The 115,343-nt window shown below is 43.5% G+C and carries 92 protein-coding genes (1 of these 92 running past the window's edge); 15 read left to right on the top strand and 77 right to left on the bottom strand.

Annotation, left to right across the window (positions count from 1 at the left end; translation table 11 throughout):
- Positions 1-44 precede the first annotated feature (44 nt).
- The 4 genes from M2444_RS03195 to M2444_RS03180 all read right to left on the bottom strand — a co-directional run bounded on the left by M2444_RS03195 (position 45) and on the right by M2444_RS03180 (position 3,755).
- Positions 45-851, bottom strand: a complete 807-nt coding sequence (locus M2444_RS03195) for a helix-turn-helix domain-containing protein (RefSeq protein WP_280786250.1) — start codon at positions 849-851, stop codon at positions 45-47.
- A gap of 292 nt (positions 852-1,143) precedes the next feature.
- Complete coding sequence (locus M2444_RS03190; protein WP_094878414.1) at positions 1,144-1,929, bottom strand: ABC transporter permease subunit; 786 nt, start codon at positions 1,927-1,929, stop codon at positions 1,144-1,146.
- Complete coding sequence (locus M2444_RS03185) at positions 1,922-2,824, bottom strand: ABC transporter ATP-binding protein (RefSeq protein ID WP_094878415.1); 903 nt, start codon at positions 2,822-2,824, stop codon at positions 1,922-1,924. The genes M2444_RS03190 and M2444_RS03185 overlap by 8 nt, the downstream gene beginning before the upstream one ends.
- Positions 2,805-3,755 (bottom strand): ABC transporter ATP-binding protein, encoded by a 951-nt coding sequence (locus tag M2444_RS03180; protein WP_280786249.1) that lies wholly within the window; start codon positions 3,753-3,755, stop codon positions 2,805-2,807. Before M2444_RS03180 ends, M2444_RS03185 begins: the two co-directional genes overlap by 20 nt.
- Before the next feature lie 175 nt (positions 3,756-3,930).
- Here M2444_RS03180 and M2444_RS03175 point away from each other — a divergent pair, with 175 nt between their 5' ends.
- Positions 3,931-4,542, top strand: coding sequence for a TetR/AcrR family transcriptional regulator (locus M2444_RS03175; RefSeq protein ID WP_094878417.1), 612 nt, complete (start codon positions 3,931-3,933; stop codon positions 4,540-4,542).
- A 135-nt stretch (positions 4,543-4,677) separates the two neighbouring features.
- Entirely contained in the window at positions 4,678-5,619 is a 942-nt protein-coding gene (locus M2444_RS03170; protein ID WP_280786248.1) for an NADP-dependent oxidoreductase, read from the top strand.
- An 80-nt stretch (positions 5,620-5,699) separates the two neighbouring features.
- Here the strand turns inward: M2444_RS03170 and M2444_RS03165 are convergent, their stop codons facing one another.
- Entirely contained in the window at positions 5,700-6,287 is a 588-nt protein-coding gene (locus M2444_RS03165; protein ID WP_094878419.1) for a TetR/AcrR family transcriptional regulator, read from the bottom strand.
- Between the two features lie 194 nt (positions 6,288-6,481).
- Between M2444_RS03165 and M2444_RS03160 the strand changes: the two genes are divergently transcribed.
- Together M2444_RS03160 and M2444_RS03155 are read left to right on the top strand one after the other, a co-directional pair.
- Positions 6,482-7,138 carry a TetR/AcrR family transcriptional regulator gene (locus M2444_RS03160; protein WP_280786247.1) on the top strand — a complete coding sequence of 219 codons (657 nt, stop codon included), beginning with the start codon at positions 6,482-6,484 and terminating at the stop codon, positions 7,136-7,138.
- Between the two features lie 27 nt (positions 7,139-7,165).
- Positions 7,166-8,356 carry a YhgE/Pip domain-containing protein gene (locus M2444_RS03155; RefSeq protein ID WP_094878420.1) on the top strand — a complete coding sequence of 397 codons (1,191 nt, stop codon included), beginning with the start codon at positions 7,166-7,168 and terminating at the stop codon, positions 8,354-8,356.
- 51 nt (positions 8,357-8,407) lie between these two features.
- Here M2444_RS03155 and M2444_RS03150 read toward each other — a convergent pair whose 3' ends face one another.
- The 10 genes from M2444_RS03150 to M2444_RS03105 form a co-directional block, all read right to left on the bottom strand.
- Positions 8,408-8,596 carry a hypothetical protein gene (locus M2444_RS03150; RefSeq protein WP_042188410.1) on the bottom strand — a complete coding sequence of 63 codons (189 nt, stop codon included), beginning with the start codon at positions 8,594-8,596 and terminating at the stop codon, positions 8,408-8,410.
- 98 nt (positions 8,597-8,694) lie between these two features.
- Complete coding sequence (locus M2444_RS03145; protein ID WP_094868972.1) at positions 8,695-8,964, bottom strand: hypothetical protein; 270 nt, start codon at positions 8,962-8,964, stop codon at positions 8,695-8,697.
- Between the two features lie 131 nt (positions 8,965-9,095).
- Positions 9,096-9,815 (bottom strand): trehalose operon repressor, encoded by a 720-nt coding sequence (gene treR / locus M2444_RS03140; protein WP_094868973.1) that lies wholly within the window; start codon positions 9,813-9,815, stop codon positions 9,096-9,098.
- Between the two features lie 230 nt (positions 9,816-10,045).
- The gene (gene treP / locus M2444_RS03135; protein WP_280786246.1) at positions 10,046-12,016 is read right to left on the bottom strand and encodes a PTS system trehalose-specific EIIBC component; all 1,971 of its coding nucleotides are present in this window, start codon (positions 12,014-12,016) and stop codon (positions 10,046-10,048) included.
- 50 nt (positions 12,017-12,066) lie between these two features.
- On the bottom strand, positions 12,067-13,767 hold the full coding sequence (gene treC / locus M2444_RS03130; RefSeq protein WP_280786245.1) for an alpha,alpha-phosphotrehalase: 1,701 nt from the start codon (positions 13,765-13,767) through the stop codon (positions 12,067-12,069).
- Positions 13,768-14,101: 334 nt separating this feature from the next.
- On the bottom strand, positions 14,102-15,283 hold the full coding sequence (locus tag M2444_RS03125) for a NupC/NupG family nucleoside CNT transporter (RefSeq protein ID WP_094875025.1): 1,182 nt from the start codon (positions 15,281-15,283) through the stop codon (positions 14,102-14,104).
- 15 nt (positions 15,284-15,298) lie between these two features.
- Positions 15,299-16,603 carry a purine/pyrimidine permease gene (locus tag M2444_RS03120; RefSeq protein WP_280786244.1) on the bottom strand — a complete coding sequence of 435 codons (1,305 nt, stop codon included), beginning with the start codon at positions 16,601-16,603 and terminating at the stop codon, positions 15,299-15,301.
- A gap of 45 nt (positions 16,604-16,648) precedes the next feature.
- Positions 16,649-17,356 carry a purine-nucleoside phosphorylase gene (deoD, locus tag M2444_RS03115; RefSeq protein WP_280786243.1) on the bottom strand — a complete coding sequence of 236 codons (708 nt, stop codon included), beginning with the start codon at positions 17,354-17,356 and terminating at the stop codon, positions 16,649-16,651.
- Positions 17,357-17,516: 160 nt separating this feature from the next.
- Entirely contained in the window at positions 17,517-18,950 is a 1,434-nt protein-coding gene (locus tag M2444_RS03110) for an AcpB/EbpR/MafR family transcriptional regulator (RefSeq protein WP_280786242.1), read from the bottom strand.
- Positions 18,951-19,070: 120 nt separating this feature from the next.
- Complete coding sequence (locus tag M2444_RS03105; RefSeq protein ID WP_094875023.1) at positions 19,071-19,622, bottom strand: biotin transporter BioY; 552 nt, start codon at positions 19,620-19,622, stop codon at positions 19,071-19,073.
- Positions 19,623-19,868: 246 nt separating this feature from the next.
- Between M2444_RS03105 and M2444_RS03100 the strand changes: the two genes are divergently transcribed.
- The gene (locus M2444_RS03100; protein ID WP_280786241.1) at positions 19,869-20,846 is read left to right on the top strand and encodes a biotin--[acetyl-CoA-carboxylase] ligase; all 978 of its coding nucleotides are present in this window, start codon (positions 19,869-19,871) and stop codon (positions 20,844-20,846) included.
- Between the two features lie 171 nt (positions 20,847-21,017).
- Here M2444_RS03100 and M2444_RS03095 read toward each other — a convergent pair whose 3' ends face one another.
- The 5 genes from M2444_RS03095 to M2444_RS03075 all read right to left on the bottom strand — a co-directional run bounded on the left by M2444_RS03095 (position 21,018) and on the right by M2444_RS03075 (position 27,732).
- Complete coding sequence (locus tag M2444_RS03095; protein ID WP_094875021.1) at positions 21,018-22,367, bottom strand: MATE family efflux transporter; 1,350 nt, start codon at positions 22,365-22,367, stop codon at positions 21,018-21,020.
- A 244-nt stretch (positions 22,368-22,611) separates the two neighbouring features.
- On the bottom strand, positions 22,612-23,295 hold the full coding sequence (locus M2444_RS03090; protein WP_094875020.1) for a MarR family winged helix-turn-helix transcriptional regulator: 684 nt from the start codon (positions 23,293-23,295) through the stop codon (positions 22,612-22,614).
- 221 nt (positions 23,296-23,516) lie between these two features.
- Positions 23,517-24,032: a PadR family transcriptional regulator gene (locus M2444_RS03085; RefSeq protein WP_280786240.1), complete on the bottom strand. Its 516-nt coding sequence runs from the start codon at positions 24,030-24,032 to the stop codon at positions 23,517-23,519.
- Positions 24,033-24,070: 38 nt separating this feature from the next.
- Positions 24,071-24,919 (bottom strand): sialate O-acetylesterase, encoded by an 849-nt coding sequence (locus M2444_RS03080; protein WP_280786239.1) that lies wholly within the window; start codon positions 24,917-24,919, stop codon positions 24,071-24,073.
- A gap of 149 nt (positions 24,920-25,068) precedes the next feature.
- Complete coding sequence (locus M2444_RS03075) at positions 25,069-27,732, bottom strand: family 78 glycoside hydrolase catalytic domain (protein WP_280786238.1); 2,664 nt, start codon at positions 27,730-27,732, stop codon at positions 25,069-25,071.
- A 163-nt stretch (positions 27,733-27,895) separates the two neighbouring features.
- Here M2444_RS03075 and M2444_RS03070 point away from each other — a divergent pair, with 163 nt between their 5' ends.
- Positions 27,896-28,774, top strand: coding sequence for an AraC family transcriptional regulator (locus tag M2444_RS03070; protein WP_280786237.1), 879 nt, complete (start codon positions 27,896-27,898; stop codon positions 28,772-28,774).
- 83 nt (positions 28,775-28,857) lie between these two features.
- Here M2444_RS03070 and M2444_RS03065 read toward each other — a convergent pair whose 3' ends face one another.
- The 12 genes from M2444_RS03065 to M2444_RS03010 form a co-directional block, all read right to left on the bottom strand.
- The gene (locus M2444_RS03065) at positions 28,858-29,640 is read right to left on the bottom strand and encodes an ABC transporter ATP-binding protein (protein WP_094868990.1); all 783 of its coding nucleotides are present in this window, start codon (positions 29,638-29,640) and stop codon (positions 28,858-28,860) included.
- 38 nt (positions 29,641-29,678) lie between these two features.
- The gene (locus M2444_RS03060) at positions 29,679-30,365 is read right to left on the bottom strand and encodes a FadR/GntR family transcriptional regulator (protein ID WP_280786236.1); all 687 of its coding nucleotides are present in this window, start codon (positions 30,363-30,365) and stop codon (positions 29,679-29,681) included.
- A 165-nt stretch (positions 30,366-30,530) separates the two neighbouring features.
- Positions 30,531-30,908 (bottom strand): VOC family protein, encoded by a 378-nt coding sequence (locus M2444_RS03055; protein ID WP_094868992.1) that lies wholly within the window; start codon positions 30,906-30,908, stop codon positions 30,531-30,533.
- Positions 30,909-31,134: 226 nt separating this feature from the next.
- Complete coding sequence (ppsA, locus tag M2444_RS03050; protein WP_280786235.1) at positions 31,135-33,747, bottom strand: phosphoenolpyruvate synthase; 2,613 nt, start codon at positions 33,745-33,747, stop codon at positions 31,135-31,137.
- A gap of 231 nt (positions 33,748-33,978) precedes the next feature.
- Positions 33,979-36,630 carry an endo-beta-N-acetylglucosaminidase gene (locus M2444_RS03045; RefSeq protein WP_280786234.1) on the bottom strand — a complete coding sequence of 884 codons (2,652 nt, stop codon included), beginning with the start codon at positions 36,628-36,630 and terminating at the stop codon, positions 33,979-33,981.
- 292 nt (positions 36,631-36,922) lie between these two features.
- Entirely contained in the window at positions 36,923-37,231 is a 309-nt protein-coding gene (locus M2444_RS03040; RefSeq protein WP_094875013.1) for a hypothetical protein, read from the bottom strand.
- Entirely contained in the window at positions 37,204-37,401 is a 198-nt protein-coding gene (locus M2444_RS03035; protein WP_280786233.1) for a hypothetical protein, read from the bottom strand. The genes M2444_RS03040 and M2444_RS03035 overlap by 28 nt, the downstream gene beginning before the upstream one ends.
- Before the next feature lie 420 nt (positions 37,402-37,821).
- The gene (locus tag M2444_RS03030) at positions 37,822-38,301 is read right to left on the bottom strand and encodes a DUF6530 family protein (protein ID WP_042188373.1); all 480 of its coding nucleotides are present in this window, start codon (positions 38,299-38,301) and stop codon (positions 37,822-37,824) included.
- A gap of 74 nt (positions 38,302-38,375) precedes the next feature.
- Positions 38,376-38,735, bottom strand: coding sequence for a GIY-YIG nuclease family protein (locus M2444_RS03025; RefSeq protein ID WP_280786232.1), 360 nt, complete (start codon positions 38,733-38,735; stop codon positions 38,376-38,378).
- A gap of 53 nt (positions 38,736-38,788) precedes the next feature.
- Complete coding sequence (locus M2444_RS03020) at positions 38,789-40,000, bottom strand: MFS transporter (protein WP_280786231.1); 1,212 nt, start codon at positions 39,998-40,000, stop codon at positions 38,789-38,791.
- A 286-nt stretch (positions 40,001-40,286) separates the two neighbouring features.
- Entirely contained in the window at positions 40,287-40,808 is a 522-nt protein-coding gene (locus tag M2444_RS03015; protein WP_094868999.1) for a GNAT family N-acetyltransferase, read from the bottom strand.
- Positions 40,805-41,476, bottom strand: a complete 672-nt coding sequence (locus M2444_RS03010; RefSeq protein WP_280786230.1) for a Rossmann-fold NAD(P)-binding domain-containing protein — start codon at positions 41,474-41,476, stop codon at positions 40,805-40,807. Before M2444_RS03010 ends, M2444_RS03015 begins: the two co-directional genes overlap by 4 nt.
- Before the next feature lie 344 nt (positions 41,477-41,820).
- Here M2444_RS03010 and M2444_RS03005 point away from each other — a divergent pair, with 344 nt between their 5' ends.
- Entirely contained in the window at positions 41,821-42,708 is an 888-nt protein-coding gene (locus tag M2444_RS03005; protein ID WP_280786229.1) for a class I SAM-dependent methyltransferase, read from the top strand.
- A gap of 67 nt (positions 42,709-42,775) precedes the next feature.
- On the opposite strand, the gene M2444_RS03000 is transcribed toward M2444_RS03005, so the two are convergent.
- The 4 genes from M2444_RS03000 to M2444_RS02985 all read right to left on the bottom strand — a co-directional run bounded on the left by M2444_RS03000 (position 42,776) and on the right by M2444_RS02985 (position 53,424).
- Positions 42,776-47,707: an S-layer homology domain-containing protein gene (locus M2444_RS03000; RefSeq protein ID WP_280786228.1), complete on the bottom strand. Its 4,932-nt coding sequence runs from the start codon at positions 47,705-47,707 to the stop codon at positions 42,776-42,778.
- A 25-nt stretch (positions 47,708-47,732) separates the two neighbouring features.
- Entirely contained in the window at positions 47,733-48,827 is a 1,095-nt protein-coding gene (locus tag M2444_RS02995; RefSeq protein ID WP_280786227.1) for a peptidyl-prolyl cis-trans isomerase, read from the bottom strand.
- 193 nt (positions 48,828-49,020) lie between these two features.
- Positions 49,021-51,186: a GH92 family glycosyl hydrolase gene (locus M2444_RS02990; RefSeq protein WP_280786226.1), complete on the bottom strand. Its 2,166-nt coding sequence runs from the start codon at positions 51,184-51,186 to the stop codon at positions 49,021-49,023.
- Between the two features lie 63 nt (positions 51,187-51,249).
- The gene (locus tag M2444_RS02985; protein WP_280786225.1) at positions 51,250-53,424 is read right to left on the bottom strand and encodes a beta-galactosidase; all 2,175 of its coding nucleotides are present in this window, start codon (positions 53,422-53,424) and stop codon (positions 51,250-51,252) included.
- A gap of 310 nt (positions 53,425-53,734) precedes the next feature.
- Between M2444_RS02985 and M2444_RS02980 the strand changes: the two genes are divergently transcribed.
- Together M2444_RS02980 and M2444_RS02975 are read left to right on the top strand one after the other, a co-directional pair.
- Positions 53,735-54,976, top strand: a complete 1,242-nt coding sequence (locus M2444_RS02980) for a response regulator (RefSeq protein ID WP_280786224.1) — start codon at positions 53,735-53,737, stop codon at positions 54,974-54,976.
- Positions 54,957-56,735, top strand: coding sequence for a cache domain-containing sensor histidine kinase (locus M2444_RS02975; RefSeq protein ID WP_280786223.1), 1,779 nt, complete (start codon positions 54,957-54,959; stop codon positions 56,733-56,735). Before M2444_RS02980 ends, M2444_RS02975 begins: the two co-directional genes overlap by 20 nt.
- A 341-nt stretch (positions 56,736-57,076) precedes the next feature.
- Here M2444_RS02975 and M2444_RS02970 read toward each other — a convergent pair whose 3' ends face one another.
- The 12 genes from M2444_RS02970 to M2444_RS02915 all read right to left on the bottom strand — a co-directional run bounded on the left by M2444_RS02970 (position 57,077) and on the right by M2444_RS02915 (position 78,208).
- A complete protein-coding gene (locus M2444_RS02970; protein WP_280786222.1) occupies positions 57,077-57,526 on the bottom strand; it encodes a DUF4367 domain-containing protein in 450 nt (149 codons plus the stop codon).
- A gap of 500 nt (positions 57,527-58,026) precedes the next feature.
- Positions 58,027-59,055: a cache domain-containing protein gene (locus M2444_RS02965; protein ID WP_280786221.1), complete on the bottom strand. Its 1,029-nt coding sequence runs from the start codon at positions 59,053-59,055 to the stop codon at positions 58,027-58,029.
- Positions 59,056-59,119: 64 nt separating this feature from the next.
- Positions 59,120-61,567: an alpha-L-rhamnosidase-related protein gene (locus M2444_RS02960; protein ID WP_179283550.1), complete on the bottom strand. Its 2,448-nt coding sequence runs from the start codon at positions 61,565-61,567 to the stop codon at positions 59,120-59,122.
- 100 nt (positions 61,568-61,667) lie between these two features.
- A complete protein-coding gene (locus tag M2444_RS02955) occupies positions 61,668-63,095 on the bottom strand; it encodes an ABC transporter substrate-binding protein (protein ID WP_280786220.1) in 1,428 nt (475 codons plus the stop codon).
- A gap of 141 nt (positions 63,096-63,236) precedes the next feature.
- Positions 63,237-64,121, bottom strand: coding sequence for a carbohydrate ABC transporter permease (locus tag M2444_RS02950; protein ID WP_094869013.1), 885 nt, complete (start codon positions 64,119-64,121; stop codon positions 63,237-63,239).
- A 5-nt stretch (positions 64,122-64,126) separates the two neighbouring features.
- Positions 64,127-65,059, bottom strand: coding sequence for a carbohydrate ABC transporter permease (locus tag M2444_RS02945; RefSeq protein ID WP_280786219.1), 933 nt, complete (start codon positions 65,057-65,059; stop codon positions 64,127-64,129).
- Positions 65,060-65,333: 274 nt separating this feature from the next.
- Positions 65,334-67,445, bottom strand: coding sequence for a dienelactone hydrolase family protein (locus M2444_RS02940; protein WP_280786218.1), 2,112 nt, complete (start codon positions 67,443-67,445; stop codon positions 65,334-65,336).
- Positions 67,438-70,080: a glycoside hydrolase family 2 protein gene (locus tag M2444_RS02935; RefSeq protein ID WP_280786217.1), complete on the bottom strand. Its 2,643-nt coding sequence runs from the start codon at positions 70,078-70,080 to the stop codon at positions 67,438-67,440. The genes M2444_RS02940 and M2444_RS02935 overlap by 8 nt, the downstream gene beginning before the upstream one ends.
- A gap of 467 nt (positions 70,081-70,547) precedes the next feature.
- On the bottom strand, positions 70,548-73,352 hold the full coding sequence (locus tag M2444_RS02930) for a glycoside hydrolase family 2 TIM barrel-domain containing protein (protein WP_280786216.1): 2,805 nt from the start codon (positions 73,350-73,352) through the stop codon (positions 70,548-70,550).
- 371 nt (positions 73,353-73,723) lie between these two features.
- Positions 73,724-76,183: a GH39 family glycosyl hydrolase gene (locus M2444_RS02925; RefSeq protein ID WP_280786215.1), complete on the bottom strand. Its 2,460-nt coding sequence runs from the start codon at positions 76,181-76,183 to the stop codon at positions 73,724-73,726.
- 237 nt (positions 76,184-76,420) lie between these two features.
- Positions 76,421-77,524: a Gfo/Idh/MocA family protein gene (locus tag M2444_RS02920; protein WP_280786214.1), complete on the bottom strand. Its 1,104-nt coding sequence runs from the start codon at positions 77,522-77,524 to the stop codon at positions 76,421-76,423.
- Between the two features lie 24 nt (positions 77,525-77,548).
- Complete coding sequence (locus tag M2444_RS02915) at positions 77,549-78,208, bottom strand: ThuA domain-containing protein (protein ID WP_094874992.1); 660 nt, start codon at positions 78,206-78,208, stop codon at positions 77,549-77,551.
- A gap of 167 nt (positions 78,209-78,375) precedes the next feature.
- On the opposite strand from M2444_RS02915, the gene M2444_RS02910 reads away from it, so the two are divergent.
- The gene (locus tag M2444_RS02910; RefSeq protein WP_280786213.1) at positions 78,376-79,212 is read left to right on the top strand and encodes an AraC family transcriptional regulator; all 837 of its coding nucleotides are present in this window, start codon (positions 78,376-78,378) and stop codon (positions 79,210-79,212) included.
- 85 nt (positions 79,213-79,297) lie between these two features.
- Here M2444_RS02910 and M2444_RS02905 read toward each other — a convergent pair whose 3' ends face one another.
- Together M2444_RS02905 and M2444_RS02900 are read right to left on the bottom strand one after the other, a co-directional pair.
- The gene (locus M2444_RS02905) at positions 79,298-79,864 is read right to left on the bottom strand and encodes an NADPH-dependent FMN reductase (RefSeq protein ID WP_094874990.1); all 567 of its coding nucleotides are present in this window, start codon (positions 79,862-79,864) and stop codon (positions 79,298-79,300) included.
- 19 nt (positions 79,865-79,883) lie between these two features.
- Positions 79,884-80,939 carry an LLM class flavin-dependent oxidoreductase gene (locus tag M2444_RS02900; RefSeq protein ID WP_094874989.1) on the bottom strand — a complete coding sequence of 352 codons (1,056 nt, stop codon included), beginning with the start codon at positions 80,937-80,939 and terminating at the stop codon, positions 79,884-79,886.
- Between the two features lie 247 nt (positions 80,940-81,186).
- On the opposite strand from M2444_RS02900, the gene M2444_RS02895 reads away from it, so the two are divergent.
- A complete protein-coding gene (locus tag M2444_RS02895) occupies positions 81,187-82,233 on the top strand; it encodes a stalk domain-containing protein (protein ID WP_280786212.1) in 1,047 nt (348 codons plus the stop codon).
- A gap of 47 nt (positions 82,234-82,280) precedes the next feature.
- Here the strand turns inward: M2444_RS02895 and M2444_RS02890 are convergent, their stop codons facing one another.
- From M2444_RS02890 to M2444_RS02835, 12 genes are all read right to left on the bottom strand, one after another.
- Positions 82,281-83,366 (bottom strand): M20 metallopeptidase family protein, encoded by a 1,086-nt coding sequence (locus M2444_RS02890; RefSeq protein ID WP_280786337.1) that lies wholly within the window; start codon positions 83,364-83,366, stop codon positions 82,281-82,283.
- A gap of 2 nt (positions 83,367-83,368) precedes the next feature.
- A complete protein-coding gene (locus M2444_RS02885; RefSeq protein WP_280786211.1) occupies positions 83,369-84,706 on the bottom strand; it encodes an LLM class flavin-dependent oxidoreductase in 1,338 nt (445 codons plus the stop codon).
- A 75-nt stretch (positions 84,707-84,781) separates the two neighbouring features.
- Positions 84,782-85,261 (bottom strand): DinB family protein, encoded by a 480-nt coding sequence (locus M2444_RS02880; protein ID WP_094869024.1) that lies wholly within the window; start codon positions 85,259-85,261, stop codon positions 84,782-84,784.
- The gene (solA, locus tag M2444_RS02875) at positions 85,261-86,436 is read right to left on the bottom strand and encodes an N-methyl-L-tryptophan oxidase (protein WP_094869025.1); all 1,176 of its coding nucleotides are present in this window, start codon (positions 86,434-86,436) and stop codon (positions 85,261-85,263) included. Before solA ends, M2444_RS02880 begins: the two co-directional genes overlap by 1 nt.
- Positions 86,433-87,614, bottom strand: a complete 1,182-nt coding sequence (locus tag M2444_RS02870) for an amidohydrolase (protein ID WP_280786210.1) — start codon at positions 87,612-87,614, stop codon at positions 86,433-86,435. The genes solA and M2444_RS02870 overlap by 4 nt, the downstream gene beginning before the upstream one ends.
- Positions 87,615-87,665: 51 nt before the next feature.
- Positions 87,666-88,682, bottom strand: coding sequence for an LLM class flavin-dependent oxidoreductase (locus M2444_RS02865; protein WP_280786209.1), 1,017 nt, complete (start codon positions 88,680-88,682; stop codon positions 87,666-87,668).
- 11 nt (positions 88,683-88,693) lie between these two features.
- Positions 88,694-89,446: an amino acid ABC transporter ATP-binding protein gene (locus tag M2444_RS02860; protein WP_076286779.1), complete on the bottom strand. Its 753-nt coding sequence runs from the start codon at positions 89,444-89,446 to the stop codon at positions 88,694-88,696.
- Positions 89,443-90,153, bottom strand: a complete 711-nt coding sequence (locus tag M2444_RS02855) for an amino acid ABC transporter permease (protein WP_094869028.1) — start codon at positions 90,151-90,153, stop codon at positions 89,443-89,445. The genes M2444_RS02860 and M2444_RS02855 overlap by 4 nt, the downstream gene beginning before the upstream one ends.
- Positions 90,150-90,935, bottom strand: coding sequence for an amino acid ABC transporter permease (locus tag M2444_RS02850; RefSeq protein ID WP_280786208.1), 786 nt, complete (start codon positions 90,933-90,935; stop codon positions 90,150-90,152). The genes M2444_RS02855 and M2444_RS02850 overlap by 4 nt, the downstream gene beginning before the upstream one ends.
- A gap of 33 nt (positions 90,936-90,968) precedes the next feature.
- Complete coding sequence (locus M2444_RS02845; RefSeq protein WP_280786207.1) at positions 90,969-91,820, bottom strand: transporter substrate-binding domain-containing protein; 852 nt, start codon at positions 91,818-91,820, stop codon at positions 90,969-90,971.
- A 4-nt stretch (positions 91,821-91,824) separates the two neighbouring features.
- A complete protein-coding gene (locus M2444_RS02840) occupies positions 91,825-92,340 on the bottom strand; it encodes a GNAT family N-acetyltransferase (RefSeq protein ID WP_094874981.1) in 516 nt (171 codons plus the stop codon).
- Between the two features lie 118 nt (positions 92,341-92,458).
- Positions 92,459-93,352, bottom strand: a complete 894-nt coding sequence (locus M2444_RS02835) for a LysR family transcriptional regulator (RefSeq protein WP_094874980.1) — start codon at positions 93,350-93,352, stop codon at positions 92,459-92,461.
- A gap of 294 nt (positions 93,353-93,646) precedes the next feature.
- Here M2444_RS02835 and M2444_RS02830 point away from each other — a divergent pair, with 294 nt between their 5' ends.
- Positions 93,647-94,180 (top strand): GNAT family N-acetyltransferase, encoded by a 534-nt coding sequence (locus M2444_RS02830; protein WP_280786206.1) that lies wholly within the window; start codon positions 93,647-93,649, stop codon positions 94,178-94,180.
- Positions 94,181-94,315: 135 nt separating this feature from the next.
- Here M2444_RS02830 and M2444_RS02825 read toward each other — a convergent pair whose 3' ends face one another.
- The 4 genes from M2444_RS02825 to M2444_RS02810 all read right to left on the bottom strand — a co-directional run bounded on the left by M2444_RS02825 (position 94,316) and on the right by M2444_RS02810 (position 99,233).
- Positions 94,316-96,253 (bottom strand): YhfM domain-containing protein, encoded by a 1,938-nt coding sequence (locus M2444_RS02825; protein WP_280786205.1) that lies wholly within the window; start codon positions 96,251-96,253, stop codon positions 94,316-94,318.
- A gap of 148 nt (positions 96,254-96,401) precedes the next feature.
- The gene (locus M2444_RS02820; RefSeq protein ID WP_280786204.1) at positions 96,402-97,295 is read right to left on the bottom strand and encodes a sugar phosphate isomerase/epimerase family protein; all 894 of its coding nucleotides are present in this window, start codon (positions 97,293-97,295) and stop codon (positions 96,402-96,404) included.
- 25 nt (positions 97,296-97,320) lie between these two features.
- The gene (locus tag M2444_RS02815) at positions 97,321-98,178 is read right to left on the bottom strand and encodes a sugar phosphate isomerase/epimerase family protein (RefSeq protein WP_280786203.1); all 858 of its coding nucleotides are present in this window, start codon (positions 98,176-98,178) and stop codon (positions 97,321-97,323) included.
- Positions 98,175-99,233, bottom strand: coding sequence for a Gfo/Idh/MocA family protein (locus tag M2444_RS02810; RefSeq protein WP_094869037.1), 1,059 nt, complete (start codon positions 99,231-99,233; stop codon positions 98,175-98,177). Before M2444_RS02810 ends, M2444_RS02815 begins: the two co-directional genes overlap by 4 nt.
- Positions 99,234-99,356: 123 nt before the next feature.
- Here M2444_RS02810 and M2444_RS02805 point away from each other — a divergent pair, with 123 nt between their 5' ends.
- Both M2444_RS02805 and M2444_RS02800 read left to right on the top strand, forming a co-directional pair.
- Positions 99,357-100,226 carry a helix-turn-helix domain-containing protein gene (locus tag M2444_RS02805; RefSeq protein WP_094874974.1) on the top strand — a complete coding sequence of 290 codons (870 nt, stop codon included), beginning with the start codon at positions 99,357-99,359 and terminating at the stop codon, positions 100,224-100,226.
- A gap of 182 nt (positions 100,227-100,408) precedes the next feature.
- A complete protein-coding gene (locus M2444_RS02800) occupies positions 100,409-100,978 on the top strand; it encodes a hypothetical protein (RefSeq protein ID WP_280786202.1) in 570 nt (189 codons plus the stop codon).
- Between the two features lie 35 nt (positions 100,979-101,013).
- On the opposite strand, the gene M2444_RS02795 is transcribed toward M2444_RS02800, so the two are convergent.
- The 5 genes from M2444_RS02795 to M2444_RS02775 all read right to left on the bottom strand — a co-directional run bounded on the left by M2444_RS02795 (position 101,014) and on the right by M2444_RS02775 (position 107,444).
- Complete coding sequence (locus M2444_RS02795; protein ID WP_280786201.1) at positions 101,014-101,913, bottom strand: glycerophosphodiester phosphodiesterase; 900 nt, start codon at positions 101,911-101,913, stop codon at positions 101,014-101,016.
- A gap of 284 nt (positions 101,914-102,197) precedes the next feature.
- Positions 102,198-103,187, bottom strand: a complete 990-nt coding sequence (locus M2444_RS02790) for an ABC transporter substrate-binding protein (protein WP_094874972.1) — start codon at positions 103,185-103,187, stop codon at positions 102,198-102,200.
- Between the two features lie 128 nt (positions 103,188-103,315).
- Positions 103,316-104,290 (bottom strand): helix-turn-helix domain-containing protein, encoded by a 975-nt coding sequence (locus M2444_RS02785; RefSeq protein ID WP_094869042.1) that lies wholly within the window; start codon positions 104,288-104,290, stop codon positions 103,316-103,318.
- 255 nt (positions 104,291-104,545) lie between these two features.
- The gene (dhaK, locus tag M2444_RS02780; RefSeq protein ID WP_280786200.1) at positions 104,546-106,306 is read right to left on the bottom strand and encodes a dihydroxyacetone kinase subunit DhaK; all 1,761 of its coding nucleotides are present in this window, start codon (positions 106,304-106,306) and stop codon (positions 104,546-104,548) included.
- Between the two features lies 1 nt (position 106,307).
- The gene (locus M2444_RS02775; RefSeq protein WP_280786199.1) at positions 106,308-107,444 is read right to left on the bottom strand and encodes a glycerol dehydrogenase; all 1,137 of its coding nucleotides are present in this window, start codon (positions 107,442-107,444) and stop codon (positions 106,308-106,310) included.
- A gap of 202 nt (positions 107,445-107,646) precedes the next feature.
- On the opposite strand from M2444_RS02775, the gene M2444_RS02770 reads away from it, so the two are divergent.
- A complete protein-coding gene (locus tag M2444_RS02770; RefSeq protein WP_280786198.1) occupies positions 107,647-108,681 on the top strand; it encodes a PocR ligand-binding domain-containing protein in 1,035 nt (344 codons plus the stop codon).
- 46 nt (positions 108,682-108,727) lie between these two features.
- Here the strand turns inward: M2444_RS02770 and M2444_RS02765 are convergent, their stop codons facing one another.
- The 6 genes from M2444_RS02765 to M2444_RS02740 all read right to left on the bottom strand — a co-directional run.
- The gene (locus M2444_RS02765) at positions 108,728-109,654 is read right to left on the bottom strand and encodes a VanZ family protein (protein WP_280786197.1); all 927 of its coding nucleotides are present in this window, start codon (positions 109,652-109,654) and stop codon (positions 108,728-108,730) included.
- Between the two features lie 191 nt (positions 109,655-109,845).
- Positions 109,846-113,016, bottom strand: coding sequence for an ATP-binding cassette domain-containing protein (locus M2444_RS02760; RefSeq protein ID WP_280786196.1), 3,171 nt, complete (start codon positions 113,014-113,016; stop codon positions 109,846-109,848).
- A 137-nt stretch (positions 113,017-113,153) separates the two neighbouring features.
- Complete coding sequence (locus M2444_RS02755; RefSeq protein WP_094869048.1) at positions 113,154-113,570, bottom strand: SRPBCC family protein; 417 nt, start codon at positions 113,568-113,570, stop codon at positions 113,154-113,156.
- Entirely contained in the window at positions 113,567-113,899 is a 333-nt protein-coding gene (locus M2444_RS02750; protein WP_481857456.1) for an ArsR/SmtB family transcription factor, read from the bottom strand. Before M2444_RS02750 ends, M2444_RS02755 begins: the two co-directional genes overlap by 4 nt.
- A gap of 233 nt (positions 113,900-114,132) precedes the next feature.
- A complete protein-coding gene (locus M2444_RS02745) occupies positions 114,133-115,041 on the bottom strand; it encodes a hypothetical protein (protein WP_280786194.1) in 909 nt (302 codons plus the stop codon).
- A protein-coding gene (locus M2444_RS02740; RefSeq protein ID WP_094874963.1) for an RNA polymerase sigma factor crosses the window boundary here: on the bottom strand, positions 115,038-115,343 show its 3' portion. It continues 252 nt past the right edge of the window; the window shows 306 of its 558 coding nt (coding positions 253-558); its start codon lies off the right edge, out of view — the gene reads right to left on this strand; its stop codon occupies positions 115,038-115,040. The genes M2444_RS02745 and M2444_RS02740 overlap by 4 nt, the downstream gene beginning before the upstream one ends.

The following is a 115,343-nucleotide window of genomic DNA, read 5'->3' as shown; positions in this document are numbered from 1 at the left end:
GTAGCTGCAGACTTCATTCAAGTATAAGTAACTCGATATGTATATTATCTATAGGCAGAGGGAGAAACGCCGAATTTCTTTTTAAATAAACGGCTGAAATACAGCGGATTGTCATAACCGACGCGCTCTGCGATCTCGTGGATAGGAAAATTTCCTGCTTTAAGAAAGTCACAGGCTCGTTCCATACGATAATTAACGACATAGTCGATTGGACGCAGCCCCGTATATTTGTGAAAGAAGTAAGAGAAGCGGTTTATACTCATTGCATGCCGTTCCGCTAACTCACCGAGTGTAAGTGAATTCATATAATGGAGTTTAATATATGCAAGGGCTTCGTCAACCATCCTTTGATTCGGTGAACTGTCGTTCTCTCTGTCACTGCAAGCAATCAGAACCTGATGCATTAGGCTTAAGAACAGCTCTTTGATACGCAGCTTTCCAATTTCTCCGGACGGATGGGTATTCTGATGAAGCATGATTAGTAATTCAATAATTTTTAGATTGGCTCCTGGCTCCAGCTTGAAATGAGAGTCGAATTCGGTAGTACTATTCATTTCTTCTGGCATATCCAATTTATAAAAAAGTGAGTAATACTCAAGCTCTGATTGTCCTATAACCTGCGAATCCATCTGCATGCCTGGAGCCGCATGAAAAACTGAACCTGGCCGTAATTCATATACCGTTCCATTCACTCGTATCCTGGCTCCCCCGCGAATGATAAACAAAAATCCATGCTTAACGGTGGTAAATTCACTTAATAAACTTTTGGGCTGGATAACTAACCTGCTTCTGTCTTCTATATCATAGACACCTTTAGTAAATGACTTTGCTAATTTGTCCAAATTTATCAATGTTCTGCACCTGCCTTCTAACTTCAAATCGTATAGTCAAGTAGAAACGGCACATAATACCGTACAAAATTAAGGATAGTAAACAATTCCTAGCAAGTCAATTTAACCATGTTGTTAAAAACACAGTGTTTTCCGTCATAATGATGATCACCATGGGCAGTAGGTAAGGGCGCTTGGATTCGAACTATGCTATTAGAATGAAATAAGAAAGGTAAGGTCCTTGGATTTCCCAAGAGCCTTACCTTTCATAGTTGCTTAAATATTAAATTCAATTTCTTCCTTAATAGCCCAATTATAACGGTAAGTCTTTTCCCTTAAAAATTCGTATCCCTAATACATAAAGAACAATGCCTATTACACCAAGTGAAATAAATTGTATGGAGTAGCTTCCACCATTTAAGATGGCATTCGTGTCGAATAACGCATTCATAGAGATATATTTTAACTTTTCCAAACTGCTGTCAACATCCCCCATTAATTTAAGGAGAAAAAATGCCATTGGAATCCCTGCGCCCCATGCTAATGAGTTTTTGGAAAGATTGAACACACAGGAGAAAAAGAAGGATATGCCACTTGTTGCAAACATTAGAAGAAATAAACCTAAGTTAAGGGTTAGATAATCGGTTTTGTTCAAATCCATATCCCCTTGAAATACAGATATGGCAGTAAGACCAGCCAGGCTAATGATGGCGATCATAATGATGAGTGACAGAATTAAATAGATGGCTTGCGTACGAACTACCGTACTTCTCTTCGTCGGAGTAGAAAGTAAATAGGCCATTGACCCTCTATCTACCTGAGATGCCACGAGACTGTTAGCCGTCATAATGATGAACACAATGGGCAATAGTACACCTTGAATGCCATAAAAGGTTTTGGCGAGCATTCCAAGGAACGTCGCATCCCCCATAAGACTGGCAAGTGGGGTGTCTTTAACCATATTTGACATGTCGCTAAGGGTGCTTGGATCGAACACTGCGATTAGAACGACATGAAAAACGGTCATGATTACTGTAAAGATGAGCCATAATTTAAAATTGGCTTTGAGTGTTTGTTTGAAAATAGGTTTGCTAAGCATTAGATGTTTCCCCCTCATATAATCCTTTGAAGTAGTCCTCAAGTGTGTACTTTATCTCTGCTATAAACTTGATGGGATACCCTTTTAAAGTCCTAAATAATTGGTTGATCTCTCGGTCATTCATTTTTAGAAAGACTTGGTTCTGACTGTCTCGCTTCTCTGCAAATTCATATGGTTCACACAAAAAGCGCTGATAATCCTCATGGGACAGGAACTCAATTTTATAGACTTTATCTTCACTGTGTTTTACTTCAGCTGTTGCTTTTACAGCAATCAATTTTCCGTCTTTAATTAAAGCGACCTTGTCACAGGTATGCTCAACTTCCTCAAACATGTGACTAGACATGAAAATCGTCTTGCCCTTTTTCTTCTCTTCATTCAAAATGTTAACGAACTCAGCCCGCATAAGTGGGTCTAATCCTGTAGTAGGCTCATCCAGAATTAATATCTCGGGATCGGCCATCAATGCTGCTACAATCGCTGTTTTCTGTTTCATCCCTTTCGACATTCGCTTCAAGTTGGCTGTGGGATCAAGCTGTAGCTTTTTAATGATACTCTCCGCATAGGACATATCCTTTAATCCCAACAATTCCGCTTGTCTTCTTAGAAACTCTGTTCCTGTAGGCGCATCTGGAAAGGCAATCTCTCCTGGAATATAACCAATAAGCTTTTTAATTTCGGCAGAATTTGTCCAGCAATTCATACCATTAATGGTCACAGCGCCGCTTTTTGGTTTCAGAAAACCCATCATATGGCGAATGGTCGTCGATTTACCGGCTCCATTTGTGCCTACAAATCCAAAAACCTCACCTTTCTCAATAGAAAAATCTAGGTTAAACAGACCTTTTCCATCTCCAAAGTCTTTAGTTAAATGTTTAATTTCGATGTATGGCATTAGGTTGGGCACCTCCTGTTGCGTTTGAACTCCGATCATAAAACTTCATGAAATAGTCCTCTAAGGTAAACTTTTTCTCCGAGAAAAACTTAAGATCATAGTCGGAAATAAAGGAAATAAAACGATTGATTTGATTGTCGTTGATACTTACTATAGCTTGATGTTTGTGTGGCGACAAAGATAATACTTCAATCTCCTGCTGAGCATTTACATCAACGTTAAAACCGTTAAAAGCTTCTTCAGATTTGAATTCGAGCTTAAAGGTTTTGATCTCGTTGTGTCGCAAGTCATTGGCTACAAATGAAGAGATTAAGCGGCCATCCTTGATAATGGATATCTTGTCACAGGTTGCATCGATCTCGGAAAAAATATGACTCGATAATAAAATGGTTTTACCTTTTTCCTTCTCTTCCTTAATGAAATCAATAAACAGAGCTTGCATCATCGGATCTAAGCCGCTGGTGGGCTCATCAAGCACTAGTACTGCGGGATCGTGCATGAATGCCGTAACAATGGCGAGCTTCCGCTTCATGCCTAGTGACATCCGTTTCAAGCTGCCCGAAGGATCTAATTCAAATTTCTTAATCAGCGCTTGCGTGTGTGTCATATCCGTGATGCCTCGCAACTCTGCCATCATTTTGATGAATTGTGTCCCGGTCAGAGCCTCCGGCAACGCGATTTCTCCAGGTAAATACCCCAACTCCCGTTGGATATCGCTTGCTCGCTCCCAGCTATTAAGCCCATTTACTAAGGTGTGTCCTTGCTGTGGACGGGAAAAACCCATGATATGACGGATAGTTGTTGTTTTTCCAGCTCCATTAGGTCCTAAGAAACCATATACTTCTCCCTTATTAATGCTAAAGGAGATATCGAAAATCCCTCGATTATGACCATAATCTTTGGTCAAATGCTCAATCTCGATAACAGGCATTATATTATCCACCCTTTCTGCTCAACACTCAAAAGAACAACGTGTTGTTTATCTTTATATTTTCAATTATAATCACAATGAAGACATTCAACAATAATCAGAACAGTCGAAAGTGCTGGATATCCAACACTAATTGGGATTGTGTACATTATAAAGATCAAGGAGATGACTTTTGATGCGAGAAACGGATAAGGATTTGCGAATTATTAGAACAAAGGAACTCATTCGGGAAGCATTAATTGAATTAATTGAGGAAAAAGGGTTCGAAGGCATTACCGTTAAAGACATTACAACTAAAGCCAGAATTAATCGAGGCACTTTTTATTCACATTATCAGGATAAATATGACTTAATGAACAGATGCCAAGATGAAATTTTGGCCGAAATGAAAAATATTGTTAGACAGAACCTTGTTGAAGTTATTATGGAACGTGATACAAACATTCCCCAAGCCGCTCCCTTAAATATTCTTGTTGGTTTTTTTAGACATCTTGAGCTGAATAGAAAGTTTATGAAAGCACTATTTAAGGCTGATTTAAATTTTCAAACGAAGATGAAAGCATTCATGTGGAAAACGCTGTTTGTAAACAATGAATTTCCTCTTATTAAGCAAGAAAATTTACTTGTCCCTAGTGAGTACCTAATTGCTTATTTAGCTTCAGCACATATCGGCGTACTTGAGCAATGGTTGAATGGTGATGGAAAAGAATCTCCTGAGGAAATGGCCAGAATACTGTCTACGATCACGATCCAAGGTCCATTCACTGCAGCAGGTTTGAAAAACTAAGCCCAATTATTAATTCACTCAACACCTAACCTGTCATTGTTGATTGATTAGAAAGAACCTATATTTTAAGATATAGTCAGATCAACGATCAACACGTTGTTCATTAAATAATCTAATGAAGAGGTGTTTAATATTATGAAAGCAGTAAGATATCATCAATACGGTGCAGTAGAAGTACTTCGATATGAGGAAGCTCCTACTCCAGATGTAAGTGCAGACGAAGTATTAATTAAAGTTGCGGCAACTGCCTTCAATCCTGCAGATGCGATGCTTAGAATGGGTGTTATGAAGGATATTCTGCCACTAGAATTACCTTTTATTCCAAACGTGGATGTATCAGGGGTTATCGAAAAAATAGGTGAATCCGTGAATGGATTCCAATTTGGAGATAAAGTATTTGCTTTTCTCGACATGACCAAAAATGGTGCGGCCGCGGAATATGTAGTCTGCAAAGCTGATGATGTAGCTTTAGCACCTGAAAATATTGATTTACAAGATGCCGCAGCTCTTCCCGGTGGTGCGATGACAGCTTGGCAAGGTTTATTCGACCACGGTAATCTTCAATCCGGCCAACGGGTATTGATCACAGCAGCAGCTGGTGGTGTAGGCTCCATCGCCGTTCAACTTGCAAAATGGAAAGGTGCTTACGTCATTGGAACGGCTTCAGAAGAAAGTATCTCCGCTCTTCAAGACCTGGGGATTGACGAAATCATCAATTATAAGAATGAATTAATAGAAGAAAAACTAACTGAGAAGGTGGATTTAATTTTCAACCTCTCCCCTCTTAGCTCAGAAGAAGTGACAAAATTACTGCTTTTGCTCAAAGATGGAGGCACCCTCGTCTCAGCTTACAATCCGGCAGACGAAGATGTAGCTAAAAACTTGGGGGTTCATGTGGTGAGAATGGGCGTGCAGCGTAATGCTAAGCAATTGTCCCAAATCGCAGATATCGTGGATCAAGGACATGTAAAGCCTTTTATTACGGAAAGATTAGCACTAAAAGAGCTTGCTGCTGTTCACGAGAAAGTAGGACAAACGCGTGGAAAAATCTTGCTTCTAGTAAATGATTTGGTGTGAGAATAACTACAAACCGGTATAGTTAGTATCTCAAAAAAAGAAGCGTTGCTGCTCTCAGCTTCGCTTCTTTTTAGTTCGCCTTACAAATTCATCCCGAAAAATTTGATCTTCACATAAATGATTGCCATTTCTTCAGGGGATTGTTTCATGTCACTATTTAACCAGTCCTCAATAATGCCAAGATAAGCTGAAGTTGCAAATGCCGAAAAATATTGTTTAGGGATCGACTCATCCTGAAAGCTATCGATTAATCCTGCAAAAATACCGTTTTTCAAAAACGACTTCAATTTTTGTGAGAAAGCAGGATCTCCTTTTGCACCTAATAGTCCGCTTAAAATCCTTCCCTTTTGTTTTAAATATTGAAAAACTTGAACCAACGGATCATACGGAGTGTTAGCCTTATGGCATTCCAACATCTCTTGATAATTCAATATGTGCATATACTCTTCTAAACCTTCCAGTAATTCAATCTCCATTTGTTCGAGCAAGTCATATTTATCCAGATAATGGAGATAAAATGTGCCACGGTTTATTCCTGCCGTAAGTGTCAAATCTTTAACTGTCACATTACTAAATCCTTTTTCCTCGATTAATTGCATTAATGATTCTTTGATTAATTGCCGCGTTCTTTCAGCCATTTGTTCATGGATTCTCTCTGTCATATTCATCTAACCCTTTCGAAGACCTTTCATTTAGAATAACATCTTATTACATAAAAAGTATTGGCTATAATATTAAGGTGAGTAATTACTCACTTTTTATTGACAGATAACCACGATGCCGTTAAAATAACAACGAGTAAGTAAGTACTCACTTTTTATCATTAACTTATCATCAAATCCTGAAAGTGGTGAATTGATTATTGAATATTAACAACCTGTTTAACGAGATTTTAATTTCGCAATCCACAAAGTTAACGGCAAAACAACAACGGATTGTAGAGGCAGCCATTCGATTATTTGCTGAAAAGGGTTATTCCAATACTTCTACTGCAGAAATTGCTAAGTTAGCCGAGGTGTCAGAGGCAAGCATCTTTAAACAATATGGAACAAAGGATAATCTGTTATTATCTCTTACTGTCCCCTATATTAAAGAATTCTTCCCTTCCCTCGCGAATGAGGCAGTTGATCAGATAATAGGGAATGCTGATTCGACCTTTGAAGGATTCTTAAGGGCTTTTCTTAAAAATCGGATTGAATTTATCACGGAGAACAAAGAAATTTTCCAGGTTCTCATCAAGGAGATTATTTATAAAGAGGAATTGAAAAATGAATTCCTTCCTTATTTTGAAGAAATAGTAAAGCCCCGAATTGCTAATTTTATTGAAATATTCATAGATCGAGGTGAACTGAAGGACATCCCGATTGACAGACTTCTAAAATTAATTTACTCATTCATTGGCGGATTCATTGCTACTCAGTTTGTATTGTTAAATAAGGATTCAATCAGTGACGAGGAAATTGAGGATGCGATCCATTTTGTAATGGATGGAATTCGGAAATCATCTTCGGATCATTAAGATATTATAAAAAGGAGTGGGTTAACCATGAAATTCTTTAAAAACAAGCTCGTACTGATTTCGCCAATTATGGCATTCTTGGTCATCTTTATTTTTTCACTTGCGCTTTTCCCTTCCGTTCAAATCAAACCAAAGAACATGCCAATCGCTATCGTAAATGCAGATCAAGGAATTGACATCCCCAATCAAGGGAAAGTTAATATGGGGCAAACGATTGTTGAGATGATTCAGAAAAACTCGTCTCCAACCTCCGACGAGGAGCCAGCAATCAAATGGTTGGAAGTAAATAATATCGAGGAAGTACAAAACGGTTTAAACAAACAGAATTATTACGCGGCACTTGTCATTCCGGAAGACTTTAGTGCGAAGCAAGCCTCTTTGAGCAGTCCAACACCTAATTCACCTGAAGTTCAGATTTTTATTAATCAAGGTATGAATACTGCGGCTTCCACAATGGCTGGGCAAATCCTGAACGGTGTTGTTGATAACATGAACAACAATGTTCGTACTCAGATTGTAGAAGGGTTGAAAAAGAAAGGTGCAACATTGACGGTGGAGCAAGCTTCCGTTTTAGTAAGTCCTATAACCAAGACGGTCACTAATGTGAATGAAATCGGCACGAAGAGTGCTAATGGAAATTCCCCTATTTCCTTATTTCAACCGCTTTGGATGGCAAGTATGGCGAGCGCTGCGGTTCTCTTTCTTGCTGTTAGCAAGATGAAGACAACGACTCGAAAAGACGCATTTGCTGCGAAGTTAACACAGATTGTTATGGGGGCTGTTATTGCGTTAGTCGTTGGCTTTGGATTAACTTGGCTCGCAGAAAGTATGATAGGTCTTCATATCCCTCAATTTATGGATACAGCACTATTCTTAACCATTACATTCTTTAGCTTTTTCCTTATGATATCTGCCGTAATTTCGTTCGTAGGCATCAAAGGAATCGCTATCTTCGCCTTAATCCTTTTCTTTGGTGCACCATTACTTGCATTAGCCCCAGAAATGATGTCTCCATTCTATCGGGACTGGGTGCACTCTTGGTTGCCAATGCGTTTTATGGTGGATGGTCTTCGAGAGCTGTTCTTCTTTGGTAAAGGATTAAGTTGGAACGATGCCGTATCCACACTCACTTGGATTGGCCTAGGGAGTACGATCGTTATTCTTGCTTCTGTTTTGAAACCTGGAGCAGTAAAAGCTCCACAAAAGCTTGAAGGGTAGTTATAATCATTTTCTAAGCCGATCCAGAAAAGGATCGGCTTTTTTTAAAAGTCAGTCTTGTCTGTTTTCAACAGATTTCATGCGGTTTTGATCGTCAGGTACTCGATCATTACTGAATTCCTGGCCAGCTTCAACTTCACCATGACCGGAAGCACTTCGAGCGAAATTTGTGAACTGCCTTTTTTGCTCGTCTAGCTTATGTTTACTCTTAAGAAGCTCCTGCGGATCCTGATTTGTCATAATACTATCCTCCCAAAATGGAATCATGCTATTTATTTGCACAACAGAAGTTTTCCATAAAAGAATGGTGCTTATGCAAGAAATTCAAATTCCTATTTTCAACGAAAAATTTCTATTACTTTATTCAAAACAAGGTATTCTAAAACAACTAACCCAACGCAAATAATAACAAAAAACTGAAGTCTTGCAGTATTCATTCTATCCTTCCAATACTCTCCTCGGAATAATGAAACGATGTTAGGTGTAAAAGTATGTCTAATCGTTTCGTTATAATCATCATTATCCACAAAGAACACGCGAAACAATACTTTATATATTGGAATATTTATTAATAGTAGAAAAATAATCATCACAAGATCAAGACTCAATTTACACGCCTCCCCATATTTAGTTATCCTAATTTTACCACATAAATAACTGTAGACTTGGGAGGAGGATGAATTTTATATCGCGTAAAAAAGGGGTATCCCACACTGGGATACCCCTTTTTAAGCTTAGCTTATCGTTTCACCCTTCGTGCAAAATCCACGAACTGAAATTTATCCAGCCTATGCCTGGACTCGGTATATTGGAAAAGCACTGTGTTCTCCAAATAAACATAGTTTCGTACTACTACGATATGCGTGTAATTCTTCAAATCGAGCAGTCTATAATCCTCCTCTGTAGAAGGCTCAACGGATATCAGCTTCTTCGCATAACTGATTTTAAGTCCCAACTCCTGCTCCAGATATTCATAGAGTGAGCCTTCAGCGATTTCTTCGCTTAGGAATGGAACAATATCCGCTCGGAAATAATCCTTATCCAAAATGATCCGATCGCCTTCAATCTCTCTGGCACGAATAACTTTCCAAACCAGGGTTTCAGGCGGAATCTGCAGATGTCTGGCGAGCGCGGAGCCTGCCGGTTCACATATCGTCCGCTCTACCAGTGTCCGTGAGGCAGTACCCAGTGTATCGGCCATCTCTTTAAATGAAATCAGACCGGTAACGGGGAAATCCATTCTCGTCATATCAAGCACAAAGGAGCCTCTGCCCTTAATTTTGTGAATGTATCCTTCACGGAACAGCAGGTTCAGCGCTTTGCGAACAGTCTCTCGTGAAGTGCTATATGCTTCAGCAAGTTCACTTTCAGAAGGCAGCTTGGTTCCCGGCAGCAGTTGTCCAGAAAGAATTTGGTTGCTGTACTCATTATAAATTTGCAAATATTTATTTTCTCTCAATTTTGATCACCGCCCTTTATTGTATCACGTCATGCCTTTGGAAGCATCGATTCAATTAGAATACGGCAACAAGGAGAAACGATTTTGTTATCCTTTAAAGACGATAACCATTTCTCGTGGAAATATAAGAAAAATTTATAGCGTGAAACATACAAATTCTTATATTACAGAAAGACAGCCCCTAGGGGCTGTCTTTCTGTAATATAAAGTCTTTGCCAATAGAGTCTATATCAACCCTTGAGATGAATAGTCAAGATGATAGATTGTCTAGCTGCAGCTGGTCCCGTCTTCTCCTCAATCTTCTCCACCATATCCTGACCTGCAGGAATGATGATTGGAGTAATCAAAGGGTAACCTGCTGCGCGGATGGCCTCCATATCAAATTCCAGCAGAAGCTCGCCCGCCTGCACCTTGTCGCCAATATTCTTATGGGTGGTAAAACCATTTCCTTTAAGCGACACCGTATTAATTCCAACGTGAATAAGTACTTGTACACCACTTGCATGCTCCAATATAAGCGCATGTTTGCTCTTGATTACATGAGCTACTGTAGCATCAAAAGGTGCATATACTTTACCCTCAGAAGGTTCGATTGCAATTCCCTCGCCCATCTGTTTCTCAGCAAAGGCAGGATCAGGCACCTGATCTAGAGATACTGCAGTTCCACTGAGTGGAGAGATAAGCTCCAGAATATTCACGGATTCCTGTGTCTCTTGTACTGTAGGGCGGTTATTCAAATCGTTTGTTTCGCTCACAGTACTAGCAGACTTTGTAGCTGGGTTCTTTTCAGAACGCCCCACTACAGAACGACCGTAGAGTACAGTGGCGACAAATGGCACAATGAGAACAATAAGCATGCCAATGAAGAACACGCCCCACTGGTTAGGGAATATCGAAAGGAAGCCGGGAATCCCGCCTACGCCAATGGAAGAAGCGCGAACCTGATTAACGGTAAGAATCATACCGGCAATCCCTGAGCCGATCATCCCGAAGATGAAAGGATAACGGTAGCGGATATTCACTCCGAAGATCGCCGGCTCCGTCACGCCGAGGAATGCAGAGACGGAAGATGTAGCCGCCAAGCCTTTTGCCTTCTGTTCTTTGACTACGAACATCATTGCCAGTGCCGCGGCACCTTGTGCAATATTTGATAGCGCTAACATCGGCCAGAGGAAAGTGCCGCCCTCGCTGCCGATGAGCTGCACATCAACCGCCAAGAAGGTATGATGCATACCAGTGATGACCAGAAGCGAATAGAATCCGCCGTAAATCAAGCCACCAAGAAGCGCAAAATGATCAAATACAAAGATCAGGCCGGAGGTGATGGCATTGGCAATGCCAAACGTAACCGGTCCGATAATGGTGAAGGCCAGAAAACCTGTAATCAACAGAGTTACTGGCGCAACAACCAGCAGTTTAATGGAATCATGCACCCGGCGGTTGAGGAATTTCTCCAGCCTTGCCAGAATATAGGCCGAAACCAGCACTGGTAATACCTGTCCCTGATAACCGATCTTCTCCAAATGCCAGCCAAACAAATTCCAAGTTGGAACAGTTCCCTCAGTGGAAGCACTTGCATAGTTATAGGCACTTAATAGATCTGGGTGCACGAGAATGAGACCCAAAACGATCCCGAGCAGAGGACTGCCGCCGAAACGTGTAACAGCTGCCCAACCGATAAGTGCTGGTAAAAAGGTAAAGGCTGTGCTGGCAATCGTATTAATAATCGCAGCAATGTCTTTCCATGCGGGATAGACATCCACCAGCGACTGATTATCAAAGAAGATACCAGGTCCGGTCAAAATATTATTGATCCCAAGCAGCAAACCTGCGGTTACGATAGCCGGAAGAATAGGAATAAATATATCAGCCAGCGTCTTGATCGCACGCTGCAGAGGATTCTGTTTTCGGGCAGCAGCGGATTTCACTTCATCTTTGGAAGAACGAGAACCGCCAGTGATTTGAATCATTTCATCGTATACTTTATCTACTGTTCCCGGTCCGATAACAATCTGAAACTGCCCCTGGCTAGAAAATTGTCCTTTTACTAATTCGTTGCGATCCAAGGCTTCCGAATCCACCTTGCTTTCATCATACAGCGAGAATCTCAGCCGGGTTACACAATGTGTCGCAACCTCTATATTCTCCTTGCCCCCAACTGCGCGTACAATATCCTCAACATTTTTGCGGTCTATAGCCATATTTTCACTCCTTACATATTTGATTTGTGCTCCTACTCAAGTACACTTCGTTAGCGGGTTAACCACATATAGGAAGCATAAGGACTAAGCTGAAGCTCTTGTGTTAATGCAGATGTTTCTGTTGTATTTCCAATCAGAAGCTTGTCTTTACCAGATGATAACTCTGCCCAGTGACTTTCTTCAAAACGGAAGGTAATCTCTTTGCTGCTGAAGTTCGAGACCACTACAAGCGACTCTCCATCTCCTGTTCTGGCGTAAGCGAACACTTCAGGATGACCATTATCGAGTCTCTTGAAAACACCTTCAAGGAATATCTCATACTCCTTGCGTAGTGCAATCAGCTTGCGGTAATGATGAAAGATGGAATCGGGATTTGCTAGCTCCTTCTGCACATTAATGTCCGAATACCGCTCATCAACTTTCAGCCATGGAGTACCTGTGGTGAATCCGGCATTTCGGCTTTCATCCCATTGCATCGGCGTACGGGAATTGTCCCGTGAACGTTCCTGAAGAATACTCAGAGCAGTCTCAGGGCTTTTCCCCTGTTCGCACAAAATACGGTACATATTCAGTGACTCAATATCACGGAACTCATCGATGCTCTTCCATACCGGATTTGGCATCCCGATTTCTTCCCCTTGATACACATAAGGTGTTCCCTGAAGTCCATGCAGAGTTGTTGCAAGCAGCTTGGCACTCTCTACACGGTAGACCTTATCATCAGTGAATCTGGAGAGGGCACGCGGTTGATCGTGATTATTAAAAAATAATGCGTTCCAACCCCGGCCTTTCTGCATTTCCGTCTGCCACTCTGTGAACAAGCTTTTCAGCGCCTCAAAATCAAAGGGCATTAGCTCCCATTTCTGTCCGTTCGGATAATCGACTTTTAAGTGATGAAAATTAAAAGTCATGGAAAATTCCCGCTCTTTAGGACTCGAGTACCGGATGCAATGCTCCAGTGTAGTTGAGGACATCTCTCCGACCGTCACCATCTTATACGGACCGAATACCTCTTCATACATCGCTTTGATGTATTCATGGACCCGTGGACCGTCAGTATAGAATTTACGTCCATCCCCCGGTGAAACACTTCCGTCATCATCAGGGAAGCGCTGATCCTTGGAGATTAAATTAATTACATCCATTCGGAAGCCGTCTACACCTTTTTTAGCCCAGAATAGCATCATATCATTCACTGCTCTACGTACCTTCTCGTTCTCCCAATTCAGATCCGCCTGGGTTTTATCGAAGAGAGTAAGATAATATTGTCCCGAAGCTTCATCAAACTGCCAGGCTGGCCCCCCGAACTTTGACTGCCAGTTGTTGGGGAAGCCGCCGTCCGGAGCCGGGTCCTTCCAAATATAATAATCACGGTAGGGATTGTTCCTGCTAGAAATGGATTGTTTGAACCACTCATGTTCTGTTGAAGTATGGTTAACCACGATATCGATCATGAGCTTCATTCCAAGTCTGTGTAGTTCCTGTACTAACTCGTCGAAATCCTCCATCGTACCAAAATCCGGGTTGATATTTTCATAATCCGCAACATCGTAACCGTTATCATGTTGTGGCGAGACATAGACCGGCTGCAACCAGACGATATCAATTCCAAGCTTCTGCAAATAATCTAATTTTTCAATAAGTCCTTTAATATCTCCTGTTCCGTTGCCTGTAGTGTCCTTAAAGCTCTTTGGGTATACCTGATACACCGTAGATCGGCGCCACCATTCCGAATACTGGGACTGACTCAAGTTGAACACCTCCAAAAAAATACTTTATGTCAAACATTAAACCTGTATATACAAGTTCAAACACTTCACACAGTTTAAACCTGTATATACAGGTTGTCAATACTTTTGCTATCAAACCTTCTGACGGTTCTTCTTTTATTAACCCATTTGATATCGATGATTTCTTCAGGCGTTAAATTCATTAGACTAGACAGACAAAAAGCCGCTTTTTGAGCGGCTACCTGAAATTGTACAAAAAAACAGGATACCTATTTCTTAATACAAGTAAGGTATCCTGTTCCTATTTTTTATTTAGTTTTTTAAGCTTTAGCTTCATTTTGACCTACAGGTTCAATTAAAAAATGATACCGATGATCAGAGCAGATAAAACGCTTACAAGTGTGGCACCAAATAACAGTTTTAAACCAAATCGTGCCACAATATTCCCTTGTTTTTCATTCAATCCTTTCACAGCGCCTACAATCGTACCGATTGATCCAAAGTTAGCAAATGAGATTAGAAACACGGAGACAATGGCGGTAGTACGCCCACTTAAACCATCTTGGATCTTAACAAAGTCAAGCATAGCAACGAATTCATTCGCAACAAGCTTTGTGGCCATGATACTGCCTGCATCAACAGCTTCATGCCATGGGACACCGATAAGAAAGGCAATGGGTGCAAAGACATACCCTAAAATTCCTTGAAACGAGATACCGAATACTCCGCTGAAGACCCCGTTAATTAAAGCAATGATCCCAACGAAACCAACCAACATTACACCGACTACTATGGCTACTTTAAAGCCATCCATAATATACTCGCCTAGCATTTCAAAAAACGTTTGTTTTTCCTCTAACTGAACCTCAACAATATCTTCTTCAGGTGTAACTTCATACGGATTAATGATGGATGAGATGATGAATCCGCCGAATAGGTTTAATATTAACGCAGCCACGACATACCGAGGTTCTAGCATCGTCATATATGAACCAACGATTGACATGGATACCGTCGACATTGCAGATGCACATAATGTATACAATCGATGTTTTGGTAATAATCCAAGCTGGTTTTTCACTGAAATAAACACTTCATTTTGTCCTACAATTGCGGCTGCAACTGCATTATAAGATTCCAATTTGCCCATGCCATTTATTTTACTTAGTACCAAACCAATATATTTGATAATGAACGGGAGTATTTTGTAATGCTGCAATATCCCAATTAATGCCGACATAAAAACAATTGGCATCAAAACATAAAGGAAAAATGTATGGGCCCCTTCATTTGCAATCCCACCAAAAACAAAGTCAGTCCCTTCATTGGCGTATCCAAGCAATTTTGCAAAACTATCGGCAAACCCTTTAATTAAGAATTCACCTATACTTGTTTTTAGTATAATTAATCCCAAACCGATCTGAATAGCAATCATTACAATGATGGGTCGATATTTAATCTTTTTCTTATTGTTACTTCCCAGCCATGCTAGTAATAGAACAATAACCAAACCAGCAATAGAAATTAGATAATGCATTTTTAGCCCTCCAAATTATCGGTTAATTTTTTCGGAATCCTCATATCGGAATGAATCTTTCCACATTAACCCTTGTTCCAAAATAATCGCCAACAGGCTTCCGCATATTAATCCATTATTTAAAATGGCTATCACGATCGGAGATAAATGGGCCGTAGCTGATGAAGGAATAAACATTAAACCCACACCCACTAAAAGGGAAATTCCACTAACGATAAATGTTCGTTCTTCATGAATGACCTTCTTCAATTCCTTTAGTGCTAGTCCGACCATCTTCACAAAAATGACGAAGGTAACGGAATAGCCTATGGGAGCTGGAATCGCTGATATAACATTCATCATTGGCGGAAATAAGGATATTAAGATCACAAAGCAACATCCAATTAAAAATGATCTGCGCTCCTTCATCCCTGTTTGTTCAACATATCCCGCCGCTCCCGAGATAGGGACAGAACCGACCGCTCCTAAACCGCCACTAATAAGATGCGTAATTCCAGAAGTAAACCCGGCGCGCAAATAACGACGATGATCCACTTGCTTTTGTTTCATAACGGTCTCCATCAAACGGATGGACGCAACTGCATTGGTTATTAATAACAGAGTTAATAAAAATGCAGTAGTGATCGTCCCGGCATCGAATCGTGGTCTGCCAAATGGGAATATTTTCGGTAGCTTAAATAGAGTATCCGCATGAGAAAACACAGGTATATTACCGCAGATAATAAATAATAGGCAGCCTATCAATATACTGAAAATTATTGAAAACTGGCTGAGTACTACAAAGCGACTTTTTCCTAACCAAAAGGTAATGCATACCACAATCACACTAAGGATGAATACTTTAACATCTAACATGGAGTGGGCTATGGTAATCCCCATCATCCCTTTCATAAAAGATCCACTTAATTGAAAGATCAATAAAAGTAAATAAATAAAAGTGATGGTTGGAGTAAATAGACGAGCGATTTTATCCATTAGCTTAAATGCTGAAATTAGGATAAATAACACACCGCTAATGATCATTGCCCCACTTAAAGCTTGTAAAGCACCATTGTTAGAAGAATAAAGTCCCCCCACTAAACTTGCGTAAATCGTAAAAATGCTCCACCATAACCCTGCCGGACCTTCATGAATAGGGAATTTATGACCTATCAGACCTTGTAAAAATCCAGCTATCCCTAAAGTAATCAATGTGCTCTGAATGAGTCCAGAGGTCTCCAGTGGCGTTAAGTTATATAAATCTGCGATTGCAATGGGTGCGGCAATTGCACCTGCGATCATAAAAATCATCCACTGCAATCCTGACAGCATTACCCTCATTTCTTTCTCACTCTCTTTTCTAACCCCACTGCTCTTATCAATTAATTAGCCTTCAATGACTGTGTTAAGCGCTATTTCGACCATTTCATAAAAGGATTGTTCACTTTCTTGATGAGTTAGGTGTTCCTGTCTTAACAATTGACTGCCCACTGTCAAAATCGACAATGCTTTCACACCATATTTTGCGGCTAAAGTATATAGGGCTGTGCTTTCCATTTCTACCGCCAATACACCGAAATCCATAAACTTATGAAGTCGATCTAAGGTTTCACGATAGAATTCATCAGAATTATAGATGTTACCAACAAAAACATTTGCCTTTTTACTTTGTACTTGTTGATACGCTTTCATTAACAATGAGAAATTTGCCGTAGGTGCGAAATTACAGCCATGGAAGATTTTCTCCGTCATATTACTGTCTGAAGACACCGCTTGGGCTAATATAATATCGCGGATATTGATGTCTGCCTGCATCGCGCCACATGTACCAATACGAATCAATTTCTTAACCTCATAATCCACAATCAATTCTGTTGCATAGATACTCATCGATGGATTTCCCATCCCTGTCCCTTGAACCGACACCGGCAGACCTTTATATAAGCCAGTGTATCCGTACATCCCTCTTACTTCGTTATAACAATAAGCCTCCTCTAAAAACTGTTCTGCTACAAACTTTGCACGTAAGGGATCTCCTGGGAGCAGAACACGCTCTGCGATTTCTCCCTTATTTGCACCTAAATGCCTACTCATAGTTCTTCCTCCAACTTTTATTAGTAAACTGAGGGTTACCGAAATCACTTTCCACTTGCCTTCAAGTAAATCAGTTTCGAAACTAGATTGAGCATAAGGTTTTTTAACAATACAAACTAGACCAAAATCTTACGTAGGTAACGGAAAATAATTGGTCAAATTATAAAAGCAGTTCTTTACGAATATTGTTCAAGTCTCTTTTAGAGGGGATCGTAGAAATAATAACAACAGGTACTGTCTTTAGTGCGACCGGGATATTACTAATGACAAGGTCAATATTATTTTGCTGCATGATCTCGTCGGTTAGCCCTTTCATGATAGAAGTATTAAGGATCAACTGATCGCCTATCTCCTTCTTTATCAAATCTGCTATGTAATGACGAATTGAAAATTCTTCCCCAATCACTAAGAAAGCCCTTTTACTTTTATAACGTAAACTTGAACGAACAATTAAGGTTAGCTTTGTTAAATGAAAATGATTAAACAGGACGGAAGGATACGTTTTATTCCATGTTTGCATACAAGTTTGCAATTCTTGATAGATCTGCTGGCACTCCTGTTGAACATATGTCGTTAAATGACTTTTTGAAATCATCATCCATTCCGGAATGGCATTTTCGATTAACAGCTTGTCAAAGAACCCGTAAATCTCCAAGATAAATCGTTCATGCATATCCAAGTTCGGGTATACCTTTGCCAACAACAGGAGAAGCAGATTCCCCATTTGATATTCTTCTTTATCCTTATGTAATTCGACTTCTTTAATCGGAGTGATCTCTGACCCCTCATAATAATGATATTGGCTGAGACTAACCATGGATTGCATAAAGAATATTTCACTCTTTGGAAATTCGATGAACAGCTTTTCTTCAAGACGCTCTGCTATGGCTTTCACTGGTATATAAAACATCCCCTGTTTCCATGGGTAAGCATTTTCGTCGATTGTTACACAAGTTCCTTTAGCAGCTCTTTCTATTACAATTGCCAACAAAAAGGACAATTTCCTTTTGGAATTGATAAAATATACTATGTTATTCTCATTTTCTATATTTGTGATCAACTGATTTATATAGGCAAAATCGAGATTCACAAAGGGCCATCCTGTAAACTCATACGCATCACAATATAAATTCCAATAAAAATATCGAATATTCATTTCATTCCCTTTGATCGCAGGTGTAGAGTAACTAATGCGTAGCTTATACGCTTTTAGATCATTATTATTTAATTCCACAATCAGCTTCTTCAAAGATGAGGTACTCATAAACATGGCTTCAGAAAGCTCTTCCACAGACATTCGACCAGCATTCGTAAACAATAAATTCATCAGCCGATAAAAAATGGTTTGTCTGAACATAGAAGAAATCACTTCACTAATCGTACTTCGCCCATCACGTCGAAGAATAATTCCCTTTCCTCTAGACACTTCAATGGTTACAGTAGAGGGTAGTTGCTTGCTGATTTCCTCCACCATCTTCCGTATTGTCTTATCTGAGATCCCTAAACTTTTTTCCACTTCGGCTAAGGTATACCATCTTTGTTCCGTATCAAGCAGCGTTAATAGTTGGCTGGCTAAATTAAATCCCTTATCCATGGTTATCCACCCTATTTCAATTTCATTTTAATTTTTATAGTATAAACAAATTCACATCTATAACCCTAATATTTTTCAATAAAAAAACTCGGGTTTCATTTACCCGAGTTTCACATCACATTATATTTGTGTTTTTTCTTCAATAGGGCTAATTGCTTTCAGCTGCATCGTTATAACGGCTGCAATAACGGCTTTGATGATGTCTCCCGGAAGAAAGGCCAATGCTCCGACAAGACCGGCCCATATCGACGTATTTGTTATCAATGCCATGATAGGGGCGCCAATCAGACTCACTAGTAATACACCAAAGATCAGGTTGATTACTATCAGCTTCCAAGTTCGGACCTTCGGCCAGATTTTTTCAGAATACCAGCCGATAAGACCGGCCGCGATCGGGAAGCTAAATATGTATCCAGCAGAAGGACCAATGAGCACTGCGATTCCGCCGCGGCCACCAGTCAGTACAGGCAGTCCAATGGCTACCAGAATAATGAAAATGACTAGACTGAGGGCGCCCATCCGTTTCCCCAGAAAACATCCAGCTAACATTACACCAAGCGTCTGGGCAGTGATCGGAACGGGGATGAAACCGAGGGGGATGGGTGGAATCATGCCCAGCACCGCGATAAGTGCTGCGAATAATGCAGCATAAATAAGTTCTTTTGTCTTCAAAAAATTGACCTCCATTGGATATAAATAATTGTATTCTGGTTAGTAAATACGTCCAGTAAGCTGAATTATAATGGAGATATTCATGATTGTAAACCATAATATTATTTATAGTTCACAATCGAATAAAATACTAAACTTGAGTTTTTCCAATTGTTATATAGAATTAGAGTATTCAGTCGCAATTATTGGATGTTAATATATTCGATGGATTTTGGTCGGAGAGTTATACTTTTGGAGGTTAAGTTCATGACAGTAAAAGAACATATTCTTGCCTTGCTCGACAGTAATAAGGGTGAATACTTTTCCGGCGAGGAAATAGCCGTTCAGTTATCCGTGACGCGCAGTGCGGTCTGGAAAGCCATAAAATCGTTACAGACAGACGGATATTCCATACAAGCTGTAACCAATAAAGGGTATTCCATGTCACCTCAAACAGATATCCTATCTGCCAGTGCAATTTCAAAATATCTGAATACCCAGGGGCAAAAGTTACGAGTAGAAGTCTTTAAGACAATATCTTCAACGAATGAAGCCGTGAAAAGCCTTGCCTCAAATGGAGAAGCTGAGGGTAAGGTAATCCTTTCCGAAGAACAGACCGCTGGGCGCGGGAGAATGGGCCGGAAATTCTTTTCTCCACCGGGAACAGGAATCTATATGAGCATCCTGCTGCGTCCCAAGTTGTCAGCAACAGATTCCGCTCTGCTAACCACTTGCGCCGCTGTTGCTGTTGCCCTTTCTATCGAGAGTGTATCCGGTAAAGAAACACAGATTAAATGGGTGAATGATGTCTTCATGGAAGGTAAAAAGGTGTGCGGGATTCTTACTGAAGCATCCGTGTCACTGGAAAACGGCTGGCTTGATTATGCCGTACTTGGTATTGGTATCAATGTAGCACTACCGTTCGACGGCTTTCCTAACGACCTTACCGAGATTGCAACAACTGTAATTTCTGAAAATAATTCTTATGGTGATCTCCGCAACCGACTGGTAGCAGAAGTACTGAACAATTTTATGGGATATTATAAGCAATTAAAGGACAGATTGTTTCTTTCCGAATATAGAAAACGGTTAATTTCACTTGGCAAACCCGTAACAGTGATAAAGAATAATGAACAGCTTAAGGCAACAGCCCTTGATATCGATAACGATTGCCATTTGAAAGTCAGATATGAGAATGGTGACGAGGAATATCTTTCAAATGGAGAAGTCAGCGTTAAAATTTAGCTGTTGTTCTTTTTAAGATAGGCTAGCTTATGACGTTTTCGCAAAAGAAGCCACCTACAAGATGGCTTCTTTTGTGTATATTATTATTGCATATTATTTTAGCAGCGATTCTTCCTACGGGCAAAAAAAAAACGGAGTTTAAATAAATCGGTTCCTTTTTCGCTTATTCTACTATGCTAAAGCATCTAAATCTGGTTGCATCTTGTTCCGAAGAACATACAGCATGATGGCACCAACCAGGAAGGCAACGGCATCCGAAATGACGAGCGACCAGATCACACCATGAAAACCATTCATTTGATTGGCTATATACAACACAGGGATCAGAGTAACCCCTTGAATAATTGACATTATAAACGCAGCAGTTCCTTGCGCTGTAGCTTGGAAGATCCCGGTAAACAACGAAGTCATTCCTGTAATGAACAACGATAAGAATGTCACATGCAGAATATAGCTGCCCATTTCAATTAATTGCAGGTCATTCGTAAATAAGCCAATTAAGTGGTCGGAAATCAGATAGACGATAACGCCGAACACGACAGCTAAAGCTATAATCGCTTTGATCGTGAATCCGATGGTATGCTTCATGCGTAATTTATTCGCTGTAAAAGAGAAGGCAATGAGCGGTACGACACCCTCGCATAAACCCATCAGAATGCACTCAGGTAATTGCAATAAACGTGATGAAATTCCGAAGCCGGCTATGGCTTGATCTCCATATTCGACAAGAAAATGGTTCAATACGAGTGACATTGCACCCAAGAAGATACTCATAATAAAGACGGGAACTCCGATTTTGAATACATTGCTCAGTATTTCCTTGGTAGCTTTGAACCATTTTAAAGAGATAGTTAAGAATTGGCTTTTATAACCCAAATGGTAGGCGTAGAATGTGCTAGCAACCAAGTTAGAGATGACCGTAGCCGTCGCAACACCAATCACGTCCCAATGGAAGACGAAGATAACTAGCGCATCAAGAATAATATTCACGACGACACTTAGAATCATCCCGATCATCGATATGATTGCTGAACCTTCCGAGCGCACGATATTCTCAAGTGTGAAGCATAATACAACGAATGGTGAGCCGATAAGCATAATCGTTACATAGTCCTTTGTAAATCCGAAGGAGTCGGGCGTCGCTCCCAGGCCATGAACTATTGGATCAATCAACGGGAGGCCAACAGCCATCACGATAAGACCGATTACTAAACTGCTGTAAAAAGCGAATGATGATACATGCTTTACATCATCATATTTTTTCTCCCCTAGCAAGCGGGAGATAAATGTACCACTGCCCATGCCAATCAAGTTTCCTAGCGCCATAATGATCGCGAATAACGGCAAGGTTAGTGCAAGTGCGGTTAACATAGCCGTATTGCCCAGTGTGCCAAGGAAATAGGCATTCAATATTGAATATATGACACTCATTGACATGCCTAACATCATCGGTATACCGAAGTGAGCGACGGCTTTTGCGATAGGTGCTTTTTCAAAGTAATGGAGGTTTTCTGCGTCCATGTGGGTCACCACTTTCTTCATTTATTGGGTACTTAAATTACTTAGAATTCTAACTATTAATTAAATATGAACCATAACGCAGCAACAACCAACCCCATACCGTAACAACAACTTTACAGGGTTGGTGTGCGAAATTGGACTGTTCTTCAGTATCCAAGAAAGTACGTCATTATGCTTCCTTTGCCGTTCATCTTTCTCTTGTGAAAGGCTAAGCCACTGCTACTGTTTGTGGAAAAGACTCTGCTTACTTATCGTCCGAATCAGGTGACTTGTCTGGTGATGAATTTCTGCCATCTCTGGAAGGCCAGACGAATCCGCGCATGTCTCGATGCCCTTCCCCGCCAAAGCCAGGGAACCTTCCGCTAAAGCGTTCGTCCCTAGAATTCCCCCACATTCTTTGCATTTGTCCACGCATGGCCATTAATTTTTCGAATTCCTCTGTACCCATACGCTCCTTTGCGGCCTCCATCCACATTGCCATTACATCACGTTCTCCGTCCGTTCCAAGCTCTTCTTCTAAAGCCATAATTACGCGGGTTAAGTAATCCCCGAAAGCAACCTGCTCTTCTGAAGATAGGCTAGAAAATATGTTGACATTGTCTATCTCTTGCCCCTCTTCCTCTTGTCCTTTTTGGGTTAGGTAAATCAACATGATGCGTTTGTCTGTTTCTGATGGCTTACGGGTGATATATTCAGCTTTCTCCAATTTTGCAAGCAATTCATTGAGGGATGATACACGGATGTCCAGCATATAGGATAAATCTTTGGTGCTGATACCATCTTTCATCCGGAGAAATGCCAGTATCCTGCCTTGCCCGCGGGATGTGTCAGCCATAGGGCCCACAGCAGCGTGTGTTTTTAAGTGTTGTCGTTGCAGCAGCCATTGCAGTTTCGCGAGTTTTTCATATAATTCAGTATTCATGTCCATATTGGGTCCTCCATAAAGTTTTTATGGTACCTGTTAATCTTTGTGACGGTACCTGTTGGTTTTTATTATAACGGTACCTGTTAGATATGTCAAAATGTTTTTTACAGGTACCGTTAGCATGTTGCTGATTGTTACCGGAGCCTTGTCTAAAAAACTTGCAAACAAAATAAAGAACCCACACGGAGCGCGGGTTTCTTATAGGACTATTTAGTGATCAGTTTTCAATTTTTTATATCTTCAAGCAATCCTTCAAACCATTGAACATTTACTACATGGTGGGAAAGTGAATTTTCTAACATTTTTTTAAAATAAGCAGTGATATTTTCATCGTTCTCAAGAGATAGCTGTATTAAAAATATCTTATTCTTAGTTTGTTCAATTTGTATTTCTATTAATTTAGTTAGCTCTTCTTTTTTATATTCATCTGAAAATAACATGGCTACATAAAAAGATAGGTTTATATAGTCTGTCTTAGACCCATATTTGAACATCAACTTTTCAAACTCTTTTTCCCCTAATTCAGTGATGTTATAATTATGCGTCTCTCTGGTGTTGTCTCTTTGGTCAACTTTTACAATATACTTTTTCTCTACTAATTGCCCAAGATTATAATAAAAAGACCCTTTGGTGAAACTCACTATATATTTATAGTGTTTTTCTTCCATTAAGGATAACAATTCATAACCGTGAGCCCCTGGATTTTGTTTTAATAATCCTAAAATTAGCAATATTATCAACTCAGCGCCTCCGTCAAAATGCTACTAGGTATTATATTTTACTCATTGTTGATTTGTACAAACTGGGCTTGAAATTCATCAAATGATATTTTTCCTAATGCAAAATCCATGCTCAATATATACATTTTTTCCGCTTTAGTGTGTATTCTTGCATTATGGCGACTTAACAACTCATGTTCATTAATTAGCGGCTCAAGTACATGTTGCTTATTAATAAAGGCTTCAAAATATCGCAATCCAAATTTTCTTTGAGATATTGCATCGATATGAATACCATCCGGATTAGAAGTTAATCCTGAAGCTGTAACAAAGTAACAATCATCTTGTTCAAAAGCATATTTTTGTAACTCTTGATTCATCAACTCATATTCAGTACAATGTTTCCCGAACCCATCTTTGCCTAAAAAATCCCCTAGGCCACCCATTATAAATGGAATATTTGGAGCATCTAACTCTTTTCTAAGCGCCGTAAATATTAAAAGTAATTTCTGATAATAGACTTTGTAGTTGCCATTACTACTATCACTTTCTCCTTGATGCCATAAAACCCCTGATAATTCACTATTTTGCATAGCAAATTTAGTTTCTTGTAATGCATGTTTAAAAAGCGCCCCATCTACAGCCCATTCATCAATGCTGCTCCCACCCTCAGCACAAGGAATTAAGCCAATGATGTCTTCTTCATTTTCACGACACCATGCATCCGCAAATGATCCAGCCAGACTTATTCCTGAAACAGGACGGTCATAATTAATAGGTTCAGCCATCATTTGCCATCTACCATTACGTAGCATTTGGATTCTCTCGTTATAAATTGGGGGTACTTCATGTATAAATCCTCGTCCAGCCATATTTGACTGTCCAATCATTAGAAATGATTTGATCATTATTCTCATCCTCTCTTCAATAGTCTAATTAGACTGTTTATATTATTAGTCTAATTAGACTAAATGTCAACTAACCCCCAATGATATAGAAATCTTCAGTATCAGCTAATGAAGAAGAATCAAGACTAATCCTCTTCCATATACAAACTTTAACTAATAGAAAACGTAAAGTGATAATCCCCGGATCCAACCATTAGTTTTTGCCCTTCTGAAATTTGTTCCACTCTGGATAGACTTATGACTTGTTCTATTGGTGTCCCAGACTCCAAAATACTGTCCTGCTTCATCGTTGGAATAATAATCTCAGCTGTTGTATTGGATGGAATCAGCACATGCATTTCTACTGAATCTTCGTTCTGTTTTTTCCAAGTTACCTTGATCGTTCCATAGACAGATTCAAGCGAAGCATCAACCCACGTCAAATGTTCCCCGATCTGCGGCTGGATCCGTATTTTTTTATAGCCTGGTTCTAATAGTTCGATGCCACCGGCAGTGCGATAGAGCCAATCTCCAATAGCGCCGTAAGCATAATGGTTATAGGAGTTCATATCATCGCTCCAGAACGAACCGTCCTGTTTTATTCCATCCCAATGTTCCCAAATGGTTGTCGCCCCTTGGATTACAGAATATAACCAGGAAGGATACTCTTTCTGCAGTACCAATTGATAGGCTACATCCGTATAACCGAATCTAGAGAGGACTAGACACAAATAGGGAGTGCCCACAAAGCCGGTCGTTAGGTGCACTCCATTTTCTTCGATGTGGTCGGCTAGCATCTTGGCCGTTCGATGACGATCCTTTTCCTCTAATAAGTCAAACATAAGGGCAATTGTATACGCAGTTTGTGTCGGTGAGGCTACCCGACCATTTGGTGTTACGAACTCTTGACGAAATGCCAGAACAATCTTCTCATGCAATGCTTCATATTTTAAGGCATCTTGGGGTTTTCCAATGACAGCCGCTGTCTTAGCTAGCAATTCCGTTGAATAAGCATAGAACGCGGTAGCGATCAACTCTTTGGGTGTTGCTCCGACGTAGCTGTTTTCTTTTGCATCCAGACCTAACCAATCTCCGAAGTGAAAACCTGTATTCCATAGATTTTCGTCTTCACCTTGCACCCGAATATACTCGACCCATGCTTTCATACTGGGATATTGCGTTTTCAACACACGGATGTCTCCATAACATTGATAAAGCGTCCAAGGACAAATTACTGCGGCGTCTCCCCAAGCAGCAGAGCCATATCCTGCCGCTGGCACATCGGGAATAACATGAGGAACTCTTCCGTTCTCTTCTTGATCCGCGGCCAAATCCTTTAGCCACTTTTCAAAGAACGGGACGACATTCATGTTGAAGGCAGATGTGCGAATAAAGACTTGAGCATCCCCTGTCCATCCCAATCTTTCGTCCCGTTGAGGGCAATCTGTCGGGATATCTAGAAAATTCCCCTTTTGTCCCCATAAGATGTTGTGCTGAAGCTGATTCAAGAGTTCATCTGAACAGTTGAAATTCCCCGTTTGCTCCAAGTCCGTATGGATGACGCAGCCGATGAATTGTTCCAATAATTGATCTAGCGGTATGCTGCCTGTCACTTTTACATAACGGAATCCTTGGAAGGATAAATACGGTTCAAACGTTTCTACCTCCCCGCCATGGCATATATAAGTAACAGTCTGCTTTGCAGATCGTAAATTTCCGGTGTAGAAGTTCCCTTCGAGGTCCAACACCTCAGCATGTTCTAAAGTAATTATCGTTCCAGCCTCTGCATGAACCGTAAATCTTACCCATCCAACCATATTTTGTCCCATATCCAGCACGTGTTCGCCTTTAGGTGTAGTAATGACTGCGATAGGCTTGATGGTTTCTATAATCCTGGTCGGTTCATTTTCCTGAGCAATCAATGAAGTGTCTGGACGGTCCTTGAGAATAGTCCTTTCCCACTTTACATCCTCATAACCGGGAGAAGACCAACCTTCTACCTCAAGCCTCGCATCATACGTCTCGCCATGATACAACTCCGACATCAAAAGTGGACCTGTAGAAGTACGCCAGTTGTCATCCGATATAATGATTTGTTCAGAACCATCGGATAAGGTGATGTGTAGCTGGATAAGCACAGCACGATCTTCACCAAAGATGTCTTTCTTCCCTTCCCAAGCTAAATATCCTTTATACCACCCGTTTCCCACTATGCAACCAAGAGCGTTATTGCCAGCAGCAACCAAAGAAGTCACGTCATAGGTCTGATATTGAAGCCGTTTATTATAACTGGTCCAACCAGGGTTAAATAACGTGTTATCTGCTGGTATACCATTTATATATAGGCGGTACATCCCAAGAGACGTTGCATACACACGCGCTGATACAACATTATCAGGGATTGAAAATTCCGTACGAATATAGTCGCAAGGATCTGCCCCATTCTCTTGTTGACTCGGAGATGCTGCTATCCATTTTGCCTGCCACTCATCTACCGATAACAATGCCGTTTCCCAATACGCAGGTTCACTCCATTCCGAAACCATCCCTTGATCGTCCCAAGCTCGAACCCTAAAGTAATACCGTGTGCGTGACTGTAAGGCAGGACCTTCGTATTCAATATGCACATTGCTATCCGACTCTGCCTTTTCTGAATCCCATATGATTTCTGAAAAGAATTTGTGATCATTTGCGACTTGAACTTGAAAGGCAGATTGGATAAATCCCCTTATTTCTGTAATGATCCACCAACTAAGCCGCGGGTATAAATCATCAATTCCCAACGGATTCTTTCTATAGTTCACTTTTAGATTTGAAACTTCAAAATTGGACATTTGTATTTACCTCCCATATTCATACGGCAGCTATTTCTATTGTATGAGTTGAGAGAGAATAGAATTGGGGGTATTTCAGACATTTTTATAGGTGGATCTAGACATTCATTCATTAGTTTCGTACGATATGTCTAGCCTTAGCAATTTGAAAGGGGCCACGATTATGAGTATCAGACGCAGCACTTTTGTCATGTCTGGAGATAGCTTTTTCGAGCCTGGTGTGCCAATTTATGTGAACAGGGCTTATGAAACGTTCGAATTGAATGCGCATTCCCATGAGTTTATCGAAATTACTTATATCAGTGAAGGAGCAGGGGTTCACTATATTGACGATGAGGTTGTTCCTGTCGAGCACGGTACGTTATTTTATATACCTGTTGGGCGCAGTCATGTATTTCGACCTAAGACCTCGATGAAAACCCGCCCGCTCATCGTTTATAACTGTTTATTTCCAGTAAAGTATTTATCAGAACTTCAGGCTACCTTTCCTCACACCACAGATATTTGTGAATTTTTCACAGACATGCAATTGCAATGGTTCTCTATGAAAGATGTCAATGGCGCATACCATATTATGTTCCGTGAACTATTTCGTGAATTCTCAGCGAAACCGCCAGGATATCTAGCTGTCCTCGATGCTCTAGTCGTACAAATATTAACAGGCTTGTTTAGACATCGGTTGCAGAATGTTGCGCCAGCAGGGGCTAAGCCGCAATGGATGGCAGTAGATGAAGCGATTGCATTTATAACTTATAACTATGCCAATGGGCTTAAACTTGGCGATCTTGCTAATAAAGCGAACCTTAGTGAACGGCAATTCAGCCGCCTTTTTCAGCATCAGACTGGAATGAACTTTACAGATTATATGCAAAGTATTCGAATGGATGCTGCGTGTCGTATGCTTTCGGGAGGTCAGAGAAGTGTAAGTGAAATTGCCTCTGCAGTTGGATATGCTGACCTCAAATTTTTTCACCATATATTTAAGAAAAAGATAGGAATGAGTCCCAAACAATATAGTAATTCTATACGAAGTGAGAAGTAGCTTCTAACATCCAAGGTAACAAAAGCTGCCTAGCATTTGCTAGGCAGCTTTTGTTATCGTATAAGATGATCAGGCAGTGTATCCTACTTATCACCGGCAAGTGTAAGCCACTTGCGATTGTGATGCTCCTGAACTTCAACGGGGGTATCAAAGAAATCGCTCAACACATCTGACTGCAAGCAATTGTCTGTCTCATCCCCTTTGTAGATTTCTCCGTTCTTCACCAACAAAGTATGCGTAAAGCATGGTGTTATCTCCTCGATATGATGCGTTACATACAGCAAAGTTGGTCCGCTGGGTTGCTTCGTAATCTTCTCAATCATTTGCAACAGCTGTTCCCGGGCAAAAATATCGAGTCCTGTGCAAGGCTCATCAAGAATTAATAGATCTGGATTGGCCATAAGTGCGCGTGCAATGAGGACTTTCTGACGCTGACCTTGCGACAAGGTATCGTATGTACGAGCAGCTAAGGAAAAGCAGTCTAGAAATTCCATCAACTCCTCGGCTTGCTTTTGATCCTCTTCATTCGTCTTGTCGTATAAACCGATAGTTGCGAATTTTCCGCTGAGGACGATAGTCAGTGCAGTCTGGTGGCCGTATAGCTTCTGTTGCAGCGAGGTGCTGACCCAACCGATTCGTTTCCGTAACTCTCTAAGATCCACATCGCCAAAGCGGTGGTCTAGCACTTCGACTTGCCCAGTCGTCGGCCATATATAGCCGTTCACTACGTTCAGCATCGTCGTCTTGCCTGAACCGTTTAGTCCGACGATACACCAGTGTTGCCCTTGTTTCACTTCCCAATTCATATCGCGTAAGATCATTGTTTTATCACGTTGCCATGATACATTTTTGAGTGATATAATCATGCCCAAATTCCTCCTCTACATGAATGTCTATATTGAACTTAAAGCTCAGAAAGAGTTCCATTTAAAATTTTGAGGGTCGATTGTACTGCTTGATCTGGATCTCCATTTTTAATAGATTCATACACTTGTTCATGGTAATCGGATTGAGGATCATGAGAACTATAATTACGGTTTAATTTGCTCATTGCATCTGACAAAATATGAGTAAACGTTCTATATAAGTCAATGATTACAGCGTTTTGACATGCCATTGCTACAGCCATGTGGAATTCTATATCCGATTTGGCATACAGTTCACGATCATTCTGCTTTAGAGCCATATCTCTTGTATCTAAATGTTTTCGCATGTTGAATAAGTCAGTGTCATCATGACGTAGAGCTGCTAATCTTGCGATTTCTAATTCAATCATTTTTCGAGCTTCGAAGACCTCAATCAATTCTGCACGATGTAAACGATGGGTAAGTGGTTCTTGAATAATAGGACTGGATTTTAAGTAGGTTCCAAAACCCTGTTTTTTCTCTAAGAGACCAGCATGAACTAACACACGCACTGCTTCTCTTATCGTTGATCGCCCTACATTAAATAATTTCATTAATTCAGGTTCTGGAGGTAATTTGTCTCCTGGCAGGATTGTTCCTGTTGAAATTTTTTGTTGTATTTGATTAACAACATCGTCCACTAACTTAGTGGATTGAACAGGTTGGAATGCCCCCTTTTCAAACATCTGATCATCTCCTCTTTTTGCAGAATAACATGATATTCTTTACTTAACAAGTAAGATTTTGAAGTTTATAACGATTATTAGGGTAATGAAAAAGCAGCTAATCATTTTGATTAGCTGCTTAAGTAGCTTATTTAGCTACAGCCTTATTGCATGTTTCACTCTATTTTATTGTCCTTTTTCCATTACAGCAAAGTAGTTATTTTCACCATCTGCGAAATTGAATACTCTTCCACCGGGAATTTCTACAATATCTCCAACCGTAACATTCTTGTCCTTCAACTCTCGATTCAATTGATCAAAATTATCCGAAAAGAACATTAAAGAAGGTGTTCCGAGATTCATTTCAGGATTCATTTGGGCAACCAACTCTTTATTATGAAGAACAATGCTAGTCGCTGCACCTTTCGGAGCAAGTTCGATAAATCTCATAGGGCCATTTGTTTCGTCCAAAATCACCTCAAACCCTAGCTTTTCTGTCCAGAATTCTTTGGATTCCTCTTGGTTATTTACATATAACATAATTTGTCCGATTTTATTAATCATAATTTATACTCTCCTTAGTCGGGATAATTTATTGCTTGTTAAATATACCTCATTACGAATATTCCCGTCAAGGAATATAAATTGAACTTCCCTTTTCAAATACAAGTTGACTTAGTTTCTGGAGGTTGTCCATATCCTCATATTATTTACTTTCTTTTCCTACATTAAACCGAATTTCAGATCAGCGAAAGAGAACATCGATAATTATTTTTAATTTTAAATACCTCTACAATATTTCGATATACCCTTCTGTTCCATTCACACGAATTTGTTGCCCGTCTTTTATCAACTTGGTGGCATTTTCCACTCCGACAACTGCTGGCAAGCCATATTCACGAGCGATAACGGCTCCATGGGTCATCAGTCCGCCAACTTCGGTGACCAGGCCTTTAATAGATACAAACAATGAAGTCCAGCCTGGGTCAGTAAAGGCGGTAACTAATATATCGCCATCTTCCAGATCTGCCTCTTCCATGTTTAAGATGACACGTGCTCGTCCCTCTATAACTCCGGTAGAAACAGGGAGACCTATTATTGCTTTGTCTGGCAGATTTTCTTGTTTGTATTTACCTGTAATAATCTCACCATCAGATGTGATTACACGTGGCGGAGTAAGTTTTTCAAAAAAAATGTAATCGTCTTTTCGTTTACTGATGATCTGATCATCCAGTTTATTTGTACGTACGACTTCGTGAAGTTCTTCAAAAGTGAGATAGAATATATCTTCTTTTTCATGAATAACGCTAGTTTGTACGAGTTGTTCGGCTTCTTTCAGTAAAGCTTGCTTATAAATGAAGTAGCGGTTAATCATGCCGTATTTTGGATATTCACGGTAACCGATATAATTCCTGATTAAACTGATAACTCGTTTTGTCTCTTCAGCTTTAAGTTCACCATCCGGTAATTGCTTTAATCGATCTAATAACTCTTGTTCTTTTTCTAAAGCTTCTCGTCGGCCTTGCTCAAATTTCCGTTTGCCAGCATTAGGCCCAAAGTTTTTGATATTACTGAGAATCATAGGTACAAGTGTAATCGGTTTTTCACTCCAGCGCGTCCTCGAAATATCGATTTCACCGGCACATCGCATTCCGAATTTGTTGAGATAAGCATAAATTGCGTCTTGAGTTGCCTGTCCACCATCAAACTTAATCAGTTCATCCAAAAAATTATCATCTTTTACATGTTGTAAATAATTAATTATTTCCGGGTAAGGACGAATTACATCTGCAACATCCAAAAGCGCCAGACCCATTTCCGAGGTAATGTTGTTTGGTACAGACTGAGAAAGCGTGTCTGCTGCGTTTTTTTCACCTAACCACTCGTACATTTTTTCATTGATCCATGACGAAGCGTTCATAGCAGTCATAAAAACCTTTGTACTTTGTGGGTCAGATAAGAACTTCTTTAATTCCTGGAGATCTTCAAGAATAAAATCAAATAGATCTGCCCCTGATTTCGTTCGGATGTTTTGTCTTAATTCTTCTATCGATGTTTGACTGTTCTTAATCAAATCAGAAACGATTGCCGGATCATTTTCGATTAGTGCTTGAAAACCTTCTGATGAACTATCTTTACTGCTATTACCGGGCAACCGTTCTTTTCTATCATCTGGTAACGATTTTATATATTCTCGTTCTATTAGGGTCATAAATGCGTCTTTTATAAGCGGATCGGATTTTCCAAGGGTATTTAAGAAATTTTCTCTGCTGACAGGCGAGGCCAGCATATGTGTAACATCAACAAACAACCTTCCACCGGCTTTTCGCATGGGTGCAGGAGTGATTAACAGGTAAAAAGACAATCCTAGTGGTTTCATGGGATCCGTCATCATTTGTTGATGACCGACAGATACGTAAACGTGATTTTCTTGATCATTCACTTCAGGGATCGGAAATAAAGTAGTGATTGGCCGACTCTGAACAATATAAAAAGTATCACGCTCCAAACACCATTCGATATCTTGTGGACAACCAAAATATGCTTCGATTTCTCTACCTATGCGTGCCAGTTGTAAAATTTGTTGTTCGGTAAGGGTTTGAGCCTTTTGCTTATCGAGATCGATTTTCAGGGTCTCTGTTCCACCTTCTTTTAATCCATAGATAGCCAAATTTTTGGTTGCTATCATCATATCGACGATTTCCTCTTCTTGTACTTTATAGCAATCGGCAGATACCAAGCCAGAGACCAGAGCTTCGCCGAGCCCAAAACTGGCATTAATAGATAGCACCTTTCGATTAGAAGTCATCGGATCAGCTGTGAATAAAATCCCTGAAGCCTGAGGGAAAACCATCTTTTGCACGATAACAGATGAATATACCTGTCTGTGGTTAAATCCATTTAGCATACGGTAGATTACCGCGCGATCCGTAAATAGAGATGCCCAACATTTGCTTATGTGCTGCATGATTGCTTCTCTTCCGATGATATTTAAATAGGTGTCCTGTTGACCAGCAAAAGAGGCATATGGTAAATCTTCAGCAGTTGCACTAGAACGTACTGCATAAGCCTGTTCTTCACCAAGTTGGGAGAGATAGTTAGTAACTGCTGTTACAACATCGGAAGGAATTTCTACTTCCATAAGGAGTTGTCGAATCTTCCTACTGATTTCACCAATTTGCTCTCGATCGTTTACGTTTAACATGGATAGTTGATCTAATAAAGTATGATACTGTTCGTTCTTTTCGATGGCTTTTTGGTAGCCCACTGTTGTAACACAAAATCCTTCAGGTACTTTTATTCCTTCGATAGTTGATAATCGCCCTAAATTCAACCCTTTTCCGCCCACGAGCAAAAGCTGTGTTGTATCTATTTCCCGAAAACCAAGAATCATTGAACGCATACAATATCTCTCCTAACCATTAAAATGAGAAAAAATTTGACAAGAGTTTAGCTGCATGGTATATTATGAATATAAGATGCGTTATTTATGTCTTTATATTTTTTATAGTTGTGATCCGATTATATCATCGTGTCTTTTTATATGCAATATAAAAGAACCTGAATACTATTCAGGTTCTTTTTTGTGTCTCCCGCTATTATTTGTTATTCAAAAGCCATGGTTCGAATCCAACTACAACCCGTAGACTTCAAACTCATAAATTCGTGCTGCTGTATCGGCTCCTTGGGTGGGCTTAAGAGTTATTAATTTTACATAGCGAGCTTTCACCAAAGCAATCGCGTCTGTCGACTCAGCTGCCGAGTTTCCTTGCACGTTTACAACATCCGTCCAGTTCGTTCCGTCGTTACTCACCTGAATGGTATAGTCGCTTGTATTAAACCCGGACCATTCTCCACCACTCTCAGCATGCTTGACGATAAAAGTGCTGATTTGATGCTCGGCTCCTAGATCGACTTGTAGCCAATGAGGCAGATTCCCAAGTGCACACCATTTGCTATTATCCGTCACTTTACCGTCAACTGCGTTTGGTGCGCCTTCCTTGTCTCCGCATGCATGATCGGCTGTTGCAGGTTTTCCAAGTGCTAAATTCTTCACCGCACCAGCTTCCTTACTCACTGTAATGAGCGCCTTTTTCATAATTGTGTCTTGGCCCGAGCTGTTGGTTGCTGTTAGTGATACGTTATATACACCCTCCTGATTGAACGTTACAACCGGGTTCTTCGATGTGCTGACAGCTGGGCTACCGCTTTCGAAGCTCCATGACCATTCTTCTGTCTCTTCGGTCGACAGGTCGGTGAAGTTTACGCTCTCACCTGGAGCTACCAAGGTTCGATCAGCTTTGAACTCTGCAATCGGCTTCGGATAAGCTGGCCAGCTGATCTTCACGCTGGAGGCCTGACCTTGCTCGTATCTTCCATTGATTGCAACGACCTTCAATGCTGTAAGTGTTTCTTTGTCTATTCTTCTCATCTCAGGAACGTAAAACACATGATTTGATGTCGCACCCAATAATACCTCACTGCCATCTGGCAGTACTCGATAGATTTCGTATTGCTTCACCTGCTGATCAAGTGGCTTCCACTCCAATCTAGCATCTCCATAAATTCCATCGCGAAAATCGGATTGAGTAACCTTCAGATCGTGAACCGCCGGTAGCGTTTTAACCGGGTCGTTGGCATTTTGGATGGAGAGCTGGCCAATTTGAATGCTATAATTATTAATCGTATCCTTGGTATCAAAATATAGTGACAATGCTACGATTCGTTTCCCTTTGTATGGGGTCAAATTCAAAGTTTCAGTAGTCCAGCCTGGCGCTGTCTTATCCTTCACGTTTAGAAAGATAAATTGGTCTGGTTGGTCTGCAAAAGCAAGACCTACTTTCAAGCTGGGCTTGTTCAGCGTTTTATAAGTAACCGATAGCTTAGTGCTTGCTTCGATTTTAAGGTCTGTCTTGTAGAGCTTTAGATGTGTTGCATTGTTATGGCTCAGATCACCTGAAACCTTCAGCGAACTGCCGCCGTAATACGCATCGGACCAATCAAGCTCCGGAGTAAGTGAAGTTCCTTTGCTGTCTGCGATCCAGCGCCATGTTGGCAAAATATCCTGCAGGCTCCGGTTATTCCATCCCTTATCTCGTACCTGCTGCCCTCGGACATAATATTTCTGCCCGCTTCCTGTATTGAAGTTGGTGATGAAAGGTAGTTTATTTACAGGGGATGATTCTACCACATTGTTCGCGATTCCTTTCCAGGCCTGATCACTCACGGTGTTACCCGGATTCCCGTTTGGCCCCACCCAGAATTTATTCTCGCGTGTGAAGAAATCCTCCATGCTTTCTGCACTGTTGAAAGCCCAGTCTGGACGGTAGATACCAAGGGAAGTGACGGCAGGTTGACCATCCGGAAATAGCAGATTCCAGTTCACATTCGTATCGTAGCCCTTGGCTTCAACATCTATCCCTGCATACAGGTCATACGGACTTCTATCTAAACTTTTGGCCTTATCTGCTGAGCTTTTAAGATCTTTCCACCAGAAGTTCAGGAACATATTGTCTGTTATTTTCTTATTATCGTCTTGCAAGAACATTGCATTCTTATCATTTAGCGCATTTTGCCAACTGATACTGCCCTCCTTGGTCATGGAGTCGTACCATACGATTTGCATAGATGCAGATTTATGCGATTCTAGATAACTTAGGAAAGCTTTCATTTTCTGGGCATCAGCTGGTGTTCCACCCTCTGTCTCCTGGTTAATAAACCAACCGTCAAATCCGTAATACTTCGCAACCTGGATCAGCTTATCTGCGGCAGGAAAGGAACCGTCGCTATTCTGCTGAAGCATTTGCTTCACCCATTCAAATTTCCCTCCATAAACAGTTGGCGGGAAGAACACCGTTCCGACGATCGGTACGCCATTCTTATGTGCTGCGTCGATTGTATCGGCGCTTGGCGGTACGATGATTCCTTCACCGGCAGATCCGCCCCAATAGACCAGCTTGTCAACATATTGCCAATAAGTAAACGTATTAGCTCCAAATTTGTCTGATCCCTGTGATGGCACACCACTTGTTCCTGAGTTCAGTGCTGATAAAGCCATAACTTTCGGCGCTTTTGTCGCATGAGCATTGACTCCATCTGTCACAAAGCGGTCTTGCAGCGGAATTGTACTTCGGTTGAATGCCGCATCCGGGTCGGATGCAGGACTCCACTGAAGCAACTGCTCTGGAAACCAGTAGGATGAATAAGGCTGTTTAGCGAACGCAGTAGTGGATATTGCTACACACATCACAAATAAGAATATAAAACCTGCACCAATCTTTTTCATGCCGTACTCCTCCAATCGATAGTTTTATGATTGCGCTTACATTTTATCAAGTTGGACGAAGCTCTAGATAGTGGATTAATGACAAGTCCAGGTGCAAATATTACAGATTGTAAGTCTGAAGCTTTAGTGCATGCATCCGCTTTGGCTCCATAAATAAAAAAAGCCCCCATTTAAACCAACAGGTGCTCTCAATCTTTTATTATTCTTAGAATCACGATTGGCTTTGTTCAGGGTTTCATGTATGTACTAATAGATTTTTTTCCTAGATACCTACAGTGTTAAGCGTTCAGGTTTAAAAGAAATTGCCGTGTGTTCTGATAAGCTTCGTTCCATCCACCTCTCTCTCCAAGCAAGAGGTGTGGAAGAGATCATGCCAGTTTTCCCAAAACGTCCCTGTTTGATCCTCCGCATTTACGGCAACGACGAAGTCCTTCCAAGATGCATAGGTCCCGTTGCCGTCAACAGCGATCCACCCATAGCCGTTAGTTGACCCAATATCCGCTGCAGCCATTCTTGTCAAAATGTCGATAATTTCAGGCAACTGAAGGGTTTGTTCCTCTGAAGTACAATCGGTTAGGTTGCGTCCTTCCATTCGTTCCATGATCGATCACTGAATTTCACAACATAGCCCTTTCCTTCGTGGTTGAAAGAAAACACTTTGCTTATGTTGCCACCAGACAGCGGTGTAATCTCAACCGCACCGGGTCCAAGATGATTTCCTAATACATTTTCAATTTCACTTATGGTTAATTCCGGTTTTTCATACGTCACCTTTGCTTCAACTCCTATAAAATATCTCTTTCCTCATACTCAAAGGGTTTTTCACACGAGTAAATTTCTTAATCTTTCATTTCCAAATACGATCAATTTATGTATATTTTACAAGATAGTATTAATAAACTGGATAGTAAAAATAATTATAATTGAATTATCCGCACAATCCCTTATTGACCAACGCAATTTTTTAGGACTCCGGACAGAATATAAATTACGTACCCTTATACGAACACTTCCTTAATGGCAAAGAGATGTATTAAAAATGCTTTTGGAACTGATGCTGCTCATTTAAGTGTTACAAAATACTTTACCCATAGATATACTCCTGGACGGGGACCGGAATTGTTTAAAACTATATAAAAAAAGTGGCAGTCACGAAGGCTTCTTTGCCTCGATTGACTACCACTTTACTAATTAATATCCCATATCCTTTAATATTTTGGATAATGTGCTCAGACGCTCACCGATCATTTCATCATCATCGCTAAGAGCTTGATTAAACAGCTTAATATCTTCATTAATTCGCTCATTATCTGTACATACCGCTACAGTCATAGCATCCCCTTGCAGGCCAACTCTGTCGATGACGGGCTGCTCCGGGTCATATAAATTCTCATATCGATATGCTTCGCGGAAATGTTCCAACGACCGGCAAATTAGAATGGACAAATCTAGCACGCGATGAAGAGGCAGTTCCTCAGATTGTCTGGACCATTTTTCTCCGGTATATCTCCATACCTTAGCCGAAATATCGACCTTTCCTCTATCATTCCACTGCGCCAATCCCAAGGAAAGACCTTTCGCATCTGTGTTTCCAGCCATTCGGCCGTCAACCTTCTCATAATTCTCCGACACGACAACAGGCTTATGTTTTAAAGTTGTAGGTATTTTCATATTTTTTTCTTCCTTCCAGTTACTATTTTACTAATTTACTAAACGACGGTTTCATTTTATCTTGGATCTCATCGTTAGTCAATTCGCGGTTTGTTATACCCTCTGTCTCCGTAAGGCTGTAATTTCTCTAACCATGGCTTTAAGATTTTCTTCCGTTCCCAGCGAATATCAGTTACCTTATCTATGTCCTTCTGTTCTATTACCTCATAGGTGAACGCATCCGCACCGAATTCGTTCCACTCCTTCTGGAGCTGTGTATTTGCAAATCTCCCTGAATCCAACTGCATTTGCAGGGTAAGCCATTTGTTTTTCAAATTAGGATAGCTGTCGATAAATATTTTGCCGTTAATTTGGTTTTTGATTTGAGCAACACCCATATAAATCTTAATTTGTTTATACTCCTCGATCAGCTCTTTGCGTTTATTCATATCCATATTTTTCTCTCCTTATCGTAGATATTTAATTCATGGTAATTGTAGTTGGAATTTCAATTTCCCAGCGATTCCAGCTCCACTTTACTTCGTTTCTTAACCACAATAGGAAGCAGAAAAAGCGCACCGATAATCACAAATACACCACTCGCCATAAATACGCCCATCAAGGAGAACGTATCCTTGAGGTAGCCGGAAATGAACATGCCAACCACCATCATCCCCATAAAAATAGGCATGATTGCTCCTGAAACTCGGCCAATAAAGGCCCCTTCGGTATTTCGCACAAGAAGTGTCTGAATCCCCCCTTGAATGCAAGGGTAAAACAAACCACTGATCACCAAGAAAATAATCGTCAGCCAAACTTGCTTGGAAGCACCCATTCCAACCGTACAGACGGCATTGACAAGTAAGCCTATCATAAGCAATAGCTGTGGCCTTACTTTTTTGGCTATCCCGATTATTCCAGCTCCGCCTACTAACATGGCTGCCCCACTAGCCATCACAAGCCACTGAAGAAATTGTTTGTCCTTACCTAAATTCTCAATGACAAGAAAAATCTGAAGCGGCTGAGTTAGTCCTGATGCCAATCCCACCGCCGAGAAAGTTAAACTAAGTGTTCTTAAGGGTTTACTCGACCCGATGTAGCGTAAGCCAGCCGTTAACTCTTTGATGAAGCCGCTGGCTTTACCTGACCTCGATTCTTCTTCATCCCGAGGAAGGGAAGACAATATAAGCGAAGAGCCCAGAAACATAACGGCTGTCAGGATCAGAGATACGATAATTCCAAACTTAATAAAAATAAACGTACCAATAACGGGTCCCAAAACCGTAAAGACAGCGACAAGGGTTTGGGACATCGCCATGACGCCCTGCAGCTGTTCAGCTGGCACATGTCTTTTGTACAGCTTCATCGCCGAAGGCTGAGAAAATTGAGATAAGCTGGCAGATACAAAAGATCCGACAAGAAGCGCAACCCATCCGCCATTCATGACCGCAATCAGCACCACCCCAACGGACAGGCCAGATAACAAATCGCTCCATACCATGGTTCTCTTCGGCCGCCATCTGTCGGCAAAGGTCCCACCAATCAGGCCAAATATAAAGATCGGTGCAAATTCAGCTACCGATATTAAAGATACATCTACTGGATTATTATTTGTCAATTCAGAAACATAAAGAAGGACGGCATAATTCCGTATCCATATTCCGAGCTGCAACAACACACGGGAGAGGATAATTGTTCGAACATAACGATTAGAAAACATAGTAATACCCCAAATCCTTTTCTGTTTTTTTTATTTTCTCAAACTCTCCAACATGGCTATAGGATTATGCTTTAACGTTTTTGATATTTTCATTGCTTCACTCCAATTTACTAATTTACTAATTTACTAAATCACTGCTTAATTTTATACAGGATAGAGTTGTTCGTCAAGCCGTTTTCAGTTCGGCTTTTCCACAATCCTTTTTTTAAAGGTGCTAAATGATTCTGTAAACAAATAAAAAAGTGGAGCAACTGCCGTAGCATTTGCTCCACTTTTTACGTTTAATCTAATTTCCAAAAAACTCTTTAGCGTATTCTACAACACCTTGGACATCTGAGAGACCACCATTCATAAGCTCAATAGCCATAAAATTAGCGTCACTTACTTCGAAGGGTGCTTTTATACCATATTGACTAGCTTTTTTATAACCAAACTTCGGATAATACTTATCATGACCCAAAACGACAGCGCCCTTATATCCTAGCTGCCTTGCGATTTTGTGCCCTTCAATAATCAGTAGCTTCCCTATGCCCTTGCTTTGCATTTCTGGCAGAACTGCAACAGGTGCAAGCGCAACCAGAGTTTGATCACCCACTAGTATTTCTGTAAAAAGGATATGACCGACGATCTTATTCTCGTATTCTGCTACAAGTGATAACTCTGGAATAAACTTTGTCGAGCTCCTTAGTCTATTTACTAAATTGTGTTCATCATGATCTGAATGTTCCGCATTTTCAAATGATTTTTGGATTAAATGGTAGACTTCGTTAATATCTTGAACTTTTTCTTGTCTAATGATAATGTTCATTGATTTAACCTCCTGATCGTGGATTTGAGCTCATTGCTTTCTATTCGGGGTCTTGGATAACCGTTAATCGTTACTTGAATCATGGCTCGTCCCAATTGTTCAGATGTAATGACACTGTTTAACTTCTTTAGCAAGGGATAAAGTGGCTTCATCACATCATAAAAAATCTGATACAGTTTTGTTTTGGATTGTATGCCATATAGGGGTAGAATCACACCCGGTCTGAACATATATGCGTCCTTAAAAGGTAGATTCAACAAATCGTTCTCTGTCTTCCCTTTCACTCTCGCCCACATAGAGCGTCCTTTTTCTGAACTATCCGTCCCACTTCCAGAAACATATACAAAGGTCATTTGAGGGTTCAATTTTGCTAATGTTGTTCCGGCGGATAGCGCGATATCATATGTTACTTTTTTATAGTCATCTTCCTTCATACCAGCAGAGGAAACCCCAAGGCAGAAAAAGCATGCATCAAAACCTGTGATTTCATCTTGTATACTTGATAATTCAGCTACATTGGATAGTTGAATTTGTCTTAGTTTTGTATGGTGATGCTCCGTCTTTTTACGCCCAATCGTAAGTATTTCTTGAACTCTATCATCTATCAAACATTCACGCAACGCGCTTTGACCAACCATACCTGTTGCTCCAAAAATAATGACCTTCATAACATTGTCACTCCAATCTATGAGACGATTCTAATTCCAATAGTAACAGGCATTTCCGAAGCCAACAATCTTTTGGCGTAATCATGGAATGTGCTTGCTTCTTCATCCTTTACAATCAAGCACAACGACAACGGAAGGATTCCCAATATCCGCGCCACCTAATATTAAATTCCTAGAAAGCTATACTATAAATCTATTGAAGTTTGACCTTGTCTAGGATTAGTGAGACTAGCATATTCTATCGAGATTGATAATAAAATGAAAGAAATAAAACCCACTCCAAGCACTCCAATTGAACTATGATGCCCTAACCCCAAGCTAGTAGCCTGGGAGGAGTATGTGAAATGAATAACGGAGGTGTATTTTATATGCAATGTATTTTGTGTGGTCCTGCCCCAGCTATCACGGTATTCCATGAGTATCATTCGTTTACGCTGATGCGGTGTAGCAACTGCGGTCTTATCTTTAGAGCGTATATTGCAGAGATTGATACAACCGGCTTAATCGCAGATATTTATAATACAAAATGGATTGCAATGCGTGAAAAATATGCTCAAGCTACCTATTCAGATCATGCTCTCTTTAATTTAATGCTGCTGGAAATGTTCAGTCCAGAAAAAGGAGCATTGCTAGAGATTGGCTCTGGAACAGGTGAATTTTTACATGCGGCTGGAAATGGCGGCTGGAGAGCGATGGGCATTGAACCCTCACAAATGTCTCGAGCCTATGCCAAATATAAATATGGTGTGGATTTGGTTAAAGATGAATGGAAAAGAACTCAAGACGATGACTCGGACTCGGCTGAAAATCCTGATCTTCCTCGTTATGATGCGGTAGTGTTCTGGCATGTGCTTGAGCATATTTCCGATCCATTTGCATTTTTGAAAGATATTCGTACTCTTTTGACAACACAAGGGAAAATTTATTTCAGTATTCCCAATAGCCATTCAATAACCAATGAAGTCTACGGACCTGAATCACCGTTATTTATTGAACCCGATCACCTGTATCATTACACGGAGGCTAATGTGCGTGATTTACTCAATCAGGCTGGATTTGAGATCAGTTCGATATTCACGCGGCAGCTGGTTCCCGCTTCCGATGTATTGATCGATGCGCATCCTTACTATGGGCCGAATACTCCATTTGTAGAACGAATGGCATTATTAGCCAAATGGCAAGGCGAAAGTCGCGGACATGAGATATGTTGCGTGGCCAACCTGAAGAAATAATATATTATACTCACAAGAGAAAAAAAGCTTGAGCCAAATACACTTGGCTCAAGCTTTTTTGTGATGATTACAATCCCAAAATTTTATAAATCAAAGCTGCAGCCTCCGCACGGGTGGTCAGATTCAGTGGTCTGAAGGTGCCGTCGGAATAACCATTGATAATTCCTGACTGCTGCAGGTGCTCAACCGCTTCTCTGGCATAAGCTCCGATTTGCTTCTGATCAGCAAATACTACGGTTTTGCTGGAATAATCCGGCTGAAGTGAAACTAAGCTCAGAGCGCGGTATAAGATAACAGCTATTTCTTGGCGAGTAATCGGTTCTTTTGCGCCAAATAAGCTTTCGCTGCGTCCGTTAACCAGCTTTAGTGCCTGAGCTGTTGAGACAGCTTGGGAATACCAAGCGTCTGGACTCACATCTTCGAAAGTATTGCTGTTCTCAGCCTGAAGCTCCAGTGCCGATACCAGCAGTTGAACAAACTCCGCTCTGGTGATTTGGCGGGCAGGCTCATATTTGCCATCGCCTGTGCCGTGCACCAGGTCACGGGAAGCCAATGCTTCTAGGATAACAGCGAAGTCCGAATTGATATCAGAGAAGTGTATATCTCCATTCGCCGCAGCGTATAATCCGAAGTTCCGTGTTGTGAACGTGATGCTCCCTGTACCTGAAACGTATTTGGAGTTTTTGACCACTTCCGCCAGCCCTTCGCGGGTAATAGAATAGACGATGGCTTGATTCGGCGCTTCACTAGGATTCAATTTATATCCAAACGAGACCTTCATTGCCGCAGATTGACCTAGTGTTTCTATTTGCTTTCCGTCTACCATCAAGGAGATCCGGTACACGGCATGCGTTTGCCATTTCTCTTTTAATGCAACAGAAAGGGTTGAAGGATCAACAATATGAATGGATAGCTCCAACTGCTTGGAACCTTCCGGAATATTGCCACCCATCTTCTCAATAGGGAGCGTTATGATGGTGGCTCCTGCTTTTATTTTAAGGGAGGTAACCTTCTCTTTTAGTTCGGTAACGGGCACTTGAAAAGTAACACTACGGGCAATGGCCTCCTCCGCAGTAAGCTCAAGTACCAATGCACCATCTTGCACTCCCTTCATCGCTTTGTTAATTTCTCCAGTGGGAAGCTGTACAAGGCGCATTCCTTCAGTATCAGGTGAATCCTGAATCTGAATACGTCCGGCTGAGATTATATTCACTGGATGAACTATTTTCCCTCCACTGTTTCCACTGTTACTATTGTTCCCGTCATTATTGTTGCCGGACGAACTGTCGGGTGTATCTGTTCCCCCGCGGTCTTCACTCCGTACCACATTCAAAATGTAGCTTTTTGTTGTAGTTTCGTTTGCAGCCGTAACTTTGATATCGACTCTATTTTCTCCTACCTTAAGTTCACTTCCGCCTGTTACTGTTAATTTGGCTTTCGGATCTAAAGGTATCCCTGTTACAGTCACGGCTGTTTTAGAAAAGGGCACGTTAATTGTATAGGAAAGTGTGTTACGGTCAAACCCGGGAATTTCTGAACCCTCTATACTCAAAAGGCTTAAATCAGCATTATCACTCGGTTGCGTCTCCTCCTCATCTTCGACATTCATAAACTGGAAGGTACGGAAGAGTGTCGCATCTTTCGCAGCGCCAATGCCTGATCCCCACTCAATATATCCTTTTCGGCCCGCACCATCATTATCGTTGACCAACATCGAGAAGCTCAAGACATTGCCTCCCACTCCTCGAATTGGACTTATTTCGCTCCACGGCAGTGCCAGTGCATATGAGGTAATCTTAGTCGCTTCATTTCGGGTTACACTTAGTGTTCCCTTGGTCAACAATCCGGTAGCGGCTCCCTTCATAGACAGCCAACGGTAAATTTGTGGCCCCTCTGGTGTCTGCGAAATTCCATATTCATACCAGGATTGGCTATCGCCCGGTACACCGGGAGCAAGGCTGAACTGAATACTGTCATTTTGCCAAATATTAATCCCGGAAGCGTTATGGCTGAATACATCATCACGGATGTCGGCGGTCAAATAGATGTTATCCGCGTCCCAGCGTAGTTGTGCTGTTCCGCTAAGATCATCCACACCGTTATACCCGCTCAGCAAAGGGGTTCCGTCTGCAAGATCAATCAGCGCGGGAGTTCCTGTATCTGTCTGATGCTGCATCCGGTTAATATCTATGTTTTGCTTGAGGTGAACTGACTCATAACCTTCAAGGTCAACAGTCAACTCTAGGGGATATTTAACGCCTTCAGAGAATCCCGGCAAAGGAATTGGATAAGTAAATCGGCTATTAGGAGCGATTTCGGCCAGTTGCAGCTGACTCCCGCTAATCTGGCCACTTCCTTCCCCTATTTTCCAGGAAATTTTGTTAATTCTCAGAGGGTCTACTCCAGAACTGTTTGTAAACTGAAGTTGAAGGGAGATGCCTCCGTTTCTACCATCTGTAATATGAGGAGCAATTTTTAAGCCTTGAAAATATAATCGCAGATCATCCACAGGTGCTTCAGGCAGTGTGGCAGGATCAAGTCCGGGTCCATTATAGGCTCCGATATTCGGTGGATTTTCTGCTGAGATAGAGTTGCCCCAATAGTCACGGCCTCCGTTGTCTGCAATGATTGCACCAGTCCCAAGCGCAGGGGAGCCTTCTCTTAACTTGTAACCGTCCACTGTATTCCAGCCAATTCCACCGCTGCCCTGAGCAACCAAGAGCGGATTCGCTGTGACGGGATTCGTATTTTCCGGCTCGCTTACCGGATGATTTCCATACAACAGGTTGTGGTCGAAGCTGCCATTTACCCCGGGCAGATTATAACCTCCCTGTCCAAGGTTGTAGACCAGATTATTCCTGAACGTATAGGGAGCGTTGATATTTCCCGCGTCGTCCCATTCATGGTCGATTATTTTGGTATTTTGCCCAGTGCCGATATAGATCGTATTGTTATAGATTTGCGTATCCGGCGTAACCCCGCCTGCAAAATTAAACGTATGCGTCAGATCATTCTGGCTGATGTTGTATCTGACTACATTGTTAGAGGAACCGGTCAGCACTCCTGGAGTTAAACGGGCATCGACAAAAAGCATGAATCCGCCCTTATTGCCATGGCTGTAATTATATTGAACTACACTGTCCATAGTATCGATATCCAGATTGAAGCCCTGACCATCTCCCTCTGGTTTATTTGTGTTAAAGGACTCATTAAACTGCACGATATTATTCTTGCCCCGGGTCGGCCAGATTGCGGCTGAGCCGTTAAACTCGCCTTCTTCGGAGTAGTTCCCACCTTCTTCTGCTATGTTATGCTCAATTAACGCTCCGTCCGCACCGAAGGTGAGGATGCCGTCGCTGTCTGCTTGTTTGACATAATTTCCGCGGATCGTAACATTGACCGTAGCATAGTCGGCTCCGTTGAAACGCTGATCCCATACCACAATTCCTGTCCGTCCAATTCGTTCGACCGTGTTACCTTCGATCCATACCCCATCAAATTTGTCCGTGCCCGTCGTTCCGCCCACATATACGGAGATTCCACCGAACGCATGTGGACCACCTTCTGCACCGGAAACTGTCGGATAACGGAAGCTGCTTGATACATCATGTATATAGTTATCCTGGATGCGGATATTTCTTAATGTTCCTCCGTTTGCGTTCTCCACCATTATGCCTTCCCGGTAAACGGTTCCTCTCTCGGAAGCATAGTTAGTGACCTCCAAATCCCGGATGCTCCAGTTTGAGGCGTTGCGCAGGTATACAGCTGCTCCGGCCATGCCTCCACCATTGATAGTCGGTTTACTTCCGCTGCCATAGGCAGTGATTGTTATCGGTTTATCGTCTGTTCCGCTACCCTTAGGATATAATTGTTCGTTCCAGATTCCGCCCTTCTTTAACAAAATTCGGTCTCCAGCCTCAAAGGTAGTCTGGTTAACTACAGAGAAGGACTTCCAGGCGGTCTCTGGTGTTTTTCCATCATTGCTGTCGCTGCCCGCAATTGAATCGACGTAATAATCACCGTCTCCTCCGCTGTTCCCTCCACCTTCAGGCAACTGGTTGGATATGGAGACTGAACCTAGCTGCATAAGCCAAGGGGCGGAATCGCCACTGAGCTCGATTTTTAAATAATGAATACCGGAAGGAACCCCTTGGGCTGGGGTATAATTCGTCCCTGTCCAAGCTGAATCTCCTGTGGCCTGTGGAGCTTCATGTATCGCTGAAATCTCTGTCCACGAGGATGCATCCGCCGACCCATAGAACTTGATGCTTCCGCTAGAGCCGGCAAAGGAATGCAGACGGATGATGAAATGCTGCAAATTATGCAAATGGTACACAAGTGATTCTGCCGAATCTGCTGTTCTCACCGCACGAGAGTGATCTCCGCCAAAAAAAGTAGGGTTGCTCGTATCTAAAGACCAATTTGTACTAAATGCATAGAGCTGTGAAACGTCATCAATCTCATCGTTAATCCTTTGGGGTACAAGTGATATATTGGAGAGCGTAAGATGTCCAAGCTGCATCAACCAGGTGTCGAGGTCGCCGCTGATCTCGATTTTGAGATAATTGATATCATTCGGAAGTGCACCTGTGGGCGTGTATACTGTTCCATACCAACCAGAACCAGTTGCTGTGGGACTGTCATTAATGGCCGGAATCTCCGTCCACGCTGTCGCATCACCCGATCCGTTGAACTTGATTACGGCTGTTGAGCCAGAGAAATAATAGGCCTGAAGCGTAAACGACTGAATCCCTGTTAATGAATAAACAGCATAACCAGTATCCGTGGATGTCCTGACCAACCGCGTAGCATCCCCGCCGAAGAATTGAGGATTGCTGCTGTCAATCAGCCAATTCTCCGAACGCAGCTCCGCTGCTGGCAGAGCAGAGAAATCATCGGCATACGTCTCTTCAGCATGGGCAGAAGCACCCATTACAGGGAACACTGCCGTGAAGATCAGCACTATCATTAGCAGTGATTTTGCGAGTTTTTTTAACATTGTTGTAGGATTCCCCCTTGAATATTTATTGATTGGCTTGGTTTGCGAGTCTTTCGGCCATCGGGTAATTCCATTCTGCGATAACTTTGCCTAACTGATCGTCCACCATGGATCTAAATTTTTGCTGCACCAAATGAAGTGTGATGGCATCCTTCACTTGATTGAAAGGTTCAACTCCTGCATCCTCTACCGATAGACAGTAAAGTAGATGAATGGCCCCATTTTCAGCAAACAAGCCACTAATCTGTCCCGGTGCAAGCTGATCTGCAGCAAGCAATACCTTAGGATTTTCCAGAGCTGCTGTTCTTCTTGAAGCACTTGTTATTTTGACTTCGCCCAGGTTTATACCAAGCTCTTTTGCCTGCTGATGGATGCCAGTGTCTGATCTTATTTCTGCTGCTATTACTGCTGCCCTGAGCAATTCCATTTTCTCCAAGGCCTCCTGCTGATCCTTGTATTCTGTTTCCGGACCAAAAGGAAGTGACGCCCATTCAAGACGTATAGCTCCCGGCCGAGAATATTTAGCAGCTAGATTTGCTTCATATTCCAGCCTTACCTGTTCATCTGAAATCACGATACCTCCGTTGCTGCGCATTGCCTCAATCGTGGCATCCTCAAGGTTGCTCATGTAATAACTGTAATAGGCCTGCGCTTCCAGATGAAGAGGACCATACACCACTTCCTTATTCGCTACCGCCTGACTCCGCCGTTGATTCTCACGCCCCATTCCTTTTAGAAAACCTTCAAAGCTGATATCCGATACCACTCCTGCTTCTTGAGCAAGCTGCAACTCCATCCGCTTCGTCAGTAGCTGCGTCTGGGATTCTTTTATCCACCTGTGGATTGGTTTTTCGCCGGAATAGTCGGTAGACCAGAATTTCTCTGAGTAGTCGGCATCGTAGGTCTGTTTGAAGTAATCAGCAGTCAGTGCCCGATTCATTTGAAGATGCCAGTTGAACTCCGCTGCAGTGACCTCCTGTCCGTTAAGGGTCAGAAGTGGTTCTTCTACTTGTTGTGGAGCCTGCACATTCATCGCGCCAATCAGCAGCAGGCTTCCTGCAATCATTGCGAACAGAATAGTGATAAGTCGATTTCTTTTGGAATGAAGTCTTAAAGTCATAAGTTGATTCCTCCTCTCCGCACTCATATTAAGCGCTTTCATTCTCTTCGATCTTAGACATGTTACCTTTGAAAAAACAGGCGGGAATGCTGCGAAATGGTTTGCCATTTCACCATTTGCCTAAAAAGAGCAAGATGCTCCATCTATAAATATAAAAACAGCCCGGAGTGTTCCGGACTGCTTAGCATTGCTCTTATGTTGGGGCTAACCCCGAAAACATACTGAAGCTCAGGACGCCGCCTTTCATAATATCTTCATGAGGCAAAGAATGGTGATTCCAAAGCGCATTGTTCCAGTGAATCGATTTACTGTATACATTGGTGGAGCTGTTGTTTTCCGCTTCAATGACCCATTGCCGCCCATTTTCAAGCTGGATCGTTACTTTATCAAATAGAGGGCTGCCCAGCACATATTCGGGAATCCCGGGACTTAATGGATACAGGCCGATGGCGCTCCAAATATACCAGGCACCCATACTGCCATTATCCTCGTCACCGGGTAACCCATCCATTCCACTGTTGAACAGTTTAGCCATGGTTTTGCGAACCCAGTACTGTGTTTTGGACAACGCCCCGAGTCGGGCGAAAATATAAGGAATATGAAAGCTGGGCTGATTGCTGATGGCAAACTGCCCCAGATCGGCCGCGGCCATTTCTGACATTTCATGAATTTCCAAGCCATAAGAACCCACTTTGAATATCGGTTCCTCGGCCATTAACTGGTCCAGACGCTGAACAAAAGCTTCCTCGCCACCCATTAGCCCGGCTAATCCCGGGAAGTCATGGGGCACTGCCCAGCTCCCTTGCCAAGCCCCGCCTTCACAGAACGGATCACCCCATGTTAGGGGATCAAATTCCTCCTGCCAAGTACCGTCCTCGTTGCGACCTCTCATAAACCCAACCGTCGGATCAAATAGCAGCTTATAATTCTGGGCCTGGGCTATAAAACGCTCATAGTCATCCATTTTGCCAAGTGCTTTGGCAACCTGAGCAATACAGAAATCTCCGTATACATAATCCAGCGTGTTACTTACACTTTCATGGAAACGATCATGTGGCAGATAACCGTGCTGCAAATACAATTCAAGCCCTCGTCGGCCCAGCTTCTCGTCCGCTGCCGGACGATCTGCATGTTTCAGCAAACCTTCATATAGTAGCTCTACGTCGAAGCCGCCGATGCCCTTAACCACGGCATCCGCAGCTGCCGCATCGATCAGTGTGCCGGGCATGGCACTGCGTTCACCCGGTGACAGCCATTTTGGCAGCCAGCCGCTTTCACCGTAAGCTAATGTCCAAGCCTGCATGATCTCACCGAGCAAGGATGGAAACATGATACTGTATAACGGGAAGCTAGTCCGGTATACATCCCACAGTCCGATATCTGAATACATTGGACCCCGGCATATGCTGCCGTTAAAAGGACTGTAATGAATTTGCTCGTCCTGCTCGTTATATTCATGCCATGTTCTAGGAAACAGGCAGATCCGGTACATACAGCTGTAAAAGGTACGGAGGTTCTCATCATCCGCGCTTTCGACAACGATACGGCTCAGCCGTTCTTCCCAGCCTGCCTCTGCTTTGCTCAAAATCTCTCCGAAGCTGTGCCCACCAACCTCCCGATCGAGATTCAATTGCGCTTGCTCCCCACTAATAAAGGAAGTGCCGCATTTCACTTCTATTACACCGGATTCCGGTATGTTTAATTCTACGTATGCGCCCAGCTTATCGCCGGTTTCTTCATACGTCCCTAAAGGTTGGTACTCCCCGTCAAAGATTCCCGAATCCTCCATGAGAATGTCTGTGTCGAATTGGAAGACGAAATACATCGCGAAATTATCGGGTACCCCGGCGGTATGCCCCCTTGTAAAGCCGATGATCCTGCGTTTCTCCGGTTGAAAGGTGAGTTGAGACTCGCCTTTCAGCGGTGTTATTATGAGCCTGTTCTGCTGTCCCTTAGCGTATGTAATTCTAATCACCGCACAGCGCTCTGTAGGGGTCAGCTCCAGTCGGGTACGATATCGCTGAAGAGTCACTCCGAAGTAGTGTGGGGACACTTGCATCTCTTCCGGTTTAAAGGAAGAAGATCGCGAACCAGGACTGAGCAATAACGGTCCAGTCTGCGGCAACAGTGTCAGATGTCCATAATCTCCGATCCAAGGACTGGGCTGGTGAGTTAGTCGTATACCCTCCAGGTGGCGATGGTGCGGATGGAAGAACCAGGTCCCCCCTGCTTCATGGGTTTGCGGGCTCCAAGCCGCCATGCCAAATGGCATCGCTGTAAGCGGCAGCGTATTGCCGTGTGAGTAGCGGAAATCCGACTTAGTCCCCTGTAATGGATTAACATAATCTAACAAACCCAAATGGATACACTCCTTTGGCTGGCTTACACCAGCTCTTTAATCTTCGATCTTAACTGCTGCCGGCTAAGATAATCGAAATACTTGAACATCTCCAGCTTCTACCCGTATAGACAGTTGGGTTGTTGAAGGTTCAGACGGATTTATTGGCTGGATTGTGGCGTTCCCATCATCAAACCATGGCTCTGCTGAAGTATAATTGGCAGGCAGCGTAACTTTGGCTTCTGCCAACATGTTCCCTTCATTATGCACATAGAGGAACGCACCTCTGTCTTCTGCAACTTCCCACTCGGAAAGGTCGGCGCGGACACCGCCGCTTACATGCACATTCGGTTGTAGCTTCAATTCCTGCTGTAAAAGATCGCGCACCAACTGTAGCGTTCCGGTATGTCCATCCTGCCAAGAGGCAGCCGCAAGCAAGGTACCGAACCATACAGCACACCCGTTGCCATAAGCGGCGGCCGTCAACACAGGCATATTGTCCTCGGCAAATTCGGCTAGGACCTTCACATGACTTTGCAGCGCAATATCTGATTTGTAATAGGAGCCGTGTGCCTTATCATCTGCGGCTGCTTCCCCTTCCTTGCTGTGCTCCAATACATTAACGAGTGGGATCGCCGTCCGTGATTCGAATGCTACCTGATGATAGCTATGATCCAGATTCTCGGCAGAATGAATCCAAGTCTCCCGAACCCCAAAGACTTCATCAAATCCGTAACCGGGAACTGTATAGCTGTGACAGCCATTCTCTGCCTGAAGCGCTCCGAAGGAGCATTCCGAAATCAAAATTCCGCCCTTCTCCACCCACTCACGCAGGAGGTCACACAGTTTACGGTTCAGATACAGTGGATAAGGCATCCACAGGCAGCGGTATTGGTCCAATGTCTGTTCCGTAACATCCGACTCATGCAGAAATTCCACTTTATAATTAAGGTCATGTAGCAGTTTATGGACGCCTTGCAGGGAATCGTTATAGGTGTCCAAATGATCATGGGCAGCAAAGTTTGCGATTTGGTTCTGTGGGCTGAATAGAATAGCAATCCCGTCCCCACGCCGTTTTGCCTGTAAAAGCTCTTGCTTATTGTCTTGCACAAGCTTATTTAGTTGGGCCATATCCTTGTACCATGGGGTTGGACTGCCGTCCAAATATACACTGCCCCAAGCTGGAGCCTCCTGTCCCAATACCTCCGGTCTATACTGCCAGAACAGATATCCCGTGATACCCCGGGCGAGCGGGGTCAGAATATGCCGTTTCATTTCTCGCAGCTCCGGCTGGCGCGGTTTCATCGCCGTATTGCCCGGCAGTGCATGAATCTCCGAGTTGATGATCGGTTTACCTTTGGCGGCTGAGATCAGCAAATCAGCTGACCAGGCTGAGGACCCCAGACTATTGCCTGTCAGGTCACAGGGTTTAGCCAGCTTGAAGTCGTCTGAACCTGCTGTAATCATATTGAAGATAGGAGCTGGCACAGTATGTGCCATAACAGGATGCAGCAGATCTAGTGACTTCACAGTATCTACCCGGCTCCGCAGCTCATCTGTTAAAGTACCGGACATGAATAGCCGCCAGTCCACCAAATCATTGAATACGCCTTGCCCACGCGGTGCCTCTACTTCCTCCCAGTTTCCGTAAGTCCGCTGCCATGATTCGTTCAGAGCTTCCAGAGTAATATATTTATTTTTCAGCCATTCTTGGAATGCCAGCACGGAGTGCCCGCAATAACATACCTGGTTGTCAAATGACAACTTGCGCTTAATCCCTGTCGTCAGCTCAGGCTCATTCCATAAATCCCACACCCAGAGTGCAGGATGATCTTTGAATGTCTTCACTGTTTCCGACAGAAATTTCGCCTTCTCCGTGGCTGCAGCTGCATGGTGATAACAAGGTCCAGGAGCTCCGCCAATCTGGCGGCAGTTAATTGACCTTGGTTCCAGTACGGAACCGTCTGCTGTGATCATTTTGGAATCAGGATGTTTTTTATAAAACCAGGCTGGCGCCACATCGAAAATCACGTTCAAAATGACCTTTAAGCCGTTCCGTTGAGCAATATCCATCAGCTCCTGAATATCATCGAACTCGTAGATCCCTTCTTTGGACACGCTGGCGCGCCACTGCACCCAATATTTCACACAATTGAAGCCCTGCCCGGCAATATTGCTCAGGTCTTTTTCCCATTGATCCCGGAATGGGGTCGGGGAACGGTAATATTGAAACCCGAATGGAATAAATGAATTTTGCATCAAGGGTACTCCTCCTACAGCGTTCAATTTCGATGTCATGTATTTATAAAAGCGCTTACCGCTCTTTTACGGTTAAAGTCTATCACAGTACATTTTGCAAAAGTTAGGATGGAATCCTATGAAACGGTTTGTTAAGCTGTTGAAATATTTAGAACATCCGCTATGAGGTTATCGTTGTACAAAGCCACCGGGGAACATACTGCGAAATCGTTTGTGATCCTGACAACTAAGAAATTATCGCTCCTCTAAAAGAGGTTTCATGTTTATAATGGCTGTAAGACATATTAGAAACTACTTCGAGGTGAGGCCAATGTTGAAAGCGCTTATAGTAGATGATGAATATCTGGTTCGTATGGGCATCACTCAAACCATAGACTGGGCAGAATACAACGTTGAGATCATAGGAGAAGCCAGCAATGGTGAGGAGGGTTTGGAGCTTGCACTACAACACCGCCCGGATGTGATTATTACCGATATCCGTATGCCCTATATGAATGGTCTTGAACTCATCGAGAAAATACGGGAGCAGGACATGCTCGTAGGTATTGTCGTCCTCAGCGGTTATGACGAATTTCAATATGCACAGGCTGCATTGCGTTATGGCGCCTCCACCTATCTGTTAAAGCCCATTAACATAGAAGAACTCGCAGATACAGTAAGAAGCGTTGGTGATGAAATCCTGGGGAAAAAGCAACTCTCCAAGCGATATTCGCAGCTTAATGAGGAAATTGCCGCGATATCCAAACAATTCTGGCAGGATTTACTGCATGGCCAGCTGCATAGTGAGGAATTCATTACCAGCAAAATAAAGCTGCTGGAGCTGCAATTGGAACCAGGAAAAGCTATGCTGCCGCTGTCCATAGCCTTCCCTGCTGATAATGGTCTTCAAGGAACTGATGTAGGCAAAGCGTTGGTGGATGAAGCAGCGGTTATTCTGGAAGCGTATTCTTTTGAACAGCTCTGTCTATTCCGCGATAGTCATCTGGAGTGGGTTATGATTCTCCGAACTGATGAACCTGAGCTTGCCGGTGATTCTGCCCGCAGATTAGGTAAGCAGCTATCGGAATGGAGCCAGCAGCACTTCGGCCAGGCTCTTAGCGTAGGCATCGGCAAACCAACTCAAGAATGGAACGGAATCGTAGATTCATACAAACAGGCTTCGCTTGCTGCGCAGCGTGCATTGTCTGGTATTGAACGCGTGTTGTACGCTGAAGAAGAGGCCGGAGCTCGATGCCGGCGTGAAATCAGAGACGCCCTCGCTTTTATCCGGGAGCATTATGCTGGGAACATTACCGTGGAGATGGTTGCTGCTGCGGTGTTCGTCAGTCCAACCCATTTAATGCATCTATTCCGCAAAGATTTGAACAAGACTTTCTATGAATGTCTGACGGAATATCGGATTGAAGAAGCCAAACGTATGCTGCGCAATCCGATGTACCGGGTCTATGAGGTGGGCAATCAGGTTGGTTTCACTGACTCCAAATACTTTAGCCAGATATTCAAAAAGATGACGGGCATTCCCCCGAGCGAATATGCAAAAACCTATGGTTAAGCTAACGATGGCCAACCGGATTAATTCTTGGATGCGGAGGTTCAAGATCAAAAGTCGGATTGTTGTTGTTCTGTTAGTGGGATTGTCACTGCATCTGGTGCTGATGCTTGTTATTTTCAACTTCTATTCCTATACCTATCTTCAAAAGGATCTGTACCGCCATGTCGTCCAGACTCAGCGCCAAATTGGTCTCAGTGTGGAGTTGATGGTCGATGATATTCAGATGTTGTTTCTGCGCTTTCTAGTGAACAGTGATATTTACCAGATCATTAATAACGATTCCCTGCCGGTAACAGACAAGGAATCACGGATCGGAGCTATCATCGACGGCATGCTGACCCAGAATGCTCTCGTGGGCAATGTGATTATAAGCACAAATGACAATATGCTTTATTCTTATCAGTCCAAGGAGCAGATGCTTGAGGTTCCCGAAGCCTTATTTATTAAACGGATACAGGAGAGCAGCATGCCTGTTGTCGGTGAGATCAAACGGGATGGTGACGGCAATGCCTATATTCCTTTCGGACAGCAATTCCGGAACTTCAATACGGGGCAAAATATCGGGGTTGTCATCATCTATGTCAGAGAATCCGCCTTGGCTGATCTTTATTCCTCCAGTTTCACTGGCATTGGCTACTCCTTCCTGACTTCCAGCGACCGGATTATATCTCACCCCGACAAGCGCCTCTTGGGCAATTTTTTGGAGGAGAACGCCCCCCTTCATCCGGGTCAGAAGGAAGGCTATCGCACCTGGTCAGATAACGGTAACTCCTACATCATTGCTACTTATCCTTTGAATCCTAGGTTGGAGACGCTTGGCGTTAGCTGGGAGTTCACCAGTGTGATTTCTAGCCACAAATTGCTGGAGGGAATTGCCAAGGGTAACCGAAATGCCCTTCTTTTCGCCAGTGTTACCTTCATTGTCCTACTGATTCTTTCCTTTTATCTGGCGGCCAAAATCACCCGTCCACTACTGAATTTGAAGAAGAAGCTGAGTCTGTTTGGCAAAAAAGACTTAGCTGCTGTCTATGAGCAGCGGGCACAGGTCGATGAGATTTTCCAGCTAGAGAACAGTTACTATCAGATGGTAGAACGGATCAGCCAATTAATGCTGGAAAAGGATGAAGAGAAAGAGAAGCAACGCAAAGCCGAGCTGACTGCGCTGCAATCGCAGATCAATCCTCATTTCCTCTACAACACACTGGATGCGATCGCCTGGATTGCCCGGCTAAAGAAGCAGCCCGACATTGAGCGGCTAATTTCTTCTCTGGCGACCTTTTTTCGGATTAGCCTGCATAAAGGCGACAAATTCGTCACTGTCGACGAAGAAATTCGCCTAGTGGAAAGTTTTGTGACTGTCGAGCAAATGCGTTTTCCGAATAAATTCGAGATTGAATACGACATTGAGGAATCGCTGCGCAAGGTCCGCATTTTGAAGCTGATTCTTCAGCCTATCGCAGAAAATGCGATCAAACATGGTATCAGTGAGAAACGTGGCATGGGCCGGATTTGGATTAAGGGCGAGTTGCTGGAGGATGAGATTCGCTTTACAGTGGCAGATGACGGAGTCGGCTTTGCCAACGGCGCGACACTTAGCCAAGCCAAGGAAGATGTGCTGTTCCAGAGCGGATATGGCCTGCGAAATGTGGACGAACGGATTAAGCTGGAATACGGCCCTCAATATGGGCTAAGCATCTCCAGCACTCCGGGTCAAGGCACTACGGTTACGATTAGCTTGAAGAAGGAGCTGCCCAATTAGCTAAGATTGTTAATGAATGCGGACATTACAAAGAAATCGTTCCTTTTTTGAGAGGTAGGTGGTACATCTACTTTACTCATAAAGTGCGATTTCTTTTTTTATCGTGTGAGTAGTGTAGATAGTTATTCTGACTTTTCGCCAAGTGAATTAAGCCCTCCGATTAGTTCATCTCCAAAGGAAGGGTGTCCATTACGAACCTCAACGCCTATACTCTACATAAACTCGACCTTTCATCGATCATTCTCCCTCCACACTATTAAAAATGCCACTTCAATAAATAAAAGAGGAGCATTACCATGGCAAGCCCTCAGAAATCATAATCCTTTTGTTCAACCACTTAATCATTTCATTGAACTTGCTAACGCGACCATTTCCTCTTTAGTCAAATCCCCACTGTCGAATTCAATGAAAGTATCATCTTGTACCCATCGAAGGTATCCTCCTGGTGTATGATTAGCCCATGGTTCAAAACGCCCTTCGATTCCGTTTATGTTAATTTTCTCTCCACGTTCATTAAATTTAAAATCCTCGACTATAGTTCTTGTTGTACTTATCTGGTTACGAACATCTAAACTAGTGACAACTCGGTTTATTTTATAACCAACAGCCTTATGTTCTTCAATGCCAAATAAATATGTCTTTCCTGATTCATCAAAAAAATGAAGTCTAACTTTTGAAACTGATTGACTAAGAACAAGCGGATAAGGTTCCTTTATTTCTAACTTATAACCTTTAACAGAGTGAGACGGTACTAGTAGTTTGAATTCCGCAACTTTTTTTAGCTTGTCCAACCCCACATTCAGATGACTCAGACGAATTAGATTCCTTCCGATTAGAGGTGTTTTAGTTGTATTTCGTACAACTAAAACGCCCTATTTTGCAAAGAGCGGACGTTTAAGTGTATTTGGTACATCTATAGTTTCCAATTTTGTTGGCTAGGACTGTTTTCTCGAATAATAAGTGTAGTGAATGCAACTAAACATTGCCTCAGACGTTAATTGCCCTCATTTAGTTGTATGAAATACACTTCAGCTAAAGCACACTAGTTTTATCTGCCAGAGAGATATATTAGTGAAACAAAGGTTACTTTGTGGATCCCATCTCCCTCTACTCCCATTCATTCTACTAAAAACACCAAAAGCGTCCAAAGCATAAGCAACCAATTAAATTACTTTGGAGGACACCTCTATGTCTGAGTAGATATAAACACTGCAAGTCAGTGACCTTTTGCTGACTTTAGCGGGTAGCCTGAAATTCCACAGCTATTTTTCATAGATTCTGACTACCAATCTTAGTCTTTCATCGTGGAGTTAATTTTCAAGTATAACTGTTTCAGCGGATTAACAATACTGCCGCTAAGCTTTGAGATCAGCAACCAGAAAACTATGAACACCATGATGTTTAATCCGATCATTAAATACTTAAACGTCCGCAGCTCTGCATTCATTCCGTCTGCAGAGATATAGGTGACAATCCGCTCGTCCGATTCGGGCAGCGGATAGAGCAAAATCAAGCCGTCGGCCGTTTCACGCTCAAGTAGATCTGCATCACTACTGGCGATACCTTCTTGACCTTCCGGCTTAGCCGGATGATTCATTTTCTGTGTGCCCAGCGCTGTTCTAACTTCTTGCAGTCGCTTCATGGGAACATCCGCCGCATTCAATAGCTTTCCGTTACTTGTCAGCAGATAAACTTCATTCTCGCCGTAGATCGTATTCTTACCTGACAGATAGAAGCTGTACAGCTTGTCAATTTCAACTTCGAGCGAGAGCAGACCTAAAATTTGCCCCTCCGTGTTTTGAATTTTCACCTCAAGCAGCAGACGGTCGCGCAGATCAGAAGGCGCGTTCATCAGATGTTCCCGGTTCAGCACCGTCCAGCGCAAAGCCTGTTCCCGATTATCCAGAAATTGTTCCATCCCCGGAACTTTCTTGATCTCTGTAAAGGGGAGAAGCCCAGACACATTGCTCGAGGAGTAGGTCCCCCCTGCTTCACCCCAAATATAAATGCCGAGAATGTCACTGCTAGAGGAGCGAATGCCCTCAAGTATAGGAGAAATCGCTCCGTCGTACGCTGGTTTTTTCAACGCATTCTGTACCACCTGATTGTTGGAGATAAGCTTGGAGGTCTCCTCTAGCCAGTTCATGAACAAAAGAGTGTTCTTATGCTGCTGGCCAGTGTATTGAACGGACAACTGCCGCAACATATCCAAACTTCTATGCTCCATAGTACGGTACAAAATGAAACTCGAAGCGGCAATGTAAACGGTAATAAACAGCACCAGGACAAGGCGGATGTTGCGGCCGAATGATCTGAACATATAACTCCCCATCCCCCTCTGGTGTATGAATCAACGAAAACGAAGATCAATTGAAATCAGACTATCAGCTAAAGTGACTAATGTCGATCGCCTTATAAAAAGAACCTGCATCTGTCAGCAGCACTTCATGATTAGGCAAGATAATTGTAATCGCCGAACCGGCTGGCCAGTTAGCTTCAAAATGGAAGTTTTTATGTCCCGCTTCTGAATGGATTTCCCATTTTACATGTATTGGACCCAGACTTGTGCTTACGATTCCACTGGCCTGTTGCAGATCGCCGCAATGTGGCTTTACGGTTATTCCCTCTATCCCTTGCCGGACACCCAATATCCCTCTTGTGAACTCAGTGATCGGGAGAGCGCTCCAGGCGTGACAGTCACTTCTGGTTCCAACAGAGTCCATTTCCGGGAGTGTAGTGAGGTTCAAATCCAGCTGTTTCATCCAACGAGCCCATAGTCCGAAGGAGCGGTCATACAATCCGCAATGTTCCAACGCGCGAAAAAGATAATAGCTCATCGGCAGCGAAAGTTTAGCCAGTGATGTGTCAGCCATTGTAATCTCTAGTAGTGCTGCACCCTCTACAGCGTCCACCGTGCCAGCTAAAATCGCCCAGACCTGCGTATGCTGGCTCAGCTGTGTTTCCGCTGTTGCCGCCGGGCTGTCGCGGAACATCAGGCTGTTCGTTTGGCGACAACAATCCAGCACTGCAGCGTTGACTGCGGCTTTTCGCTGACGTAGTTCACCAGCAATCTGTGTCCAGCCGCTGGCTGCAAGCAATTCAGCCGCTTGCTCCAGCGCGGCCGCATACATCAAACTAAGCATGGTCGCAGGTGTATCATCCGTACAGTCTGGTGCACCAAGTGGCCATTCTTCTACCCAGTCAAAATAATTCCAATATTGGCGAGGCGTTCTGTCCACCAGACCTTGCGGTGTCAGTCGCTGATCGAACCAGTCCAATACGGATAACAGTGGCAGTCGGTACCGATTTACCAGTGCCAGATCTCCAAAGGATCTGTAGTGGTCATGAATCATCCCGATCCAATATAAAGAGAAGGAGGGGATGACCTGTGGCAGCACGGAGGGGTATCGGCTTTGCAACATGCCATTTGGCAGCTGCGAAGCCCTGTAATCTTCCATTGCCCTCCGTGCCAATCGGTCGTCTCCTGATAACAGGTACGTAAATTCCATCATCAGTTTGGTATCCATGGTATATTGCAACTGTTCATAATACGGCGTATCCTCGTAGGTCTCATGCATGCAGCGTTGAAGTGTTCGGACACTCAGCTCCCAGAGCTGGTTATATCGTTCATCGTTGCAATGAAAGCTTCCTGCCTGCAGCAAAGGATATCCGGTCTCCCGATAACTGAAGCCGGATATCGTCAAAGGTTCGGCTCCAGTATTCACCTCCAGCCGGATATACCGGAAGGTACGAAACCAGAAAGGCTCATAGCTTTCCATCTGCACCGAGGAGCCATAACCGGCAGGATGATAGCAGTCATATCCTCCTCTTAACACATGCTCCTGCATATCATCACGGATGGATTTGCGGCGGATCTCGTCATCTCCAGTCTCTTTCTCGTAGCACTCGGCGTACAGCAGGGTGATCCGGCTACCTTTCCCCCCAAGAAGCTTAAGCTGCGGATAAGCTGTGATTAGCTCTCCTGCATCCAGCTCCAGCCAGAGTTGCTGCCACGCTTCCACGTGTATTCCTGCTAATGGCCGCGAAGCTCCACCAGCTTCATTCCGCAGCTCCAGACTATGCCCGTTTTCAAAAAGGGCTTCCCCTTCACCACTGCTGCTGCGCATCAGCTTCAGGAAGAGCTGATCCCGCTCATACAGCAGCGGAATCGGTCGCTCCGCCAATTGCCAGGGGGTTAATTGACCAAAATCATCCCGCACCGGCTGTACAATCCCTGCGGCTAGCCAGGCGCTGTCGTCATATTCCGGCAGAATCCAATTCAGCAGCGACATGTCCCCCTCCACCTCTTCCAATCCGCCCATCCAGCGCATAATCGGAAACGGCTGAAGCCGGTAGCTGTGGTCCCTAATGCTTTTCCATGAGGTATCCGTATTAAGTTCCTGTACAATCTGCCCATTGTTCATAACATCCGCTTCTACAAGCAAGCCGCCTTTTTGCGAGCGCCAAATCGATAGAGGACCGTCTTCACCCAATTCAAATGGCGAAGTCCCAGCATAATGAACTACCATAACAGCAATCACATTTATACCTGGTTGCAAAACGTCATTCAAATGGAACTCCTCATAATAGTGTACATGACCATGACCCTTGCAAGGACCGGCCCATAAACGCTGCCCGTTAACAAAGAGTCTGTAGCGGCTGTCAGCTGTAATGGCCAAATTCAGACTGTAGGCCCTCCCCGCTCCAGCTGGCAGCTCAAACATTTTGCGAAAATACACCCGCTCGTGTTGCTGCTCCCAACTTTCAGTTCCTTCCTCGTCCAAAGGCCAGATCCATCGCGCGTTCCAGTCTCCCCATTCTTTTGCTGCCATATAATGCACCTCTCCTTTATCCCTTAGAGTAGATTTTGGCAATGTACGCAGAAACGGCATCGCCGCCCTTTAGAAGGACGACGCCGCCGTTTGACTGTGTTTATTTCACCTTGTCGAGATAATCACGTTGAAATTCTTCAGCAGCCTTAGTCAAAACCTCCAGTGGATCTGCGTTTTTGTCCGTTAGGACGGTTTGCAGTACAATATCCAACTTCTGGTACAATTCCTGAGCGTTGACCGGCTCTTCTGCCCGCATGCCTTTACTGCCGTTGTCCATATAATCACGGAACAAATCCAAGTTTACATTGTTGTATTTGTCGAGAATCTTCTGTTCTTCACCGATCCGCTTCTCATCTGTCCAAATCCGCAGTCCGTATGGGCCTACGATCAGCCCCTGATCACTCAGTGTCTTTTTCTCGATATCCCAACCAGTCAACGCCTCCTCTGAGGATTCCGGAGTGAATCCGTAGGTTTTTAGCCATTTGAATCCAGCATCAATCTGCTCAGGTGTTACATTAGGCGAGAACATATATAGACCACCGCCGAGCAGGGTTACAGGTTTACCGATCGGTCCGACTGGAAGTGCGGACATTGCCACATTATCTTTAGACATTTTAGTCTGCTGCTGGATGACTGGAGACCAGTCATTCGTGCCGAAGCTCATAGCGACTTGATCAGTTCCGAACAAGCGGAACATATCATTCGTAACATCCACCAGATTATTGTCCGGCAGAACATCATATTTCCATTTCAAGTCCTTCACATATTGCAGTGCTGCCGCTGCTTCTGGAGAATTGAACACCGCTTGCCATTTGCCATCTACCTGTTTTTCGAATTCCGCGCCGTAAGCCCAGGCAATATTCATGAACATCCAACCGCCCTGGCCACTTTTTGTTGGTAGGAACATTCCCGCCTTACCAGTCTTTTGCTTGATGATCTGCGCGGTTTCTGCCAGCTCATCATATGTCTTAGGGAACTTTGGTATGCCTTTATCGTCCAACAGACCAGCTTCCTTAAAGAGATTCATATTGTAGAGCATGCCGATGACATATCCGTCCTTCGGAATCCCGTAATATTTTCCGTCTTTAGTAACCATCTTAAGCAGATCTGGATTGATCGCCTGATCATAACCATATTTTTTCATAGTATCCGTTATATCAGCTGCGTAATTTGCTTTGATAATTTTGCTTGTTTCTGTAAAAAAGGTTTCGTAAACCGTTGGAAGCTGACCACTGGCCGCTTTAGGCAGGAAAGAGCTGACGTCATACCCCCATTCATCCTTGTCCACAATGATATCCGGAAAATTAGCTTTCATCTTCGCCATAACCTGCTCATACTGGGCAATTTTGGCTTCCTCATTCGGCTTCGGCCAGTTACTGACCTTGATCGTCACTTGTTTGTTGCTCGCTTCTTCCGTATTCCCCCCGGCGTTCTCTTCTTTGGAACCTCCGCAGCCAGCCAGACCGGCCGTAAGAAGTAATATTAGCGCCAGTGTAGCTGTAATTTTTTTGGTGTGTTCGATTCTCAATGTAATTCCCCCTAAGCTTATTGTTAAAGCATTCTTCACAACATGTAAAGCGCTTTCTTTTGAATCTGAAATCATCTTACCACGCACCTTCTGCAGCACCCTACGGGGCAAAACTGTGAAATGGTTTGTGATCGGGTGATGTTACCCTTTAATACTTCCACCAAAGGATTGCCCGTTCATAATGTACTTTTGGAAAAAAACAAACAGGATAATCGGCGGCAGGATCGCAAACGTCAGCGCAATAAACTGAATGTCCTGCGGCAAAGTCGCTTTCAGATTGTAAATGGCCACAATGACCGACCAGGTCGATTTATCCTTCAGCACCATAAAAGGCCAAAAGAAATCCTGCCAGACACTGTTCATCGTTAGTATCGTAATTGTTGCCATAACCGGTCCGCTGAGCGGAAGTATCACCCGGATAAAGATACCGATCGTGCTCGCTCCGTCAATTTTGGCCGCTTCCAGCAGCGCCAGAGGGATGGTATCAAAAAAATTCTTGAAGATCAGAATTACCACCGGATTCACAGCAGCCATAAACCACATCGGCCAGTAAGTATTGGTCAGGTTCAAGTGTAACAATGGAAAATCAATCAGGTTTTTGAACAGCGGCACCATCCCGACTGTATTCGGAACCATCATGGTCCACACGATCAGAGCAAACAGCAGTGCACTCCCTCGAGGCTTAAGCTTGGAAAAAAAATATCCTGCCAGCCCGTTAAACGTAAGGCAAAATAGTACAGAACCGACAGCTAAGTATGCCGTATTCAGATAATAACTGAGAAAGTTAAATTCCTGCCAGGTCTCCCATAGCTTGCCAACATTGAATGAGCGAGGAATCAGGGTGGGCGGGATGGCATAGAACTCTTTGATGTCTTTAAGACTCGAGACCATAATCCAGACCGGAGGCAGAATACAGACGGCGGCAAGCACAATCATCAGAATGAACATGCACCAATACAGCACGCGCACCCAAGGTGATCTATATTCTATATTGCCGATAATGCCAAATGCTTCTTTTGTTTTCATAGCTTCTACTCCCTGTTCAATTTCTTATCCAGCCGGAAATAAATAATAGTAAGCACCATCAGAACAAGAAAAGTAATAACCCCCAGCGCCATGGAATGCCCTGCTTCAAAACTCCGGAATGCATAATAATAGCTTTGCAGCATCAACGTCATTGAGGCATTATTCGGCCCCCCCTCGGTCATGACCAGAGGCTCGTTGAAGATCTGGAATACACCGCTAATCTGCAAAATCATCATCAATCCGATCATACTGGAGATTTGCGAAATGGTGATGCTTTTAAATCTTCGCCATACATTCGCACCGTCGATGGAAGCCGCTTCGTACAGATCATGATTAATGCTTTGCAGACTGGCTAGATAGAGCAGCACCGTCCCCCCAAAATTCCGCCAGGTAATCGTGAAAATAATCAGCATAATCGTCATGTCCGGGTCCTGAAGCCACTGCTGCACTGGGAATCCCAGAGCGCTCAGCATAATATTCAGCACGCCGCCCTTCCCAGGCTCAAACAGAAACATCCATAACATCGAGGCAGCAATGCCGGGAACCATGCTCGGAAAAAAGACTGAAAAGCGGAAAAACGATTTCCCATGCCTGAGCTCATTGATCACAACTGCGACTATAATGGGTACAGCAAATCCAATCAGCAGCGACCAAAACACATATACAAAAGAGTTGGTCAGTGTCTGCTGAAACGCTGAGTTCTGTATCACATCCTTGTAATTCTGCAGTCCGGCAAAGCTTACGGCATTATAACCCTCTGTATTGAAAAAAGAGAGCACAATGCCCTTGATCAGCGGCTGCCAGGAAAAAAAGAAAAAGGCAAAAAGCGTAGGGACAATTAAGATCCAAGAGGACCAATCTCTAAATAGACGCCCCACAGGATAACCTTTCTTTTTCTTAGTCATTAAAGGATTTAGTTCAGTGGTTTTTCCAATCATGCTCCTGTCCTTCCTTCCTCCCGAAGCCAAGATTCACTCCGGTCAGGCGTTGTTAGTTGTTATATTTAAATGATAGCGCTTCCTTCGAATCCTCGAAATCCGGTAACCCTGCGAAAGCGTTTGTAAAGCTACTTATTTTGCTGGCAAGTGTTTATGCGAGAAATATAAGAGGTAGAGTATGGTATGAAACTTATACTTTCTTATATTTCAAAAAAAAGCGATGTACGCACCAAAATGGCCGTACACCGCTTATGTTCATGTTATGACGTTTAGGTTAGGCCTCACTTAGCCCTGAGCTAATACATAGGACGGCTGCTTCCGCCCGGAACGCTTCGCTCGCCGGATTGGGCTGCTCCTCCAATATGCGGAGTATCGCCTGCGGCTCCACGCCGGGCTGTGGCACACGGGATGGAGATACTACGTTCCAGTCCTGTTCACCCTTGAGCCTATAAGACAACTCATAGAGATAATAACCCTCATGCTGCCCGTCAGCGAGTTGGCTTGCCCCCTCCTGCCACGAGCAGAGCTCAAGAGGATGCTGTTTATCTGGCAATTCACCGGACGCGAGTGTAATGCGCTCATTCCGGACTATTTGCTTCTTCTGTTCCCAAGCCTGCTGATCTAGGATTCCCAGCTCTAGGCGGTATTCCATTCCCGGCTCTCCATAAAGAGTCCAAGCCACTGGACTACCCACCGCAACGAACTTCGGTGCCTCCAGAAAAACTGGCTGATGAACCGGAACAAAACGTTCCGTCTGCTCCCACTCGCCCGCAGCTGGACTGCGTCTGCGATAATGCACCGTCCCCGTGAATTCAAGCTCCTGTTCCTGTAGTATAGCTTTTAGACACAGAGCAGCCTGCTCGTAAAGGTCCGTGCAGTTGTTATGCCCGAAGCGGTAGCCGATCTCATGGCGAAGTGGAATGCCACGACTCCGGACTAAGGCCGCGAAGGCAAAGCTGAATCGGCTGAGGGTAAAGGCATCATGCGTGCCGTGGTTTATCAGTAGCTTAGTGCCGCTCGCTTTAAGGCCGTCTAGGAAGAAATCGGATTCTAGTCCGGTTGTTTCTTGTAGCCTTGCGGAGTCAGTAGCTCCCGTCAGCGTCTGTAGCAGCGTCTCGATTCCCGTACTTCCGGTCTGTGGATGCCTCCAATCCTTCTTCCAGATCTCCCGATAACCGGTGTCCACCTCTGCCACATGCCAAATCAACGGACAGGCCCCTTCCGCAAACTCACGGGTAAGCCCGTTCAGAATTAGCGGAGGTGCATAACACAATGTATACCGTACCCGGTACTTCAGTCTCAGAGGATTGCCTCCCGCCAGCAACGCAGTCAGCCCACCGCGTGAGCCACCCACGGCCACAACCTGCTCCGCATCACCGCCATAGCTATCTTGGCCTCTGGCAATTGCAGCTGCGATGCCGGCGTAAATGGAGCCTTGCAGGGAGCGGCTGCCGATGTCCCCCCCGCCGTTCCAGAGAACACCAACAACACCTTTGCCTGTGCTGGCCAGAGTCTTGCCGATGATTTCCAGAAATGAGGGACCTACAGTGCTGAAAGTATTTTCATTGGCATCATAATAACCGTTGAATAACAGCGGATAGCCCTTAACACTTTTCCCACTCCAATTGGGCGGCAAAATATAGGACGCAAGGCTATGCTTACCGTTCTCCGTAACTAACAGACTGCCGCTGATGAGCTGAAACACAGGCACATTGTTTAAAAGAGCCCCATCGTCAGTCGATTCATTACGGAAGACCACCGGATACCCAAAGGTCTTCAGGATACGGTCGCTCAAGGAGATGGCAACTAAATCATCTACTGCATAGAGACTGTAGCGGTCACCAATATAGTGTTCAAATTGCGGGGTTTTAAGTACTTTATCCCCTTCGTTACTGCCGAACAGCTGATAATCTTCGGTATTGTACACATAAGGGCTATCTGAATCGTTATTATAGAGCCGTACATGCTCAGCTACAACCTTCTCTCCAGCTTCGTCCATCCGCAGGGTTCCGATGCCGTCGGTTCCACCATAACGGAAGCCGCCTTTTCCCTCAGCAGCACTGTTATCCCAGTGTGATACTACTGGAAGCGTATTAATCAGCAACGGGCTGACCAATACGAATACTCCTTCTTCTAAATTCTGGCTTCCTTCCGTTTTTACTATCTCCGCCTCAACTGTATCCTCCTGCAGGGTTGACCAAGCTGCATTTTGGTAAGTCACTTCACCGCTGCGTAAGCATGCCAGCCGCAGTTCTGCGTTGTGCAATTTTAAATAATCAGCCACAGCCCTGGTAACTGGTACAGCAATGGGCGCAGTTCCACCATTCAGAATAAACCGACTTAGTGGAACGTATTTTCCCGGTACAAAACACAATGATTTACGCATGTTTTCCCTCTCCTCCATCTGGTAACGTATCGCCCAGTGCTGTCAGAAACGAGCAAAATTTAATTTCTGGTAAGCCGTCGGTACTATTGTAATTCTCCCCAGCCAGAAATCCTCCCGACAGTTTCGGTGTGCAAGTAACCGTTACCGTCCTGTTTTCTCCCGGAAAAAGGGTGAGGAACTGTTCTTCTGCTTCCATCCAGTAGCGGTTCCCCTTCTCCTCAGCATGTACATGAAGCAGTACTTCACTACCAGTATTATGGAGGGTGAAGTGGGCTTGGTGACTTAACTCTCCTACACCAGTGGGTAGCCATAAGCTTTCCTGCCGCACGTGAAGGTTTCCACCTGTAAGCTCAAGTGCTGGGGCATAAAGATGTTTTTTGGCTGTGGAGAAGACATATAAATTTTGCTGCAGATCTTCTTCAACATTCCGGAATGACAATCTAACAAAATATAATTGATCCTCATCCTCAGACACGCTGAAATTAAGCTCGCCAGCACAGACAGCACGCTCTTTGTCTCCTTCTGCTTCAAAGAATTGCCGATGTAGGACCCGGCCCGCTGCATCGAGTACTTCCGCTTCTACATTAATCCTACCTCCATCCCCACCATGAACAAATACATTTCCCTGAAATCCGGTGCCAGGTATTAGCAGTAGACTGCGATAATCTAGCGATGCATGCAGCGGACGGAAGGCCTGTTTCACCCAATGGTAGGCCATCTTCGTTTCCACATAATAATCGACAAGATTGGTGCAAGACACATTCGGCCAAGGCTCGTTGAACTGCCACACAATGCTCCCGCTGTTTCTGAATTTTCGGCGACGGTTGGCCTCCAACACGAAGCGGATACCTTCTGCTTGCATCCATTGGCTGCAAATGGAGAACTGCTTCAAATTGCTCATGCTACCAAACATTTCTTCTTCACGGCTAAGCGTATCCCACCACTCCCCGTGATGTCTCCATACCGCATTGTTCTCCATCGAGACAGGCTGTTGGTTGGTTGCCTTCAGAAATTTCTCTAGGCTTTTAAGAGAACTAAGTCCATCCACTCCGAATTCGCTATGCAGCAGATTATCGTTACTGCCATATAATTCGTAGTGATAGGGGTTGCCCATATACTTCCAGTAGCCATGAACATCATGACCCTGTCCCCTAGCTTCCGTAATATATTCCACCGGACCAGATGCCGAGGTAGGCAGAAAGAGCCGCTGCGGATCATACTGCTCTACCAGCCCCTTTAGCATCGCCAGATTGGAATCGCTGAGGTCTGAAGGCTTGTTCGGTTCACTCATTAATTCATTTCCACCGCTCCATACCGTCAGCGATACATGATTGCGTTTGTCGCAGAGTGTGGTGCAAGCCGTCTTGCGCAGCAGTTCCAGGAACTCAGGCAGCTTGGATGGAATATTATCAATGCCTGAACTCGATTGGATGAACTCCTGCCAGACCATAATGCCGTTTACATCACATAAGTCGTAGAAGGCTTTCTTCTCAATGATTCCGCCGCCCCATACCCGAACGAGATTGATATGTGCCGCTTTCATCAGATGGATCATCTGCTGATACTGTTCGACCGTCACATTTCCGTAGAGATGATCCAAGGGTGTGATATTAACCCCTTTTATATAAATCTTGCACCCGTTGATCACAACCGTATAAGGTAGCGCGTTGTCGGGGCTTCCTTCATTAAGGAGATAATTAAGTTTGCGGATGCCTGTCTGAAACCTTCGTGTATCGAGCTCCATATCGTATTCGTCCATTAGCTTCAACTCAAGGCTGTAGAGCGGTTGCTCTCCGTAACCGTTCGGATACCATAGCTGAGGTTCAGGTATCTCTAACTCTGCGTTCAGAACTTCTCCCGCGAGAACTGAGTACGACTGAACCAGTAGTGGATTCCCCTTCGGATCAGAACAAGTGATGCTCGCTGTCACCCTCCCTGCATGTTCAGGATCAGCCATCTGTTTGATGCTTGCCTGAATAGAAATTCGACCAGACACCTGCCCGCCATTCTCACCAAGCTCCGCATCTGTAGTGATCGACACGTCTTGCCAAGAACAATCCCGGTGAACCCTCAGTACTACATCATCCCAGATTCCGACGTTGACTAACCTGGTGGAGAAATCCCATTTATAATTAAAACGGCTCTTCTGCGTGAAGGTGGCCGAGGTTTTGCCGATTTGCCCCATTTCATCCGGGGCTTGCTTCAGGAGCACTGAGATTTCCAGACTCTCCCGCTCCGAGAGTAGATCTGTAATATCAAATACAGCCTGCTCGAACATTCCCTTATGCTCACCCAACAGGAAATTGTCGGCGTAAACAGCTGCTTCATAGTCTAGACCTTGAAAGACAAGCTCAACTCGCGTTGACTCTAGCTCTGGAGGTTTTAAGGTCGTGCGGTAAACCCACCAACGGTTCTCCACCCATTCACAGCTTAAACTGTTCAACTCTTCATAAGGATTGGTAATCCAGGCCTGTCTGTATAGATCATAATGAACTCCACCCGGCACGGTGGCTGACATCCAGTCTGTAACTCCCATCAATTCCTGCCCCAGCTCCATGCTGGTGCCCTTTAACGGCACCCAAGGCCAGTACCCTTTGACTTCCCAATTTAGATCGTTCAATAAAATTTGTTTCATGTCTTCTCCCGTTCCCCCAAATCCTGCATAATTTGGCGCTGTTCATGATTAAGAACGGCTCTGGCGCCATCGGTTAATGCGCTTACAATTCTATTCATCCAGCTTCATTATCAATGATAGCATCGGGTTATCATTTTCGAAGGCCCCTAACCCTGTGAAATCGTTTGTTAATCTGCTCAGTTGCAGATAAGTACCAACAACCATTCTAGATAAAAGCTATTTGTAGAACGCGAAAAAGGCTGAATTTTGGTAATTAGCGTCTTCTGGGTCCGAAACTCTCCAAATCTTAGAAGATGATTATACTGTGAAGCTGAAGTCTACCCCTTATCTAGCAAAAAGAGCAGCGATTCTCTTGTTACATAGAGAATCGCTGCTCTGCTGTTAAACAGCCCATCTTACTTACAGAAGCATAGTCCTTCTGTTATGTTCGCCCATGTGAAATACAATGAGGAGCCCTTAGCAATCCCCTACTTGATCAACTCAAGAAGCTCATTCACAGTTGCTTTGTATTGTGGTTTGAACGCTGCGGATTTGATGTAACCCGCAAGACTTGATAAGAACTGTCTTCCTTCAGGCGAATCGCTTACCTTGTCTGCATCTAAAGCGCACACTAGTAAGTTGCCTCCTCCTACGCTGCATTCCACGAGGAAACTAAGCTTATGATTTCTTTCAAAATTGTCGATGGTCTGCACCACGGGATTCCAACTGCGATCAGCTTCATCCATGATAAAGGATTTTGAGTGCTGAACGATATTCCACCATGGATATGTTGAATACTCCTCGCTAGGGAACTCGTGGAATACAGGATGGCTGTTATCAATTAAGAGCCCCATGGTACCCACAGGAACTGGCCGGTTCATGCTCTCTGAGATAGAGCGGAACATTGGGTAACACCAGAAATCTGTGCAGTAATAACCCTCGACAGCTTTTTGGAGAGTTTCCGGTTTCGGCATCAGCAGCACGCTCTCACCTTGCTCCAGCAGTGCAAGCGCATCACTAGACAGCTTGTCGAATACATGGATGCCTTCCAGCATATTGCCGCTCTTTTCTGGGTAGATCCATAGCTCATAGCTCTTACGAATATCTGTCCCCTGTATCGAGAGAGACAATACGATTGTACTCATCCGGTCAACTACAGGCAGCGTTATCTCCAAATCACAGATATCGATGTAATTCGTTCCTGCAGGAACGTTCACCTCGGTTGTCCCTTCTGCCAAAATACCGTTATCCACAGTCAGTTCCCAACGTAATTCAAGTGTATCTGGCAAACCGCTGCGGAAGCAGCTTAGCTCTATATGAGCATCGAACGGTTCACCGGAGACATAGTTATACTTAGGAAATCTCGCCAGCAGAACGGCATCATTACAGAAGGTCCGCCATTCCTCAGGGCTAATCATTCCTTTGGAATCCATAAAGGCGTCGAGGACACCTACTAATGCTGTTCCCTGACCGCTGAAATCCTGGAGATCTAGGAGCTGGAAGCCGGCAAGCCGCCGGGAGCGGAATGCCGCCTCGAGTTCCTCTTTGTAACAAGCTACGGCCAGCTGCCCTGAGCATTCGAAGTATTTAGCGGCTAAATGACCCAGTCCCTTACTTTCTAAGCGTTCACGGAAAATTTTGAAATTCTCGGCCTTGAGTGGTCCATTATATTTTTCGATCTCTTCAAAATTTGGATAGGTTGCGTATTGTCCAATCTCATGCGAGACAACAGGAATGTGCGGTATCCATTCTCCGGAAGCCTCATCTGCCTTCACGGTCTTGGCTTCGGTACCATACTGAATCTGGATCTCACCGCCAGCTGTATCTTCCATCTTCTCTCCATTCAAGAGATCCAAGGGTACAATTTGATCATCATAATCCTTCATTGTACTCGGCAACGCAGTCTGTACATGTCCTAGTGGTGCATCACACATTGCATAAGAACCTCTGAAGAGTCGTTCTCTGGAGAAGCGCACACCGCTGAAGAAATCGTCATGTTCCAGAATTTCCGGTACCCATTGGTGGTTATTGGAGCCCTGTGTATAGAGAATCCGATTATCGAACGCTTTATATGCCTTCAGGAAAGAATCAATTTTAGCTTTACTGCCCCATAGCTCATTACCAAGGGACATCATCACAAAGGAAGGATGGTTGCCGAAAGCCTGGAGAATGGCATAACCCTCGTTGATCAGATAATCCTGTTCGGCCTGATTATGGCCCTCATCCGTTTCTTCCGTGATTGTACCCCAGAATGGAAGTTCTGGTTGCATATAGATCCCAAGCATATCTGCAGCGGTAAATGCAGCCTCCGGTGGACAGCAGGTGTGGAAGCGATAATGATTGATACCGTAGGACTTGGAAATGCCAAGGATTCTTACCCATTCCTCGACATCAGTAGGGGCATAACCGGTGAGCGGGAAGATCAGGCCGTCATGTTTGCCGCGGAGAAAGGTTTTCTCTCCGTTGATTGTAAACTTGTCGCCCTCCGCTCGGAATTCCTTCAAACCAAAGCTGAGCTCCTGTTGGTCAGTGATATGTCCATCCCTGTCTTTCAAAACAAGGGTTATATTATAAAGATTGGGAGCGCCTTCACTCCAGAGCAACGCGTTTTGGCCTAGCACATAATCGACGGAAAAAAGCCCCGGTGAAACAGGAAACTCACGCTCGTCCACCGCGTGTGTCTCTTCACTATTGAAGCTTTGGGCAGACACCGCAAGCGTAGTTTCACTGTTGCTGTCCAAGGTTGCTGTAATACGAACCGTACGTGCAGCCAGATTCGACACCAGTCGGATATTAGTAAGCTGCGATTCCCCATAGAACTGAAGCTCCATACGACCGGTAATCCCATTCCAGTTGGTCTGGGTATCCTGTGAAGTCAAATGTCCGCCTTTGGTTGGGTAATCGGTATTGTCCACACGGACGGTGATTGTATGAATTCCAGCTTGTAGCTTCGGCAATTCATATATATGCGGGGTGTTCAGACTGTTACGGCTACCGATCTCCGTATTGTCGAGCCAAAGCGTCGTAAGTCTCGTCCGTTCCAAAAATAGATAGCAGGCCTTACCGGCCAGCTCATCCGGAATGAATACTTCTCTTGCGAACCAGACTTGCCCTTCAAACAGATATTCATCCGTTAGAGCGCTTACTAAAACTTCCTCGTTCTTTGGTCCTTTACGTGCGTATGACGTTGTTCCCGGCAGTGTGATAACATCTGTAAAAGGCAAGGTTAATCCCTGTTTAGTCTTGTCCAATTGCAACTTCCATTCGCCTTCAAGGTTGATCTTTGTCTGCAAAATATCACTCCTATTATGGTAATCACTGAACTGTAGCAGTATAATGCTCTACTATATAAAGATTAGCATATTAAACCAGATAATTCAGTAGAGGGGTTATTTACACATTCTCCAACACAAGCTTGCACATGTCCTCTACTACCTCGGAGGCTCCTGCTACGAAACCGCCTTCAACATCTTGTGCATTTGAGCTGCACTTTTTTTGGATATTTTTCACGCCAGGCTTATCGGTTTCAGAAATAGGTTTAATCAGGATATCCAGTCCTTCTTTTATCATTATTAGCGAAAGCGATTTCAAATCTGATATCGAGAGAAAAATTACAATACAAACAAGGACGACACTAATGTCATCCTTGTTATATTATTTTTATTTAACGAGTTAATCTAATCACCTGTACCTCGTGTGGTTGTACAACAGCATTTACCACAAAATTTGCTGTCACTTGCAGCGAACGCATTTGAAATAACGGCATGGACCGACCTTCAAGATAAGACCATTCTTCTGGACACATGTCCTTAGGTGCCCCCATATTCAACCATTCATCAAAGGCGCTTCCCCCAGCTGGACCTACCGAATACCTTCGCTCTGTATAAACACCCGACGTTAAGCCGTCTAGACGAATGTGATACTGACGGGTATTACGTATATTGAACACATTGTAACGTTCGGATTGAGTCAAGTGAGTAGTATGACGGTAGCGATATAGAGTATCATAATGACAATAATTATATAGAAATATCTGTATTTCACCTTTTGAGGAAGTTATAAAATACCCGTCACCTTCAGCTATCAGACCGCTTCCTGCATAACGTAACAATTGCAGTGCCCGATAACAGCTTTTGGGCAAACCTCCGCGAGTGAATAAACCAAACCCGCCATGAAAAAGATCCGACGAAGGAATAATCTCCTCCATATGGTCACTGAGCGACCAGTATCCCATAGCCTCAAAGTGGTCGTAATTCTCCAGGATATTTTTGAAAAGAAAAGCAGATTTATAGGAAGTATCATTACACAAATCACGCTGCCATATGTTATTACTCCACTCATCAAGAATCACGGGCAGACAAGCGAAACCACGTTGACGCAACAGTTTTTTGACCTTATGTAAGGAGTGTTTCAAAAACTGTTCATCACCACTTACCGCAAGTGGAAAAGCTTCATCCTCTGCCATGAGCTGAAGACCAGTATCTTCCTGACCCGGTAATATGCTGTGATAAGCACGTAGAGCCAGAGAGTCGGGCATACAATTCCCCTTACTGCAAGACACTAGAAATTCACTGATAAAATCAGTTGCATCAATATTGCTTCCTGGACCAACAATATGTAGTTGCGGATCGATTGCGCGGATGGCGAGGCTGGTTTCTCGGTAAAGCACCCAGTATTCTTCCATGGTAAACACACCATATCCAGAAAACTCTGGACTCACGAAGGGAGCAAGCCTCCATTCCCGCACGGACTCAATTCCATACCGATCAATGAAATGCCTAACAAGGGAAGTCACAAGGGCGAGCCATTCGTCTAGATGCTCAGGCATAGATAGGATACTTGGTCTCTTAAATGGAAACACGGCTTCCCTCGCTAATGCAGAGGGCATATAACTAAATTCCACATAAGGCAATAACTCCACTGAAAGCATGAAGTCCAGTACTTCATCTACATAAACAAAGTTATAATCTGCGCTACCAGACATTTTCCTGACAAACAGCATCATGTCATCGTCTAACAGACCTTTGCAACGCATATAGCGAAAGCCAATCTCATTTTGCAGCTTTCGTATTTGTGCCTGTACCGCGCCATTCAACAGATCCTTGGCGTATCCTGCATTAATCAACGTCCGCCAGTTATGACTCAGTGTCCGAATCTTACGGTTAGTGTCCACATGAAGATCATATCCCTCGTTGACCTGGGGTTGGACAATGGAGTGGTCGTTGTGATGCAAATGCTGCATTAGTGAAGTGAAATCAGTCGAAAATTCCGCTGAAATCATATCGTTATCCTTTGGATCTGTCGCATCATGTTCATTTACTATACGGTATTGCCCTGGTGTAACACCAAAGCGCCGTTTGAAGGCGTCGATCAAAGCGTTGGTACTTGGAAACCCAACTTCTGAGGCGATGTCCGTGATCGTTCTTTCACTAGGAAGAAGTGCCACCGCCTGACTCAATCTGACATTCGTAAGGTAGGCAGTAAAGGTAAGGCCAAGTTGTTTCTGAAATAAATGAGACAGGTAGGAGCTACTTAAATAGATAGTAGAAGCCAGACCACTCAGAGTGATATTTTCTCGATAATGCCGGTGGAGAAAGTCGGTTGCTTTGCGCAATCTTTCCTTACTTGAGGATTTGGCGGGATCCTTTTGCTTGCTCTGCTCAAGAAAAGTATGTACTAGACTGTTTAGCAATACACCTACACGACTACGCATTAGTATAGGTAAACGAGATTCGTTTTTGTAATAGGCCTGGAATACACTGGCGAACTCACTTCGGACTACATTAAAGCGATCTTGTTCGTCCTTAGAGTATAGAAAAGACTTACACTCTATAAATATACTTTCAATCTCAGGACAAAAAGCTGCCAAAAATGCGGGCGAGATAAACAGCGACAGCGCCTTGCCCGAACCTAGCATATTTAAAGCGTGCAGTTGGTAGCTATTCAACACAATAATGTCATCCTGCCGAACTTCATAGGTAAACTGATTGTCATCCAGCTGTAGGACCCCAGTTCCCTGCAATATATACATTACCTCAAGTTCTTGATGCCAGGAAGCGATAGCGTCTTCAGGGAGGTTAATTGAAAACCTAAAATCCGAGGCTATCAATGTATTTTCTTGCATACCTAACCTCCTATTCATAAATCTTAGTAGAGCCCTTCCCTCCTCCAAAATCCTATCATATAAACCCATGAAATCAAGTTAACTGTTAATAATGACTTTTTGCGTCAGTACTCGAACGTTGTATTGTTCCACCCGTTACTGATTACCAAAAAGGTAGAAGACTTATAGATCTGTCTTCTACCCTTTTTGAAAGCTGATTATCTGCAGCGTACACTTAGTATTTGCTCTGGGAATTTACTAATCTAAATACCCTTTGACTAAGCCCAGCGGCAATGGCTTGGGCTGCTCGCAGCTGGTTACCAGCTGAGCATATTGCTTAGAGTCAGAACTTGTATGGAATGCATGCATGATCTCAAGTACGTGATTCGCGAGTTCTCCGTTTGCACGAGGATTTTCCCCCGTGTCTATGCAGTGTGCCATATCTGCTACTCCTATGCCTCTACTATTATCTGTATAATTGTAGATAAGTGGGATCTCTTGGAATTCCGAGCTGTGTGCCGGGCGTAAAAGGATTGGCCCTCCAAAGTTGTTAGGGTCCGGTACGATCAAGGTTCCTTGCGATCCGTAGATTTCGATCCTCGGCAAAGTACTGTGCCAAACATCAAAGCTAGTAATCATGGTTGCCACAGCACCACTCTCAAACTGAATCGTTCCAGCAACATGTGTGGGCACCTCTACATCAATGACTTTGCCAAACTTTTTGTCGCTCGTGATCGTTCTATGAGCAAACGAGGTTTTAGTGATGCCGCAAACTGTTTTAGCTGGGCCTAGCAAAGATACTAACGCGGTTAGATAGTAGGGTCCCATGTCAAACATGGGTCCTCCACCGGATTTATAATAAAATTCCGGATCAGGATGCCAGCTTTCATGTCCGTGACAAAGCATAAAGGCAGTTGCTGCCACCGGCTCCCCGATATAACCATCCGCTATCAGCTTACTGCAGGTTTGCAGACCACCTCCAAGGAAAGTATCTGGTGCGCAGCCAAGGAACAGGTTCTTTTCCTTCGCCAGACGAACTAGCTCGGTACCATTTTCCAGGGAAAGGGATAAGGGCTTCTCCACATACACATGCTTGCCAGCTAGCAAGGCTTGCTTGCATACGTCAAAATGAAAATTAGGCGTTGTTAGATTAACGACGATTTCAATATCTTCCGAATTAAGTAATTGTTCTGTCGTCCATACATGTGGAACGCCATATTTCTCCGCCGCTTGCTCTGCACGACCTTTATCCAGGTCGGAACAAGCATAAACCTCAGTATTAAAGAAAGTCCCGTTCAAATTCTCAAAATAAATGCTGCTGATGTTGCCACAGCCGACTATACCTACCTTCACTTTGCGCAAGATCGTTCCCACCTTATCTCAGTTTTAGTTAGCCGCCCACAAAAAGCCTTTTCGCATCAGTTCCTTGGCTTCCGGAATATCGAAAACATCTGCATGATGTCCAAGTGAATTATAGAAAACCTTCCCTTTTCCCCATTTCTTCGTATATACAACGGGCATCGTGATGACACCATTTGCTGAATGTTCGCCCTCAGTCATTACGAAGGTAGTCGTTGCCAAGACATCCACTGCAGGATCTACATGTAAATAATATTGTTCCGATTTTACCTTGAAGTCTTGGATGCCCTCCACAATGGGACTGGAGCCAGAATGTACGATATTAACTTCGTACTCTACCCCGTCGTTAAATGGATGTGCTACCCATTGTGACCCGGTCAAAAATTGCCACTCTGTATTGTTACGGAAAGAGTCGCACATTCCTCCATGACAACCGGCAATTCCTACTCCAGAAGCTACTGCCTTCAGAACCGAGGATACCTGATCATTACTGATTTCTCCCATGGTCCATACCGGTACAATAAGACTTAAATCCGCAAGCTTTTCTGCACTGTTGAAGCTCTCCAACGTGTCAGACACTTCAACTTCAAAGCCCTCAGCCTCTAGAATACCAGCAAAAATTGCAGCTACTTCATTTGGTTCATGCCCATCCCATCCACCTTTTACAATCAATGCTTTCTTCTTCATCCTGCAATCTCCTTTTCCTTTACATATGTAATCAACCTTTTGTCCATCTGATGAAATTGTAATCCAGATCAGAGAGGTATGCTCGCCATTTCACTTGTAGGAATGGTCATTTTTTGCTAAGTTTTACTGGTGAACCTAAAATTTAAACCGCATGAACAGGAGATCTCATGAAAGCCTTTCACGAAAATAGAACTTACCAGTCCACTTTCCCCTTCACTGTAATAATGTCTAATGATATTGATTTTCTAGCCCACTGGCATAACGATCTTGAGATAGTTTATGTATTTGAAGGTTCAATTCGGATGGGAATTAACTCCGAAACGAGGATCTTGAAAGCGGGAGATATGGCTATATGCAGCAGCGGAGACATCCACTACTATGACAGTAAAGACAGCAGCTCCAAGATAATGATGGTGATATTCAATCCTTCGTTAATCGGTTTTCCTGGAGGATGGCCTTTGAATGTGAGACTGACTTCACCATTTATAGAGAAAAAAATTGCTACACGAGAAGAAGAAGTGTGTATCAACAACCGTCTTTCTCTGATCCTGCAAGAACTTATGAATGAATATAATCAGAAGCTGGAGTATCATGAACAGGTAATCATTGGCCTTTTGCACGAATGGAGCGGACTCATTTTACGGCATGTTCCTTCGGATAAGATTAATCCACAGAAAGATAAAAGGCGCATCACTAACATGAAGATTATGCAAGGTGTTCTTGAATACCTCGACGTCAACTACATGCATCCCATCACACTTGCTGACGCTGCACGGCAAGCCAATATGAGCCTCTTTTATTTCTCCCGCTTCTTCAAGAATCTTTCCGGTATGAGCTATATTGCGTACCTTAGCAACATCCGAGTCAACCAGGCAGAACAGCTGCTGCTGACCACAGACAAAACCATTTTGGATATCGCGCTGGAATGCGGTTTCACTAATATCCGCACCTTTAACAGAGTATTTAAACAGATTAAACAACGGACTCCAAGTGAATTACGTTAAATGATACATCGTCCGTTATCTTATTTATGCAAACAAAAAACCGATGATCTTTTGGTTTAGATCATCGGCTTTATTTTAATCTTCCTTAGAAACCATATTTAGCTTCTTCAGCCTCTCGAATTTTGGCATAAGTCTCAGAGAGTACATAGGTATCTTCCACTAAGCGGTCTATACGGAATAGCACATCATCATTTACTATTTCTTTTCGATAAAAATCCTTCTCTTCTATAAATACATACGTTTGAACAATTTGCGCTTTCATATAGGCCAATATCGGTTTCAAATGCTGCTCAGCTACCAGATAGTGTCGTGCAGATCCTGCCGTGACGAGCATACTTACAACCTTGTGCTGAAATGCTTTTTCAGGCGCTAAATCGAATATATTCTTTAGTGTTGCTGGGATGGAGGCTTGAAATATAGGTGTTCCGATTACAATTACATCTGCATCCATGATCGTTTGAATGACGTACTTGGTATCCCCTTCGTATTCCAGATAATTGCGACCATCACTGAACTGAACATCATACTCCGCCAGATCTAGAAGTGTAACTTCTGCATCTTGGTATTTTTTATAGAACGAATTTACTGTGTAATTCATGGCGATTCTGGTTTTTGAGCCTATCTTTGACCCCGATAACGCTATGATTTTCATATTTCTGACCTCCTAGAGTTTATTTTTTTGCCGTATATTTTTTAATAGCCGGTAGAATCTCAGAACCAATTAAATCTATGTTTTTCATTAAACTTTCAAAAGGTACGCCACCAAAATCCATTTGTGCGATATATCGTTGATGGCCGAAGAGTTCATGTTGATATAGAATTTTTTCAATGATTTCCTGTGGGCTGCCAATATTCATAACATCGCGCGGATCGGCTCCTTGAGCAAAAGCCTGTTTAGGAAAACCACGTCCATTGGTTAATTTCATTCCTTCGTTTATATATGGATAATAGGCTCTTTGTGCCTTCTGTGTTGTTTCATCCGCGTAAAAGAATCCAGCAGTCGCTACAGGCAACTTCGACGGATCGAATCCGTTCTGGCTTGCAGCTTCACGATAAGCATCAATGGATCTTTTAAACAAGACTGCGGGACCCCCTAAATGGGCCAAAAACATTGGAACACCTGCAATGCCTGCTTTGATCGCACTTGCAGAAGTTCCCCCTACAGCTCTCCATATCGGTAAGTTTCCCTCAGGACGGGGGAGGATTCTTGCATTTTTGAGAGGGTTACGAAATTCTCCCTTCCAATTCATAACTTCGTTTTCATTTATCTTTAATAACAAGTCGAATTTTTCTTCAAATAATTCCTCATAATCATTAAGATCATAGCCCAATAGTTCATATAACCCCACTCTAGAGGCACGGCCAGCTATTATTTCAGCCCGACCATTTGAGATCAAATCAATTGTAGCGAAATCTTCGTACACTCTAACCGGGTCAGAGGTGCTTATAATCGTAGATGAGCTACCTATTTTCATTTTCTTAGTAGCCTGTGCAATAGCTGACAGCACAACGGTATGCGCCTGAGTAGCAAAATACTCTTGATGACTCTCTCCTACACTAAAAAAATCAATTCCTGCTTGCTCCGCTAATTGAGCCAAGTCAATAATTTCACGTATGCGTTGTTTGGCAGATATTCTGCTCCCAGTTTCAGGGTTCGCTAGATGATCACCTAATGTATAAAGTCCAAACTCTAAGCCGTTGTCTGCATTGATCCGATATTGTTCCATAATTATCCTCTTTTCTTTAAAAAGTTAGAATTCATTTATGATTTTCCCATTAAATATATTTAAGTTAGTCACTATAATAATTATAGTTAAGTGCTCTCATAATGTCAAACTAATGACCCTGTTAAGAAAAAAAACTACTCGAATCAAGCCTTTCTGCTAAGAATCCCTTATAATAATCTCCACATGGTATATTTAGGATATTGATTTGACTATTAAAGTGATAAACAAAAAAAGGAGACTTGTAGTCATGCACAGCCGCCGCTTCATGAACGTATTACTTATTCTTTTCTTATTGGCTTCCAATTCGACTCCGATCTTCGCATCGGCATCTGTTGTACCGAAGTTATCCGATGCTGTCCAACGATCTGCTATCCAACCCTCTGTCACAATTAATGGCATAAACTTTTTCTTTCAAGATGAGTTGCCTACGCTAAAAGAGGGAACAACGTTCGTTCCAACTCAACTTTTTGAGCATCCTGACATACAAGCCGATATTTCGAAGTTTATAGATAACCCTTATCCGCATGTTTTTATTTCTCATTTTAACGGAGCACTTTCTATTTATCCGGATAAAAGTGATTATATGTTTAGCGATTACAACGAAGATATAGAGGATTCTGACGTCTGGATCGATTGGAAGAGTCCTACACCTTATCTCTCCGGCAGTGATATTATGGTCCCATTGCGCGCCATTGCCGAACGAATCGGGATCTCCGTTGATTGGGATGTAGCAACTAGAACAGCGAACATTACCACGGATGATGACTTTCGTGCTGAACTCGAATCTCCTGAGGCGTGGCAAGATTGGCTAGGCATGAAACCTATAGAGATGGATGACCCCTCAGGAGAGGCAATAACAGAGCAGGAGTTAACTCAATTTGCTATTTTGAGCGGACTTCCAGTTCTGGACTCTCGGATTATTGATAAATATACGGCTGTACTCTTACATATCGAAGAGGAAGATGGCGTAGAATCGCTTACGTTGAAATACGTCGATCGTTTAAAAAACGGGAGTTTGGACTGGAGTATGGATTTAGGCATGGGGGATGATGGAGACGACGTCCAAGTGAAGCGGAGCGGACAGCTCGTTAGTGTCGGTATGTTCGATCAAGGTCTTAAGAAGCAATTCAGTCATTTCGAGGTAAGCTATAAAGTTCATGATAAGAGAGTAACTCACACCTATGATATCGCAGGGAAACAAGGCATGTTTTTTGATATTCCTGAGGAAGTGACAAGCGGAGAGATAACTTTCTTTGGGAAAAACGGTTACACATTCGAAACGTATTTCTGGTGAGCTGACAAGCTTAAGCAAAAGTAAAAGGTACCCAAATTGGGTACCTTTTACTTTTGCTTAACGCTGGACGAGCTATTATGCTGTATAGCGAGTCTAACCAGTATACTCGCACCAGGAACTAGCATCGCTTCATCGATATTAAACTGTGGCTGATGGATAGCATGGTAAATCCCCTTCTCCTTATTGCCGCAACCGATAAAGGCGAAGGCACCAGGGACTTTTTCAAGATACCAACCAAAATCCTCACCAGCCAGACTTGGCTGCTCCAGAAGTATTACCTGATCCTCTCCTAGAACTGCACGGGCTGCATGAAGCACCTGCTGCACCGCTTCCGCATTGTTCACTACTGCAATTCCTTCACGCAGCTCCAGCTTGTATTTCCCTCCGTAAGACTCAGCTATAGCTGAAGCATGGCGCTGTAAACCATTTGTAATTTCAGCTACCGTCGTCTTGGTAAATGCTCTGAACGTTCCTGTCAGTTCACTGTGTTCAGCGATCACATTAACAGCAGTACCAGCCTGCAACGTTCCGAAGGCCAACACCGCCGCCTCCTGCGGATCGATTCGATTAGCCATTAAACCGTTAATTTCTCCTATAAATTGTGCCGCCATCTGGATCGCATCTACAGCTCTGTGCGGAGCACTATGATGACCGGATGTCCCCTGAAATTCCACCTTAAAATGGCTGGACGCTGCCATGGCATCATGAGGGTGAATACCAAGTGTTCCGACTGGAAGCTCTGGCATGACAAGCAGCGCGTAGGCATAATCGACACCTTCCAGCACGTTATCCTCAATGAGATCGCGGCCGCCCGAGAGTAATCTTCCATCAAGCGGACTCTTGACCTTGCCTTCCTCAGCTGGTTGAAAGACGAAAATAATGGTGCCAATCAATCGTTCCCGGAAGGCTGCCAAGGTTCGGGCAGCCCCCAACAGCATAGCGGTATGGGCATCATGGCCACAGGCGTGCATGATGCCGTCATTGACTGACTTGTAAGGCAACTCATTGCACTCTTGTATCGGCAAGTCATGCAAATCACGACGGTATTCAATCATTTCATCCTGCAGCTGACCGGCGTAATGCATCATCTCCGTAATATTTAAGTTTTGGTGGATTACGAATAATGGATCCACCGTCAAATTTGCCCTGCTGGCTGAGAAGTTTTGGAATAGCGGTTCTCCGGCAACGGTATGCCGAGGTTTCCACGCAGCGTGCCACTTTCGTATTCAGTGCGGAACAAACCCCGCTCCTGCAGAATCGGCACTACCCGATCGATGAATTCCTCCAGTCCATTAGGGACGGCAGCCGCGATCATAAATCCATCTGCCCCACCACTCTCAAACCAAGTTTGAATCTGATCAGCTACTTGTTCCGGTGTTCCAATGAAGCTGCTGCGTGGAGTAGCTGATTGCAAGGCGACCTGCCGAAGTGTCAAGCCTCTCTCCTTCGCATCCTTTTTGATTTTATCCGTTCCGCTCTGAAAGCTATTGCGTCCGAGCTCGCCAAGCTCAGGAAAGGGCTCATCCAGCGGATATTGCGAGAAATCATGATGCTCGAAGAATCTGCCTAAGTAGTTCAGTGCATTCTCAATCGTTACAAGGCCAGCAATCTCCTGGTATTTGCGCTCTGCCTCCTCCGGTGTGTCACCGATGATTGGAGCGATTCCAGGGAAGATCAGCACCTCCTCCGGATTCCGGTCAAACGAAGCTACCCGTGTCTTAACATCGTTGTAGAATGCTTGGGCATCTTCTAGCGTTTCGTGTCCAGTGAAGATAGCATCTGCTTCCTTGGAGGCGTAATTCTTACCGACTTCCGAGGATCCTGCCTGAAATACGACTGGCTGCCCCTGTTTCGAACGAGCAATATTCAGCGGTCCCTTCACAGAGAAGAACTCTCCTTGATGGTCCAGGGTATGCATTTTTTGCGGATCAAAGAATACACCTGACTCCTTGTTGCGTACAAACGCATCATCCTCCCAAGAATCCCATAATCCGCGCGCCACCTGCAAATATTCGGTAGCAATGCGGTAGCGCTTGCCATGGTCAGGATGTTCTTTTTTGCTGTAATTTGACGCAGATCCTTCCAGAGGTGAAGTCACCACATTCCAGCCGGCCCGGCCGCCGCTGATTACATCCAGTGAGCCGAATTGACGCGCTACGGTAAATGGTTCACTGTACGAAGTAGACAGGGTACCAACTAAACCGATGTTAGTGCTGACGGCTGCGAGTGCGCTAAGAATGGTCAGCGGCTCAAACCGGTTAAGGAAATGAGGAATGGACTTTTCATTAATGTACAGACCGTCTGCGATGAAGATCAGATCCAACTTGCCTTCTTCTGCCTTCTGTACCCACTCTTTGTATAATTCAAAGTTTACACTGGCATCTGGTTTGGCATCTGGATGGCGCCACATCGACGTGCTGCCTCCTACCCCATGCAGCAGTGCACCCAGCTTCAGTTGTCTTGGTTTGGTCATGTTCATTCCTCCTAAAAGTTTTGTGAGCATACGCTTCTTAGATTTCAATTCATGAAAAACTGACTTCGGAAGCAATCATTGCACAAACGATGCATTAGCTGCGCCCTGTTTGATTCGTTCGATCTGGCCAAGATGTCTCTCCACATGTGCAGTGAAGCCGCGCACGATATCGGAAATTTTCACAGTCTCCCCCTTGAAATTAATTCCGCTTTTCTCCCAATCTTCTTCGCTAAGCCGTTCAAACAAAAGGCTGTTATAGTAAAGCAGGCTGCGGAACAGCTCCAAATTGTCGGAAGCATTGCCGCTGTTGGCGTACTGACCGCTGACCCAAGCATCCTGATTGAAGACCGGAAGCTGTGCAGTCGTAGCCGCTAAAATATCACGAATGCGGAACGAAACTACGATGCTGTGATCAGCCAGATGAGTCAATACCTCAGTCACACTCCAACTGGCGGGTTCTGCCTTCCATTTCAGCTGTTCCTCTGTTAACCCTGCGGTCGACTTTACCAATTGATGATACGTCTTTAGATAATCACTGATTTGAACTCTGCTCATTAAATCCCCTCCAATATAAGACTTGTTCGCGAATGATCCGGTGGTGCGAAACGAGATAACGAAAAAGGCAGGATGTTATGCGTTGTAGCTCCGCCGATCGCTAAGTCAGCCAGTATTTCACCCACAACACTAGAAAACTTAAAACCATGCCCCGAAAACCCTCCAGCTATCAGCACATTGGAATGAAGCGGATGGCAGTCTATAATGAAATCTTCATCAGGCGTATGCTCATATTTACATGCAGAACCTTTTAGCAATCGACCAGCTGCACCAGGCATGTAAGACTCCAGTACCTTGCGGAGGTCACCCTCATCGCTGGCTTCACTGCCGAACGGGGCAAGCGGTGAACCTGGCTTCCATTCCAGCCCTGTATCGTGGCGGCCTATCTTTAGCCCAGCTCCATCAATGCTGGGAAATCCGTAATAGCCACCCTCCTCTGCTCCTAACGTAAAGCCAGGGAAATTACCAGCAGTAAAAGCAGGGGAGCTCTCAAACCAGCCCACAACTTTGCGGATTGCTTTAATCGGCAAATGTACAAAAGGTGCAAATTTGCCAAACCAAGCTCCTGCACTAAGAATAGCTGCCGCTCCGTGATAATCGCCATTTGTCGTATGAACCGAAACGCTGCCTTCGCGAGCGGTGACATTCACTACTGGAGAGTTCGTCAACAGTTCCGCACCATGTCCAAGGGCAAGCTGACGGTAGGCGGAAATACAGCGTTCGCTGTACAAATACCCGGCATCTGGTTCATACATTGCCGCGAATGATTCCGGTATGTTCAGTGCCGGCCAGCGCCGCCGGATCTCTTCGGCATCCAAATGCTGTACGTGCACCTTCCGTTTCTTCGCTTCTTCGAGACGACCGTTGAAGGAATACACTGTGCTATCTACGAGATTCAACACGCCTGAGCGGACAAGCAGTTCTGTTCCGCTCAACTGTTCCGCTTCTTTCCATAGTGTATCTGCCCGCAAAGCTAAATCAATGTAGGCGGGATCACCACTGTAGGCATGCCGGATCAGCCGGGATTCCCCGTGATGGCTGCCCTGTGTATGTGGAGGATCGAAGGCATCAACTAGCAGCGTCTTCACTCCACGCCTCGCAAGATTGTAACCAGCACTCAGGCCCATCGAGCCTGCGCCTACGATAATTACATCGTAACTTTTATGTTCAGCTATAATTCTGCACCTCCACCGGAATTGTAGTACTCAAGGGAACGTACAGCTGCATCCGCAAGGAAATGTGCTGCCACAGGAAGTGCCTGTTCATCCAGATTGAAGGCTGGATGATGCCATTCTTGGCTTCCTTCAGTACCTATAAAGACGAACAATCCCGGTACAACGCGCTGATAGAAGGCAAAATCCTCTCCGGCCAATGAAAGCTCTGGTTTGACCGTCCGGTAGCCAAGAGCTTCAGCCGACTCTATTCCTAACGCTGCTAAGGCGGCGTCGTTGATAACCGGAGGCGGCCCTTCGATCCAGCGGACAGTGGCTTTTGCTCCAAGAGCAGTTGCCACACCAGTCGCCACTTCCCGAAAGCGGTCAAGTACTTTGCTGCGCACCGTTTCATCAAAGGTACGGATTGTACCCTCAAGCACGGCTTTTTCGGGGATGATATTCCATGAATTTCCGCTGTGAATCTGCGTCACACTGACCACCGCACTTTGTAGGGGACTGACATTACGACTTACAATGGATTGAAATGCGGTCACGATATGCGAAGCAGCTACAATCGGGTCTATCCCCGCTTCTGGAACGGCAGCATGAGAACTGCCACCCTGCACTTCAATCACAAACCCGTCAGCCGCTGCCATTAGAGGGCCCGCCGTAATACCGATCGTTCCGACTGGCAGTTCCGGTTTGTTATGTAGCCCGATTACTGCCCGGACTTCTTCTAGCGCCCCGCTAGCAATGAGCCGCTGTGCCCCTTGCGCCTTCTCTTCGGCCGGTTGAAACAACAGGCGTACCGTTCCTGGTAACTGATCCTCGCGATGCTTCAATTGATAGGCGGCACCGATCAAGGCAGCTGTATGAAAATCATGTCCGCAGGCATGCATTTTGCCGGGATACAACGAAGCATAAGCTGCTCCGGTTTCCTCCTGGATTGGCAAGGCATCGATATCTGCGCGCAGCGCGATGACCGGACCGGGCTGCTTGCCCCCAATTTCTGCGATCACTCCGGTAGACAGACCGTAATCTATGATCCTGACTCCTGTCCGCTCCAGCAGGGAAATAATATATTTTGTTGTCTCATATTCTTCGTTGGACAGTTCCGGGTGCCGGTGCAGATGACGGCGTATCACGATTAATTCTTCTCCAAGCGCTTCCGCACTCCACTCTTTAGCTTTACTAGTCATATACAGTCACCCTCCATTAAACGATTTCCTGTGTGATCCTGATCCGCCGGCTCATGCCTCTGCCGGCACTTCAGCGATTGCTTCGCTCAGTAGCTCAAAGGAGCGATACCTTTTGTCAAAAGGCTGCACATTCGTAGTTATGATGAACTCCTCAATACCGAATGCCTCTGAAAGTGCCGACAGCTGTTCACGTACAGAGTTCTTTGTTCCTTTGGTAATCTCTGGTTCCAGCTCTTCAATCGTGTAGGCTTCATTGCTCTGGCGGGCAAACTCCTCCGCCTGTTCCCGGGTTCCAACGGTTAGCTTCTTCCCGCTTGCCAGCTGAATCCGAATCAACTTATGTGCGCCCGCCAGTTCTTTCGCTTCCTCTTCGGTCTCAGCCACCACTAGTGCTAAAGCGATAATTGCTTGCGGTTGTCTGCCCTGTGAAGAAACAAAACCGCTGCGGTAAGCACGAATAGCATCTAGCGCTACTGTCTTATCGCTATTAATAAATAGGGAGAACACATAAGGTAATCCAAGTTCAGCAGCAATCTCTGCACTGCCTACACTCGCGCCAAGCACATACAACTCAGGCGGAATACCAGGAAGGGGACCTGCCTTCAACCCAGCCAGCGGGTGGTTTTCTTCGAGCCGGTTATGCACATATTTCTCCAGCTCGATGATTTTGTCCGTTAGGCTAGGGGATTCGGTTCTTTCCTGCTGAAGCGCTTGTGTGCTGCGCGGGAGACCGCCGGGAGCGCGTCCCACTCCGAGATCCACTCGGCCAGGAGCAAGTGTAGCCAACACATTAAAGTTCTCCGCCACCTTATACGGGCTGTAATGCTGGAGCATGATGCCACCGGAGCCAATGCGGATGCGCTCTGTTTTGGCCAACAGATGTGCGATGAGTACTTCTGGAGAAGAACCGGCCACCTGCTCGGAGTCATGATGCTCCGAAACCCAGAATCGACGGAATCCAAGCTCCTCGGACAGTTGAGCCAGCTTGATCGTATGCTGGAATGCTTCCTCTGGCGTTTCTCCCGGATAGATCGGACTTTGATCAAGTACGCTGATTGTAATAGCCATTGTTTTTCCTCCTATATGGAATAGTTAAATTCAGGTGTGATTCGCTTCAGGAACTGCTTCGTTCTTTCTTCGCGCGGATGATTAAACAGCTCTGTCGGCGTTCCTTCTTCAACAATGACGCCCCCGTCCATAAAAACTACATGATTCGCCACATCACGAGCAAACCCCATTTCATGGGTGACTACAATCATCGTGATGCCTTCCTTGGCAATTTTCCGGATAACAGCCAGCACCTCACCCACTAGCTCAGGGTCCAGCGCTGATGTGGGTTCGTCGAACAAGATAACCTCTGGCTCAAGCGCCAAGGCTCGGGCAATCCCTACACGCTGCTGCTGACCCCCGGACAGCTGACTCGGGTAAGCGTCCAGCTTGCTGGCAAGACCTACCTTTTCAAGCAGTGCTATACTCCGCTTTCTCGCTTCGTCCTTCGGAAGCTTTTTGACAATTAACAGCCCTTCCATCACGTTCTCCAGCGCAGTTTTATGACGGAACAAATTGTACTGCTGAAATACCATTGCCGTTTTTTGCCTAAGCTGATGAATCTCCTTTTTTCGGGCGTGTTTGCAGTTCACTTTGAAATCGCCAATGGCGATCTCTCCGCTGCTTGGTCTCTCCAGATAATTCACGCAGCGTAAGAGAGTCGTTTTGCCGGAGCCACTGGGACCGAGAATGACGACAACCTCCCCCTTCGTCACTGTTAAATCTATATTGTTTAACACCTGATTCCGACCGAATGACTTCGAAATTTGCGCAAGTTTAATCATGCTACTCCACCTCGATTGTAAAGATTAATCCTTTTCTCAATGACCGACGTCACACGTTCGATCAGAAACGTTAGTGCCCAGAAGATCAGCGCTGCCGCCAGATATGCCTCAAAAAACTTCCAGTTCGTTGAAGCCACTATCTGTGCCTTAGCATTGATATCCACCACCGAAACCGTAAAAGCAAGGGTAGATCCGTGCAGCATACCGATAACCGAATTCGAAAGATTAGGCAGACTTGCCGCCAGCGCTTGAGGAAAAACAATCCGCTTTAGTGCTTGGGGCGTTGTCATACCGATAGAGTGGGCCGCTTCTAGCTGACCACGATCCACAGCGAGCAGACCGGAACGGACGACCTCGGACATATAAGCTCCAGCAGTAATCGAGAACGAAATATAAGCAAAACCGATCATCGGAATCGAAACCGACCTAAAGCTCCAGCCGAAATGAGCCGCCAGACCATCAATCAGCACAGGAAGCCCAAAATATATAAGCAGCAGATGCGTCAGCATCGGTGTCCCGCGGATGAATGTAACATAACCGACGGCCAGCGGATGCAGCAGTGGAACTCTGTAAAGCCGGATCAAGGCTACAGCCACTCCAATCACAAAACCAATCCATACAGAGACAACCGTAATATATAAGGTCGTAGGAATTGCACTCAGAATTTGTACCAGCGCAGTCCATATAAACGATGGGTCCAATTTCATAATCCGGTGCCTCCTTTGCCCGGTCCCAATTCTGCAATAATGCGTCGGTAGGACCAGCTTTTGTTAATTTTAAACAATTTTTTGTCAGGCATATTTCGCTTTTCATGCCGTAGCAGATGGTGTTCTGCTACAAGCAGCAGCTTCTCAATCGTAAAGCTGATGACCAGATAGATAAGCGCAAGCGCGATATAGGTTTCAATAAAATGCTGTGTTAAGCTGCCAAGCGTCTGAGCTTTACCTGTCATTTCCATCACGCCGAGAGTAAAAGCTAATGACGTATCTTTCAGTAGTGCAATTACTAGATTGGAGAATACAGGAACTGCTATACCTAGCGCTTGGGGCAGCACGATTCGTGTAAAAGCTTGAAATCCCGTCATCCCCGCAGCATATGCAGCCTCCACTTGCCCCTTATCCACCGCCATCACAGAAGCCCTAATCATTTCGGACATGTAGGCTCCCGTATGCAGACCGTAGGTTAGAATCACAAAGACAAGTACTGGAGTTCGGGTCATATCCACATGGACCAGCTTCATGATTTCAGGCAGACCATAATAAAACAAGAAGAGCTGGATAAGAATCGGAGTTCCCCGAAAAAAAGAAATATAGATTTCGGAGAGGGTCTTTAACACAGGCACTTTATAAAGTCTTGGCAGAGCTACGAGAAAGCCGACAATAATTCCTGTCAGTAGAGAACAGGCGACAATCTGAAGCGTGGTGCTTAAAGTCCCTAGCAGCTTAGGCAAAAACGAAAATACAAAACTGATATCAAACTGTGCGCCCATATATTCCCTCCCTTCCCGTGCTCACCGGCTTAATCATTTAACCGAATCCGCTGTAACATCCGCACCCAGCCATTCCGTGCTCAGCTTACCCAGTGTTCCATCCGTCTTCAGCTCTTTAATCGCACTGTCAATCGCATCTGACAGCTTTTGTGAATCGGCATCATCCTTACGGAAAACATAGAGAATGTCCGCAGAGGACAGCTCGTCGCCCGTTGCTTTTAGCTGACTCTGCGGATCAATGATCGGGAGTACAAAATCTGCAGCCAGCGTAGCGTCCACACGCCCAGTACTAATCTGTGCGACGGTATCATTCGCTGCACCGTTCTGATACACGATATTAATCGCATTGTCATGCTCTTTATTGTAGTTCTCCAGAATTTGCGCTTGTGCGCTTGTCGCACCGACTAACACCTTTTTTCCTTTGAGATCATCCAGTGATTGGATTGAATCATTATCCTTCGCCACTACGATGCGGTTTCTCCAGTGGGCATAGGCTTCTTTGTTAAAATAATATTTCAACTCCCGCTCCGGATTTTTCTCCATGACATGGGCAACCAGGTCGATTTTTTTAGTTTCCAGACTCAGCAGTAAATTGCTGAAATCCATGGTTTGAAACTCAAATTCATATTCAGGCAGCTGCTTATCGATTTCTTTGAGCAGTTCCACATCAAAGCCGGTAAGCTTGCCGTTCTCATCTATGAAGCAGACCTTCGGAAAAGCAGTACCCGTGCCTACGATGATCTTAGTTACCTTTGTCGAACCATTTGCCGTTGCCGAAGCTTCGGCTGCATTTCCATTCTGGCTGCTGTTCGTGCTGTTATTTCCGCAACCTGCTATCGCCAGTGTCAATAACGATGCAATTACTAATGAAATGGACTTTTTCATTGTTCTATCCCCTTTGAATGAATTGTGGTTTATTTATAAGTGTTTTTTTCATCAGATACATAATGCCGTCACCATTCTGCTGATCCAGTTCCAGAAACCGTTCATACCCCCGGCGTTCATACATTTGAACTAACCATGGGTGCTTCTTAGCCGTTGCCAGCGTGACCGCAGCCGAACCCAATTGTCCAGCAATAATGTGCTCTTCCACCCAATTCAGAAGCTTTCCACCATAACCTCTGTTACTGTAATCCGGATGAGCAGCAAACCATTTAATAAAAGGCAGTGGGCTAATCTTCTTCATCTCTTCTTCTTTTGAAAGTGTTATCGTCGCAACTATCGTTCCATCAACTTCCAGCACATAACACTCATTCGTAGCAATATTGTCTTCAATAAGTGCCAAGTCAGCTGTAGCCGCCGGCCAATGCAGCCCGAGCTCGCGAATCAGCTCATACGCACGATATGTAACCTCTAGTAAATTCTCCGCATCTTTCAGTTCTGCCAATCTGTATGTCTCACTCATCGCAAGCCCTCCATCCTTCCAAAATTAAATTTATAATTCCTATAGAAATAGTCAACATTATATGCAATTAACTTTATCACTGCATGTGACCATGCGCTAATAGAGTTTTTTAATACATCTATACAATTAGTCGATCTCCTGTTTTACCAATACCGAGTTCAAGAAGAGTTTCTATGAATTCAGCGTTCTCCCCATTTAATGAAATCAGGCTGGTTCGTAAGGAGATGCCTTCCGTCTCCGCAATATCCACCCGTACTAACGTCCCTGCCGCTACTTCCTCTTGCACACTAAGTGCCGGAAGGAAACAGATGCCTGCTTTTTTCAACACCAGCTTCTTGGCTGTCTCCAGGTTATCCACCTGATATTCAATCTTCGGCGGCTGTTCCATGCTCTCAAATACACGATGCAGCCGCATCCAATCCAAAGACCCGCATTCAAAAAAGACCAACGTCTCCTGACGGATATCCTCCAGCGAAGCGCGTTGTACCTTAGCTAAGCGATGTCCCTCCTGTACATACAGAGAGATGGGATCTTCGCAGAAAGGAAAAGCTTGAATGGCCGGATTTACGACCTTACGGATAAAAGCCAGATCTAGCTCTTTCGATTTCAGCTTATCAATCAATACTTCTGTAGAAGCTGTCGTCAGCTTAATTGTGATATGCGGATACCTGCGCTTCAAATGAAGCATCAGATGCGGCATTAAATAATTGGAAACCGAAACAGTACTGCCGATCCTCAGTTCATTTGGAATATGCCCCTTGGCCTGCACCTGATATTTACCGTTCTGATAGATCTGAAGAATCTGCTGGGCATAGGGAAGAAATTGCTTTCCTTTATCCGTTAGGCTAATCTGCTTACCTAACCGATCAAACACTCTGCAATCCAATTCTCTTTCGAGCGATTGAATCCGTGCCGTAACTGTCGGCTGAGAGATATATAGGACTTCGGCCGCTTTATTGAAGCTTCCATAATGGTTGATGTAGACAAAAGCCTCAATATTTTCAATGTTCATCCCTAATCCCCCTAAACTAATATTAACTTTACTATTCCGATGTAAAAACAATGAAATATGACGATGCTTTCCTATAGATTTTGTTTATATCTTATTCACGTCCCCATTTTTTGTCAACTTAAATTCCGTGTAAATCAATCGGATTTCGAATCAAACGTTATGTTTATTTCATATAGAGCTTTTCTATTCATATATCAAAATTATAAAATACCCCTTATATAACTCGGAATTATAGTTTATAATGACTTCATTCTTATGAACTAATACATTGGACTGAAAGGGGATCCCGAGAATATGTCACAAAAGATTATTATCCGTGAAGCTGAGAATAAGGACCGCGATGCCATCGCTGAAGTGATACTGGACGCTTACCACCAATATTCCGAGATCATGCCCGAGCCGTTGTGGCTAGCTTACCGGAAATCACTTCTTGAATCTGTCCATGGCGATGCCCCGATCGTGCGGATCATCGCTGAAATCGACAAGAAAATCATTGGTAGCGCACTCTTGTTCAGCTCCTCGGAAACGGCATACGGTAAACCTGAGCTAGGCATTCACTCCCCTATCCTGCGCTTACTTGCCGTATCCCCATCCGCTCGCGGTCTCGGTGTTGCAACCCATCTAATTGACGAAGCTGCAAGGAGATCTCGCGAGTTGGGTGCCACCACTTTGAATCTGCATACCTCAGAAATGATGGCTTCAGCAATTAAGCTCTACTATCGCTTAGGCTTCAAACGGGCGAATGAGACCGATCTTATGAACGGCGAAACCCTGGTACAGGGTTTCCGGCTAGACCTACTGACTTCCGCCCGAACTACAGCAGGCTAATTATAAAATTCGGGTACAGACTAACCCGATGAATATAACGTATTCTTAAGCATTGTCTTGAAATTATAAAAAAGAAGCCTCGGGAAGCTTCCCAATGATCTTATGTGATCATTGCAGCGAGCTTCCGAGGCTCAATTAATTTCCTTTTTTATAGGTAATTTCTTTAAAACTCACAGTAATATTCCTTTCATTATCGGCATCGCTCATTTGATGATCTGGCGTAACGGTTGCGCTGGAGGGGATGGACGAAATGCTGGCCCCCCTCTGCTTCTTTTTTACATCATAGAGATAATAAGAAACATTCTTAACCTTCAGCCCTATAGTATCCTTGTACAAAAGTTCTACAGAATAGGACTTCATCACGGCTATATTAGCATCCATCCATCCTACAACTTCAACCGCTGCATCTTCATGGTCGCTTTCAGTCATAATAGTGCAGATGGGAAGCCCATCCTGATTATAAAAATTAATTATTTGTGGAGCTATTTTCAAATAATCGATATCGATGTCATGGATTCGGTTTTGGTTGACCTCTGCTGTATCCATCCAAGCAATCGTGCCCGCCGGGTTCCACTTTATTTTCTCAGAAGGTACATATCGCTCTTGTGGTAACGGTACAGTATGTAGCGAAGCTCCTTTATTATCGTAAAAGGTTAATTGCCCGCTCTCATCATCATGTACAAATCTCTTAAAGGTTGGTGAAAGAAATAGGGATGGCGCCCCAGTCGTCGAATGAGGGATTACGCGATATTTCAGAAGATGGACATCGTCCTGTCCTTTCTTCAGATCAAAGATCCATACATTACCGAGGTAACTCTGCATAAACAATTTTTGCTCATCAGCTTTCCATTGAAATTTATAAATGTAATCATAATCATCAGAAAGCGGCCAAAAGTCTTCCCGAAGACGTTCGATTTTTCCTGTAACAACATTGTATGAGGACAAATGATATTCCCCAGCTTCTTTCGTCAGATCCGATTCCAGAAATAATAGATGATCCCCGTCCAACGGGATTAGCATATTATAGTTGTTCATAAAGGCATTGTTCCAACGATTATTGGAATCGTTCAGCTCATCGCTCCATTTCACCTTAACCTCATCCGTAGCAGGATCATGGGCTAGCAAAGCATTGATTGCATTGTGATCTCCATAGAAAAAATGAATGGTGTGGTATGTGATTCCCTGCAGCTCAACTACTGCTCCACCGTTTAATATATAGTTATTTTCGGATATGCCAATTGGTTTAGCTACCAGATCTCCATTTGAGCTCCGTACTGCATTAAACTCCAGCCCCTTAAATGTTGAATCCATAAACGTAATTTTTTTTAACTCGGCAGTTGATTCCTTAGTAAGCGTGTAGCCTGTGCTCGTCTCATTCACATTCATTAACATGCCCTGCTCGCTTGATTCGTTTATCCATAAATGAAAGGCATATTTATTATTATCTGAAATTAGAACAATATCGTAGTTAGGCGTTGCGGTATTTAAATTCCCAGGTATTTGTACAGCGTTACGGATGGCTCGGACGAAAATTTCTATGGTTTCATGATCTATGTATTCTTCCTTTATGTTAGCATTCACAGAACCATGTGCTAGAGAGTCCGCTATTGTAATTCGCTTAATGTCCTCATCGATCTTTAGATTATCGGTTTCTGCTTGTTGATCATTTGATTGAAATAAGTGAAGCAATACTGCTTTTTCTGTTTCCGGCAACTTGTAATGCCCATTTTGTCCAGATTTGGTGATAAGACCATTATTCTCGCCAGAGATCCAGAATGAGAATTTTGCGTTTTCTTTATTCTTCATTTCAACAATGGCTTCATAATCAGGTGTAGCAATATCAAGCTTAGCGCTGTCATACTCAGCAGTATGTATAGCTTCATTGAATTGTTCTATTAAATTATTGTCCGTTATGGTCATCGATTCACCGCTGTCGTTCTGAATTGTTATGGAATGAACAGAGCTTAGATCGATCATTGTTTGATTCGCTTTATCCTTATTCCCTGTATTGATACATCCAACAATGATTACTGAAATGACTGCTAAAAGGGCTAGTAGACTTATCCTTTTCATATAGGCTCCCCCTTCGTATTCTCTCTTCTTTAACGTCAAATAGAGGATAAAGTTGCAAAAAGCCACCGTACAGGCCTGTTCTCCTGTAAGGCAGCTTCTCTTTTATCCCAAAGACTGGATGAACTATTTAATCTTTATCACTACGTGTTCAGACCCGAAAGCCCTTTAAAAAATTCACAGCCTGACGGATATCTTCCTCTGGATTAGTGCCAACTTCCCGTTCTATGGTCAGGAATCCTGTATAACCGATGTCGTTCAGCGCTTGCAGATAGTTGCTCCAGTCAACAGAGCCCGCTCCGAGCGGAACTTCACGAAAAGCTGTGCCGGTGTCGGCCATTTCAGCTATCTTCTCATGGTCTAATGCGGGTGCTTCATAACCATATTGACCGTAAACATCGCGCGGATCGATATCGGCAAGTTTGAGACCATCTTTAGCATGGGTGTGTACAATGTAGTCTTTTAGTGTATGAACACCTTGCACGGGATCATCACCAGTCACCATCACCATGTTGGCCGGATCAAAATTAACAGAAACCCCTTTGGAACCCAAACCGTCGAGGAACGTCTTCAGACGAGCAGCGGGTTCTGGCCCAGTCTCAATCGCAAAGTAAGAATTCATCTCATGCGCGTATCTGCTTAGTTCCTCACAGGCGATGTGCATGGTTTCATAAATTTCACTGTTGTTGTCAGAGGGAACAATACCGATGTGTGTAGTGACTATATCTGTACCTAGCTCCTTGGCCAGCTCCATAATGCGTTTGGACTTTTCGATTTTGGCATGGTTCTGTGCAGGGTCCTGAAAGCCATGTCCGCCTAAATCTCCAACGAGGGCAGAGATTTCGAGACCCAGTGAAGCGATGTATTCCTTCCATTCACGGCGGGCTGACGGAGAAAGGTTAGCGGGATCAAATTCACCTTGCACCGCGTAAATCTGAACCCCATCAGCCCCTGCTTCTTTTGCCTTGCGCAAACCCTCTTTTACTCCGACCTGAAAACTGTCTACGATAACGCCGATTTTGTTAGTGATAGTTGGTTTAACCATTGTAATAATCCTCCTTTAAAATGAATTAGATTTGGTTCCAAACACGCTTAATGTATTCCAACCCAAGTCTCGTCCCCTTACGGCACTCTTCCATTCCCTCAAATTCTACAGAGATATATCCGTCGTAACCGCTTTCCTTAACGGTTCGAATGACACTCGGCATATCAATGTCTCCTTGACCAACGATGGCCCCCCTCAACCAGTTCCCACCAGTAGACTGGAACCAGCCTTCGCCAGGCTGGCGATCCTGCGGACGAATATAGAAATCTTTGAAATGTACCATCGAAGCAAGCTTAATATTGTTAGTCACAGCAATAAGCGGATTCTCATCGGCGCACAGGAAGTTACCAATGTCGAGTGTTGTACGGAAGTTATCTCTTCCTACTGCGTGAACCAACGCCTGTACACGATCGCTGTGCTGAATAAAGTAGCCATGATTCTCCACACTGGTCGTGATGCCCAAACCTGCGGCATAATCAGCAATTTCTCGACAGGCTTCAGCCAAATCTGGAAGCTCTTCCAAAAAGTGCGTAATTGATAGATCATTTGACGAGGCTACATCATGCCGCATCCGCTGAATGCCTAATGCCGCACAGACGTCTACTTCCCGCTTTACCCGCTCGACTTCCCGCTTTCTTTCCACTGCCTCCAGCCCGGAAAAATTCGCCCCGATAGCATAATTAGACAACTCTAGTCCACGACCTGCTGCCGTTCGTACAATCTGATCAATTAGCTCAGGATTCTCAACCAAATTGATGCCCAAGGGTACAATCTCCGCATGCTCCGCACCCAGATCGGCGATCGTCTCAATGACTCCTTCAAGCGTAAGCTCACCCGTTGAAAAAGCTGAATGCAAACTGTAGGTACTGATTCCTAGCTTCATAGTTTCACCTCTTCGCCTTTGGCAGCGGATTCATAGATCGCGCCGAGAATCTTCATGATTGTAACGCCGTCCTGCACAGGACTAATCGGTGTAGAGCCGTTGCTGATGTTGTTCGCAAAATGATTAATCTCATTCTGGAATGCACTGTTGAACTCAAACCCCTTATGATCGGTCTGCGGGTAGGTATTGACGATCGTATCCGACTGTTCTTTGACGATGACTATCTCAGGATCAATTTCAAACCCGCCCTTGTCACCGTACAGGCGCACCGAGCGCTCGTCTTCTTTGGCATGCAGTGTAAAGCTAACATCAACCATCAGCGAAGCTCCATTCTCAAAGCGAATTAGTGCATTTGCTAAATCTTCTACCGTATTGTTCGCTGCGTCGTAATCAGCGGCTTTATAGAAAGAAAGATTCTTGATATTAGAACGATTGCCGAGCTTACGGTAGGTATTGGCACTGACTGATACTGGATTCGGACGGCCCATCAAATACCAGCATAGATCGATCACATGGACGCCGATATCAATCAATGGTCCTCCGCCGGAGCGTTCAATATCACTGAACCAGCCTCCGGGATTACCAAGTCTCCGGAACGTTGTTGCCTTCGCATAGTAGATTTCGCCGAATTCTCCTTGCTCCACCAATGTCTGAAGTAGCTGGGCATTAGAGTCATAACGCCGTACAAAGCCTACTTGCAAAATTTTGCCGCTCTTTTCCACTGCCTGCTGAACCAGAAGCGCTTCTTCAACCGTGCGGCAAAGCGGCTTTTCCACAAGTACATGCTTGCCTGCCTCAAGTGCCGCGATGCTGATCTCAGCATGAGAGTTGTTCCATGTGCAGATGCTGACGGCATCTATTTCGGAGTTAGCCAGCAATTCACGATAATCTGTGTATACGTTTTCCACGTTATACTCAGTAGCAACAGCTCGTGCACGCTCTTCATTCAGGTCACAAACCGCATATATGGTTGTCTGCGGATTATTCCGATAAGAACTTAAGTGCATGCCGGAGATAGAGCCGGTTCCTATTACGCCAATTTTGATCATATCCATTAATACTCTCTCCTTTATTTTGCATAGGTTATGATTCGTATTATAATGATTTCAACCCTAAACACCATGCAGAGCCTTGCGGTTTCATTTGTACAATTGTGCTATAGGAGGTGCTTTCAATAAATGTTGGACTATGATAAACATCTACAGGAACCCATGGACATGCCAGATCCCGAGTTTCCGATTAAAGTACATACCCAGCGCTTCAACCAAGAGGGAGTTTTGTTGTTCCCGCATCATTGGCATGAGCATCTTGAGTTTCTATTTATTGAAAGCGGTGAGGCTGTTTTTGAATGCGGACGAACACCGATCAACGTACGGGCTGGTGATTTAGTTGCTGTGAACAGCAACGAGCTGCATTATGGGGTCAGTGCATCTTCTGATTTATTGTATTATGCGATTATTGCAGATACTTCTTTGCTGCATAGTGCGGTTAGCGACGCTGCCGAAACCAAGTTCATCGCCCCGATTCAGCAGAACCAGCTGCTGTTACGTAATCATATCCGTGGGGATCAGCACATTACTGACTGTGCGCTGGCGATTATTCGGGAGCTAGAACTTCGCGAATTTGGATATGAGCTGGCCGTCAAGTCCGAGCTATACCGCCTGCTAACGCTGTTATTGCGCAGACATATCGTCACCGTGCTCTCACAGGCTGAGCAAGAAAGACGTATTCAAACGGTTGAACGCTTCGCACCTGTTTTACGTTATATCGATACCCATTACCAGGAACCCATTCAAGTTGACGAACTTGCGGCACTAACAGGGCTAAGCCGGTTCCATTTCAGCCGTCTCTTCAAGGAATTAACTGGTCATACGATATCGGAATATATAAATGCTGTCCGTTTAGACCGTGCAGATTATTTATTAAGGCATAGCCAGTTGACGATTTCTGAAATCGCTACCACTACTGGCTTCAGTGATATCTACTATTTCAGCCGGACTTTCAAAAAACATAGAAAAGTACCCCCAAGCAGTGTGAGAGGGTTCTAGTTAGGGTGAACAAAGGAAGCAGTCTTCTACTTGCTATCGCTCCTTAATTTTAACATCAAAAAGGTCAGGAGAGGGTAGTCCCCTCGTCTGACCTTCTCTTTTATTTTATTAATTGCATAAAAGAAACTATCTTCCATCTTATGGGTATAATTAACATAATGAAAATATAGGAGGAGATTTCATTGAGAAAAATAATTAAACTGACTATATTAGCACTTGGCATAATGATTCTACCGGGAACAATGATTTATGCCGCATCGAACCCATCTGAAGTTTCATTATATTTCAATAATGTGGTACAAAAACAGGCAGCAGTAATATCCGAGGGAGACATTCTCTTACCTGTTGAACAGCTTACTAAAAATTTGTTTGCTTTAATCACTTTAGATGAAACAAGTAAATCGGTTCGAATCTACAAGCCAAATGTGAACATGGTATTGCTTGATAACAATGGAGAGATTTTCGGTAAGGTAAAAAGCCCTGCACGGTTTGCCTTTTCAACCTTATTACAAGTGGATCATTTAAAAACAGAAATTTCAGATATAAAACTTACAATCACTGATCCCGCTGACAAAACAGAAACTATCGATAATCAACAAATTAAGAAGAGTGAAGAAAACTTTTGGTTCAAAACTAACGAATTCACTTATTCGTTTAATACAAAAGGTACCTATACAATTCAAGTGTTTTTTAAAGACGTAAATTCAAAAACATGGTATCCTGTCTCTGAAATCGATGTATTCGGCATATGAATTTCCGATAGTTGAAATCTCGTTTTTTTAACTCCTCATTTCTTATTATTCTTAATCACTTCATTAAAACGGTCAGGAAAGTTGGTATGTACCCCGTCTACACCCCAAACCACGGCTTTGTCCATATTCACTTGATAATTCACTGTGTACGGAAACACCTTTAGACCAGCATTTTTCACCTGTGCGACATAGGATGAATTTATTCTTTGAAAGTTAGGGCTAATACCAACCGCATAAGTTTTCACCCGATTGATGAAAGATTCTGGTACTTTATAAACCGGAATATTATACCAGATAATTTGATAAAGCGGAATCTCCGGGTTAATCGAATGAAGCCTACGTAAACTCGCCTCACTAAATGAATGTACGGAAACATGATCAGACAGATTATATTTTTCAATTTGTTCGTTTAATATAGTTTCAATATTCGGATTCGAAGCGGGATCTTTAATCTCAATCATATAGTCTACTTCTTTTCCAAACCTTTCAAATACCTCTTCTAAAGTCGGAATACGTATTCCAGCATATTGATCCCTGGCAAACATGGGATACTGTTTGTTAAACCAAGAGCCAGCGTCTAATTTCGAAAGCTGCTCTAAGGTATAATTCTTAACATAACCCGTTCCATTTGTCGTGCGATTAATAGTTTCATCGTGAATAACAACAGGAACACGATCCTTAGTTAACTGAATATCTAACTCAATATAATCGGTCTCCATATCAATAGCTAGTTCGAATGCAGGTAAAGTATTCTCAGGAGCATATCCCGAAGCGCCACGGTGAGCAATGGTATAGACTTTGTCCGCAGGCTCGAGAATTTCCTTCACTTTAGTGCGAATCCATGGAGAATAGGCATACATCGAGGTAAACAATAAGATCAACAAAAATATGTGTATAAATATAAAATACATTTTAGAATTTTGAATCCTTTGCATAAAGCTTCCCTCTTCTTTTCAATAATTTATTGTTGTTTACTTGGTGCTATTTTTCATAATCAATTCCATGATAGGCGCACCAATCAGATTAATCAACAATACACCAAAAATCAAATTTGCGACAATCAGCATCCAAGTTCTGACTTCCAGCGAATCGTACAGCTTATAAAAACTCTTTGATTTTCATGAAAAAACCTTCATATTTCAGTCATTCTCAAACTAAAAAACACTGATCCAGTTTAGAATCAGTGTCTTGAAGCGACTCATTTTTTTATAGAATTGCTTTACTTGTTGATATGTTCCTTGATTTGCTCAGCGATTTGTTCCAGCAATGCCTCTTTCCCTAATGCAAAGAAAGCTTCATTGTAGTTTTGTCTGCTAGTCATGCGATAGATATTATTCGATTTCACAGCTTTTAGGCTGCTCCAGACCTTACTTTGATCAAGAACATTCTGGTCATTATCAGATAATAAAATGATATGGTCTGGATTAAAGGTAGATAGTGCTTCTAGACTTGTTACTTTTCCTCCCCATGGGTCTGGTTCAGGTGTACCTGGCGCGATGATTAATCCAAGATCATTAAAAATCATATCAGCAATACCTGTGCGTGAATAGATCCGGATTTCTTTCTCTGTAGCTTCGATTACTGCAAACGTCTCTTCTTTGGTAATCTCTGTGATTTGATCATGCAGCTGTTGAGCGCGTTGGTCATAGGCTTTCAGCCACTCATCCATTTCCATTTTCTTATCAAGTACCTCGGCAACAAAAGCAAAGCGCTCTCTAAAAGCATTAAAGCCATAAGGTACCCTTACTGTTGGAGCAATCATATTTAGTTGATCATAGATTTTCTCTTGCGTAGGCCCTGCCAGTATTAAATCGGGATTTGCTGCAATGATCGCTTCCAAGTTCACTTCCGTTTGAAACCATCCAGCGGGAGTTACATCCGGCAGTTCTTTTTTTAGAATAGGTGTGATTTCCAGTGAATTAGCCATATCTGTATTCCCAGTAATCACAGGTCTATATCCAAGCTCCAAAAGTTCTTCGGTTGAGCCAGATACATCGGCAATTCTAACCGGGTTTACCGGTATTTCAACATCTCCCTTGGCGTCCTTAATGGTACGTGTTCCGGAAGAATTCGTAGCGACGGGTTCAGATTTCACCGCAGGTGGAGCGTTTTCTCCTTGAGTCTCCTGACCTGAATTCCCACATCCGTACAACATCACCATCATGAATAAGGCAATTGCGACAAAAGAGATACGTTTTAAACTGAACATTTTTCCAACCCTCTCCAATCTATTGATAATCATTCTCACTATTAGCAAGTCCGATCATACACTCTGCTGATAGGCTGTACTACCGGCAGAGGGATTGAATAACGGTTTGGCGGATATTTATTGGTTTTCTAACGTTTTTTTATGATTTCAGAAGGATTTATTCCATACTGCTTCCGAAATGCCTCCGCAAAATGGCTAAAGTTGTTGTAACCTACCATCGTCGCTGTTTGACTAACACTACTGTCCCCAGAACGCATGATTTCCCATGCTTTTTCTAAACGCTTGTTCCGTAAATAGGCAAATACAGTCGTACCGTACTCTTCCTTAAAACCAACTTTTAATTTGTATTCGTTAATCCCCGCCAGCTTGGATAGTTCAATGAGCGAAGGAGGGTATGCCATTTGCTCAAGGATAATTTCCCTGGCTCTCCGAATGCTTTCTCGGTCACTGCGAGATAAATGCAAGCTACGTTTGGAACGATTCTGTTCAAAAAGAAAAGCGCCAAAATAGGCGGAAAGGAGTTCTAATGCCTTACCTTCTACGTACAACCGACGCATCGAGATATGATAGGGGCAATCCCTCAATTGAACCAATAACCGGGAGGTCTCTGGAAGAATCGGCATACGGAACATCCGAAAAGATTGTGTATTTAACAGCCCGGATAAACTGCAAGAATGTGTAGATTCTTGCTCCAGCATCCACGAATCGAACAGTGCTACCGGCACACCAATGGACAGTAAACGGATGGGCTCTGCACTGCGATAGTGGAATTCGGCGTGGAAATCTCGCATGAGCTGCAATGAACAACTGTCGGGCACCAACTCGTGACTGTTGCCTGTTACATGAACTTCTCCACTGCCCTGTAGACAAAAGCTTAGCTCAATCATAGCTGCTTCGGATTGAACACGGACTAAACGATCCTCAGTGAAACGGTAATTACTATCAACAATTTCAATCCCGGAAGGTGTGATAACCCTATCGACGTATCCATGGTCACTAGGTTGTGAGAAATGCATTCGCTCTGTGGTGTCCCTTATAGCCGGAGTCTCAAACAAATCATTGAAGTACCCGTTATAGATATTATGGATTGATTTTCTTGACATTAAGTTATACCCACAGCAGATCCGCGGTACACTGAAACCCCAGTACAGTGTTTTATCATGAGAAGATCACCTTTATTCATTTATTAAATGATAACGATTATCATTTAGATCATTATATTCGAGACATTAGCTAAACTGCAACGGACAATACAAACACCCCCTCATCCTAAAGGATAAGGGGGGTATCAATTTCTATTCCATCGGCTTTTAACTTTCGTTGCATCATCCAGCTTCGGATTCAGCTTCTTTCATCTCTTATTTCATCGCTTTAGCTAGCTCTGTGAAAATAACTCCAAGCGCGTAAGCTCCCGCATCCGGATAACCAATGCTGCGTTCGCCTACTGTACCTGCTCTTCCCATACGGGCGACGATATCGGAAGTCTTCCGGGCACCGAGCACCGCCGCTTCTGCTGCTTTGATTGCTGCCACCTTGATATCTTCACCTTGCTCTGCACTCTGGGTCCAAGCATCCGCGAACGGAACGAGCGCATCAATCAAGGTCTTGTCACCAACGACAGCACCCCTACCGAAAGATCTTTCACCCGTATCCTGAATCCCTTTAACAACAGCCTGCATCATATCCGCAAACTCCTGAATAGACAATTCCCGCTTTTGCTGCGCGGACTTACTTGCTGCACGGAAGCCCGATCCCCAGATTGGTCCAGAGGCTCCACCACAATGCTCCATGATGATCAATGAACACGCATCAAGGAAGTCACCGATATTGTTAAGATGATGAGCTAGAATGTCTTCCCATTCTACTTTTAACTGCTTGAAACCTTTGGCTACGCTCATCCCGAAATCACCATCACCGGCGTGGGCGTCTAGCTCACAGAAAGGCACCTCATTCTCGATAATGAGCTCACTCATTTGATCGATCAAATAGACGATATTTTGCAAGGAGAACTGGTTGTTCTTAATCACCGCTGCTTCAGCATCCGTATTATTCTTAAAGGATACTGTGCTGTCTGCTTTCTCTTCCTTGATGATCTCTGTATAGTTCACAGGCTCAAATGGACCTTTAACCGACAATGCCGGTGTATCGCACGGAGCAGACAACCATTTCTTCAACGTCTCATCCAGCTTCATAATCGACACTGATGCGCCAGCCATATCGATGCTGGTCATATAGTTGCCGACAAATACTTTAAACACTTGCTTATTCTTCGCCGTCAATTCACGGATCACAGAATTATTCAACAAATAAAGTTCTTGCAGTGGTGTTCCACCAAATCCATTGATCAGAACCGCAACTTCTTGCTGCGACTCATCGTTCATTTGCAAGTTGCTTAGCAAGGACGTAACCATTCGCTGCGCCAGTTCATCCGCTGATACGGCTTTTTCCCTGCGTATTCCAGGTTCACCGTGAATTCCGACACCGTATTCCATCTCATCCTCTTCGATATGAAACGTCGGGGTTCCTTTGGCAGGAACGGTGCAAGAAGTGAAGGCGAAGCCGATAGTCCGAACATGATCAATCGCATGCTGTGCTGCTTCTTTCACTTCCGCCAGAGACAATCCAGCTTCTGCGGCAGCCCCAGCTATTTTATGAACAAGAACGGTTCCGGCCACCCCCCTTTTCCCTACCGTATAGAGACTGTCCTCGACGGCAATGTCATCGTCCACCTTTACATATTCCACTTGAATGCCATCTTCGCTTGCGAGATGGGCTGCATTTTTAAAGTTCATGATATCGCCGCTGTAGTTCTTAATAATAAGCAGCGTTCCCTTTTGGCTCGCAGAACGGCGGATCGCTTGATAGACTTGAATCTGAGATGGAGATGCAAACACATCGCCACACACGGCTGCATCCAGCATACCGCTGCCTACGAACCCGGCATGGGCCGGTTCATGTCCACTTCCGCCACCGCTAATTAAAGTAACTTTATTGTTGTTGATTTCTTTTTTAGAAATCACTTTGAATTTATCGTTGAAATCCAGCTCAGGATGCGCCAAGACAAGTCCATTGCACATTTCCCGGACTAACGTTTCCGGTTTGTTCATAATTTTCTTCATCTTAAAGCTCCTTACTTAATTTATATTGACGGCCTAATTGGTCGGCAGCCATAATGGCTGATGCAACCGCCTCCTCTGAAATTGGGAACGGCATGGAATGAATGGATTCCTCAGCAATACAAGCTTTTTTAGCCACCTCAAGAAGTTCTTCGTAAGTGACTTGCTCCACTCCAATATCCGCTAGGCACACGGGAAGACCAATCGACAGACAGAAGTCCAATACTTCTCTTAATTCAGTACGATCCGCATTCTCAAGCACTAACTGAGCAATTGTACTGAAGGCTACCTTCTCACCATGATAATAATGATGTGTTCCTTCTAAAGCTGTTAAACCATTATGAATCGCATGAATCGCAGCCAAACCTCCGCTTTCAAAGCCTAATCCAGATAACAGAATATTCGTTTCAACGATATTCTCCAAGGCTGGAGTTACGATATTCAGATCGCAGGCTTGTTTCGCCTTGAAGCCATTTTCAAGTAAAGTGTCATAGCATAGTCTGGCAAGACCTAGCGCGGTAATTGTCCCCTTAGCTTCCCCACATACTCCTTCACGAACTCCGCAAGGTAAGCCGGCATTTACGTTAGAATAAGAATTTGCTGTAGCTCTTGCTTCAAAATAAGTGGAGAGTGCATCTCCCATCCCTGCAACAAGAAATCTTGTCGGTGCTTTGGCGATCACTGTGGTGTCGATCATGACTACACTCGGACTTTGCTTGAAGTAAGCATAATCATCAAATTCCCCTTCAGGAGTATAGAGGACGGCGGAATGACTGGTTGGTGCATCCGTAGCTGCTATCGTCGGAACGATGATCAATGCTTCTCCTTCTGCTACGCATTTTGCCGTATCAATTGCCTTACCTCCACCCAAACCAATCGTACATGCACATTGATGTTCCTTGGCTAGAGCTTGTAATCTTGCGACTTCTTGTCTTGAGCATTCCCCTTGGAAGCCACTTTCAACAAGCGTTATATTAAATTTCAGTTTAGTTGACTCCAATTTATCTTTCACACGTGTAACATCATCTGGATGGGCAATGAGTAGTGCAGAATCCCCGAATGTTTTTACAAAATAACCTAAATTCAAAAGTTCATTCTCACCTTGCACATATTTCGTCGGACTGATAAACGCTCTTCTCATTTTCATTCCTCCTAGGTTGTATATAGTTATTATTATAGATTGCTCTATTTCGGTATGCATGAAACAATAAGATCAGAATAAAGCGTTTTCTTATCGAGTTTTTTTGTCCTCCCTTTAATAAATTGTATTATCTTGTCCTTTTGCACAAAAATTCGCTATAATGTTCATTATGTTTCTATAACTTTCCTAGGAGAATATCGTGATGTCCAAATCTCGATTTAATTTAGAAGAAATAATTGATTTGAAGAAATGGGAGAAACTACAGGACTCTCTGTCGCTCGTGACTAAAATGGCGATTCTTACCGTAGATTATAAAGGGGTTCCCGTGACTAAGCACAGCTTCTGTCAGCCATTCTGCCAAGGCGTGCGCCAAGATTCTATTCTCTCTCCCTACTGTCAAAAATGTGATGCTCGTGCCGGCATTGAAGCTGTCCGCCAGAACAAGCCTTATATTTATTTATGCCATTTCAATATTATTGATATTGCCATACCCATTATTATTGACGATCAATATCTGGGAGCAATTATGGCCGGACAGCTCAAGCTTCGTGAACCTGACGTGTCACATCTGGAGCAGATTGTATCTAGACCCCCTAATGTTGAGTCGAACCTGAAGTTTCAAGCACTCAAAGAGGATTACGAGGCACTTCCTGTCTTATCCTACGATGAAGTAACGAAGTGCGTGGATCTACTACTTCAGTTAAGTACCTACATCGTGGAAGAAGCGATCCAGAAGCGTACTACCGTCGATTTGTACAAAAGAGTGCTGACCACAGATATGGATACATCTGCTTCCGCAGAAACTGTTGAAGAGACAGACCTGGCCTATCGCAAAATCCAGTCTCTACAGCAAGAGTTGTCAGGGGCGCTCATTGAGACCAAATTGAAAAATGGAGCTCAAAGGCTCGTCGCTTCAAATACTGTACTTCAGCCTGCGTTTGATTACATCTATGCGCACAAGAATGAAAATTTCAATCTAAAAGAGATGGCCAAGCTTTGTCATATCAGCCCCAGTTATTTCAGCCGTATATTCACCAAAGAAACAGGTGAGAATTTCTCCCTCTTCGTTGCCAGGCTCAAGATTGAATGGGCTAAACAGTTGCTGGAGTCCACCGAAGCCCCCATTCATCAAGTGAGCGATGATTTAGGATTTTGTGATACGGGCTATTTTATTAAAATATTCAAAAGGTTCGAGAACCTCACCCCGGCGGTATATCGGAATATGTATAAGGGATAGGCTACAAAATAAACCCTCCGTTAATACATTAACGAAGGGTTATTTCTTATTCCCACCAGTGTTTCATTTCACTAAAACCAACATCCCATAACTTCACATTCCCTTTCAGGATAATGGTTAATTCGTTTACGGTAATTAACGAAGTATTTATAAGCTCAATATCCGGACTATATTGTTCAGCCGTTTGAAAGATTACGTTATCATCAGCTACAATAATTAGTTCACTGCTAGAATCATCTTTGACAGGGAAAGCAAAGTTAAGATACAACAATATCTCTTTTTTATCCCCCAAAATGTATTTGTATTGATGAGTTTCCTCACCTTCACTGCTATACAAGTTCATTTTCGGGTTTATGGTCTTACCTGTGATTGTTAAACTGGGAAGATCTTGCGTGATAGGCATATTTCCAGTAAGTTCTTTCACCTCCTGAAGTCCATGGATAACGCCTTCCTTTTTCTCCAAAGTAAAATCAATGATCTCAGAGATCCCCATGATTGCTATCAATAGAACAACAACAGTTAACGCCGATTTAACTAGTGATCTCCAAGTGATTGTTGTAATAAATCCTATCCTATAGGCACAATATCCGATGGTAGCCCCTAAAGTATTGGATATGATATCACTTACATCAAATGTACCTAGAAAAGTTAAAGATTGAAGTGTTTCCAGTACGAAAATACTAATGATAAACATCAGGATAAACTTTTTAAAAGATGAAGGATACAATAATGGGATTAATATCCCAAATGGGATAAATGCAACGACATTCCCCAAATCATAAATCCAAGAAAAGGATAGGTCAGAAAGGTTTGGAAAAAGCAGCGGGACACCTTCTGGAATCCACATAAACGTATACCCATACTCACTGTATTGATGCGCTACTCTGTTGAAAGCAAAAAACAAAAAATATAAAATTAAAAGCGTGTAAAGAATAGTTCCTATACTAAGGATTTTTCGTAATTTTACTCCCATAAGGTCTCCACAATTCCCTCCATTTTGTCAATGGATTTAGTATATCTCTCCAAAGTGACTCTTCAGTGACACTAAAAGTGACGATATAGTCACTCAAGACTTTTCATTGCTGCATAAAAAAATGCACCCCTAGAATTTCATCGGAATTACCCTGAGGTTGATCCAATGTCTATTCTAAGCGGTGCACTTCTTTAGTTATTTTGTTCAAGATATTGATAAACGGCCATCATTTCTTGTTTATTCAACTCACGAATACGATTGAAGATTGGAATATCTGCTACCGCTGCAATATTTGAGCTTTCCGTCACGACATCACTTACCGTACCTGTTAGCCAGGTCTGCACATCAATGCCTTCAACGGTTTCCTTCCGGCCTTCATCATTAATGCCACTGGCATAACAACGAACACATGGAATGGTTAACTTATAAACTCCATCATGCAGTCCATCTTCTGATATGACTTTCTTTCCTTTGCAAAATGGACAGGGTTGACTAGCCTTTATCTTATTAATCAAAGTGACCAGTTTTTTGTACCCAAACGCTTCATAGACATAGGTCAGTTTCTTGTATTTTCCATTCGTGAAATACTTATCGATGATGTTTTCTCTAGTTTCGTTGATATTGTCAAAATCACAGATTGTAATCCGATTATTAACGCTGATGGATTCAATACTGCCGCTAATATTGCCCCAGAATGGCAAAGCATTTTGTAACACCATTTCATAGTGCGCAAAGCTCGCCAGCTCTAGTTCAAGCATTTTTAGAGCGACTTGTGTTTCCCTTGGCAATAGAGAGACATCCTCTGTCAGAACCATTTCACCGCCAACAATGGCTTTCATTTTTTCAAGCACCTGTAATTCGCCAACGGTTTTAATCACTTGATCCAGAGGCATCCCGATAATCTCACGGATATCTGTGTCGCCAAACTTGAGCTTCTTATGATGATTCATTACGGTTCCTTTACAAATTGGACAAGTGATCATTATTTTCGACTGCTTAATATGCTCTTTAATGATCGCCTTCGAGATCACCATGTAGTTCCCAATGATGTAATTAAAACCTTCCCAAGTTCTTGTTGCCTTGCTGGCTTTATCATAAAATGACTTTTCCCAATACCCATACCAAAACGTATGCTTCTCTGCATCCGTCATCTCATTATAGCTCTTGCTGAGATCTTGTCCGAGTTCATTCTTAATCTCTTCAAAGATGAATTTGATTTTGGGAAATTGATAGAATTTTAGAATATCCATTGCATCTGGATGCAACAAGCCCTCCCAGAATGGTACATTTTTGTCTTGAAGCACCACATCAAAATCAAATTTTTCAATGACTCGTCGTCCCTTACAGCACGGACAATGATTATCTTGATAGTAGAAATCGAAGCTGCTCGTATCTTTATTCGTTGGATGCGCCGTTACAATATGGTTAATCAGGCCACCAATTTCATAAAGAAAAGTATATTGACTATATAAATGTCTTTCCAGATCAATGGCAATGACCGGTGCAATCGTATCTGATTCGTATTCACCATATATCAAACGTGCCATGGAGGATAAGCTTTTTAGGATACCACCTTTATAGATGTTTTCTGCATTTTTGAAATAGGCAATCTGATCTTCTTTTAAATAGTTGACGCCATTTTGTTGCCGCAGTGTGGAAGAAATTTGTAATGGTGCGACATGATCTTCGCTGTTAAGTTGACGATAATACGCTTTATGGCTGACAACATCGAGATGCTCCACAGGTTCGAGCTGTCTTTTGCCAAAATCAACGATAAAGTCAGAGTTTTCTAACATATATGAGTTATGTTCAATCATCATAATAGAGACGGATTCATCCTGAAGAATGACCCTGATGCTGTCAATAAATTGATTTAGAATATTTTGTGATAACCCTTTGGAAGGCTCGTCAAAAATAAAAAGCGTATTTGGGTTTCTAGAACCCGCAAATAGCTCGGAAACTAAATGGACACATTGAAATTCACCGGTTGATAAAGACTGTGTTTTTCTCTCCAACGTCAAATAACCAAGTCCTAGCTTGATCAATAAGCTTAAGCGTTTATGTGCAATATCTTCATTTGGGAGTTCATCAATAATATCTTCTATGGAGCGCTGGAAAATATCATCAATCTCTTCACTATATTTGGTGAGCTTTCTTTTAATATCTAGAAAAGTCGCTACCGTCGACCGACTGGTTATCGATTGGTTCCGATCTTGCCCTACAATCACCAGTTTATCTTTGGGATAGCGCTTCTGGAAATCTTTGGACATACATTCATTAACGAGTGTGGATTTACCGCAACCAGATTCACCTGTGAAAGTTACAACTCTATTGCGGGGGATCTGAATTTCGGCCATTTGAATATTACGGCAATAAAGATCATGAAATTGATAGTATTCTGTTGGTGCAACCTGATTAATATCTCCATTGATCGGGCTTGGACGTGGCGATTCTTCAACAATTTTTCCACCGTATTTACCACTACCTGGTCCAAAGAACACTTGCTCGTCCGTAATATCTAATACCGTGTCAGAATGATCAATGAGCCAAATTTGATTTTTAAATCCTAGCTGTTTAATCTGTTCTAATATTTTCAAAAGGGTTTGATGATCCAGACCCACAGAGATTTCATCAATAATAATTACTGTATTTTCACTGGTTGCCATGAATTCTGCCAAGTAAAGTCGTGTTAACTCTCCTCCTGACAATGTGCCCATAATGCGATTTAAGGTTAAATAACCAATATTCATATGGATTATGTTCTTTAGAATGTTTTGTTTACCTTCACTAATATTCAGCACTTCTGCCAAAGAAAAAATAGTTTCAATACTCAAGTCATTGATATCGGAAATACTCATGTCTTGATTCAATACCTTTATTTTATATTGTTCAGTTTCGTGATTATAGCGGTTACCCTTACACTTTTTACATTCGATATTTTTAGTGGTGCCGCGACCTTTACAATCCGGACACCAGCCTAATTCATTATTAAATGAAAATACCTCAGGAGATAGGTTGAATTGTTCAGCAAGCGTAACGCGAATCTCTGTAAACACACCCGTATGAGTACCAATGGTTGATCGAGGATTGGAAGAAATCGATGATCTCCCTAGAAAAAGTACAAGTGGCATTTCTTCCATCTGGATCGCACTAAAATTAGTTTCCATAATGTTAGGAAATAAATACTGATATTCTGCCTTTGGCAATAAAGAAACGAGACGCTTCTTGGATTCTTCGCCGATGGTTTGACAAAAGGTTGTTTTACCAGAACCAGACAAACCTGCAATCCCTAGGGATTGCTCTACGGGTAGTACTGCATCTAACTTATTAATATTGTTCGCAATTAATCGGTTTATTCTCATAGTGATTTCATCTCATCTCCATTCTCATCAAATAGTATTGCCATGATTTATTCCATTAAAAAGGGCACTTTCCGTATTTCAGAAAAGCGCCCTATTCTTGAACCAAGCCAATGATTTTGAATCATTGGCGATTTATTTTACAATTCTGCTAATACCTTTTCAAGCTGGCTGCCCATATTCGTCCAGGCATATTTAGCCCCTTCGATCGCACCTTGACGTGCTTTGGTTTCTTCACTAAATCCAGATTGACCAAGATGAAGATGAACCTTACCGTCAGACTCTTTGCTCAAAGTCCAAGTAACCGTAGTGCCTTCTCCGGCACTATGCCAAGTATAAGATAATGTATGTGGCTCTTCTACTACGAGAACCTCGCAATTTACAATGCCATCCCACCATTCATTAGGCTCTGCACGAAATTGGAATTTATGTCCTACGACTGGTTTAAAGTCATTGCTCCAAATCCATTTCGCAAGTGTATCTGAATCCGTTAAAGCGTTCCATACCTTCTCGATTGAACTTGTAAATTGAAAATCTAAGGATACATCTGGTTTCATAGTTCTTCCTCCAATAAAAGTTTTAGTTTATCAATTCTTTCTTTCCAGAAACCTTCATAAAAAGATACCCAATCTCGAATTTCTTTCAATGGATTGGCATTCAACCTATATCTCGTTTCTCTACCAACCTTTCGAGCCATTACAAGATCAGCATCTTTAAGAATAGACAAGTGCTTAGAAACAGCAGTACGACCCATTTTAAAATGAACCGTAATTTCATGTAGGGGTAATTCATCAACATCAGCCAATATTTGAAGTAGTTTTCGCCTAGTTGGATCTGCAACAGCTTCATAAACATCCCTCACTTGACTATTATCGTTCAAAACCACCCCCACCTTTTCCGTAATATTACCTGTAGTGTCACCGATTATACTCATCGATGCCCAATTGGACACCATTCAGTGTCTAATTGATTATAGGACACCATTTGGTGTCGTGTCAACATCCTTGAAATTTAATTATCTGTTCTTTTAAATATTGAAATATGGAATAGGAGGACTACACGCCTTCCTATTCCAGATTAATTGAGTTCTGGTAATTCTTCAGCTCCAAATTTCTCTACTCAGTAAAGCGGCAACACTTCTTGTTCAAGCCCTGAAAAGAGCTCACCGGATTGATCAAAGAAGTTGTCCGACAATTGATAATAGGCATCTCCCATAGATACGACTTTTAATTCGGGAATGATATACATAGCCATATGGGTTCCATCCTTCAGGTTGAACTGAAGTTGATACGATTTCCCTTGAGACTGGGCCCCTGCAATAGCCTCATATTCCTTATTGCTTAAACTAGCTGTTGTCGAGGTGTATAGCCCATCTATGATAGATTCAACAGCAACATGATCCGTCATTTTTTTCAACTCTTCATTGCCCACATGGTTAAGAACATGGATGTCTTTCACATGCTTTTTCAGGTTAGACATATCCAGATATTCCTTTGCGGTCATCTTAGCATCGTTTACCTTCGCTACGACTTCAGCCAGATAAAATTGTTCTTCATACTTGACCGCTATGCGGAAATGGGATGGATACGTCGGAATTTCATATAGCTTTCCGCCAACAGCGAACGTAGAGGAATAATCCTTATCTAGATCCTTATCTCCATCGTCCTTTCCGATCTCTTGGTTCATATCATACTCTAAGGTTCCAAGTGATTTCTCAGGCTTCATTCCTGTGAACTTAAACTGAGCACCATCACTTACGAATGCATAACGATATCCGTTGTAATTTAATATTTTCCGAACACCGTTGGGAGCTGATACTGGTGTTTGCTGCGATATTTGTGGTGAATTAGTCATTGATGTCTTCAGAGGAGAGCTGTAAATGGAAATTCCTAATATTAGAGCAGCGCAAGCAGCCATAGTTCCCCATTTCGCAAATGTTTTCTTATGAGTGCGTCTAGCTGTGTTAGCCTTTTCTACCAGATTTTCGTCTACATAACCAATCGTCTTAAATAGATCTTTATTATTCATAGGATATAGCCCTCTTTCATAAGGTATATTTGGAGTTTTTTTCGTGTTCTGAAAAGAACTGATTTGGTCTTACTTTCACTTATTGCAAATCGCACTGAGATTTCAGCCAAAGAATCGGAGTACCAGTAACGTCTCAGAAAAATATTTCGATGATCTTCGTTTATCTTCAGCAGGAAATTGCTTATGGATTCAGCCATCTGTTCTTCCTCGTATTGACTCTCAACATTGTCTGGCGAGAATAAACAATCATTTAATTCATCAAGAATCGTATCGAATTTTTTATTCCGCTTTTTGGCCATATA

Source organism: Paenibacillus sp. PastF-3, assembly GCF_029893135.1.
Lineage (GTDB): Bacteria > Bacillota > Bacilli > Paenibacillales > Paenibacillaceae > Paenibacillus_AQ > Paenibacillus_AQ nitricinens.
This window is presented reverse-complemented; position numbering and strand designations above follow the sequence as displayed.

What these genes read in the sequence shown, in the direction of transcription:
- M2444_RS03180 (WP_280786249.1), bottom strand. Translation starts at nt 3,755, where the DNA reads ATGCCTGTTATCGAGATTGAGCATTTGACCAAAGATTATGGTCATAAT.
- M2444_RS02870 (WP_280786210.1), bottom strand. Translation starts at nt 87,614, where the DNA reads ATGACTAGTAAAGCTAAAGAGTGGAGTGCGGAAGCGCTTGGAGAAGAA.
- M2444_RS02910 (WP_280786213.1), top strand. Translation starts at nt 78,376, where the DNA reads ATGAAAGCCTTTCACGAAAATAGAACTTACCAGTCCACTTTCCCCTTC.
- M2444_RS02960 (WP_179283550.1), bottom strand. Translation starts at nt 61,567, where the DNA reads ATGGCAGCAAAAGAATGGGGAGACTGGAACGCGCGATGGATCTGGCCT.
- M2444_RS03150 (WP_042188410.1), bottom strand. Translation starts at nt 8,596, where the DNA reads ATGACAAATCAGGATCCGCAGGAGCTTCTTAAGAGTAAACATAAGCTA.
- M2444_RS02845 (WP_280786207.1), bottom strand. Translation starts at nt 91,820, where the DNA reads ATGAAAAAGTCCATTTCATTAGTAATTGCATCGTTATTGACACTGGCG.
- M2444_RS02865 (WP_280786209.1), bottom strand. Translation starts at nt 88,682, where the DNA reads ATGGCTATTACAATCAGCGTACTTGATCAAAGTCCGATCTATCCGGGA.
- M2444_RS03005 (WP_280786229.1), top strand. Translation starts at nt 41,821, where the DNA reads ATGAATAACGGAGGTGTATTTTATATGCAATGTATTTTGTGTGGTCCT.
- M2444_RS02810 (WP_094869037.1), bottom strand. Translation starts at nt 99,233, where the DNA reads ATGGATATGATCAAAATTGGCGTAATAGGAACCGGCTCTATCTCCGGC.
- M2444_RS02840 (WP_094874981.1), bottom strand. Translation starts at nt 92,340, where the DNA reads ATGAGTGAGACATACAGATTGGCAGAACTGAAAGATGCGGAGAATTTA.
- M2444_RS03155 (WP_094878420.1), top strand. Translation starts at nt 7,166, where the DNA reads ATGAAATTCTTTAAAAACAAGCTCGTACTGATTTCGCCAATTATGGCA.
- M2444_RS03000 (WP_280786228.1), bottom strand. Translation starts at nt 47,707, where the DNA reads ATGTTAAAAAAACTCGCAAAATCACTGCTAATGATAGTGCTGATCTTC.
- ppsA (WP_280786235.1), bottom strand. Translation starts at nt 33,747, where the DNA reads ATGCGTTCAATGATTCTTGGTTTTCGGGAAATAGATACAACACAGCTT.
- M2444_RS02790 (WP_094874972.1), bottom strand. Translation starts at nt 103,187, where the DNA reads ATGTTCAGTTTAAAACGTATCTCTTTTGTCGCAATTGCCTTATTCATG.
- M2444_RS03045 (WP_280786234.1), bottom strand. Translation starts at nt 36,630, where the DNA reads ATGAAAAAGATTGGTGCAGGTTTTATATTCTTATTTGTGATGTGTGTA.
- M2444_RS02805 (WP_094874974.1), top strand. Translation starts at nt 99,357, where the DNA reads ATGTTGGACTATGATAAACATCTACAGGAACCCATGGACATGCCAGAT.
- M2444_RS03015 (WP_094868999.1), bottom strand. Translation starts at nt 40,808, where the DNA reads ATGAACATTATCATTAGACAAGAAAAAGTTCAAGATATTAACGAAGTC.
- M2444_RS03020 (WP_280786231.1), bottom strand. Translation starts at nt 40,000, where the DNA reads ATGTTTTCTAATCGTTATGTTCGAACAATTATCCTCTCCCGTGTGTTG.
- M2444_RS02945 (WP_280786219.1), bottom strand. Translation starts at nt 65,059, where the DNA reads ATGATTGGAAAAACCACTGAACTAAATCCTTTAATGACTAAGAAAAAG.
- M2444_RS02765 (WP_280786197.1), bottom strand. Translation starts at nt 109,654, where the DNA reads ATGGGAGTAAAATTACGAAAAATCCTTAGTATAGGAACTATTCTTTAC.
- M2444_RS02825 (WP_280786205.1), bottom strand. Translation starts at nt 96,253, where the DNA reads ATGAAAAGGATAAGTCTACTAGCCCTTTTAGCAGTCATTTCAGTAATC.
- M2444_RS02900 (WP_094874989.1), bottom strand. Translation starts at nt 80,939, where the DNA reads ATGGAACAATATCGGATCAATGCAGACAACGGCTTAGAGTTTGGACTT.
- treP (WP_280786246.1), bottom strand. Translation starts at nt 12,016, where the DNA reads ATGGCTATAGACCGCAAAAATGTTGAGGATATTGTACGCGCAGTTGGG.
- M2444_RS03060 (WP_280786236.1), bottom strand. Translation starts at nt 30,365, where the DNA reads ATGTTTGAAAAGGGGGCATTCCAACCTGTTCAATCCACTAAGTTAGTG.
- M2444_RS02835 (WP_094874980.1), bottom strand. Translation starts at nt 93,352, where the DNA reads ATGAACATTGAAAATATTGAGGCTTTTGTCTACATCAACCATTATGGA.
- M2444_RS02940 (WP_280786218.1), bottom strand. Translation starts at nt 67,445, where the DNA reads ATGCGTAAATCATTGTGTTTTGTACCGGGAAAATACGTTCCACTAAGT.
- M2444_RS03190 (WP_094878414.1), bottom strand. Translation starts at nt 1,929, where the DNA reads ATGCTTAGCAAACCTATTTTCAAACAAACACTCAAAGCCAATTTTAAA.
- M2444_RS03165 (WP_094878419.1), bottom strand. Translation starts at nt 6,287, where the DNA reads ATGAATATGACAGAGAGAATCCATGAACAAATGGCTGAAAGAACGCGG.
- M2444_RS02935 (WP_280786217.1), bottom strand. Translation starts at nt 70,080, where the DNA reads ATGAAACAAATTTTATTGAACGATCTAAATTGGGAAGTCAAAGGGTAC.
- M2444_RS03110 (WP_280786242.1), bottom strand. Translation starts at nt 18,950, where the DNA reads ATGGATAAGGGATTTAATTTAGCCAGCCAACTATTAACGCTGCTTGAT.
- M2444_RS03100 (WP_280786241.1), top strand. Translation starts at nt 19,869, where the DNA reads ATGACAGTAAAAGAACATATTCTTGCCTTGCTCGACAGTAATAAGGGT.
- M2444_RS02775 (WP_280786199.1), bottom strand. Translation starts at nt 107,444, where the DNA reads ATGAGAAGAGCGTTTATCAGTCCGACGAAATATGTGCAAGGTGAGAAT.
- M2444_RS03025 (WP_280786232.1), bottom strand. Translation starts at nt 38,735, where the DNA reads ATGGATATGAATAAACGCAAAGAGCTGATCGAGGAGTATAAACAAATT.
- M2444_RS02760 (WP_280786196.1), bottom strand. Translation starts at nt 113,016, where the DNA reads ATGAGAATAAACCGATTAATTGCGAACAATATTAATAAGTTAGATGCA.
- M2444_RS03065 (WP_094868990.1), bottom strand. Translation starts at nt 29,640, where the DNA reads ATGATTATATCACTCAAAAATGTATCATGGCAACGTGATAAAACAATG.
- M2444_RS02815 (WP_280786203.1), bottom strand. Translation starts at nt 98,178, where the DNA reads ATGAAGCTAGGAATCAGTACCTACAGTTTGCATTCAGCTTTTTCAACG.
- M2444_RS03055 (WP_094868992.1), bottom strand. Translation starts at nt 30,908, where the DNA reads ATGATTAATAAAATCGGACAAATTATGTTATATGTAAATAACCAAGAG.
- M2444_RS03075 (WP_280786238.1), bottom strand. Translation starts at nt 27,732, where the DNA reads ATGTCCAATTTTGAAGTTTCAAATCTAAAAGTGAACTATAGAAAGAAT.
- M2444_RS02770 (WP_280786198.1), top strand. Translation starts at nt 107,647, where the DNA reads ATGTCCAAATCTCGATTTAATTTAGAAGAAATAATTGATTTGAAGAAA.
- M2444_RS02745 (WP_280786194.1), bottom strand. Translation starts at nt 115,041, where the DNA reads ATGAATAATAAAGATCTATTTAAGACGATTGGTTATGTAGACGAAAAT.
- M2444_RS02820 (WP_280786204.1), bottom strand. Translation starts at nt 97,295, where the DNA reads ATGGTTAAACCAACTATCACTAACAAAATCGGCGTTATCGTAGACAGT.
- dhaK (WP_280786200.1), bottom strand. Translation starts at nt 106,306, where the DNA reads ATGAAGAAAATTATGAACAAACCGGAAACGTTAGTCCGGGAAATGTGC.
- deoD (WP_280786243.1), bottom strand. Translation starts at nt 17,356, where the DNA reads ATGAGTAGGCATTTAGGTGCAAATAAGGGAGAAATCGCAGAGCGTGTT.
- M2444_RS03030 (WP_042188373.1), bottom strand. Translation starts at nt 38,301, where the DNA reads ATGAAAATACCTACAACTTTAAAACATAAGCCTGTTGTCGTGTCGGAG.
- M2444_RS03185 (WP_094878415.1), bottom strand. Translation starts at nt 2,824, where the DNA reads ATGCCATACATCGAAATTAAACATTTAACTAAAGACTTTGGAGATGGA.
- M2444_RS03070 (WP_280786237.1), top strand. Translation starts at nt 27,896, where the DNA reads ATGAGTATCAGACGCAGCACTTTTGTCATGTCTGGAGATAGCTTTTTC.
- M2444_RS02995 (WP_280786227.1), bottom strand. Translation starts at nt 48,827, where the DNA reads ATGACTTTAAGACTTCATTCCAAAAGAAATCGACTTATCACTATTCTG.
- M2444_RS02795 (WP_280786201.1), bottom strand. Translation starts at nt 101,913, where the DNA reads ATGCAAAGGATTCAAAATTCTAAAATGTATTTTATATTTATACACATA.
- M2444_RS03080 (WP_280786239.1), bottom strand. Translation starts at nt 24,919, where the DNA reads ATGATCAAATCATTTCTAATGATTGGACAGTCAAATATGGCTGGACGA.
- M2444_RS03040 (WP_094875013.1), bottom strand. Translation starts at nt 37,231, where the DNA reads ATGGAACGAATGGAAGGACGCAACCTAACCGATTGTACTTCAGAGGAA.
- M2444_RS03010 (WP_280786230.1), bottom strand. Translation starts at nt 41,476, where the DNA reads ATGAAGGTCATTATTTTTGGAGCAACAGGTATGGTTGGTCAAAGCGCG.
- M2444_RS02785 (WP_094869042.1), bottom strand. Translation starts at nt 104,290, where the DNA reads ATGTCAAGAAAATCAATCCATAATATCTATAACGGGTACTTCAATGAT.
- M2444_RS02965 (WP_280786221.1), bottom strand. Translation starts at nt 59,055, where the DNA reads ATGTTCAGATCATTCGGCCGCAACATCCGCCTTGTCCTGGTGCTGTTT.
- M2444_RS02880 (WP_094869024.1), bottom strand. Translation starts at nt 85,261, where the DNA reads ATGAGCAGAGTTCAAATCAGTGATTATCTAAAGACGTATCATCAATTG.
- M2444_RS02850 (WP_280786208.1), bottom strand. Translation starts at nt 90,935, where the DNA reads ATGGGCGCACAGTTTGATATCAGTTTTGTATTTTCGTTTTTGCCTAAG.
- M2444_RS02830 (WP_280786206.1), top strand. Translation starts at nt 93,647, where the DNA reads ATGTCACAAAAGATTATTATCCGTGAAGCTGAGAATAAGGACCGCGAT.
- M2444_RS03095 (WP_094875021.1), bottom strand. Translation starts at nt 22,367, where the DNA reads ATGGACGCAGAAAACCTCCATTACTTTGAAAAAGCACCTATCGCAAAA.
- M2444_RS02915 (WP_094874992.1), bottom strand. Translation starts at nt 78,208, where the DNA reads ATGAAGAAGAAAGCATTGATTGTAAAAGGTGGATGGGATGGGCATGAA.
- M2444_RS02905 (WP_094874990.1), bottom strand. Translation starts at nt 79,864, where the DNA reads ATGAAAATCATAGCGTTATCGGGGTCAAAGATAGGCTCAAAAACCAGA.
- M2444_RS02985 (WP_280786225.1), bottom strand. Translation starts at nt 53,424, where the DNA reads ATGCAAAATTCATTTATTCCATTCGGGTTTCAATATTACCGTTCCCCG.
- M2444_RS02885 (WP_280786211.1), bottom strand. Translation starts at nt 84,706, where the DNA reads ATGACCAAACCAAGACAACTGAAGCTGGGTGCACTGCTGCATGGGGTA.
- M2444_RS02925 (WP_280786215.1), bottom strand. Translation starts at nt 76,183, where the DNA reads ATGCAAGAAAATACATTGATAGCCTCGGATTTTAGGTTTTCAATTAAC.
- M2444_RS02980 (WP_280786224.1), top strand. Translation starts at nt 53,735, where the DNA reads ATGTTGAAAGCGCTTATAGTAGATGATGAATATCTGGTTCGTATGGGC.
- M2444_RS02860 (WP_076286779.1), bottom strand. Translation starts at nt 89,446, where the DNA reads ATGATTAAACTTGCGCAAATTTCGAAGTCATTCGGTCGGAATCAGGTG.
- M2444_RS02950 (WP_094869013.1), bottom strand. Translation starts at nt 64,121, where the DNA reads ATGAAAACAAAAGAAGCATTTGGCATTATCGGCAATATAGAATATAGA.
- M2444_RS03125 (WP_094875025.1), bottom strand. Translation starts at nt 15,283, where the DNA reads ATGCATTATCTAATTTCTATTGCTGGTTTGGTTATTGTTCTATTACTA.
- M2444_RS03170 (WP_280786248.1), top strand. Translation starts at nt 4,678, where the DNA reads ATGAAAGCAGTAAGATATCATCAATACGGTGCAGTAGAAGTACTTCGA.
- M2444_RS03175 (WP_094878417.1), top strand. Translation starts at nt 3,931, where the DNA reads ATGCGAGAAACGGATAAGGATTTGCGAATTATTAGAACAAAGGAACTC.
- M2444_RS02855 (WP_094869028.1), bottom strand. Translation starts at nt 90,153, where the DNA reads ATGAAATTGGACCCATCGTTTATATGGACTGCGCTGGTACAAATTCTG.
- M2444_RS02755 (WP_094869048.1), bottom strand. Translation starts at nt 113,570, where the DNA reads ATGAAACCAGATGTATCCTTAGATTTTCAATTTACAAGTTCAATCGAG.
- M2444_RS02895 (WP_280786212.1), top strand. Translation starts at nt 81,187, where the DNA reads ATGCACAGCCGCCGCTTCATGAACGTATTACTTATTCTTTTCTTATTG.
- M2444_RS03090 (WP_094875020.1), bottom strand. Translation starts at nt 23,295, where the DNA reads ATGGACATGAATACTGAATTATATGAAAAACTCGCGAAACTGCAATGG.
- M2444_RS03120 (WP_280786244.1), bottom strand. Translation starts at nt 16,603, where the DNA reads ATGAGGGTAATGCTGTCAGGATTGCAGTGGATGATTTTTATGATCGCA.
- M2444_RS02975 (WP_280786223.1), top strand. Translation starts at nt 54,957, where the DNA reads ATGCAAAAACCTATGGTTAAGCTAACGATGGCCAACCGGATTAATTCT.